The sequence below is a fragment of the Bifidobacterium sp. LH_449 genome (assembly GCF_056356755.1).
The window spans coordinates 1-115,343 of record NZ_JBKEUV010000005.1 but is presented as its reverse complement, the minus strand read 5'-3'; the positions used below and the strand labels follow the sequence as shown (position 1 = coordinate 115,343).

The following is a 115,343-nucleotide window of genomic DNA, read 5'->3' as shown; positions in this document are numbered from 1 at the left end:
CAAGATTGGTGACGAGGATGAGCAGGGAGAGCGCGAACACGTCGTCGAACTTCGCCAGATGCTGCAGGGCGGAGATCTGCGTGGTCATCACCATGGTCCGTGCGCCGGTGAGGAACACGACCGCGGAGATCGTGACCATGGCGTTGACGAAGTAGTAGGCGAAGACCTGCAGGATCGTCGGCCAGGCGTTGGGCGTGATGACGCGGATCACCGTCTTGATCCACGTGTCGCCCATCAGCTTGCCGGTCACTTCCCAGGACACGTTCATCTTGGACAGCGAATCCTTCATCATCTGGTACGGCGTGGCGAAATAGTGCACGATATTGCACACGATGATGATGGCGAACGTGTTCTGCAGGCTCGTGCCGGTGAAGGCGAACAGGAACGCGATGCCAAGCACCATGCCGGGCAGCGTGTTGATCACGCTGGACAGCGAGTCGATGAAGCGGCGCGCCCAGACGGGCAGCTTGCTGCGTGCGGTGACCAGCGCCGCGGCGTAGGCGACGAGGCATCCGAACAGCGCCGTCATGGAGGCGACGAACAGCGAATTGGTGAACACGTTCATCAGTTCGGGCGTGGCGAACAGCGTCGTCATGTGCTCCAGCGTGAAATTCGGCTTGAACGGCCACATTTCGACGAACGGGATGAAAATGATCACCACGAACAGCGACAGCACGGAAATCAGGATCGCCGCGGATCCGGCCGCAAGCACGCCGTCGCGTACATGATTCTTCGGCAGATCGATGCGCGCGATATTCTTGTATCGGATCGAAAAGCGGTCAAGGAACGTGAACAGCGCGATGCTCAAAATGGACGGCAGCAGCATCACGATGGCGATGACCGCGCCCTTGTTGAAATCAGGGATGCTGCCAAGCATCTGGTTGTACAAAGTCATGGCGATCACGTCATACTGGCCGCCGACCGAAGTCGGAATGCCGTAATCGGTGAAGCTCAGGAAGAACGACTGCACGAATGCGATGCACAAAGTGCCCGCCATCGGCCGCACAATGGTGTTCAGGAATGTGATGTGCGGCTTGTCGCCCATCACCCGTGACACGATCATGAATCGCTTGTCGATGAATTGGAAGCTGTTGTTGATCAGCAGGAACGCCGTCGGCAATGTGTAGATCACATAGCCGATGAGCAGGCCGTTGAATCCGTAGATATAGACAATGGCATGGCCGCCGAACAGCTTTGTGATCAGCCCCTGCTTGCCCAGCGAATAGATGATGGCGAAACCGTAGGTGATGGTCGGCAGCAGCATCGGCAGCTGTGTGAGCAGCGTGATCGTTTTCTTCGCCCAATGCGGCAGATTCGTGCAGTTGGCGCTGTAGGAAAGCCAGAACGCGAAGATCACGGACACCGCGGCCGCGCAGGCGGAGACCTTGATGCTGTTGACCAGGCTTTCAAGGAATCCTGATTCCGACAATACCGACATGTAATTCGATGCGGTCAGGGCGCCGTCGCCTGTCTGCAGCGAGGTGATGACGACCAGGATCAGCGGCAGGATCAGGAAGACGCAGAACAGCAGGCCCACGACGATGAACAGCGTCCACAGTTCGCGCTGATGCGGCCTTTGGCGGCGTTCATGATTGATGATTTCCGGCGCGATGTTCGGCAGCATCTTGCGCGCCTGTATTGATTCGAACGTCATGTCAGGCCTCCTGCCTGATGGCGGTGCCGTCGGCCGCGGCGTCGTTGTTGAAGAGGGAATAGATGTTGCTGCGCTTGACCTCAAGCTGGTTGAGGATGAAGGTGCGCACGAATTCATCGGCCGGATGATCGATGATGTTGTCCGGCGTGTCATATTGCGCGATGCGTCCCTTGTTGAGGATCAGCACGCGGTCGCTCATCGTGCAGGCCTCTTCGGGGTCGTGCGTGACCATGACGGTGGTCAGATTATATTGGTCGACGATCTGCTTGATCTTCGTTTTGATGGATTCCTTGATGACGCCGTCAAGCGCGGAAAGCGGCTCGTCGAGCAGCAGCAGGCGCGGCTTCATCACAAGTGTGCGGGCCAGCGCGACGCGCTGCTTCTGACCGCCGGAAAGCTGGTCGAGCGACTTGTCGAGATGCTGCCGCAGGTCGAGCAGCGAGATCATGTCGTCGATCTCCTCCTTGGAGGAGATGCCGGGATGGTTGCGCAGGCCGTAGGTGATGTTTTCGTATGCGGAAAGATTCGGGAACAGCGCGTAATCCTGGAAGACGATGTTGAAGCCGCGCTTTTCCATCGGCACGTGCGTCAGATCGTCGCCGTCGAAGATGATCTGGCCGCTGGTGGCGTCGGTGATGCCGAGGATGATGTTGAGCAGCGTGGTCTTGCCGCCGCCGGACGGGCCGAGAATCGACATGATCCGGCCCTTTTCCAAGGTCAGGCTGATGTCGCCGAGCACTTGCGCGCCGCCGAAGGATTTGCTGATGTTCTTCAATTCAAGCATGTTGCGCCTTCCGGTCCGTGGCCCGTATGCAGCTGCTGGTGGTCTATGTTCGCCGCCCGCCAGCAGCGCTTGTCGCCAGTGTCGGCGTCTGCTGCGTGGTTGCGATGCCTGTCGGCCGCCGTACGGGTGAAAGTCTCTTCGTCTTACTACGCGGTTCGCCGCGCCTCACGTTTCAATCTTCATGCCGTCGGAAGGCCTGATTGCCTGTTTTTATGGAAAGCTCGCTAAAAGAATGGTTAATTCCAAGTAAAACTACACGTGCACCGCGTAGTTTTGTAGTTTCGTGACTGTGGCTGTCGATTCTTTGATGTCCGCCCCTTGGCGCTTACCCTTTGATGCCGGTCCCTTTGACGCCGGTCCCTTTGACGCCTGTCTTTTTGACGCCTACCATTCCTGCGTCCCCTCTTCCCTGACGCTTTTGACCGCAGTCAACGGCGTGTTGCGGTCAAATGTGTCAGCGCGCAATTGGTGGCCTCCATTCCTCTGACACTTTTGGTCGCTGATTCCGGCGTGTTGCGACCAAATATGTCAGCGTGCAATCTGTGTCCTTTTCTTACTTGACGCTTTTGATCGGGACACGCCGTCCTGTGCGGTCAAAAGTGTCAAGAGGATGGGCCGGCGGTATCTGGACGTTTCTTTCTTTGACGCTTTTGATCGGGACACGCCGTCCTGTGCGGTCAAAACTGTCAGTAGGGCGGGCTTGTATCCCAGCAGGACGGGCCTGCAATATTTGTGGCGTCTTCGTTCTTGACGCTTTTGACCGCAACCAACGGCGTGTTGCGGTCAAAAGCGTCAAAGGGCGGGGCGGCAGACGGAAACATACAAGGATTCCGCCTGACATCTTGCCCAAAGGAGGCCGCGCGACGACTATTCGCTGAACTCGCGATCCTGAATGACGCGTCCGGAACGGTCGAGACGGGCGGAGAAACGGGGATAATCACTTAAAATGACGCCCATATATAAAATGTCGACGACCGCGGTGTGGGCCACCCGCGAAAAAATCGCATTGCCGTAGATCGTATGCTCGCTGCGGCCTGTGATGAGGCAAACATCCGACCAATTGGCAAGCGCGGTGCCGGTCGCATTGGTGATGCCGATGGTCTGCGCGCCCGCCGATTTCGCCAATCGTATCGCCTTGACCGTGTCCGCGGAATTGCCGGAATACGAAAAAGCGATGGCGACGCCGTCCTGCGGCATGTGCGCGGCCCCGATCTGCTGCATATACGCATCCATGTTCAGTCGGCAGGGCAATCCCAGATAGCTGAGTTTCGTATATAGATCGAAAGCCGGCGAAAGTGAATTTTCGACACCGTAAATATCGATCAGCGACGCGCCCGTCAACATCGCCACCGCGCGGCGGATATCCTTCGAACGCAGCGAATGCTGAAGCTCATCCAATAATGTTTTCGCCCCATGAATGGCCTTCGCGGGGATCTCGTCGGCGTCATCCCAAGGATTCAGGTCGAATCCTTCCAAAGGGTCAAACGAATTCGCCCGCTCCTCCTGCGGGTGTTTCAGGACGAATCGCAATTCGCGGTATCCGGAGAAACCAAGCTTGCGTGCGAAACGGATGACGGTGGGCTCGCTGACCTGCGCCGCCTGCGCAAGCTGGGCGATCGTCAGCGCGGCCGCATCCGCAGTGTGGTCGCGAATATAGCGCGCCACCGACTGCTCGGCCGGCCGCAGCGTGGAATACACCTGCTCGATGCGTGCGCGAACGCCCAATGACGATTGCATAAGTGCCTCCCACGTTTGCATGTGATGTCGTCGAAGTCGAATATGTCGCAGCGCTTTCGGCGGCTCCGGTATTCGCTGTTTCCTGCGGCAATCACATATGATTATTCGGACGGAACATCATGCGGAAATCACCGAATAGGTGGCGTCGTCGCGCAGGGCGATCTTGCCGTCGATTTCCAAAGTGCTGAGCAGTTGTGCGGCCTGATCGCGATTCAGTCCGATCGCATTCATCACGTTTTCGCGCGTGATCGCCTCCCCACGCTGCGTCAACGCGTGCAATGTGACCTGCTCAAGAGGCTCGATGATCACGCCAAGCAATTCGTTCAACTGTTGCTGCGTCATGGTGTCGTCAATCTGCATCTTGTTCAACGCGACGCTACGCAACGGTGCGCAGGAAAGCACGCGCGCATTGGACAGCAAGGAAGACGCGTCCGCGGCGTTGTACGAGCGGATCTGCGGGAACATATACCGGATGGCCTTGCGGCGAGGGGCCTGCCCGTCATCTGTTTCGGCATTGAGAACATCATTGGAATCATGCCGGCGATCGTGCAAATCGTCATCGCCGTCGACCGGCGCGGTGCGTGGCAGCACGACGGCGACGGAGGACGGGCCGACGCGCAGCTGCGGGCTGTCGGGCGCCTTCTCATAACAATCCATGATGCATTGGATGCCGATGCCGTAATTCTTGCACAGACGCAGCGCGCTGAACAGATCGGCCATCCGGGGATTGCGCGGCTGCGAAACGCCATTGAGCAGATCATTGACCTCCAAGCCCTGCACAAGGCCGCCCAGTGACACGATTTCAACGCGATCGGTGAACACGTTCACCAACGTCGGGCCGGAAAACTCGTAACTGCGATGCAGTACGGCATTGACCAGCGACTGTTCCAACGCCTTCGACGGCCAATCGGGGTCCGGACAATGTTCTCTCAGAAAACGCATCGTGTCGTTCAGCTGCACCACCACCGAATCGGTGCATGTGAAATGCTGCACGATATTGCGCTTCGACGTGGAATCGAAAACCGCGCATTTGATCGTGAACGGGCATTGGTCGGACATCAGCAGCGCAAGATTCGTGAAGGCCGTGGCGGACTCGGATTCGCCGATGGACAAGTGCATGTTGCGCATCATTTTGCCGGACCATGGTATGTTGGCCGTCGCGCAGGCCGCGGTAAGAGCTTTGAACGTCAACTGCTGCGTGGCGCTGATGCGTTGTTCGAACGGTGCGGTGCCGTTGTATCTCGCCGTGTACGCGGAATCGACGTTTGCGCCGGTGCCTGCCGCTGCGCTCGAACCGGCGCCTGAACCGGCGTTCACGTCGGCACCGACGAATTGGTCGGCGAAATTGTCATGTCCGCTGGTGTCCTGAATGCTGCCCATAGTTCGATAGTAACTTTTCCGCGCTACTTATGACGATCCGCGCACACATCGATGATGTGCGGAATTCCACGCATCATCGATCGCCGTTTGCCGGTGGCTCTTCCAATATCGTTACAGAGACCGATATGAATGAGTGCGCGTGATTTTGCCGGATCAGGAATCGCAATGATCCGTGCCCGTCAGCGGTCGGAAGGCGGGCATGGACCATTCGCGTGCGGCGCCCCCGACTGGACTCGAACCAGCAACCTGCGGATTAGAAGGCCGATGCTCTATCCTTTGAGCTACGAGGGCAAGCAAGCAAACATCATACATCATTGCTCCCATGGCGTGTCAATATGGCGATTCCTGTGCGGCTCTCCGTAAAGTATGTGGCCATGGATATGGGTGAATGCACCGCGGCCGATGACGACGCGGTCGCGCTGCATGGCGGCGGAAGAGGCGAAGGAATCATCGCCATCGAACATCTGACCAAGGATTACGGTCGGGGAAGAGGCGTGTTCGGCATCGATCTCGACGTGTACGAGGGGGAGACCGTAGGTTTTCTCGGCGCAAACGGCGCGGGAAAGACGGTGACGATGCGTTCGCTGATGGGTTTCATCAGACCGGACCGGGGTTCTGTGCGCATATTCGGCAGGCAATGCTTCCGCGAACGTGCCGCCATCCAGCATGACCTGGGCTACCTGCCGGGCGAGGTGGCATGCCCCGAACGCATGACGGGGCGGGAGTTCATCACGTTCATGGCCCGGATGCGCGGCAACGTCGGCATGAAGCGCGCCGACGAGCTGATCGAACGGTTCGATCTTGACCCGACCATCCGTATCGGCCGCATGTCCAAGGGAACGAAGCGGAAAGTGGCGCTGGTGTGCGCGTTCATGGGAAAACCGCGCGTGCTGCTGCTTGACGAGCCGACCAGCGGCCTGGATCCGCTGATGCAGGAACGGTTCGTGGAACTGCTGGCCGAGGAGCGTCGGCGTGGCGCCACGATTCTGCTGTCCTCCCACATGTTCCCCGAAGTGGAACGCTCCTGCGACCGTGTGGCGTTCATTCGCGCCGGACATGTCGGGCGCGTGGCGTCGATGGCCGAGCTGCGCGCATCACGGCGGCGCCCAAGCCATATGGCCGGCCGTGGCGATGGCTGTATCCGCCGTCGCGATCACGGGCGCGTCCATGGCGGTGTTCTCACGCCGTGATCTGGCGCTGTGAGCCTCGAGGCACGGCATATTATCCGCGCAACGCCACACGAACCGCGCCGGCGATATGCGCAGGAGTCAGACCGTACCGTTCGAGCAGATCCCCGGTGGGAACCCTGTCGGTGAACTCCTTGCCGGCGCCGAAGCATACAGTCCGCATATGATGCCCGGATTCGCCGTCATGATTGGCGTAATACACGGCGACCTTCGCGCCCCATCCGCCTTCGAGCTGCCCGTCCTCCACGGTGACGGCCAGCCGATGGCCGGCGCGCAGCCTTTCCAGCGTCGCAGTGTCCAACGACGAAAACTGGTGCGGGTCGACGACCGTCGCCGTGATGGACGGCCCGCCGCACTCCGACGTTCCGGACAGCATGTCGGCGGCCTCATACGCCAAAGGCAGCATGTTGCCCAAGCCGAAAATCACCACGTCGGAGCCCTCTCGCACCACGTCATAGCGCAGCCAGGGGCATGAGCCGTCTCCTTCGCATCCGGAAGAGACACGGGCCGCATCAGTCGCCGCCGCGGTACGCCCCGCCGTCGCCTCCCGCTCCTGCCGTTCGGCGTCCGCGCGGCGCTCTCCGGCAAGGATGCGCTCGCCGGGCACCTGAATGACGACGGGCCGGCAATTCGACGGCCCGGTCGACCAGGCCAGCATGTCGCGGAACATGCGCTCGCTGGTCGGTGCAAGGCAGGTCAGGCCGGGAATGTTTGAAAACAGAGGAATATCGAACGCGCCTGAATGCGTGTTGTCCGTGTTGGAAATGCCCGCGCCAAACGACAGCAGCGTCACCGGATTCGCGTTCAGCGACAGTTCCTGTTGCAATTGGTCGAACGTGCGCTGGAAGAACGTCGACGACGTGGCGACGACTGGTCTCCCGCCCGCTTTGGCGATGCCGGAGGCGAACGCGACGGCATGCTCCTCGGCGATGCCCACATCGATGTAATGCGAGCCGGCGCGGCTGCGGAATTCCCGTGTGATGCCGTTCGATCCGGGGGTTGCGGGGGAGATGACCACCAGTCCGGGCTCGTGCGCGAACCGGGCTTCCAGATCGCGCATGGCAAGCTGCCCGTAATGTTTGCGCGCTCCCAGCGGACGGCCTTGCGCGCTGTCGGCGTCGATCCAATGATTGGCTTCGCAGCGTCCTTCGTCGGCGGCGTCACCCGGCCCGAGTCCGAGGCCCTTGGTGGTGTGGATATGCACGACGACGGGATGGTCGATATCCTTGACCTGTTCGAATGCCGCCACCAGTTCGGCCACGTCGTTGCCGCGCTCCACATAGCGGTAGTCCAGTCCGAATGCCTGGAACAGATTGGGCTGCGCAGTGCCGTTGGATGCGCGCAGTCTGGCGAGCGTGCCGTACATGCCGCCGAAATCCTCGGCGATTGACATTTCATTGTCGTTGACGATGATGATGAGATTGCCGCCCTGCTGCGCGGCGTTGTTCAATCCTTCGAAGGCGATCGCGGAGCTGAGCGCGCCGTCGCCGATGACGGCGATCACATTGCCGATGGCGCCGTCGCTTTGCTGCGAATTTTGCTGATGATCACAGGTTGCAGCGGCTTTCGCTGGATTATGCGATTCCGTTGGATTCTGCGTTTTCGTAAGGTCGCGTGCCTTCGCAAGGCCGCAGGCCAGCGAAATGGAAGTGCCGGTATGCCCCAGCACGAACTGGTCGTGCTCGCTTTCCCACGGATTCGTAAAACCGGTCACCGAATCATGCGATGCGGGATCGAGATACGCTTCGGCGCGGCCTGTCAGCATCTTGTGCACGTAGCTTTGATGCGACACGTCGAATACGATGCGGTCGACGGGGGAGTCGAACACGCGATGCAAGGCGACGGTCGCCTCCACGAATCCCAGATTCGAGCCGATATGCCCGCCATGTGCGTGGCCGTAGGCGATCAGCGTGCTTCGAATCTCCGCACATAGGCGTGGAAGGTCCTCCCGAGGCAACGCATGCACGTCCGCCGGGCCTGTAATGGTGTGCAGAATGCCGGCGGTCATACTTTTGCCTCCCCTGGAATCAAGTGCGGAACTCTCTCAAAAGCGACATAATAGCCTCATCCGTCCCGCCAGGCCCGACTTCACCCACATACCCGCAACATCTCCCCATCCCGTAGATATGGTGGCACAATGGTGAGGAGATCCGCGTAAACGGCAATGCCGCGCATTGCCACGAATAGCGCCGCGAATGAAAGGAACGCCAATGAAGGCCGTATATGCTGCAGGAATCGATTATGACGACCCGCTGTCCGTATTGGAAGTGGGCGAGCTCGACGAGCCCCAGCCGCAACCGATGTGGTCCACGTTGTCGGTCAAGGCGGTCACCGTCAACCATCATGATATTTGGAGCCTGCAAGGCGTGGGACTCTCGGCCTCGCAGACGCCGATGATCCTCGGCACCGACGCGGCCGGCATTCTTGAGAACGACGTTCCGGGCCGCAAAGACGTGCACGCCGGCGACGAAGTCGTGCCATACACGTTCATCGGCACCGACGGCCACGGCGTCATGCCTGCCGAACGCCGCAGCATCCTGTCCGAACGCTACGCCGGCACCATGGCCGAGAAAACCATGGTCCCCTCGGCCAACATCTTCCGCAAGCCCGCCAATCTGACCATGGAGGAGGCCGCGGCCCTCGGCACCAGCTGGCTGACCGCCTATTCGATGCTGTTCACCTCAGCCGGCGTCAAGCCCGGCGATACCGTACTCATCCAAGGCGCCGGCGGCGGCGTCGCCACTGCGGCCATCCAGCTCGCCCACGCCGCAGGCCTGGAAGTCTTCGTCACCTCACGCAGCGAAGCCAAGCGCGGGAAGGCCGTCGCGCTCGGCGCGGACGCCGCATTCGAAAGCGGCGCGCGCCTGCCGCATAAAGTCGACGCCGTCATCGAATCCGTCGGCGCCGCCACCTGGAGCCACTCCGTCAAATCCGTACGCCCCGGCGGCACCATCGTCACCTGCGGCGCCACCACCGGCGACCAGCCGGGCGCGGAATTGACGCGCATCTTCTTCCAGGACATCCGCGTGCAAGGCAACACCATGGGCGGCCGCGACGATTTCGGCAGACTGCTGCGCTTCGTCGAACACGCCGACCTGCATCCGATCATCGACGGGACATACGGCATCGATGATGCGCCGGCAGCCTTCAAACGCGTCATCGACGGCGATGTCTTCGGCAAAGTCGTCCTCACCATGTGATTGCCGATGATTCCTGATGGTCGCGTAATCATTGCAAAATACGGCGGCGACGGATCACGGCGGTCGCCGCCGGCGAGATATGCGACGCCGCGACCGCGCCGCTGCCTTACGTCGCCCGGCAATCGCCTTTCAATGGACAACGCCTAGGCGTACAGTAAAAGCATTCTCAATAAGGTGGAGGTTATTGATATGACAGACAGCAAGCCCGAAGTCGCCGTGATCATGGGATCGGCCAGCGATTGGGAGACGATGAGGCACGCCTGCGAAACGCTCGACCGCTTCAGCGTGCCGTATATCAAGCAGGTCATCTCCGCGCATCGCACCCCGGAACTCATGGGCGAATTCGCGCATGAAGCCCGCGCCAACGGCCTGAAGGTCATCATCGCCGGCGCCGGCGGAGCCGCCCACCTTCCGGGCATGGTCGCCGCCCAGACCACGCTGCCGGTCATCGGCGTGCCGGTGCGGTCGCATGCGTTGTCCGGCTGGGATTCGCTGCTGTCCATCGTGCAGATGCCGGGCGGCATCCCGGTGGCCACCACCGCCGTGGGCAATTCCGGTGCGACGAACGCGGGTCTGCTCGCCGTCAGCATCCTGAGCACCACGGACGCCCGACTGGCCGAAGAACTGCAGGCATACCGCGACGAACTGAAGGAAAAGGTGGCTGAATCCAATGCCCAGCTTGTCTGAGGAAACCAAGGGCGTGGTCAAGCGCCTGATGCCCGGCTCCACCATCGGCATCGTCGGCGGCGGCCAGCTCGGCCGCATGATGGCGTTGAGCGCGAAATACATGGGATTCCGCGTGGGCGTGCTCGACCCGACGCCGGACTGTCCGACCGCGCAGGTCGGCGATTTCCAGATCGTCGCCGACTACGCCGATAAGAACGCCATCCGCGAGCTCGCCGAACGCAGCGACGTGCTGACATACGAATTCGAAAACGTCGACGCCGACGCGTTGGATGAGGTGCGCGGCGAAACGGCCGTGCCGCAGGGCACCGAACTGCTGCGCGTCACGCAGAACCGCATCGCGGAGAAGACCTTCATCAACGAGCACGGCATCGAAACCGCGCCATGGCGCGCTGTGAACGATAACGCCCAGCTTCGCGCGGCATTGGAGGAGATCGGTTATCCGGCCGTGCTGAAAACCTGCGAAGGCGGCTACGACGGCCATGGCCAGATCGTGCTCGGATCCGAAGACGATCTGCCCCGCGTGTGGCCGGACGATGATTTCCCGCCGGCCATCCTCGAAGGCTTCGTCGATTTCGATTTCGAAGCGTCCATCCTGGTCTCCGGCGACGGTGAACATTACGTGACCTTCCCGATCGTACGCAACGTGCACAAGAACAACATCCTGCATCTGACGATCGCGCCGGCCGAAGTGTCGTCCGAAGTGGCGGCCAAAGCCCATGAACTGGCCAAGACGCTGGCCGCCGGCTTCAAGCTAGCCGGCACGTTGGCGATCGAACTGTTCGTCACGGCCGACGGCCGCGTGCTGGTCAACGAGCTGGCCCCGCGTCCGCATAATTCCGGCCATTACACGATCGAAGCCTGCTCGATCGACCAGTTCGACGCCCACATCCGCGGCATCGCAGGCTGGCCGATCGCCCAGCCGGAACTGCTGAAGCCCGCCGTCATGGTCAACGTGCTGGGCCAGCATGTTCAGCCGGTACGGGGGGCGCTTGGCGAACATCCCGAATGGAACGTGCACGATTACGGCAAAGCCCAGGCGAAGCACAACCGCAAGATGGGGCACGTCACCGTGCTGACGGACGACACGGCCGCAACCGTGGACGCAATCGAGGCTTCCGGCTGCTGGGACGACCTCAAGGAGGCCTGATCCGGGCATGGGGGAGCGCATTGTGCGTCAGACCAGGCAGAAGGATGCGATCCGTGAGGCCCTGCGCGGCAGTGACGAATTCATTTCCGCGCAGGACCTGCATCGCAGGCTTGAGGATTCCGGCATACACATCGGCCTTGCCACGGTGTACCGCCAGCTGAACGCGCTGGCCGATTCCGGCCGCGCCGATACCGTCCGTCTGGACGGCCAGCAGCTGTTCCGCCTGTGCGGCGACGACGGGCATCACCATCATATGGTGTGCACGTCGTGCGGCAAAACCGTGGAAATCGATCCGCCCAGTGAAATCTGGGTAAGGAAGATCGCGGAATCCCACGGTTTCACCGTCGAATCGCATACAGTGGAAATTTTCGGCCTTTGCCCCGAATGCCAGGCCCAATCCTAATCGCAAGGCCGTCTGCAAAGCGTCTTGCAAGGCTGTCGCGTTCGCTTGCGAAGCCGGTCCGCAAGGGCATCCGCGAGGCCGTCCCGCAAACGCCGCCTTGCACAATCATCCGCACAACCAATGCAAGGCCGTCTCGAAACATCAGCCGCAATGATCATCCGATAACTTTCAGGGATATTTCAGGGACGGTTCCGGATATCGTCAGGGACTGTTCCGCGAACTGTCGCAATAAGCTGAAAAATATGGGGCAATCGTAAAATTTGCACGTGATATTGCGGTTGCCGCAGAAAACAGGTAACAATGGAACGCGGCGCGATTATGCGATGCAAATTTGCGACGACGACTATGAATGGTGATGCGTGTAATGACTAATCCTGCAGCGAACGACCAGATCGAGGAACTCGATATTCCTCTTGCCGACAGGTCTGCTTCGGCGGCGCGGAGGCGCAAGCCCTTCCCCGGCTGGCTGTACGCGGTGCTGTTTTTCGTATTCGATTTCTGTGCGGTGGCGATACTGCAATGGGGCGTCACCCTGCAGAGCACGCGCGTGGAATTGTCGAGCCCGTTGAATGGTCTCGGCGATCTTCTGGCGAAAATGTTCACGAATGCGAATTTCGTATTTCTGTTGAATATGCTGCTGATCGGCATCGTCTATACGATTCTGCTGATGCTGTTCAACCGTTTCTGGATCGCGACGCCGATATTGCTGATAATAGCGATAGTCATCGCAGTGATCGAGCATATGAAAATCGAAATTCGATATGAGGCGATTCTGCCGTCGGATTTGAATTTTCTCGGGTCGAATACCGGCGATCTGATGAGCTTCCTGCCGCCGGGCGCGCAATGGATCATTCTCGGCGCGGTCGCAGTGGGCGCGGCCTTCATCGCTTTGTTCGTATTCTTGAATCATATCGACGCCCGTCATGGCCGCCTGTTCTGCGGCGACATCCGGGTGAACATCATCAGCCGGCTGCTGCTGATCCTACTGCCGGGCCTGTTCTTCACCGTGTACGCGATGCAGGTGTCGACGGTGGATTCCTGGGCGAACCGTTTCTCGCGGGCCATGGGCGACATCCCATCCATGTGGGATTCCGTATATGACGCGCAGCGCAACGGTCCGGTCGTCGCTTTCGTGCGTCAGCTGAATCCGAAGGTCATGGATGACATCGACGACTACAGCGAGGAGACGATGGAGGAAGTCGCCGCCCGCTATGAAGAGGCGGCCGACGAAATCAACGAGACCCGCACCGAGAACATGACCGACAGCACGGTGATCTACGTGCTGTCCGAATCCTTCTCCGACCCTTCGCGCGTGCCCGGCTTGGAATTGAACAAGGATGCCATGCCGAATATTCGCGAGATCAAAGAGAACACCACATCGGGCCTGATGCTGTCGTCCGGCTATGGCGGCGGCACCGCAAACCTGGAATATATGGGATTGACGGGCCTGAGCATGGCGAATTTCAATCCGTCGCTGACCAGCCCCTACCAGCAGCTGGTGCCGACGGAGCATTGGACGCCGACCATCAACCAGATGTGGGGCGGCGCGCAGTATTCGATCGGCCTGCATCCGTACGAGCCTTCCATGTATTCGCGTGCGACGAACTACAAGAAGTTCGGCTTCTCGCATTTCTATACGTTGGAAGGCGAAGACGTCATCTCGCATCAAGACAGGATCGATTCTTCGCCGTACGTTTCCGATGAGGCGACCTATAAGAGCACGCTGGAACAGGTTCAGGCCACCGATGACAACCAGTTCCTGCAGGTCATCACGATGCAGAACCATATGCCGTACCACGATTGGTACAGCGATAACGACTTCAAGGCGACCTCGACGGACGCCGGAACGCCGTTGGGCGAGGACGAGACCGAATCCATCGAGACCTTCGCAAAAGGCGCGTCTCTGACCGATCAGGCCACGCAGGAATTCCTGGATGAGCTCGACAAGTTGGACAAGCCGGTGACGGTCGTGTTCTACGGCGACCATCTGCCGGGCATCTATTCCACTGCGGGCGAGGACGACAATAATTCATTGGCGTTGCATCTGACCGACTATTTCATCTGGTCGAACAAGGCCTCCGAATCCGCCGGCAACAAGATCGACAACAGCGAATACTCGTCGCCGAATTTCTTCGTGGCGCAGGCCGCCGAGCATATGGACGCGAAGGTGTCGCCGTATCTGGCGTTCCTGACGAAGATGCACGAGAAGATCGCCGCGATGGAACCGCCAGTCGTCAACAACATCCAAGGCTGGGACCGCATTCCGGAAGGTCAGAACATCTACTTGGACGCCGACGGCGATCCGATCGCCGAAAGCGATTTCGACAAGGAAACCCAGCGGCTGATGGCGGATTACAAGCTGATCCAATACGACATCACCACCGGAGAGGGGTATCTGAAGGACACCGATTTCATGGATCTGCCGTGATGGCGTGAAGCTGCGGCGGTGCGCCGGTGTGACACGGCGATGCGGCGATGCCGTAATGCCGCGATGCTGTGACGACGTGACATCGTGCCGCCGCTGATTGCGCCTTTCATTATGGGCTGCCCGCGCCTGCGGGCGGCCCATTTTCGTCGGCGCTGTGCTTTTGCCGCCATCGTCGGTATGGATCTTCGATGTTGTCGTCATCAATTTTGGGATGCCCTATTCCGGTCCCAATCTTCGCCTCATTGTTGCGATGTCGGCAGGTTGTCGCCGGCATATTGACTTTCCGACATAATATGTAAAGAACCGGTGATTATGCGATAGTCTGTTGCCTGTCGAAAGAAGGTGCGTATGGGTACGAAGAAGTATTTTGCCGGCGCTTGCGTGGTCGTCACCGGCGCCGGTTCGGGCATCGGGCGTCTGATGGCGCTGCGAATCGTCGAAATGGGCGGCCATGTGGCGATCTGGGATATCAATACGCAGGCTGCGCAGACCACGGCGGATATGGCTTGTGCCATCGCCGAAAACAATGACGGCAATGGAAGCGCCGCAACGCCGGCCGCGGTCGCCTTCACCGTTGACGTCACCGACAGCAAGCTGGTGCGCCAGGCCGCCGCCGATACGATTGCGGCCTTGGGCAAGGTGAACGTGCTGATCAACAACGCCGGCATCGTGTCGGGCGCTCCGTTCGAGGAATTGGCGGAACGGCAGATTCGCAGGACGTTCGAAGTGAACACGCTGAGCCTGTTCTGGACGACGAAGGCTTTCCTGCCGGAATTGAAGCGGCATCGTCGCGCGGCGATCGTCACCGTCGCTTCGGCCGCAGGCATTGTGGCCGTGGCGAGGCAGACCGATTATGCGGCCAGCAAGTTCGCGGCGGTCGGCTTCACGAATTCGCTGCGCAGCGAATTGAAGAAGAGCGGCTCCAACATCAAGACGCTGACGGTCTGCCCGTATTACATCGATACCGGCATGTTCGAAGGCGTGACCACGAAATTCCCGTTGCTGCTTCCGATTTTGAAGGAGGAGGATGTGGCCGATAAGATCGTGGACGCCGTCGCCAAGGGGCGTGAACGCCTGATCATGCCGCCGTTCGCCGCGGTCTCCGGATTGGTCGCGGCGCTTCCCCCGAAGATCGCCGATCCGATTTACGGATTCTTCGGCCTGAACGAAGGCATGGACGGCTTTACGGGGCGAAAGGGCTGAACGATGACGCTTCCGGTATTCGACCAGCTTCGCAGCACGTACATGTCGGGCCGTACGAAGCCGCTCAAATGGCGGCGCGCCCAATTGGACGCGCTGACGCGCCTGCTGCGCGAAAACAAGGATGAGATCACGGCCGCGGTCAAGGCGGATTTCGGCAAGCCCGCCGCTGAAACCGTGCTGATGGAAATCGATCTGGTGTTGGGGGAGTCCCGCTTCGTGCGCAATCGCATGGCGATGTGGGCGTCGCGCCACCATAAGCCGATCCATTGGCTGTTGCAGCCTGCCCGCGGATGGACGCTCGCCGAGCCAAAAGGCGTCGTGCTGATCGTTTCGCCCTGGAATTATCCGGTTTTGCTGTCGTTCGAGCCGATGGCGGACGCGATTGCGGCCGGCAACGCGGTATGTTTGAAACCGTCGGAATTGTCGCCGAATATTTCGCGTCTGATTACCCGTTTGGTGGCGCAGTATCTGGATGCTGACGCGTTCGCCGTCGTCGAAGGCGGGCCGGAGGATACGACGGAATTATTGAGGCAGCCTTTCGACCATATTTTCTACACGGGCGGCGGCCGCGTCGGCAGCATCGTGATGAGGACGGCGGCGGAGAATCTGACGCCGGTGACGTTGGAATTGGGCGGCAAATCGCCGTGTTTCGTTGATGATACGGTGAATTTGGCGACTGCGGCACGCCGCATTGCATGGGGCAAGTTCACGAATGCCGGCCAGACGTGTGTGGCGCCCGACTATGTGCTGGCGACGCCGGATGTGGCGCAGGCGTTGGCCGATCGCATCGCCGTCGCGATCCGTGAATTCTACGGCGTCGATCCGCAGGCGTCAGACGGTTTTGCGCGCATCGTCAACGAGCGGCATTTCGATAGGCTTTCCCGCCTGCTGCCGACGGATGAGGATTCTTCGGCCGGCAGCATCGTGTGCGGAGGTCGGACGGACCGTGCCGACAGGTATATTGCGCCGACGGTGCTGTTCGGCACTTCGCCTGACGCTCCGGTGATGCAGGAGGAGATCTTCGGCCCGATTCTGCCGATTCTTGTAGTTAATGACGCCGATGCGGCCATTGATTTCATCAATGAGCGCAGCCGCCCGCTGGCCTTGTACGTGTTCTCGCGGAACATGAAGGTGCGCAGGCGTTTCGAACGCGATACGAATTCGGGCGCGCTCGGCTATCAGATTCCGCTGGGACACTTGATCTCCAGCCGACTGCCGTTCGGCGGCTCCGGCTCGTCCGGCCTGGGCGCCTATCACGGCAAATACGGATTCCTGACGTTCAGCCACGTCAAAACCGTGCTGTGCAAGCCGCAGTTCCCGGACACGCTGCAGCTGGTGTATCCGCCGTTCAACGAATTGAAGGACGGCATCATCAAGCTGGTGAATCTGCTGAGCTGATTGGTTGGAGGCATATCGTCCGGCAAATCAGCGCACATAGCAGCATATAGCAATTGAGGGGATCCGATTGAAATCGAATCCCCTCAACGGATTTATTGCATGTCCCTGTGCATCAGGCGTTCAGAGCCTTGGAGCCGATGTCGTGACGGTAGAACATGCCGGTGGTGTCCAGCTTGTCGATGATCGCGTACACCTTGTCCTGTGCGGCCTTGATGTCGGCGGCGGTGGTCTCCACCAGCAGCACGCGGCCGGAATCGGCCACGAGCTTGCCTTCATCGTCCTTGGCGACGCCGGCATAGTAGACGTGGGAATCCTCATCCACATCGATCTGCGGGATCACGGCGCCCTTGATCACATCGTTCGGGTAGCCGTCGGAAGCCAGCACGACGCCCAGCGTCGCATTGTCGTCGTCCCACGTGAATTCCGGCGTTTCATTGTTCAGGATCGCGTTGACGGCCACACCCAGATCGGACGTGAGCTTCGGCAGCACGACTTCGGTTTCCGGGTCTCCGAAGCGGGCGTTGAATTCGATGACCTTCGGGCCGTCGGCGGTGGCGATCAGGCCGGCATACAGAATGCCGGTGAACGGAGTGCCTTCCTCCGCCATCGCTTCCACGGTCGGGCGCACGATGGTCTCGATGGCCGTGTCGATGACGTCCTGGCCGATCTGCGGAACCGGGCTGTAGGCGCCCATGCCGCCGGTGTTCGGGCCCTCGTCATTGTCGTAGGCGCGCTTGTGGTCCTGCGAAATCGGCATCGGCCAGAAATCGGTGCCGTTCACGAAGCTCATCAGCGAGAATTCCTGGCCTTCCAGGAAGTCCTCGACAACGACCTTCGCGCCCGCGGATCCGAAACGATGGTCGACGAAAATGTCTTCCAGAGCGGCCAGAGCGGTTTCCTCATCCATGGCGACGGTGACGCCCTTGCCGGCGGCCAGGCCGTCGGCCTTGATCACGATCGGGGCGCCATGCTCGCGCACATATGCGTTGGCCGTATCCAAATCATCGAACGTGCGATACTGGGCGGTCGGAATACTGTGACGCGCCATCAGCTGCTTGGCGAAATCCTTGGAACCTTCGATCTGCGCCGCGGCCTTGGACGGGCCGAACGCCTTGATGCCGACTTCGGCGAAAGCGTCGACGATGCCTTCGATCAGCGGCACTTCCGGTCCGACGAACACCCAGTCATATCCGTTGTTCTTCACGAAATCGATCAGAGCGGCCTGATTGGAGGAGCTCAGCTGGGTGGTGCGGATGCCGTCAAGCGCCATGCCCGGATTGCCCGGGGCGACGGTGACCTCTTCGACGCTGCCGCCGCGCATCAGCGCATGGGCGATGGCATGCTCACGCGCGCCGGAACCAATGACCAGAACTTTCATGTTGCGTTCCTTTCCTAAGTCTGCCCGTCAGACCAGTTCGACGTCGTCGCCGGTCTTCTTCGCGATCTCACCCAGCACGTATGCCGGCTCGTCGTGCTCGGCCAGAATGCGCATGGCCTCATCGGCCTTGCCGGCGTCAACGGCCAGCACCATGCCGATGCCCATGTTGAAGATGTTGAACATCTCCATATGGTCGACTTCGCCGGCCTTCTCCAGCACGTCGAAGATCGGCAGCACCGGCCAGGAGCCGAGATTGATGCGGGCGGCCAGACCGTCCGGAATCATGCGCGGAATGTTTTCGATGAAGCCGCCGCCGGTGATGTGCGCGACGCCCTTGACCACGCTTGCCTGGAACAGCGGGGCGAGGGTCTTCACATAGATCTTGGTCGGGGTGAGCAGCACGTCACCAAGCTTGGCGCCGCCCAGTTCCTCCAGTTCGGTGTCGACGGTGTAGCCGGCCTGGTCGAACAGGGCCTTGCGTACCAGGGAGAAGCCGTTGGAGTGCACGCCGGTGGAAGGCAGGCCGATCAGCACATCGCCTTCGACGATGCCGGAGCCGTCCACGATCGCGGATTTTTCGGCGACGCCGACGGCGAAACCGGCCAAATCGTATTCATCCTCGTCGTACATGCCCGGCATTTCGGCGGTTTCGCCGCCGATCAGGCCGGCGTCGGACTGCACGCAGCCGTCGGCCACGCCGGAAACGACCTGTTCCAGCAGAGCCGGATCGTTCTTGCCGCACGCGATGTAGTCGAGGAAGAACAGCGGCTGGGCGCCCTGGGCGGCGATGTCGTTGACGCACATGGCCACGCAGTCGATGCCGATCGTGTCATGCTTGCCGGTCATCTTGGCGATGACCAGCTTCGTGCCGACGCCGTCGGTGCCGGAAATCAGCACCGGCTCCTTGTATCCAAGGGAAGACAGATCGAACAGGCCACCGAAGCCGCCGATCCCGCCGACCACACCGGGACGGTTGGTGCGCGCCACATGGGCCTTGATGCGCTTGACGACCTCATAGCCGGCTTCGACACTTACGCCGGCGTTCTCATATGCCTTGGGCATGATGGTCCTTTCCTTCAGGAATGCTCCTGCGTTGTTTCTTGGTTATGCCTATAAGTCTTTACCGGTGCGCTTGTCAGTGTTCGGCTGTCTGGTCGGACACGTTCACCGTGTTGTATTCGTTGCCCACGTACTTGCTCTTGTACAGCGCGAACTCGGGCAGTCGAACGCGATCCTCCGGAGTGAGGGACTTGAGGAAATCCTCTTCGTAATCGTCGAGCGCGGTCGGATAGTCGCCGTTGAAGTAGGCGACGCACAGGCCGCCGTACGGCGCGTCCTCCTGCAGGTTGATGGATTCGACCAGACCGTCCAGCGAAAGGAACGCGAGCGAATCGGCTCCGATGAAGTCGCGGATTTCCTCCACGGACTTCGTCGCGGCGATCAGTTCCTTCGTCGTGGAAATATCGATGCCGTAGAAGCACGGGTACTTCAGCGGAGGCGAGCTGATGCGCATATGCACTTCGGCCGCGCCTGCCTCCTTGAGCAGCTGCACGATGCGGCGGGAGGTGGTGCCGCGCACGATGGAATCATCGATGACGACGACGCGCTTGCCTTTGACGACGCCGCGCACTGCGGAAAGCTTCATGCGCACGCCCTGCTCGCGCAGTTCCTGCGTCGGCTGGATGAACGTGCGTGCCACATACTGGTTCTTGATCAGACCCATTTCGTTCGGCAGACCGGATTCCTCCGCGTAGCCGGATGCGGCGGACAGCGAGGAGTTCGGCACGCCGATCACCATATCGGCTTCCACCGGCGATTCCTGGGCGAGGCGGGCGCCCATGCGCTTGCGTGCGGAATGCACGTTCACGCCGTAGATGTCGGAGTCCGGTCGGGCGAAGTAGATGAATTCCATCGAGCAGATGGCCAGCTGGGTGGAATTCGTGTACTGGATGATCTTGTAGCCTTCGTCGTTGATGACCACGATTTCACCCGGACGGATGTTGCGCACGAGTTCGGCGCCGACCACGTCCAACGCGCAGGTTTCGGAGGCGAGCACGTAGGCGCCGTTCTTCATGCGGCCCAGAGACAGCGGACGGAAGCCGTTCGGGTCGAGCGCGCCGATCATCGCGTCCTGGGTCATCAGCAGATAGGCGAAGCCGCCATGCACGATGTTCAACGCTTCCTTGAGCTTTTCCATGAACGTCGGCTGCATCGAACGGCGGATCAGATGCATCAGCACTTCGGTGTCGGAGTTGGAATGGAAGATCGCGCCGGTGTCTTCGAGCTTGCGGCGCAGCGACGGGCAGTTGGTCAGATTGCCGTTGTGGCACAATGCCATGTCGCCGTCATGGAAGCGGAAGATGAACGGTTGGATGTTGTCGGTGGAGCCGGATCCCGCCGTTGCGTAGCGCACGTGGCCGATGGCCTTGTCGCCTTTAAGTCGTTCGATTTCGCGTTCGTCGCTGAACACCTTGGTCAGCAGGCCCATGCCGCGATGCCCGATTAGACGGCCGTTGTCGTTGGAGACGATGCCGGCGCCTTCCTGACCGCGATGCTGTAGCGCGTGCAGGCCGAAATATGTCAAACGAGCGGCATCAGGATGACCCCAGACGCCGAAAATGCCGCATTCCTCATGGATGTCTTCGAGCTCAGCAGACATGCAAGCAACTCCTTGAAGGACGAAGGGAGTATTACCCGTCCACGATAGCAACGAGTGTCTACAGTGTCGCGCTTCGTCGCGCCGTATTCGTACAATTGTTCGAATACAAACATGGGTGCGTGCAATGGGAGGAGGCGCATATGGCGTATGACGAACGGGCTCGCACGTATATCGCCATAGACCTCAAATCGTTCTATGCCTCCGTCGAATGCGTGGAACGTGGACGGGATCCGCTTGCCACCAATCTGGTCGTCGCCGACCAATCGCGCACGTCGAAAACGATATGCCTTGCCATATCGCCGGCAATGAAGGCATACGGGTTGCCTGGGCGGGCCCGACTGTTCGAAGTGGAACGCGTCATGGCCGACGTCAACGCAAAACGGATCATGCGGGCACCCAGCCGGCGCTTCACGGGGGAATCCGATGACGCGAGCCGACTTGCCGCGCACCCCGAATGGAAGGCGTCGTACATCGTCGCCAAACCGCGCATGTCCCACTATCTGCAACGCAGCGCCGCCGTATATGACGTGTACCTGCAATACGCGTCGCCCGACGACATCCACGTCTACTCAATCGACGAAGTCTTCATCGACGTCACGCCTTATTTGAAGGCGTTCGGCGGCAGCGCGCATGACATGGCCGTGCGGATGATACGCGACGTGCTCAAAGCCACGGGAATCACCGCGACGGCCGGCATCGGGCCGAACATGTATCTCGCCAAAGTCGCCATGGACATCGTCGCCAAACACATTCCCGCCGACGAGGACGGCGTGCGCGTCGCCGAGCTCGACGAAATGTCGTATCGCAGGCTCTTGTGGAATCACCGTCCGCTCACCGACTTCTGGCGCGTGGGGAGAGGGTACGCCAAAAAACTGGAAGCGCAAGGCCTCATGACCATGGGCGACATCGCCCGATGCTCGCTCGGACGGGCCAGCGACTATTACAACGAAGACCTGCTCTACCGCATGTTCGGCGTCAACGCGGAACTCCTCATCGACCACGCGTGGGGATGGGAGCCGTGCACCATGGCCGACATCAAAACATACCGGCCGCAAGCCAGCTCGCTAAGCTCTGGGCAGGTATTGCAATGCGCCTACGATTGGGAGCATGCGCGACTGGTCGTACGCGAAATGACCGATGCGCTGGTGCTGGAATTGGTCGCCAAAGGGCTGACCGCGCATCAAGTCGGCCTGTACGTCGGCTACGACAAAACCTCAACGGGCAAAGCCTCCGAATTGGCTTCCGACTGGTACGGACGAACCGTGCCCAAACCTGCGAACGGGGGAGAAGACCTGGGCGCGTACACGTCATCCACGCACGCCATCATGGAAGCGATGATGCGCGTCTACGATCGCATCGTCAATCCGCGGTATGCGGTGCGTCGCATCAACGTCGTCGTCGCGCAGCTGAAGCCGGCGAAGGATACGGCATCGCAGGACGGGAAGTCGCAAGGCGTGGCCTCGCGGAACGGGACGTCATGGGATGGGCCGTCGCGGGATGCGTCACATGACGCAATGCCGCGGAATGACGCATCTACGCGGGGAGGGGCGTCGGGTCAAAGCGAAGCGCGGTCGCGCCGGGCTACAGCGGACGGCTCCTATGAGCAGCCCGACCTGTTCCATGACGCTGAAGCCGAATCGGAACAGCGTGAATCCGCACTGCATTCGCGTAGCAAGGAACGGGACGTACAGCAGGCCCTGCTTGCCGTGAAGCATAAATTCGGCGCCAATGCGGTGATCAAGGCGATGAATCTGGAAAAAGGCGCCACCGGCATCCAACGCAATAATCAGATCGGAGGCCACGCCGCATGACATTGCAGCATACCGACCGCTACGATGACATCATCGATCTGCCGCATCACCGTTCGAAAACGCATGCGCCCATGTCGCGGCAAAATCGCGCCGCCCAGTTCATGCCCTTCGCGGCCCTGACCGGCTATGAAGAGATTCTGAGACAAACCGCTTTGGACAACGAGCGGCGAATCGAAGGCGGTAACGCTTCATCTGCTGATGAACGGCATCCTTTGCCGTAGATTGATGGTGATTGGTAGATTGGCGTTATCGAACACTGTGAAATCTGCGGGTTATTGCCGGATTGACGCAAACCGCAATATTTTGGGAGGCATAAGAGATATTGCATAAGCCGAAAGTGGCGTTCGTTTGCGTGCATAATTCCTGTCGGAGCCAGATCGCGGAGGCGCTCGGCAGGCACCTGGCGCCGGACGTGTTCGAGAGCTACTCCGCCGGGACCGAGACGAGGCCTCGAATCAATCAGGATGCGGTCCGTCTGGTGAAGCGGCGCTATGGCATCGACATGGAGCGTACGCAGTACAGCAAGCTGCTGTCCGAACTTCCCACCGTTGACGTAGTGATTACGATGGGCTGCAATGTGCGATGCCCCGTCCTGCCTTGCGCGTTGCGCGAGGACTGGGGTCTGGAGGATCCGACCGGCGGATCCGACGAATCGTTCAACGTCGTAATCGACGCCATCGAATCCGACGTCCTCCGTTTGCGGCAGCGTCTGCTCGATGGCGGGCTCCAGTCAACGCTTGCGGGCAGACGATGCGAAATGTGAATGGCGTCTGCTTGGCGACGTATTCTAATCAGCGATTAAAAGTGTCATCTTCGACGAAATCACTGTGCAAGACTAAGTCATTTCCGACATTCTTTTCGACTACTTCTGTGTAGTGATCTCGTCAAAGATGGTACTTTAGCCGGAGTCCAAACGGTGTCTGTCAGAAGAAGAAAGTCATCTATCGTGAAGACGTCAGACTGGACGCGTTGGATATAGGGAGAGAAGGTACGCCGTATTTGATACGGAATTGTGCGATGACGAGAGATGAAGGTGAGATGATGTCTAGCAAGAACAAAAGTTTTTGGGAATATGTGCCGCCTATGGCGAAGTTCATTATTGGAATCGTAGTGCTTGCTCTGGTGGCAGTGTTCGGAGCTTCTGCGTATCGGCAAATCGATAAATGGCTGAACCCGGAGACGACGTTGACCAATGAGGTGGTATCCAAAGAATTGGTCAAGATCCAAGACCTGACTACAGCCAAGGAAACGGATTACGGTTTTGAGACTTATTCCGAAGGAAACGTGTCTTTAATCAATAAGAAGTCGTTCACGATGTTCTACAGTTATGAAGCGAGAGCTGGAGTAAATCTGGAACAAGCGAAAATTGAAATCGATGACGACATCGTTCATATCACTTTGCCGGCGCCTACCATTCAATCCGTTTCAGTTGATCCGGATTCTTTGAGATTCTTTGATGTTGAAGATTCTCTGTTTAATGATGCTGGCGTGTCGGATACTGCCGAAGCGTTGAAAGACGCGAAGCGGAAGACTGAAGAAAAGCTGGATAAAGAACAGTTGCTGGAAACCGCAAATGAACAGGCGAAATCTGTGGTGGAAAATATGTTGAGCCCTGTCGCTGAAATTTCGGCCTACAGCATCGATGTCGTGACTACAGATCCGCAAACCGGAAAAGTCGACAAGGCGCGTTATTGACCGAACTGAATGTGGGCGTCGGGCTAAGATCCGGCGCCCACGGCTGTTTATATGAGACTATATGGATGGCGTGCCTGGCGTGGAGCCGATGAATCTGCATGCTGCTGCATGCGGGGAGTCGGATAGGCTTCTCGCAGCAATGAGGAAAAGGATTCGCTGGCCATGCCGTAGAAGGCGCCGGTGATCAGTTCCAATGTGAAGTCATCGGAAAGTTCGCTGTCGCTGGCAAGGGTGCCGACGAGATTGTTGAATTTTTCCGGTGCGCTATTCCAAATCACCGCCATTTCCTGCAGTGTGAGCATTTTTGCGCAGAGTTCTTCGAATCGCGGCGATGACAGGAATCTGTTCAATGTCTGGGCGTGATACTGCTGGTCGGGGAAGCTGCTGCCTATGCTTGCGCAGTCGTCCGCGGTTCTGCTTGCACTGCTGTTCCAATGTTGGATTGCTTGGATTGACGTGCTGTCCAACCCGGTGTATTCGCATGCCTGCGCCATCGTGAACGTGCGTTCGTCGGTTTCGCCTGTCAGATAGCCGACGTCTATGCCGAAGAAATCCGCGATCATCAGCATGGTTTCGTATTTGGGGAATCCGATGCGGCCCGAGGCCGTCTTGTTGCCTGTATTCAGCCAGCGACTGACATCCTTCTGATGATATTTGGTTAGATAGCGTTTATTGAGCTGCCCGACAAAAGAAAGCTGTGTGAGCCCATGTTCCTCCATGCATTGCTTCAATCGTTGACGCCATACTTCGGCGCAATGTTGTGTTAAGTCATCCATGTTATAAAACCTCAATAAATTTGACGAGATATATAACATATTACGTCATTGACAATATATTCAGGTTATTCAAAGATGAAGAGGACGAAAGATGAAGAGACTTGGCATCCTTATCGAAGCGCTCTTCGCCCGTTACAGGTTAGGGCTGGATTCGCGAGAAAAACATGGCCCTTAATGACGGGATTCCCGGAATCGGAGCGGTATCCGATGCGCGGCAAAACGCGTTGCAGGCCGGGAACGACACGTCAGAAAGGGAATGGGATGATCGACCATGTTTCAACAATTGGCGAGCGTTATCCTGCATGGAATGCGCGCCATCGACGATGCAGCACGCGATGTTGCAGGTCATCCAAACCATAAAACCGAAAACACGGGTGAAGACGGTGACATTGCGGCGTTGCAATGCGGCCAGTCTGAATTTCAACAAGCAAAGGGGAAGAAGTAGCGATGGATATCAATAAGGATCCCATGGGCAATGGGCAGGAGCCCCTGGAGAACGGTCAGGCTCCTGTGGGGAACGATCAAATTCCTGCGGGGAATGACCAGGCTCCTACGGAATATATTCAGGCTCCTATGGAGAGTGATCAGTCGGATCGGAATGAGACGACGCCAATGCCTCAGGCCAATCCGATATATGTCAATCCGAATTATTCGCCGAACGGGCAGACTTTTATGCCACAAGGCAACATGCCGCAGAATAATATGCCGCAAGGATCCGCTCCGGTGCGCAAGAAGACCTCGAAACTTGCCATTGCAAGCGTGGTTTTCACCGTCCTGCTTGTGCTGGTCTGCCTCGGCACCGGTTTCAAGGATTTCTCCGTAACGGCATTTTTCGCGGTTTTGTCGCTGGCCTTCGCTCTGGGCGGCCTGTACGCGACCCGTCCCTCCGGCAAGGTGGACGGTCGCATCGTCACGTATGTCACCATCGGTGTTTCGGTGATCTGCCTGATCGCCAGCGGCATCGGCGGTGTCATCGATGACCGTCAGGAGGCGAAAGAGGCTCAGCAGCAGGAAGAGGAAGCTCGGAAGCTGCATGAGGAAAACAATCCATGCAAGTCTTCGCTTACATGGCCTGACGATGGCTTAGCGTCGATGCTTCCTGATCCAGGTGCGGAAAAAGGAAAGGTCCATTACGACAATTCCGATAGCACGTCCATTGATGTTTGCGGCATTTCGTCAGAAGCGTTCGAGGATTATGTTTCCGAAGCGAAAGATGCAGGCTTTACCGTCGACTATTCCAAGAGCGAAGGCTCTTATAATGCGGATAACGCGGAGGGATACTCACTTTCCGTGTATATGGATTCCGGATACGATGATGTCATGTCGATTTATCTGAACGCTCCCTCTCCGGAAGACGGATCGGACGCTGATTCCGGCGTATCGGACGATGCCTCAACCGACGACACTGCAACCGGCGCCCCGGCTGCAGAAGACCCCTCAACTTCGGATTCCTCGAACACTGCAACGCAGCCGTCCGGCGGTGTGAGCGCCGACTTCAAGTCGACCATGGACAGCTACGAGCAGTTCATGAACCAGTATGTCGACTTCATGAAGAAATACAACGAGTCAAGCGATCCTCTCTCGATGATGTCGGACTACTCCACCATGATGCAGCAGTATTCCGATTACATGACGAAGATCGACGCCATCGACGAGAATTCGCTGTCCGCCGATGATTTGGCCTACTACCTTGAAGTGCAGGCGCGCGTCACTCAGAAATTAGGCGAAATGTAATGATTGCGTCGCATGTCCCCATAAAGGGCATGCGACGCAATCATGCGATGACGATACGGCGGGAGTCGGCTGGCCGCAAACGGTCATCCGACTCCTCATATGTAAGTTGGCGGAGGCATCATAAATCATGGAACAATTGCCGTTGCGTCCCGATGAAGGAATCCTGGGAACATTCGATAACGTATCCTTCAGTAAATTACTGGATTCGCATGCATATAGCGGAACAGTCATATTGACGAATCTCAATCTGTTCTTCGTCAAACGCGGAATGTGGGGCGGCATCAAAGAGATTCAGACGTATCCATTAAGGGATGTCGTCATATATGAGGGCGCTCCGCAAGTTCGCCTGACCGAGGATTTTCTTGAAGGCGGGACTGTGGAAATCAGCCTGCGCGGCGGGCAATGCATGGTGCGCAGCTCCTCTCGAAAAGACATGAAAGAGCTCGCCAATCAGCTGAACAAAGTATTATCCGGGGATACCTTGCCGAAGGATCGCCATGCGTACGAGGGGCAGCTCTCGCAGGCGGCGGCTGCCGTGGAAAACGTTGCACAAGGGGTTATGTCGATGTTTGCCGGCAACGGCGGGCATGATGCCCCTGTGCCGAGATTCATGCGACAGCCTGCGCAAAAGGCGAAGGCATCAGGGCAATGCGCTGCCTGCGGAGCGCCGCTTTCCGGCTATCGCAATGAAACCGTTCGCTGCCCGTATTGCGCGACGGAATGCGTGCTCAAATAGTCAAATCTCTGGCTCGAATAATCCAAGGAATACGTCATGGCACTGATACAGGCATTCACCGGCGCATTGGGCGGCGTGTTCGCCGACCAATGGAAAGACATCATCACTTCCGACATCTTCGACGAACATACCGTGGTCATGCCGGGAGTATGGCGCGGAACCAATAATGGGCGCGGCTCCAACGTGCACGGCTCGGATGGCGTGATCACGAACGGCACGAAAATCTATGTGCCCGATCAGACCGCCGCATTTGTCTTCGACCAGGGCGGCGTCGAGGCGGTCATCACGCAGCCGGGCGGATACGAATATCGCAACGGCGAAGGCACGATATTCGACTACGGCAAATCCGGCTCATCCGTTATCAAGGCGATGGCCCACGAAGTGGGCGAGCGGTTTTCGTTCGGCGGGCAGCCGCCGATAACGAAGCGCGTCGCCTTCGTCAATCTTCGTGAAATGCGTGGCATACGATTCGGTACTGCGGGCCCGCTGGTGTATCACGATATGTTTTACGACACGGATTTGGAAGTGCGCGCCCGCGGCGTGTTCTCCGTGCGTGTGACCGATGCCGTGCCATTCGTCTGCGATTTCCTGCCGGCGAATACCGGTTTCTATACGTTCGACGATCCGAAGGCGCGCTCGCAGATCATGTCGGAATTCATGCAATCCTTTGCGGTCGCGGTGAACGAGTTATCCGACAAATATCGCATTTCGCAGCTGCCGGGGCAATCCGACGAAATCGTGCGGCATATCGTGAACAATGACACCAATGCCGGATCCTGGGGTCGGCGCTTCGGTCTCGACATTGTCGGCGTCGGCATTGAAAACATTGAATTCACGCCGGAATCGCGCGAATTGGTGCGGCTGTTCTCCGAGAAGAAGATGGAAGTCAAGGCGTACGAGGACGTTTCGGCCCGAGCCGGAAGCATGGCGGCGCAGCAGAAGATCGCGCAAGGCATTCAGGACAATGGCCTGGGCGATATGGGCGGCATGGTGTTCGGCATGAACATGGCACAGGGGCTTGGTCTGAATGCGGAAGTGCCGAGCGTCGCGCAGAATGCGCGGAATATGCAGGCCACCGGTGCTGCGGCGATGCCGAATTCCGGTGCGCCGGCAGGCGTGGCCTCTGCTTCCGTTCCGTCCGATTCCGCCTCGACAGTCGCAGGCGCTGCGCTCTCGTTGGAACAGCAAATCGAAGCCGTCAAGAAATTGAAGGAACTGCTTGACGCCGGTATCCTCACCCAGACCGAATTCGACCAGAAGAAGAAAGACGTCATGGGATTGTAGGAGGCGTCTCCCCGTATCGGCATATGGCGGTGTCCCGATCCTGCATGCATACGGGCTTCCGGTGTCATCCGACAGGCATTCTCCATGATTCGTTCCGGTGCGTATCCTCCGTTTGCGGCAGCGCCTGCTCGATGGCGGGCTCGATGCATTGTGCGCTGGATGGGCGGTTCGAAGGTCGTGGACTCGCGCAGCCCGTTCATCGTACGGGTGGCGCGAGTCGGCGCGGGCCGATGCAACAACGCCTTCGCGCAGTATCGCGTCGAGTGTTGATTATGCTCGGCGCTGATTGCACTCGGTACAATGTTGCGTACGTCCAACGAAGGAAAGGACTGTCGTATGGGCAGAGCAGGTGCGGGGCAAGGCGGTGGCGGCCGTTCCTCCAGCGGCCATGGTGGTGGCCGCTCATCCAGCGGTCATCGCGTGGGCGGCGGCGGTCGCGCTGGTGGCGGTGGATTCGGCGGCGGTTTCCCCGGAGGCGGCTTTGGTGGCGGACGTAATCATAATCATCACGGCATGCCTTCGGGCGGTGGTTTCTTCGGCGGCGGCCCCTTCAGACCGAACCCGTATTTCAGGCCGCGCCCGCCGCGTCGTCCGAACGTGTTCATATGGAATACGTCGAACACTTCCCAACCTGCCCCGCAGGGCAATCCCGGATTCAATCCGCAAGGCGGTCCCACGATTCCCTTCAATCAGCAGCCGGTGCCGCAATATCCTCCGCAGCGTCGTGGCGGCTCCCTGCCTTGGGTGATTCTCAGCGTCGTCATTGTGCTGCTGGTCGCCTTGTTCGCGTGGAACGGCCTGTCGTCGTCCGGCGGCGATGCCGTTCCGGCGAGCACGGTGAATCGTGAAAAAGTGGATACCGGCGTCGCTTTCCGTAATGATTGCGTCGAGGATGAGCTTGGCTGGTTCGACGATGTCGCGTCGACGGAGCGCCGGCTGCAGTCCTTCTATGATGAGACCGGCATCCAGCCGTATGTGGTGTTCCGCGCATACGACGCGACGCTGACCGGCGATGCGCAGAAGCAGGATTACGCCGAACGGTGGTATGACGACAACATCGATAATGAAGGCACGCTGCTGTTCATGTATTTCGCCGAAGAGGACGTCGACGATGATGTCGGATTCATGGCGTTGGTGAACGGCAAGCAGATCTCATCGGTGATGGATGCGGAGGCCGTCAATATTTTCTGGGCCTACATCGATGAGTATTGGTATTCCGACATGTCGAGCGATGACCTGATGGTGACTGTTTTCGATAAGACGGCCGATCGGATCATGCGGCGCAATTGGACAGGCGCGGACGTCGCGATGGCGCTGATCATCGGCGTTGTCGTTATCGGCGTCGCCGTGTCGGTGGTGATGCTGGTGCGGCAGAAGCAGCGGCGTGACCGGCAGAAGGCGCTGGAGACGGAGAGGATCCTGAATACTCCGCTTGAGGATCTGGCGGATCCGACGTTGGCGAAGTATGAAAATGATCCGCAATCCCCTGAACAATCGGCTTGATAATCATTCCAACAATCATCCCAACAATCATCACAGTAAAGAAGGTAGGAATCATGGGTATTCTCCAACGTTTCAGCGATATCATGCGCAGCAATATCAATGCGTTGCTCGATAAATGCGAGGATCCGGCGAAGATGGTCGATCAGATGCTGCTTGATCTGCGGCGGGATCTGGCCGAGGTCAAGACCGAAACCGCCGGCGTCATGGCGGATGCGCGCAGCGCGAAGCGTCAGTTGGATGATTGCGATGCGACGATCGCCCGCTATGGGCAGGCGGCGCGCGTCGCATTGCAGGCCGGCAACGAGGACGATGCACGTGAACTGCTGTCCAAAAAGCAGCAGTATGAGCAGACTCGTGTAAGCCTGGCCGAGGCTTTCGCGTTGGCGGATGCGAACGCGACGAAGATGCGTCAGCTGCATGACAAGCTGGTCGGTGACATCAGCGGTCTCGAGGCGCGCAAGAGCGCGATCAAGGCGAAGGTCGCGGCGGCGAAGGCGCAGGAGCATGTCAACGATATCACCGGCGGCGGCGACCGTGCCCGTTCCTCGATGGAGGCTTTCGAACGTATGGAGGCGAAGGCCGACCGCATGCTTGATGCGGCCCGGGCGAAGGCCGAATTGAATGAGGCGGCCGGTTCCACCGACGAATTGGCCGACAGGTATCTGACCGGCGCCAATTCGCAGTCCGTCGACGATGAACTCGCAAAGTTGAAGGCGGAAATGGGTCTCTAGCTTCCCTATAGTCTCCCCTTTGCATGTGCGGCGCCGTCGGAGGCCGCCGGTCGGCGGTGTCGCACATAATGGCGGTATGGCGCAGAAACTTGTCAGTTGCATATTGTGCATCGGTTTTGCGATGTCTCCGTCTTTGTCCGGATATGACGCGTCGTCCACGCCCATGTCCGAGGAGGGCGTTGCTTCAGGCGATGAAGCACGTTACGGGGATTGCCCTCCATTATTGGAATGGCTGTGCGGCGATTAGGACTGCGTGCCGTGGGGGATGGAAAGCGATATCGTCCATTCCCCATCCTGGATTGAAGTGGTGACTGTTCCCTGCAGTGAGCGCGCTGTTTGCCGGATGAGTTGAAGACCCAGACTCGTGTCGCTTCGTGCATGGCCGTCGTCGGCCATCTGATTGGTGGACACGATGAGCACGTCGCCTTTGTTCGTGATGATGATGTTGAACGAGTATGCTCCGGCTTTCCCGTGCGCAATGATGTTGTTCAATATCTCCTCGGCCAATGTCGTGATCGATTCGATCGTCTGATCAGGCAGTATCGTCGGCGTTCCGATGATCGTCGCATCGCCTTGGAAATGCAGGGATTCAAGTCTTTCCCGGTATGCTCCGAGCGTTGAGAAGAGCCGGTGCCGTGTTTCCGGCGTGGATTCGGTTTCCGCGGCGTTGCCGTGCGCTTCCCACCGCAACGGGTTGCGTGACGCCGTGCGTATGGACTGCAGCGCATGGGACAGGGCGCGTTCTATCTCATGCGAATAATCATGGCTGAAGTCGTCGGCATCGACGCTGACGGGATTGTTCTGCCGTGTCAGCTGTATGGCGTAGGTGATGTCGCCGGCGACCTCGTCGTGGAGGTATCGCATGGTGTTCAGGATCTGCTTTTGCTGCGCGATGCGTTCCCGGTCATGTTGCTGCTGCGTGTGCAGCAGCACGGTCTTTTTGTGTTCCAGGAAATATATGCCGACCATGGCGGCCACGGGGAATGTGGACGACAAGGTCGCGGCACTGCCGATTGCCATGCCGAACGTGACGTTGCTGGCGAACGCGACTCCTGCTTCGACGATGGAGAACATCAGGGCCGGAATCAGCGAGCCCGATGCCGGTGTCATTGCGCCCAAGGCCAGCCATACGCCCCAATACCAGGATGGGCCTTCGACCTTGACCGGCAATAGGAGGCATGCGATGCCGAGCAGGCATAGTGCGGATGATGCGCGAAAAGGGGTGAACGCCATACAGATGAGCAGAAGGACGTATATGGGGAAAACCACTCGGCCGGCAGGGGAAAAGGACGGGTACAGGCAGCATTCCACGACGGCCAGCAGCAGGCAGACCACGGCGCCGAAAATGTAGCCGCGGTTTTCGGCCCATCGTGCGATCGCCGCTTGCCGGATGGCTGAAAGCCGGGACGTCGTGTTTGCGTGAGCGTGACCGTTCATGACAACCATCCTTGTTCGGCGCAGTAGGCTATGCATTCGGATCGCGTATGCACGTTGAGCTTGTTGAATATGCGGCGCATATGCGTTTTGACGGTCTGCTCGCTGATGTGCAGCTGGCGTCCTATGGTCGCGTATGTGAATCCTCTGGCGACCAGTCGGACGATGTGCGATTCCCTGGGGGACAGGGGTGATGCCTGACCTCGCGAAGGCCATTGGACCAGTGCGGGGGATTGGACGGCTGTACCGATTGCGGAGATGATCTGCCCGATCGGCGCGTCCTTGTGCAGGATCGTGCTGATATGTTTCACGTCGGCAGTGTGCTGTTCGGGAATGGCGAAAGCGGTGATTCCGATGACGGCGACGTCCGGGAACCGGAGTCCAAGCTGTTCGGAGAGCTCGAAGCCGTCCATGTCGTCGAGCCTCATGTCGGTGAGGACGGCTCGCGGGCATGTGATGGTCGAACAATAGTCAAGTGCTTCTCGGCCGGATAGGCAGGTCCAGACGATGCTGATCGGAGTGCACCGCTGGCGGATCATGGTGTCCATGGCCTGCAATGCGAGCGGATCGTTGTCTACGATTCCAAGCGTGACCGGGCCGTCGTACTCGTTCCCTTTGTGCATATCCCCCATCATAAAGTGTCCGATGGCTGAATTTGTTATCGTTGTTCGGCTGTGACGCGTCGTTCTTGAAGGATACCGGGTGAATGGCGTCGTCCAATGTCACACGAAAGTATATTTTCGGCTTCGGTCAGGTCTTTTTGCCCTATGCTGGTCAACGTTGACTTACTCGGGGGTAACAGGGGGACGGGGGTAACTGGGGACCTGCGCCTGTCGACGGCGTTGATGCCTTGGCCGGCATGATATGTGTCGTGCCGGACAAGGCGGTTTCCTGTCAGATGGTGCCGATGGACAGCATCGACTTGATGGCGCGACGCTCGTACATGGCCTCGTATGCTTCCTGAACATGGTCGAGATCGAAATCTGCGGTGAAGATGATACCGGGATTGATCTCGCCGGACAGAATCCTGGCGACCAGGCCATGCTCGCCGTTCGCATATGGGGTGACCGATGCGGGGCCTCCGCTCAACGTCACATTACGCCAGAACAGGTTGTTGACGTCAACATGGTCGATATGCGGCACGCCGACTCGGCCCACATGCCCGCCCGGGCGAGCGGCGGCCAGCGCGGTCAGTGTGGACTGTTCGGTGCCCACGCATTCGAGTACGCTGTCTGCGCCTTCCCCACCGGTCAGTTCCATGATTCGTGCGACCGCTTCATCGCCCCGACATACGATATGTCTCGCCTTGCGTTCAGTAAGGCTGTGAGACAGGGGGGTGATATATGAAATATCGGAATATCAAGATTGTGCCAACAAGTTTTACCGCTTGCTGCGGTCGTCCTGTCCGCTGACGTCGGAAGCATCGCGATGGCTGGCAGGCATAAGACAATCGGCGGGCAGCGAACTGCAGGCGTGGCATGGAAGCATTGGAAGCCGCTCAAGATGATTGCGGCCTTGACCTGTGGCAGCCTTGCATATTGGACGTATACGAAGGTGCATGGGCGTATCTCCTGACTATGACACATGGGGAGTTGGAATCGGATCCCGTCTTGGGCGTCATGTCGATTGCGGTGGTTGTGCTGTGTGCCGCGGGGTTATGCTATTGGAATTTGGGTATATTCGACGGGGGGAATCGCGAAAGCTGCGGGGGACGTGCAAGCGGCTGCATATTGTATGCTGCTGGCGGTGGCTGTGATGGTCAAAAGTGGGGGCGAGGTATGAATTGGAACATCATCGCAATCTTGGACGCACTTGTGCCGATTTCATCTACATTGATTCTGAACATACTTCTTTTTGTACCGGTTGGCATGATGATGCACAAAGCGTTGAAGGTTTTTCCTTGGATGCATGTTGTGGTGATGGTCGTATTGCTGCTGGTCGAATTGTCACAGTATGTGCTGTCGCTCGGCATATGTGACATCAATGACGTTCTTGTGAATTATTGCGGGACGATATGCGGTATGGCGCTGGCCTCATGGTTGAGCGGTCACGTATGTGTTCCGCGCTGCGATGGAGGCCGTTACGTGGTCCGGGGAGCGACGCGGCCGTGATGCGGCATCTTGGCTGCGGAAGGCGGAGGCATGCGGCGCTACATGCATTGTCGTGGCTGTGCGCGTTGTGGCTGTTCGCCGATTGGATATGGCGGGGCCATCGCGCAAGCCGCAGAGCGTGACGATCTAGCTGATTGGCAGGAGCATTCGTGGTCGTTCGTGCGCATGGTGTTACCGAGACCGAGATCGCAGTGCTGAAGGAGTATCTGTGCGGTCGTACCGCGTCGGCCACCGCACGGCTGCTGCGCATGTCCGAAGGCATGGTGAAAACCCATATGAACAGCGCCTACAGGAAGATGGGAGTACATAATCGTGCCGAAGCCATCCGTATCTGCGTGCGTGAGCATATCTTGTGATGCGAGCGATTCCTTCAAACGGTTTGATGCGTTATCTCATGGCATGCGGTCTCGCATGGTAGCATTGGCGTCGACGAGGATGGTTCAGGGAGCCGTCTCAATTTGGGAGTGCGCCGTCGAATGATGCCGCACCGGGCGTACGGGAGACGAAGTCGTTCCGACGCTTCGCTCTATTAGGTGAGCTCGCTTTACTGGATGAGAAGGAGAGGAAATGAACCTTGCGAATTATGCGGATATCAACGCGCATACGATTGACGGTTGGATCGAGGATGGATGGCAATGGGGCGTCCCGATCGGTCACGACGAGTATCTGGCGGCTCTCGAAGGCCGGTGGCGGATCATGCTTACTCCGACGCGACCGATGCCGCATTCATGGCTATTCGAGGATATGCGTGGCAAACGGGTCCTTGGTCTTGCCGCCGGCGGCGGTCAGCAGATGCCCGTTCTCGCCGCTCTGGGCGCGGTGTGCACGGTGCTTGACTATTCACCCCGCCAGCTTGCGTCGGAAAGGGCCGTGGCGGAGCGTGAAGGGTATGACATCGTGACCGTACGGGCGGATATGGCCCTGCCGCTTCCTTTCGAAGACGATTCGTTCGACCTCATCATCCATCCCGTTTCGAACGTTTACATCGAGGACGTCCTACCGGTCTGGCGCGAGTGCGCGCGCGTACTGTCGCCTGGCGGACGTCTGCTGTCGGGATTGGATAATGGCTTCAGCTATGCGTTCGATGATGATTGCGAACGTGTGGTCCGCTCGCTTCCCTACAATCCGCTGCGCGATGAGGAGCTGGCGCGCTCGATTGACCTTGCGCAGGACGGCGTGCAGTTCTCCCATACATTCGACGAGCAGATTCGCGGGCAATTGCAGGCGGGATTGACGATCGTCGACTGTTATGAGGACACCGATGGCGAGAGCCGTCTTCATGAACTCGGAATCCCGACGTTCTGGGCCACATACTCCGAATCCAGATGAATGGCACGCGGCCCCGACTGCGTCCGCATTTCACGGACGCCGGATGCGTGGAACGTTATTTGTACCGGCGATGATAAAGCAGGAGGACACTGAAGCGCATCAAGATGCTCATCAAGGATGCGGTGCTCGGTCCTTTTGAAGGCGGAGGCAAGCCTGAATCCCTACGATGGGATTTCGCTGGAGCCTGGTCGAGGTGGATTGATCCCGCCGATTCCCATGTCGTCCCTTTGCCGGAATCGCCTGCTACTGGGCGTCGTGCTTCAAGGCCTTGTAGCCTTCGCCCCATATCTGCATCGCGTCAAGGATCGGCTTCAGGCTTTTGCCGAGTTCGGTCAGACTGTATTCCACGCGCGGAGGAACTTCCGCGTAGACATGTCGGTTGACAAGTCCCTTGGCCTCCATGTCGCGAAGCTGGGCGGTCAATACTTTCTGCGAAACGTTGCCGATGGATCTCTTCAATTCGCCGAATCGTTTCGTGCCGGGCAGCAGGTCGCGCAGAATCAGGACCTTCCATTTGTTGCCGATAAGCATCAGCGTGGTCTCCACGGGGCAGGCGGGCAGTTCCTGTATCTGCGTTTCCTCATGCATGCGATGGCCTCCGTCGATGTTTCGATGGTTGATTATGCGGCAACATATTGGTTTTTCAATATATTGGTTTCCAACAGATACTTTATGTTGCAATATGCGGTACTGTGTGAAAATATTGCGACACGCCGAAGACCGCAATCATAAGAAATTTTTTTCGGATGACGGATTCCTGAATAAAGCCTGGATTCTCGCATTCGTTTCCTCCTGGTAACCGCCCAATAGTATCTTTTAGGTAACTACAGCACGAAAAAGTGCTTGCTTTACATCGGAAACTTGATTTTGCACAATACAAATCAGAGCCAAGCAAAACACAGGAAAGCAACGAACCAATCCGACATATGCAGGAACTCTTCATGGCTCTTCAACGAACGGCTCCCGCATGATCGCAAAGGAGTGAGGAACACGCATGACCAACATTCAGAAGGCGCTCGATCTGATCAACACATTTGCTTCCGGCGACACGGAAACCGCTGCAAGTCTGCTTGCGGAAGATTATATTCAGCACAATCTCGCCTACGGAACCGGCCGTGATGCTTTCGTCAGCTCCGTGGCGGCTTTGTCGGCAGCTCCGGTGAAGACCACTGTCAACAACATTCGTGCGTTCGAAGACGATGACAAGGTATTTCTGCAGACCGTCTACGATTTCGCCGGTGCAGGCGAGCAGGTGGCCTTCGACATCTTCCGCTTCGACGCGGATGGCAAGATCGTTGAACACTGGGATAATCTGGCGGCGAAGGCCGAACCGAATCCGTCCGGCCGCACGCAGATCGATGGTGCCATGGACCTGACGGATCTTGACAAGACCGAAGAAAACCGCGAGCTGGTGAAACGTTTCCTCCACGACGTCATGCAAGGCAAGAATCCGGAAAAGACCGCGGACTATTTTGACGGCGACACCTACATTCAGCACAATACCGGCATCGCCGACGGTCTGAGCGGATTGGGAGCGGCGCTGTCCGCCCTCGCCGAACAGGGCGTGCAGATGATCTATGACACCACCCATCAGGTGCTGGCGCAGGGCAACTTCGTGCTGGCAGTCAGCGAAGGTTCGTTCGGCGGCGTCCGCACCAGCTATTACGACCTGTGGCGTGTGGAGAACGGTAAGATCGCCGAGCATTGGGATGTTATGGAAACCATCGCCGAAGAATCCACCTGGCAAAACCAGAACGGCAAATTCTGAGCAGCCCTCTAAGGCTTCGCAAAGCTGCAGCGGCCGTCATAATAAGCGGCGGTCGCATAATAAGCATGTATCTTAACCGTACAAGCACAATGTATAGGCGCTATCGGCACATTGTGCGTGCGATGCCCGCACAATGTGTAGATGACACCCGCACATTGTGTATGTGGTACTAGCACATTGTGCATGTGGCACTTACACATTGTGTGTTGGCTGACTGTCTGACGCACATTGTGCGTTTGTTTCAGGCACATTGTGCGCTGAAACAGGGCACAATGTGCGTGTGGCGGGGGTGCGACGCACATTGTGTATGTGGCACTTACACAATGTGTGGGTGCCACTGGCACATTGTGCGTGTGATGCCCGCACATTGTGCGCTGGTTTGGAATAAGGTGGCCTGTAATACAGTGCGTTGGTTTGGAAATCGGATGCATTGAACTGAATATTCTGTTGCACAACATGCTGAATCAGTCCGATGCGGTGTTTCGTCATCAAACAGCTACGACGAGGAGGCGGCTATGACGCAGGAACAGCGGTTGGATTTTCTGATCCGTTATCTGCTTGACGAATCCAAGGACTATGCGAATGTCGGTATTCCGGATGATCCGGCGGGGAAACGGCATCTTCTGCGCAGTCTGATGAATGTGCGCCCACCAATCGCAGTCGGCGAGGATTTCCTGAATGTCCAGGACGCGTATCTGCAGGAGCGCCTTATGGAACGCGGCATCACCGATATCGCGGATCTGACGCCGGTGCGATTGCGGGAATCGCATCAAACGGAACAATCAGGAAACCAGGAAAATTCGCAAGTCTATCTGTGGCAGGGCGACATCACCACGCTTGCCGTCGACGCCATCGTCAACGCTGCGAACAGTCAGATGCTGGGCTGTTTCGCGCCCTGCCATCTGTGCATCGACAATGCCATCCATACGTTTGCGGGCGTACAGCTTCGTCTGGAATGCGCGAAAATCATGGAAAACCAAGGCAAACCGGAGCCGGCCGGACAGGCGAAAATCACGCGCGCCTATAATCTGCCCTGCAATACCGTATTGCATACGGTCGGGCCGATCATCCGCAATGCCGTCACGCAGGAAGACAGGGAATCGCTGGCGGACTGCTACCGGTCATGCCTGGATCTGGCGGCGGCGCATGGACTGCGCAGCGTGGCGTTCTGCTGCATCTCCACCGGCGAATTCCATTTTCCGAACGTTCTGGCCGCACGAATCGCCACCGCGACGGTCAGGCAGTGGCAACAGCAACATCCGTATCGGCTTGACGTGATTTTCAATGTGTTCAAGGACGTCGATCATGACATCTACCAACAGCTTCTCCGATGATCTCGCACGACTGAAGCGGGAGCTCGACGGCGCGGACGCCGTAATAATAGGGGCGGGATCAGGCCTGTCGACTGCTGCAGGCTTCACTTACTCCGGCGAGCGATTCGAGCGGTATTTCGGCGATTTCATCGCGAAATATGATTTCCGCGACATGTATTCCGGCGGATTCCACCCGTTCGCAACGCTGGAGGAACATTGGGCGTATTGGAGCCGGTACATTTATATCAACCGATATATGGACGCGCCCAAGCCGGTGTATTCCAATCTGCTGAAACTGGTGCAGGACAAGGATTATTTCGTCATCACCACCAACGTGGACCATTGTTTCCAGAAAGCCGGATTCGACAAGCGGCGCCTGTTCTACATGCAGGGCGACTATGGCCTGTGGCAGTGTTCCGTGCCTTGCCATCGCAAAGCATACGACAATGAGACCGCAATCAAAGCAATGGTCGCGCGGCAGCATTGCATGCGCATCCCAAGCGATCTGGTGCCATACTGCCCGCGCTGCGGCGCGCCCATGTCGATGAATCTGCGCGCGGACGCCACCTTCGTGCAGGATGACGGCTGGCGCGCCGCCTCCGACCGGTACGAGGATTTTCTACGGCGTCACGACGGACGGCATGTACTGTTCCTCGAATTGGGAGTGGGCGGCAATACGCCGTCGATCATCAAATATCCGTTCTGGCAGATGACATACGGCAATCCGAAAGCGGTGTATGCCTGTGTGAATCTGCTGGAGGCCGTCTGCCCGATTGAAATCCGCAAGCAGGCGATCTGCATTGACTCCGACATCGCCGACGTCATCGACGGATTGCTGCAATGGCTGATGACTGATGATTAAGACATTACGACTGATGATTAATGTAGGGGAATAGACATCCTATCTGATTGTGGGACATGCCGGAATCCGTATCGTTCGTGGAATCCGACGGCGTGCTCGTTTGCGGGATCGACGATCAGCGCTCTTGTTCCGATGATTTCGGCGGCCGAGGAAGCCCGCAGTATCGCATCGCGCAGTAGGGAAGCGCCCAGATGCTTGGTCCGGTATCGTATATCGGCGCCTAATATGCCGAGCAGCAGCGTGGGTATTGGATCTGGGGAATTTCGTGCGAGCCAGCCGCGGGATGAGGCGCGGTCCGCTGCATGAGCCGACAATGTGTAGAAGCCCGCCAATGTTCCGTTGCAGAACGATCCGTAAGCTACTGCTGTATGCTGTTTAGGGCCGTGTGCAGATGCAGGCTAAGCCAGTCGTCCACAATTTCCACGCCGCATTCGAATCCGGAAACATCGTCGTTCTCGGTGATACGCCGTGGTCTGGTGAATTCACTCATCCCAGACCGCCGGCTTGTTCAGTAACTCAGTCGTCTGCGGGGATAGTGGCTCGTCCAATGCGGAGACGAATCTGCCATATGCCTCGTCTGACAGATATAGTGTGTTGCTTTCCGCGATATCGCGTTGCGCGTCATCAAGAAGATTGTCAAGCGCCCAATGGGTCAGGTTCAAGTCTTTTAAGCTTGCCGCACGCTCCAATATGGCACGCTGACTTTCCGTCAAACGCATTTCAAATCTGCTTGTTTTAGTGGCCATGCTGAAGTTGTACGTCATTTATACGGACGATTTGATGGTGTGATCAATTTGAATCTTTGAAAATTGCGGCATGCAGATGCGAGAATCCCCGTACATGATTGGTGTCACGTATGGGGATTCTCAGCAGCTGACGCTCAGCAAGTCGCTGGGCAGACTCGGCAGATTAGCCTGTTAGCCGGGTCAGGCGGTGAAGTATTCCACGCCGGCCTCGAACAGCGGCTGGTACTTGTTGCCCGGCACGTTCACGTACAGGCCCTTGCCGGAACGCTCCGAATGGCCCATCTTGCCGAACACACGGCCGTCCGGGCTGGTGATGCCTTCGATGGCCAGCAGGGATCCGTTCGGATTGACGTCCAGATCCATGCCCGGCACGCCGTCCTCGCCGACATACTGCGTGGCGATCTGGCCGTTGGCCTTGAGCTGGACGAGCACGTCGCCGGAGGCGACGAAACGGCCTTCGCCATGGGAGATGGCGACCGTGTGCACGTCGCCGACCGAAGTCTTCGACAGCCACGGGCTCAGGTCGGAGGCGACGCGCGTGCGCACCAGACGGGACTGGTGGCGGCCGATCGTGTTGAACGTCAGCGTCGGGCATTCGGCGGTCATCGGAACGATATCGCCATACGGCACCAGACCCAGCTTGATCAGCGCCTGGAAGCCGTTGCAGATGCCGAGCATCAGGCCGTCACGGTTCTTCAGCAGGTCACGCACCGCCTCGGTGACGGCCGGGGCGCGGAAGAACGCCGCGATGAACTTGGCGGAACCATCCGGTTCGTCGCCGCCGGAGAAGCCGCCCGGAATCATGACGATCTGGCTCTTGCCGATCTCCTCGACCAAAGCTGCGGTGGACTCGGCCACGGCGGCGGGGGAGAGGTTGTTCACGATCAGCGTCGTCACATCGGCGCCGGCACGCTCGAACGCGGCGGCCGAATCATACTCGCAGTTGTTGCCGGGGAAGACCGGGATCACCACATGCGGCCTGGCGACGCCGGTGCCGGTGTATACGGTCTTCTTCGCGGCGTTGAAGCTGACGGTTTCGACCGCATCGCCCTTGCCGCGGTACGGGAACACCGATTCGATGCCATGCTCCCAGACCTCCTGCACGTGGGCCAGATCCAGACGTTCGCCGGCGGCTTCGAAGACGTACTCTTCGGTGGTGACGCCGATTTCGCCGACCTCGACCAGGTTGGAGACGGCCGGAAGCTTCTCGTCGTCGGCCAGCTCCACGATGAAGGAGCCGTAGGCCGGAACGAACAGGTCGTCCATGGCGATGCCGTCGTGGAGCTTCACGCCGATGCGGTTGCCCAACGTCATCTTGAACAGCGATTCGGCGGTGGCGCCATAGCCCGGCGTGGACACGGCCAAGGCCGTGTGGAAGTCGGTGAGCTCCTCGACGAGCGAGAAGGCCTCCAGCAGCGAATCCTTATCCGGCGTCAGGCCGTCGGCCAGATAGCGCGGGGCGATACGCACGATGCGGTGGCCTGCTCCCTTGAACTCCGGGGAAGTGGCGCGGCGCATGTCGCCCACGGCCACGGCGAATGAGATCAGGGTCGGCGGCACGTCAAGGTCTTCGAAGGAGCCCGACATGGAATCCTTGCCGCCGATCGCGCCGGCGCCCAGATCCACCTGTGCCATCAGCGCGCCAAGCACGGCGGCCATCGGCTTGCCCCAACGGGTCGGCTCGTCGCGCAGCTTCTCGAAATACTCCTGGAAGCTCAGATACGCCTTCTCGTGCTCGAAACCGGCCGCCACCAGCTTCGCCAACGATTCGACCACGGAAAGGTATGCGCCGGTGAACTGGTTCTTCTCCATGATGTACGGGTTGAAGCCCCAAGCCATCGCGGAAGCGGTGGTGGTCTCGCCGAACACCGGGAACTTGGCGACCATCGCCATCGGAGCGGTGAGCTGCTTGACGCCGCCGAACGGCATCAGCACGGTGCCGGCGCCGATGGTGGAGTCGAAACGTTCCGACAGACCCTTGTTGGAGGCCACGTTCAGGTCGGACACCATACAGTCCATGCGGTCGGCCAGCGTGCCCTCGCTCCACGGAGTGACGTAGGACTGCTGCGCTTCGACATGCGCGACCTGGTGCTTCGGCGCGCCGTTCGAGGCGAGGAATTCACGGGACAGGTCGACGATCTTGTCGCCGTTCCACACCATCGTCATACGAGCCTCTTCGGTCACGGTCGCGATGACGGTGGCCTCGAGATTCTCTTCCTTCGCATAGCCGAGGAACTCGTCCACGTCTTCGGCGGCCACATCCACGGCCATGCGCTCCTGGGATTCGGAAATCGCCAGTTCGGTGCCGTCAAGGCCCTCATACTTCTTCGGCACGGTGTTGAGATCGACATACAGACCGTCCGCGATCTCACCGACGGCGACGGACACGCCGCCCGCGCCGAAATCGTTGCAGCGTTTGATCAGCTTGCACGCGTCGCCTCGGCGGAACAGACGCTGCAGCTTGCGTTCGATCGGGGCGTTGCCCTTCTGCACTTCGGCGCCGTCCAATTCCAGCGATTCGACGTTGTGCGCCTTGGACGAACCGGTCGCGCCGCCGATGCCGTCACGGCCGGTACGGCCGCCCAACAGGATGATCTTGTCCCCCGGAGCCGGGGTCTCGCGGCGTACGTATTCGGCCGGGGTCGCCGCGACGACGGCGCCGACTTCCATGCGCTTGGCCACATAGCCCGGATGGTAGATCTCGTTGACCTGGCCGGTGGCCAGACCGATCTGATTGCCGTAGGAGGAGTAGCCCGCCGCGGCGGTGGTGACGAGCTTGCGCTGCGGCAGCTTGCCTTCCATCGTGTCGGCGACCGGAACGGTCGGATCGGCGGCGCCGGTCACGCGCATCGCCTGATACACGTAGGAACGGCCCGACAGGGGGTCGCGGATGCAGCCGCCGACGCAGGTGGCCGCGCCACCGAACGGTTCGATTTCGGTCGGGTGGTTATGCGTCTCGTTCTTGAACAGGAACAGCCAATCCTGGTCTTCCCCGTTGACGTCAACCTTCACCTTGACGGTGCAGGCGTTGATTTCCTCGGATTCGTCCAGGTTCTTCAGGATGCCGTTCTTCTTGAGCCACTTCGCGCCGATCGTGCCCATGTCCATCAGGCACACGGGCTTGGCGTCGCGGCCGAGCTCGTGACGCATCTCCATATAACGGTCGAACGCGGACTTGACCACGGCGTCGTCGATCTGGATGTCCTCCAGCTGCGTGCCGAACGTGGTGTGGCGGCAGTGGTCGGACCAGTACGTGTCGATCACCTTGATCTCGGTGATCGTCGGATCGCGCTGCTCTTCGGTGAAGTATTCGCGGCAGAAACGCAGGTCGGCCAGATCCATGGCCAGACCGCGCTCGTCGATGAACGACTTCAACGCATCGTCATCCATCGAACGGAAGCCTTCGATGATCTCGACCTTGTCCGGAACCGGAATCTGCGTGTGCAGCGTGTCCTTGGTGGCCAGATCGGCTTCGCGCGCCTCAACGGGGTTGATCACATACTTCTTGACGGCGGCGATATCGTCGGCGGACAGCGCGCCCTGCAGAGCGTACACTTTGGCGGAACGGACGGTCGGGCGTTCGCCCTGGCTGATCAGCTGGATGCATTCGCTGGCGGAATCGGCGCGCTGATCGAACTGGCCGGGCAGGAATTCGACGGCGAACACCGCGGCATCGCCGAAATCCGGCATGTCGGCATACGTGTCGTCGACCGGCGGCTCGCTGAACACGACAGGAATGGTGGAATCGAACAGCTCTTCGCTGATGCCTTCCACATCGTAACGATTCACGATGCGCACGCCTTCCAGCGCGGCGATTCCCAGAATCGTCTTCAGTTCAGTGCCGAGCTGCTGCGCTTCGACGTCGAAGCCCGGCTTCTTTTCCACATAAACGCGAAAAACCACTGCTGTTCCTTAATTTTCGTTGGGAAATGATTAATGAATAAAGGAGCCCGCATCCGGCTTCGCGTCGTGATGCGGGCTGTCGATCATTCGGCTGCGACGACGCCCTCGGCGTCCGCCAAGGCCTTCAGTCGGCTGTAGATCTCTTCATATGCGGGGATGATGTTGCCCAGGTCGCGGCGGAACAGATCCTTGTCGAGATGCTCGATCTTGCCGGACTTGTCCTTCAGATCCCACAGGCGGCAGGTGTCCGGGGTGATTTCGTCGGCGAGCAGAATCACGCCGTCGCCGGTCCTGCCTTCCTCGATCTTGAAATCGACAAGCTTGACGTCGATCTTCGAGAAGATATCGACCAGCGCATCGTTGACCGCACGGGCCTGACGGGAGATCTCTGCCAGCTCCTCCTCGGTGGCAAGGCCGAGCGCGACGATGCCGTCATCGTTGATGAACGGGTCGCCCAGATCGTCGGACTTGTAGCAGAATTCAAGAATCGGCTTCTTCAGGTCGGTGCCTTCTTCGACGCCGTAACGCTTGGCGAAGGAGCCGGCGGCGGTGTTGCGCATGATGATCTCCAGCGGATACATATCCATCTTGCGCACCAGCTGCTCGGTATCGGACAGGCGCTTGACGAAGTGGCTGTTGACGCCGCGGGCCTTCAGCAGATCGAAGATCGCCGAAGTGATGCGATTGTTCAGGCTGCCCTTGCCCTCGATCTGGGCTTTCTTCGCGCCGTTGCCGGCGGTGGCCTGATTCATGTATTCGACCCAGAGAATGTCCGGATCGTCGGTTGCGTACAGCTTCTTGGCCTTGCCCTCGTAGAGCTTCTCCAATTTCTCCATGACTCGCCTTCCGAATTATGTTAGGAGTGGAATTCTATGGTGAACTAACGGTTAAAGGCTAGCAAGCGGAGGCTACATTTTCCATTGCAAGCGTGCCGTAGACATCCTTGCAATACCAACCGATATCGACGGTTCGGGCTGCGTCGCCGATCGGCAGGCGCCGGCGTTGTCGCCGGACGCCGGCATGGGCGCCGCCTCAACGCACCGTGACCGTCAGCGCGTCCTCCACGCGTGCGGCCCTGGCGCGGGCGTCTGCCTCGTCATCGCCGATCGCCAAGGCGACCGCCATACGGCGATGGCCGTGCACTTCGGGCTTGGCGAAGATGCGCAGATCCGTGCCGGGTTCGTTCAAAGCGGCGGCGACATTCGTGAACTCCGCCTCGCCGCCGCCCTGCACGACGATCGCATGGCTGGCCGCCACCGAGCCGGACGGAATCGACAACGCGACATGCTCCGCGGTGATCGGCAGGCCCAGAACCGCACGAGCGTGCAATGCGAATTCGCTCAGACGCTGCGAAGCCATCGTCACCATGCCCGTATCGTGGGGGCGCGGCGACACCTCGTTGAACAGCACGGAGCCGTCGGTCAACACGAACAGTTCGACGCCGAACACGCCCCAGCCGCGCTCGCCGGAAGCCTTCGCCTTCGCCACAAGGCCTTCCACGGCGGCGCAGGCGATGCGATGAGCCTCGGCCAGCACCGCGTCATCGGATGCGGCGGGCTGCCAGGATTCGCGATAGTCACCGCTTTCCTGACGCTGGCCGATCGGCGCGCACGTCGTGATGCCGGCGCTGGAGCTGACGGTGAGCACGGTCAATTCGTAATCCAACGGTGCCAGCGCTTCGACGATCACACGCGACACGTCGCCTTCGCCGGCGGCGCGACGGCCTTCCTGCGCTTCGATCCATGCGTCGTCGATGGCCTCCGGCGCGCGCACGACGGACTGCCCGTGCCCGGAGGAGCTCATGACCGGCTTGACCACACACGGATAGCCGACCTCTTCGGCGCCGGCACGCAATTCCTCCAGGGATCCCGCGAAACGATACGGCGTCGTCGGCAATCCCAATTCCTCATGAGCGATCACGCGCAGGCGCTCCCTGTCCATGCAGATCGCCGCGATTTCTGCGCTTGGCACCACCTGTGCGCCGCGTGCGGCCGCATCGGCCAGTTCCGACGTGGCGATCGCCTCGACTTCGGGCACGATGACGTCGGGCTGGATCTCATTGAACAGAGCGCGCAATTCCTCGGCGTTCGCCATGTCCAGCACGCGATATTCGTGCGCGACCTGCTGCGCGGGCGCACCGGCATATGAATCGGCGGCGCACACCCACGCGCCGAGCCGCATCAATTCGATGGTGACTTCCTTGCCCAATTCGCCTGCGCCCAGGAACAGCACGCGCGTCGGGCGCTTGCCTAGCGGCGTGCCCAGCGGGCGGTCCGCGGCGGCGGGGGAGATGGCGGGATCACTTGCGGTATCGGCGGCGGAAACATGCATCATTTCAGAATTTGCGCTGAGTTCGGTCATGCAGAATATTGTGCCATCGAGGGCAGATACGCATGGCGGATGCGCGAGGCGTCGCCGTCGCGATGTTTTCCGTCGCATATCGACATCCGCGCCGGCATATTGCGTCGGACGGCCGGCCGCCGCAATGCCTGTCGTTGCGGCATTGCGGCAAGATTTCACGGCCCCATGCCCGCGGGCCTCATAGCAGGGCGATCAGCTCATCCACCTGCTCGTCCGTGGTCGCCCAGCTGGTGCAGATGCGCATCACCGTATGCGTATCGTCGGCTTTTTCGGTGAAACCGAGCATGACATGCCGTTGCAGCGCTTCCGCCTGCGAATTCTCCAATGTGACGAAGATCTGGTTGGTCGGCGCGTCGAAAGTCAGCTGATAGCCTTTTTCGCGCAGCGCTTCACGGATGCGTTCGGCCGCTTCGTTGGCATGACGCGAAATCGTCGTATACAGGTCGTCGGTGAACAGCGTGTCGAATTGCAGGCCGAGCAGCCAGCCCTTCGCCAGCAGCGCACCATGCCGCTTGATCAGCGTCAGGAAATGCTTCGGGGTGTTGCCGCGCGTGAATACGACGGCTTCGCCGAACAACGCGCCCACCTTGGTGCCGCCGATGTAGAACACGTCGGCGATTCGCGCCAGGTCAGGCAATGTGACGTCGTTCTCGGCGGAGGTCAGCGCGTAGCCCAGCCGGGCGCCGTCGACGAACAGCGGCATGTCGTATTTCACGCAGACCTTCTTGATCGCCTCCAATTCGGCCAGCGTGTACAGCGTGCCGTATTCGGTGGCCTGCGAGATGTAGACGCAGCCGGGGAAGACCATGTGCTCGAAGTTGCCGTCCGCATAGAAATCCGCGCAGTATCGGTCGAGTTCGTCGGCGTCGATTTTCCCGTTGTGATGCGGCAGCGTCAGCACCTTGTGGCCGGTCGCCTCGATGGCGCCCGCTTCATGCACGTTCACATGGCCGGTGTTCGCGGCGACGACGCCCGCATATTGCGGTGTGATGGAATCGATGACGGTCTGATTGGTCTGCGTGCCTCCCACGAGGAACCACACGTCGGCGTCGGGCAGTTCGCAGGCTTCACGGATTCTGTTTTTCGCGGATTCGCAGATTTCGTCGGTGCCGTAGCCGGGGAATTGCGTCTCGTTCGTTTCCGCAAGGCGTTTGATGACGGCGGGATGCGCGCCGCAGGAATAGTCGTTCTGGAATGACAGCATCGTTCCTCCCTCGTAACATCTTCGCGACACCGGCGTATGCCGTCGGCGCCGGCATCGTGGCATCGCGCCACGCGTCTGCCGCGTCGGCATGGCCGGTGGAATGTTCGTCGTGGAATGTTTGTTTGTGATACGAGATGCAGTGTACTCGCGCATATGCTGATGCCGCGCGATGACGGGCGGCGCCGCGAGACATATCGCTATTGATATGTGGGCGGGATCTGCGCGGAGGGATTCCATGCCGGTGGATTCGCGCGCATGAACCTTGCGCGGACATGGGATGGCCCCGGCCGATGCGCTTCATCTGCCGGGGCCATCCTTTCAGCGGAAGGAGGTTGAGTCCGCTTATTCATTTATATTCGCGCCGCCTTGCGCGATCCTTCGCCTCTGTGCAGGTCGGGACGATTCCCATCGGTGCCGCCCTGCGAACTGTCGTGCCAGTGGATTCGCCAGATATTCTCCCGACCCTGTTCCTGTCGGTCATTCATTCCTGCGTGCGAATCATGGCGTATCTGTTTGCATATTCAATTATGTTTTGAAGGCGTTGCGCATGAACCTCGCGGCCTTGGCGCTTCGTTGCAACCTGCCGAATACTCGGCCGATAAACAACTCCGGCCTTCACTTATAAGTATAGTTGCGCCGCCGCGTGCGACGCGCATAATCGGGATGCGACACGCCGAAACACGCCGGGATTTTGTCTTCGCGCAAAGTCGTGTATAGTCTTCATTCGTTGTCCGGTACAGCTTGCTGAAACGGAACGGCAATGGTGGCTATAGCTCAGTTGGTAGAGCATCTGATTGTGGTTCAGAAGGTCGCGCGTTCGAGCCGCGTTAGCCACCCCACTTGGAAACCTCCCGACCGGGAGGTTTTTTCGTATCCGCCGATTCGCATCCGATATCGGACCGAATCCGTTCGCGACACGAGCGTCGGCCGTTGTCCGCGCGCCGTGTATTATTGAAAGTCGTGTGTGCCGACGATGCACCTTATGTAACAGGAGCGTCGGTCGGGATATCCCGGAACTCGTTCGGATCGCGCGCAGCAATGCGGACTGTGAAAGAGTGAAGGGCCATCGGGCCGGTGGACTGTGGCTATCTTTACCGAATCAGTCGGTGGAGTGTGGGTGCAGTGCGGCGGTCACACAGAAGTTAGAGAAACCACTGAATCGGAGAATTCAAGTTGCCTACTATTGAACAGCTCGTCCGCAAGGGACGTCAGGCAAAGCCGAAGAAGTCGAAGACTTTGGCTCTTAAGGGCAGCCCGCTGCGTCGTGGCGTGTGCACCCGTGTTTACACCACCACCCCGAAGAAGCCGAACTCGGCTCTGCGTAAGGTCGCTCGTGTGCGCCTGAGCTCCGGCGTGGAAGTCACCGCCTACATCCCGGGTGAAGGCCACAACCTGCAGGAGCACTCCATCGTGCTCGTGCGCGGCGGCCGTGTCAAGGATCTGCCGGGTGTGCGTTACCACATCGTGCGCGGTGCCCTCGATACCCAGGGTGTGAAGGATCGCAAGCAGGGTCGTTCCCTGTACGGAGCAAAGAAGGCGAAGTAAGAGATATGTCACGTAAAGGACCCGCTAAGAAGCATCAGCTGCTGCCCGATCCGATCTACGGCTCGACCGTCGTGGCTCAGCTCATCAACAAGATTCTGCTCGACGGCAAGAAGTCGATCGCCGAAGACATCGTCTACTCCGCTCTCGATATGGTCAAGGAAAAGACCGATCAGGAGCCGGTCGCCGTTCTGAAGCGCGCTCTGGACAACATCCGCCCGTCCCTGGAAGTCCGCTCCCGCCGCGTCGGTGGCGCCACCTACCAGGTCCCGGTCGAAGTCAAGCCGGCCCGTGCGAACACCCTGTCCCTGCGCTGGCTGACCGACTTCTCCCGCGCTCGTCGCGAGAAGACCATGGCCGAGCGTCTGGCCAACGAGATCCTGGACGCTTCCAACGGCCTGGGCGCTTCTGTCAAGCGTCGCGAGGATACTCATAAGATGGCGGAGGCCAACAAGGCGTTCGCTCATTACCGCTGGTAATTAGCCGAGACCGAGAGTTAAGGAATACTCATGGCACAAGATGTGCTTAACGACCTGAATCAGGTCCGCAATATCGGCATCATGGCTCACATTGATGCTGGTAAGACCACCACCACCGAGCGTATCCTGTTCTACACCGGCAAGAACTACAAGATCGGCGAGACCCACGACGGCGCCTCGACGATGGACTTCATGGCTCAGGAGCAGGAGCGCGGCATCACCATCCAGTCCGCCGCGACCACCTGCTTCTGGAACCGTCAGACCCATGACACCGGTGACAAGTTCCAGATCAACATCATCGACACCCCGGGCCACGTGGACTTCACGGCCGAGGTGGAGCGCTCCCTGCGCGTCCTCGATGGTGCCGTCGCCGTGTTCGACGGCAAGGAAGGCGTGGAACCGCAGTCCGAAACCGTGTGGCGTCAGGCTGACAAGTACGGCGTTCCGCGTATCTGCTTCATCAACAAGATGGACAAGCTCGGCGCCGACTTCTACTACTCCGTCGACACCATCAAGGAAAAGCTGGGCGCCACCCCGCTCGTCATCCAGCTGCCGATCGGCGCTGAGAACGACTTCATGGGCGTCGTCGACCTGATCCGCATGAAGGCCTATGTCTGGAACGACGTCAAGGGCGACTTGGGTGCGCACTATGACACCACCGACATCCCGGCCGACCTGCAGGACAAGGCCGAGCAGTATCGTGCAGAGCTGCTGGACCTGGTCGCGGAATCCGACGAAGAGCTGCTCGAGAAGTACCTCGAATCCGGCGAACTGAGCGAAGACGAGATCCGCGCAGGCATCCGCAAGCTGACCATCGCCCGTGAGGCATACCCGGTCATGTGCGGCTCCGCGTTCAAGGACAAGGGCGTGCAGCCGATGCTGGACGCCGTCGTCGACTTCCTGCCGTCTCCGGAAGACGTCCCGTCCATCAAGGGCTTCGACCCGAAGGACGAGTCCATCGAGATCGACCGCAAGCCGCTGGCTTCCGATCCGTTCTCCGCTCTGGTCTTCAAGATCTCGACCCACCCGTTCTACGGCAAGCTCGTGTTCGTGCGCGTGTACTCCGGCTCCGCAAAGCCGGGCGACACCGTGCTCGATTCCACCAAGGGCAAGAAGGAACGCGTCGGCAAGATCTTCCAGATGCACGCCGACAAGGAAAATCCGGTCGACTCCGCCGACGCCGGCAACATCTACACCTTCGTTGGTCTGAAGAACGTCACCACCGGCGATACCCTGTGTGACGAGAAGGCTCCGATTTCCCTGGAATCCATGACCTTCCCGGATCCGGTCATCGAAGTCGCCGTGGAGCCGAAGACCAAGGCCGATCAGGAAAAGATGAGCATCGCTCTGGCGAAGCTGTCCGACGAAGATCCGACCTTCCAGGTGAAGACCGACGAAGAGTCCGGCCAGACCCTGATCTCCGGCATGGGCGAGCTGCAGCTCGACATCATCGTCGACCGTATGCGTCGTGAATTCAAGGTGGAGTGCAACGTCGGCAAGCCGCAGGTTGCATACCGCGAGACGATCCGCAAGGCCGTCATGAACCAGGAATACACGCACAAGAAGCAGACCGGTGGTTCCGGCCAGTTCGCAAAGGTCCTGATGAACTTCGAGCCGCTCGACACCGAGAACGGCGAAACCTACGAGTTCGCCAACGAAGTCACCGGCGGCCACATCACCAAGGAATTCATTCCTTCGATCGACGCCGGTGTTCAGGAAGCAATGGAATCCGGCATCCTGGCGGGCTTCCCGGTTGTCGGCGTCAAGGCCACCGTCACCGACGGCCAGACCCACGACGTCGACTCCTCGGAAATGGCCTTCAAGATCGCAGGCTCCATGTGCTTCAAGGAAGCCGCTCCGAAGGCGAACCCGGTCATCCTCGAGCCGATCATGGCCGTGGAAGTCCGTACGCCGGAAGAGTACATGGGCGACGTCATGGGCGATCTGAACGCTCGCCGTGGCGCCATCCAGTCCATGACCGACGCCACCGGCGTCAAGGTCATCGACGCCAAGGTGCCGCTGAGCGAAATGTTCGGCTACATCGGCGACCTGCGTTCCAAGACCCAGGGCCGCGCAATGTTCACCATGCAGATGGACTCCTACGCCGAGGTTCCGAAGAACGTCGCGGACGAGATCATCAAGGCCCAGCGCGGCGAGTGACACGCCCGCCACTGAAGTGGAAACTGTCTCCAGTCAGCGCTAATATTTTGTAGCGCTGACTGGGTTCGGGCACCGAAGTGGCACAAACCCGTCAAACCCAGTAAACTGTAGCGAGTGCCTTGAAACGGGTTTCAAGGCTTACTACGAGACGTCCAGGAGGACAACACATGGCAAAGGAAAAGTACGAGCGTACTAAGCCGCACGTTAACATCGGTACCATCGGCCACGTCGATCACGGTAAGACCACCCTGACCGCCGCCATCTCCAAGGTGCTGCACGAAGAATACCCGGATGTCAACCCGGCTTACGACTTCAACCAGATCGACGCCGCTCCGGAAGAGCAGCAGCGTGGTATCACCATCAACATCGCTCACATCGAGTACCAGACCGCTGAGCGTCACTACGCTCACGTCGACTGCCCGGGCCACGCCGACTTCGTGAAGAACATGATCACCGGTGCTGCTCAGATGGACGGCGCCATCCTCGTCGTGGCCGCCACCGACGGCCCGATGGCCCAGACCCGTGAGCACGTGCTGCTGGCTCGCCAGGTCGGCGTTCCGCGCATCCTGGTTGCTCTGAACAAGTGCGACATGGTCGACGACGAAGAGCTGGTCGAGCTCGTCGAAGAAGAGGTCCGTGACCTCCTCGACGAAAACGGCTTCGATCGTGACTGCCCGGTCATCCACCTGTCCGCTTACGGCGCTCTGCACGACGACGCTCCGGACCACGAGAAGTGGGTTGAAGCCGTCAAGGACCTGATGAAGGCCGTCGACGAGTACATCCCGACCCCGACCCACGATCTGGACAAGCCGTTCCTGATGCCGATCGAAGATGTGTTCACCATCTCCGGTCGTGGCACCGTGGTCACCGGCCGTGTCGAGCGTGGCAAGCTGCCGATCAACACCAACGTTGAGATCGTCGGCATCCGTCCGACCCAGTCCACCACCGTCACCTCCATCGAAACCTTCCACAAGCAGATGGACGAGTGCGAGGCTGGCGACAACACCGGTCTGCTGCTCCGCGGCATCAACCGTACCGATGTTGAGCGTGGCCAGGTCGTGGCTGCTCCGGGCTCCGTCACCCCGCACACCAAGTTCGAGGGCGAAGTCTACGTTCTGACCAAGGACGAAGGCGGCCGTCATTCGCCGTTCTTCTCCAACTACCGTCCGCAGTTCTACTTCCGTACCACCGACGTCACCGGTGTCATCACCCTGCCGGAAGGCGTCGAGATGGTTCAGCCGGGCGATCACGCCACCTTCAGCGTTGAGCTGATCCAGCCGATCGCTATGGAAGAGGGCCTGACCTTCGCAGTGCGCGAAGGCGGCCACACCGTCGGCTCGGGCCGTGTCACCAAGATCGTTGAGTAGTCTCAACTGATTAGACACGCTTGAACTAGCGAATCAACAGGAAGGCCTCCGGATTGCTCCGGGGGCCTTCCTGCATATTTATGGGACATAAACCCGCAAAGTATACACGCCGTGGCATAATAGGCAAGGCTATTTTTGAAAGCTTTCCCTGTTAGTCGAATGAATAGGTGATAAACAGTGGCACAGACTACCAATGACATCAAGAACGGTTCCGTCCTGAACCTCGACGGCCAGCTGTGGACCGTCATCAAGTTCCAGCACGTCAAGCCGGGCAAGGGCCCCGCCTTCGTGCGCACCACCATCAAGAACGTTCTCAGCGGCAAGATCGTCGACAAGACCTTCAACGCAGGCATGAAGATGGAATTCGAAACCGTCGACAACCGCAACCTGCAGTACTCCTACGAAGACGGCGACAACTTCGTCTTCATGGACATGGAGACCTACGACCAGCACTATATCCCGAAGACCCTGGTCGACAGCAAGTTCCTGCTGGAAGGCACCGACTGCATCGTCTCCTTCCACGACGGCACCCCGCTGAGCGTCGAACTGCCGGCCTCCGTAGTCCTGACCATCACCCACACCGAGCCTGGCCTGCAGGGCAACCGTTCCAACGCCGGCACCAAGCCGGCCACCGTTGAGACCGGCGCCGAAATCCAGGTCCCGCTGTTCATCAACGAAGGCGATCGCGTCAAGGTGAACACCACCGACGGTTCCTACCTCGGCCGCGAAAACTGACCTAGGGAAGGGCACGGAAGCTTCATGGCACGTTCCACCGCTCGTAAGAGGGCTCTGAATACGTTGTACGAAGCGGATGAGAAGGGACAGGACATCCTGTCCCTTCTTGCTGAGCGCATTGCAGAACCTGGCGCGCAGACCCCGCTGCCGGATTACGCCATCGAAATCGTTCGAGGCGTCGCCGAACATATCAAGGCGATCGATTCCATGCTGAACGAACATTCCACCGGCTGGAAGGTCCGTCGCATGGGAGTCGTCGACCGCAATATCCTGCGCATCGCCGCATGGGAGATCATGTTCAATGATGATGTGCCGAACATGGTCGCCATCGATGAAGCGTTGGGCCTTGCGAAAACGCTGTGCGACGATGATTCCCCGGCATTCATCCACGGATTGCTCAGCGCGGTCTGCACCGATGTCGAAGCGAGCCCGATCGAAAACGGCTCCTTCGAGGAGCGCGATGACGCCGACGATATGAAAACCGAACAGGAAACGTCTTCCGCCGATGAAACCGCTGATGACGTGAACGCCGACGAAGAGCCGGACGTGGATACGACCGGACAGACCGAATAAAGCAAGCGTTTCGGCCGGGGGTAGGCGTCCTAACCGGCCGTTATCCTTGGTACGAATACCTTGATTTTAAGGGGGTTTTGGTGAACCAGATTGATTCCGAAGCCGTTGTTTTTACCCCGCAGGATGCCGTGCTCGTGTTAGAGGACGGACAAGTGTATGTGGGCGACCCCTACGGCGCGATCGGTACGACCAGCGGGGAGATCGTTTTCGCAACCGGCATGACCGGCTACCAGGAAACGTTGACTGACCCCAGCTACGATCGTCAGATCGTGGTGCAGACGTTCCCGCATATCGGGGACACCGGAATCAACAAGGAGGATCCGGAATCCTCCCGAATTTGGGTTGCCGGTTATGTCGTGCGCGAGCCCAGCCCGAATGTGAGCAATTGGCGCGCGACCGGAAGCCTTGATGACGATCTGATCGCCGATGGCATCGTCGGCATCAGCCGCATTGATACCCGCAAACTGGTACGCCACCTGCGTTCCGCGGGCGTGATGCGCGCCGGCATCTTCTCCGGCGACGCGCTGCTGGATGAAAACGGCAAGCTGCGCGGCATCGAATCGCTGCTCGACGAAGTCAAGGCCACCCCGCAGATGAAGGGCATGAGCCTGTACGACGAGGTCAGCACGAAGGAAACCTACGTCATCGAACCGTGCGGCGAATATGAAGGCAAGGAGCCGCTGTACACCGTGGCCGCCGTCGATCTGGGCATCAAGGCGATGACACCGCACCGCATGGCCGAGCGCGGCTGCCGCGTGCATGTCGTGCCGTCCACCATCACCTTCGAGGAAATCCAGCAGCTCAACCCGGACGGCGTGTTCTTCTCCAACGGCCCGGGCGATCCGGAACAGGCCGACCCGGAAGTCGAACTGCTGCGCAAGGTCCTCGACGCGGGATATCCGTTCTTCGGCATCTGCTTCGGCAACCAGCTGCTCGGCCGCGCATTGGGCTTCGGCACATACAAGCTCAAGTTCGGCCATCGCGGCATCAACCAGCCCGTCAAGGACGTCACCACCGGCAAGGTCGAAGTCACCGCGCATAATCACGGCTTCGCCGTGGACGCACCGATCGGCGACCCGGTGCCCGCCCCGTTCGAAAACGGCAAGTACGGCAAGGTGTTCGTCAGCCATATCGATTTGAACGACAATGTGGTCGAAGGCCTGCAGTGCGTCGACATCCCGGCGTTCTCCGTGCAGTACCATCCGGAAGCCGCAGCAGGACCGCATGATGCCGCCTATCTGTTCGACCGTTTCGTGGAACTGATGCGTTCCGCCAAGGAGGGAACCGCCAATGCCTAAGCGCACAGACATCAAGTCCGTAATGGTGATCGGCTCCGGTCCGATCGTCATCGGCCAGGCCGCGGAATTCGACTATTCCGGCACCCAGGCCTGCCGCGTCCTTCGTGAGGAAGGCATCCGCGTCATCCTGGTCAACTCCAACCCGGCCACCATCATGACCGATCCGGAGATGGCCGACGCCACCTATATCGAGCCGATCTCCACGCCGATCCTCGAACAGATCATCGCCAAGGAACGCCCGGACGCGCTGCTGCCGACCCTTGGCGGACAGACCGCATTGAACGCCGCCATGGCATTGGGCGAGGCGGGCGTGCTCAAGAAGTACGACGTCGAGCTGATCGGCGCCTCCCTTGAAGCCATCGACCGCGGCGAAGACCGTGAACTGTTCAAGAAGGTCGTCGACGAGGCGGGCGCGGAATCCGCACGCTCCTTCATCGCGCACTCCCTGGAGGAATGCGACCGCATCGCCGACGAACTCGGCTATCCGCTTGTCGTGCGCCCGAGCTTCACGATGGGCGGTCTCGGCTCCGGCATCGCGCACAATGAGGAGGAGCTGCACCGCATCGCCGGCGCGGGCATCCACTATTCTCCCACCGATGAGGTGCTGATCGAGGAAGGCATCGAAGGCTGGAAGGAATTCGAGCTCGAACTGATGCGCGACCGCAACGACAACGTCGTGGTCGTCTGCCCGATCGAAAACGTCGACCCGGTCGGCGTGCACACCGGCGACTCCATCACCGTCGCCCCGGTGTTCACCCTCACCGATCGCGAATACCAGAAGCTGCGTGACATCGGCATCGCCATCATCCGCGGCGTCGGCGTCGATACCGGCGGCTGCAACATCCAGTTCGCGATCCATCCGGAAACCGGCCGCATCATCGTCATCGAGATGAATCCGCGCGTGTCCCGTTCCTCCGCCCTGGCTTCGAAGGCCACGGGCTTCCCGATCGCCAAGATCGCGACCAAGCTGGCCTTGGGCTATACGCTGGACGAGATCCGCAACGATATCACGCAGTCCACTCCGGCGTCCTTCGAACCGACGATCGACTACGTCGTGACCAAGGTCCCGCGTTTCGCCTTCGAAAAGTTCCCGGGCGCAGATCCGCGTCTGACCACGTCGATGAAGTCCGTCGGCGAGGCCATGGCATTGGGCGGCAATTTCCAGGAATCCCTCGGCAAGGCGATGCGTTCGATCGACAAGCGCCATATGGGCTTCAGCTGGGACGGCGACAAGCCGACCTCCGACGAGGTCGCCGAGCTGCTCGAAGCCATCAAGATCTCGACCGAAAACCGCTACCTGCAGCTGCAGCGCGCCATTTGGGGCGGAGCGACACTGGAGCAGCTGTTCGACGCCACGAAGATCGATCCGTGGTTCCTCAAGCAGTTCTTCCAGATCAACGACACCGCGATTGAAGTGCAGTCCGCCGAAAAGCTCACGATGAAGCTGCTCAAGAAGGCGAAGCTTGCGGGCCTGTCCGATCTGCAGATCGCGCATCTGCGCCATCTGGGCGACGAAGGCGAAAACACGATTCGCGAACTGCGCTGGACCTACGGCCTGCGTCCGGTGTACAAGACCGTCGACACCTGCGCCGCGGAATTCGACGCAGTCACCCCGTACTACTACTCCTGCTACGCCGACGAAACGGAACTGCGCAAGCGTGAACGCGAGGCCGTGATCATCCTGGGCTCCGGCCCGAACCGCATCGGCCAGGGCATCGAGTTCGACTACACCTGCGTGCATGCCGTGCAGGAGCTCGGCAAGGACTATGACACGATCATGGTCAACTGCAATCCGGAAACCGTGTCGACCGATTACGACATGTCCGACCGTCTGTATTTCGAGCCGCTCACCTTCGAGGACGTGCTGGAGATTTACGAGGCCGAGAAGAAGATGGGCCCGGTCAAGGGCGTCATCGTCCAGCTCGGCGGACAGACCCCGCTGTCCCTGGCCGCACGACTGAAGGCCGCCGGCGTCCCGATTCTGGGCACCACCCCGGAATCCATCGATCTGGCCGAAAACCGTGAGCTGTTCGGCGAAGTGCTGCGCAAGGAACGCATGAACGCCCCGCGCTACGGCACCGCGCTGTCCCTTGAGGAGGCCCGTACCGCCGCACAGAACATCGGATACCCGGTGTTGGTGCGCCCGAGCTATGTGCTCGGCGGCCGCGGCATGGAAATCGTCTACGACGACGCACAGCTCGAAAAGTACGTCAACCGTGCACTGGCCGAAGCCCAGGCCGACACCGTCGTGTCCGGCCGTCTGCCCTCGCCGCTGCTGATCGACAAGTTCCTGCAGGACGCGGTCGAAATCGACGTCGACGCTCTGTTCGACGGCGAGGAGCTGTACATCGGCGGCATCATGGAGCATATCGAGGAGGCCGGCGTGCATTCCGGCGACGCCGCCTGCACCCTGCCCCCGAGCACGCTGTCCGATGACCAGATCCGCCGTCTGCGCGAAGGCACCTATGCCATCGCCAAGGGCTGCGGTGTGCAGGGCCTGATCAACGTGCAGTACGCCTTCATGGCCAACACGCTGTATGTGATCGAAGCCAACCCGCGCGCCTCCCGCACCGTGCCGTTCGCATCCAAGGCCACCGGCGTGGCGCTGGCGAAGGCCGCCGCCCGCATCATGGCCGGCGAAACCATCCAGCAGCAGCGCGACAACGGCCTGCTTCTGCCGGAAGGCGACGGCGGCATGATCCATCCGGGCCAGCAGGTCGCCATCAAGGAATCCGTCCTGCCGTTCAAGCGTTTCCGCACCCCGGTCGGCAAGACCGTGGACGTGCTGCTCGGACCTGAAATGCGCTCCACCGGCGAAGTCATGGGCTTCGACCGCGACTTCCCGCACGCATTCGCCAAGAGCCAGCTCGCCGCATACGAGGGCGGCCTGCCCACCGGCGGCAACGTGTTCGTTTCCGTGAACGATACCGACAAGCGCCAGCTGCCGTTGATGGCGGCCCGACTGGTGGAGCTCGGCTTCTCGCTGTGCGCCACCGAAGGCACCGCCTCCGTGTTGCGACGCTACGGCATCGACGCGAAGATCGTCGACAAGATCAGCACCCGCATCGATTCCGATCCGGACGAGCCGGTCGTGATCAAGCATGCGGAAGGCAGCATCGGCAAGAACGTCGTACAGCTGATCGAAGAAGGCAAGATCGACATGATCCTGAACACGCCGAATTCCCGCGGCTCCCGTTCCGACGGCTACGCGATCCGCGCCGCCGCCATCGCCGCCGATCTGCCGCAGTTCACGACGATCACCGAATTCTCCGCGGTGCTGATGGCTATCGAGGCCGTGAAGAATAATGATTATCAGATCATGAGCATCCAGGAGCATTCCGCGCAGATGTTCGGCGGGGAAAGGTCGTAAGACTGATGATTAGTGACCTCAGCAGCGAAGAGATCCAAGCCCAGCGTTCCGATTTCGGATTGCGTCTGAGCAATTCGATGGCCAAATACGGGCCGTTGTGCGTCGGCATCGACCCGCACAGGAAACTCCTCGCTGACTGGGGCTACAACGTCGATGCGCAGGGCGCGGAACTGTACGCCATGCGCATGCTGCAGGCGGCGAACGGACGCGCCGCCGCGGTCAAATTCCAATCCTCGATGTTCGAGCGCTACGGATCCAAAGGATTCGCGGCGCTCGAACGAGTCCTCTATGCGGCACGCCAGATGGGCATCATCACCATCGTCGACTGCCTGCATGGCGGCCTGTCCACAACGATCTCCGCCATCGCCGACGCCTATTTCAAGCCGGATGCGCCATTGCTGGCCGATGCGATCACATTGCTGCCGTATTACGGCGCCCGCTCACTGGAAAACGTCATCAATGACGCCCTGAACAACGGGCGCGGCGTTTTCGTGGCGTCGCTGACTTCGAACCAAGCCGGTGCCAGCCTGCAGACTGCGATACGACAAACCGGCGAATACAAGGGCAAGACCGTGGCCTACGGCATCGCCAGCACCGTGCAGAAATTCAACAACGACATTGAAGGCATGGGGTCGGCGGGGCTGATCATCGGCGCCACAATCGGCCAATGGATCAGCGACAGCGCCGTGGACCCGACCAAATTCACCGGTCCGATCCTTTCCCCCGGCTACGGATGGCAGGGCGCGGAAGCCAAGGATCTGAAAACGGTATTCAAAGGCACCAAAGGCAACGTTCTGGTCACCGTATCGCGCTTCATCGCCGCGCACGGCCCGGATATCTCGTCGCTGTGCCAGGCGACGGAATCCATCGCATGGGACGTGCAGCAGGCTTTGATGGAAGCGACCGAAGCGGCGGAGCAGGATTCCGGCGACTGATCGTTGACGGAATGCCGATTGCGCCGGCCATGGCGCTGGTTTCGTCGGTGGATCGGCATGTATGCGGCGTAACGGCATGGGTATCAAGAAAAGGAATGATATGCAGCACACTCCAAGCGGCGGGCGGCTCATCGTATTAAGCGGTCCGACGGCGGTCGGCAAAGGCACTGTGGAGTCCAGGCTCCTGGAACGGCATCCCGGGATCTGGGTATCCGTTTCCGCCACCACGCGTGATCCGCGCCCCGGCGAAATCGACGGCGTCGATTATCGGTTCATGAGCGAAGAGGAATTCCTCGCCAAGGAACAGGCGGGGGAGTTCCTCGAGACCGCGGTCGTGCATGGCATGGCGCATTATGGAACGCCATTGGCCCCGGTGCAGGAGCATCTGAAGAACAACGTGCCGACCCTGCTGGAGATCGACCTGCAGGGAGCGCGCCGCGTTCGACAGCGTGCCGAAGAATTGGGCCTTGACGTGGTGTTCGTGTTCATCGCGCCGCCAAGCTTCGACGAATTGGTGCGCCGCCTCACCGGGCGCGGCACCGAAACGGAGGAGCAGCGCGCGAAGCGATTGGAGACCGCGAAGGTCGAAATCGCGGCCGAGCCGGAATTCGACGTGGTCATCGTCAACGAAACCGTCGACCGGGCCGCGGACGAATTATGGCAGGTCATCGCAAAGGAATACGGGCTGGCGGAATGACGGTCTCCATCCGACCGTACGAACGGATTCGCGGATGGCGGGTGCGCATCAGCAGGATTTTCGGCTGATGCGCACCCGCCATCCGCGTTTATGCCTTCGCGACATCCGTTGGATCGGTCGGCGGGCTTCCGTCGACCGAAAGCATCAGCAGGCCTGAACTGCAACGATAATGGGGAGACCCGCAGCGCTGCGGATCTCCCCATCTCTCTTCTTCTCTTTTTGACGGCAGAGGCGATCTTCACGGATCGCGTCCATCGCCAAAAAATGTTCGGGTCTCTCAGGCGAGACCGGACAGGCGGTCGATCAGCTCCGGATCGCGCGTCGCGCCCTTGTCGGCGGAACGGGCGAACGCGGCGTACGCCTTCAGGGCCTGAGACACCTTGCGGTCACGATGCGCCACATAGCCGTCTCCGGCTTCCAGTTCGGCGCGGCGCGCGGCCAGCTCGTCATCGGTCAATTCGACGTTGATGGTGCGGGAGGGAATGTCGATGTCGATCATGTCGCCGTTCTTGATCAGCGCAATCGGGCCCTTGTTCGCGGCTTCCGGGGCGACATGGCCGATCGACAGACCGGAGGAGCCGCCGGAATAACGGCCGTCGGTGATCAGCGCGACTTCCTTGCCGATGCCCTTGCCCTTGACGAAGGAGGTCGGGTACAGCATCTCCTGCATGCCCGGGCCGCCCTTCGGCCCCTCATACCGGATGACCAGAGCCTGGCCGGGCTTGAGCGTGTCGTTCAGGATGACCTCGATGGCCTGTTCCTGGGATTCGACGACCAGCGCCGGACCGTGGAACTTCCAGATCTCCTTCGGCACGCCGGCGGTCTTGACGACGCAGCCGTCCGGGGCGAGGTTGCCACGCAGCACGGCCAGGCCGCCTTCGGTCACGGCCGGATGGTCGATGTCGTGGATGGCGCCGTTCACGCGGTCGCGGTCGAGCGAATCGGCAAGCGTGGTGTGCGTCCAAGGGTCGGGGGAGACGATATGGCCCGGAGCGGCAAGGTAGAACTGCTTCGCCTCTTCGGTGCAGGTGTCGCGCATGATGTCCCAGTCGTCGAGCTTGGCTTCCAGCGACGGGTAGTCGATGGAATGCACGTCGCGGTGCAGTTTGCCGGCACGGTCGAGTTCGCCGAGAATGCCGGTGATGCCGCCGGCGCGATGCACGTCGGAGATCTCCCATTCGCCGGACGGCGAAGCCTTGCAGATGCACGGCACGGTATGGCTGATGCGCTCGATGTCGTCAAGCGTGAAGTCCACGTCGGCGCTCTGCGCCATGGCCAGGATATGCAGCACGGTATTGGTGGAGCCGCCCATCGCCACGTCCATCGTCATCGCGTTTTCGAAGGCGTGCTTGGTGGCGATGGAACGCGGCAGCACGGATTCGTCGTCTTCGTCGTAATAGCGATGCGCGATGTCGACGATGGTCTTGCCGGCGCGTTCGAACAGGTCCTTGCGGTAGGTGTGCGAGGCGAGCACGGTGCCGTTGCCCGGGAGGGCCAGACCGATCGCCTCGGTCAGGCAGTTCATGGAATTGGCGGTGAACATGCCGGCGCAGGAGCCGCAGGTCGGGCAGACGGTCTTCTCGTAGGCGAGCAGATCGTCATCGGTCAGATTGTCGTCTGCGGAGGCGTACATCACGTCGATCAGATCGGTGTTCTCCTTCACGGTGCCGTCGGGCAGCACCGTCGTGCCGGATTCCATCGGGCCGCCGGAGACGAACACGGTCGGAATGTTGAGGCGCAGCGCGGCCATCAGCATGCCCGGCGTGATCTTATCGCAGTTCGAAATGCAGATCAGGGCGTCGGCGCAGTGCGCGTTGACCTGGTATTCGACGGTGTCGGCGATGATGTCGCGGCTCGGCAGCGAGTACAGCATGCCGGTATGTCCCATGGCGATGCCGTCGTCGACGGCCATCGTGTTGAACTCACGCGGGATGCCGCCGGCCTTCTTCACGGCCTCGCTGACCAGACGGCCCACCTTGTTCAGATGAACATGGCCCGGCACGAATTCGTCGAAGGAATTGGCGATGGCCACGATCGGCTTGCCGAAATCCTTTCCGTCGACGCCGGCGGCGCGATACAATGCGCGGGCGCCGGCAAAGATACGTCCATTCATCAATTTTGCAGATCGCATTTCCATGGCACCCATTCAAGTCGCTTTTCATGGGATGATGGAAGCGATAGCCACATAGTGGGATGTATGCGTGATACGCGAATGCCCTATGGGTAAGTCGCGTCATGTGGGTATACTTACGAGGTTGGAAAAGAAGCCTTTGAAGCTTTACGAGGATTGGGAGACAATCACTATGGCATTCGGCACTGAGCCCACCCCCACCGGACTTGCGGATCCGCCCATCGACGATCTCATGGAACATGCTGATTCGAAGTATGCGCTGGCCCTGTTCGCGGCCAAGCGTGCACGTCAGATCAACTCGTACTTCACCCAGCTCAATGAAGGTCTGCTGCAGAACGTCGGCCCGCTGGTCGAGTACAAGAACCAGGAGAAGCCGCTGTCGATCGCATTCCGCGAAATCAACGAGGGCCTTCTTGAGGAGACCCTCGGCGAAGACGATCTGAGCGAAGGCAACTGATTCCTTAATTTCCAGTCTTTCGACGATCGGCGCCATCGTGCGCGCATGCAGGCGGATGCAGGCAATTGCAGGCGCGGAAACGGACGAGGCCGATCACATGTGCGTGTATACGAAACGCCCCGATACCTGAGCGGTGCGCCTGATAATAGCGTTCGCATAGGTGCGGGGCGTTTCGTATGAGGCGCGGACGATCCATCCGATTCGTCAGACCAAACCCATCGGTCCAATTTCATCAGCCCGCATTCCAGCGCACGCTGGCGGACGGCACAACAGTAAGGCAGGCATCATGGCAGAACGCAAGCTTATTTCCGCCGAATCGGTGACGGAAGGCCACCCCGACAAGGTATGCGATCAGATTTCCGACGCGATCCTGGATGACATGCTTCGTCAGGATCCTCATTCGCATGTCGCCGTGGAGACCTCGGCCACAACCGGCCAGTTCTTCGTGTTCGGCGAAGTGACCAGCGAAGGCTACAGCGATATCCAAAGCATCGTCCGCGACGTCGTCCGTCGTATCGGATACACCAGCTCGACGGTCGGTCTCGACGCCGACTCCTGCGGCGTGCTGGTCGCATTGACCGGGCAGAGCGCCGAAATCAATCAGGGCGTGGAACGCCTCAACCACGAACAGGAGTCGCTCGCCTCGCGTGAGGAACGCTATGAAGCGCAGGGTGCGGGCGATCAGGGCGTCATGTTCGGCTATGCCACCGACGAAACCGATGTGCTGATGCCGCTGCCGATCCATCTGGCGCATCGTCTGGCGCATCGTCTGGCCGAAGTGCGCAAGAACGGCGAAGTGCCGCATCTGCGACCGGACGGCAAAACCCAGGTGACGGTCGAATACGACGAAAACGACAATCCGATCCGACTCGACACCGTGCTGGTCTCCACCCAGCACGATCCGCAAGTCGACCAGGCCTGGTTGAAGGACCAGCTGACCGAACACGTCATCAGCCCGGTATTGGACGACGTCCTCGCCGACCGCGTGGAATACGACGACTACCGCGTGCTCGTCAACCCGACCGGCTCCTTCGTGCTGGGCGGCCCGGCCGCCGACGCCGGACTCACCGGCCGCAAGATCATCGTCGATACGTACGGCGGCGCCGCACATCATGGCGGCGGCGCCTTCTCCGGCAAGGACCCGAGCAAGGTCGACCGTTCCGCCGCCTACGCGGCACGCTGGGTCGCCAAGAACATCGTCGCCGCGGGGCTGGCGCACAAGGTGGAAGTGCAGGTCGCCTACGCCATCGGCGTGGCCGACCCGGTCAGCATCAACGTGGAGACCTACGGCACCGAATGCGAAGGCATGACCCGCGAACGCATCCAGCAGGCCGTGCGCGACGTGTTCGACCTGCGTCCGGCCGCCATCATCGACGAGCTTGACCTGAAGCGCCCGATCTACGCGCAGACCGCCGCATACGGCCACTTCGGCCGCGTCGACGTGGAATTCCCGTGGGAGCGCACGAACAAGGTCGAAGCGCTGAAGGCCAGCATCGCCCAGTGACGTCCGGCATCCGCCGACGGTATGCTGGACGGTATGAGTACGATGGACGCCGAACAGCTGGCGCTTGACGGGCTGGCCCCGCGCAAGCGCCGCAAACGCGCGCCCGCAGAGAAGACACCGGCCCCGCATCTGCCCATCGCACAAGTCGTATTGGATGTGCAGGCCACCCACCTGGGACGTTCCTTCGACTATCTCATCGACGAAAAGCAATCAGACGCGGCGCTTCCCGGCACCTTGGTGCGTGTCCGCTTCGGCGGGCAACGGCTGAACGGCGTGGTCTGGAATCGCGTCGAGAAAAGCGATACGCCATCATCCGCACTGCGCTATATCGAACGCGTCATCACGCCCAACGCACTGGTCACGCAATCCATGCGCGACGACGTCACCGCAATCGCCGACGCCTATGGCGGCACCCGCGCCAACATCCTGCGCATGGCGGTGCCGCCGCGCGTGGCACGCGTCGAACAGGAACAGCGCAGCGTCATGGCGATGCCGCGCGATCCCGAAAGCCGTCGCCGACTATGCGGATACGCCGCCGCCGACCGGTTCAACCGCGTCTCCATCAACTATGCGAACGCGTCCCTGCTGCGCGACGCATTGCAGGACGGCGGCTTCCAGGCGTTCGTGTTCAACCCCCTGCCGGGCGCCGGCCAATGGCAGCATGACCTGGTCTGGATCGCGGCCGAGGCGCTCGCGGCAGGGCGCGCCGTGGTCATCGAACTTCCCGGCATGCGCGAAATCAACGATGTGATGCGTGAATTCATCAAGGCCGGACTGCGTCCCTTCGCGCCGGTGACGCCGCCGAACGGCCGCGGTCACGCTGACGGCAGTGCCGGCGATCCCGCCGGAAATCCCGTCGGAAAGCAGGTCGGATACGACGGAGACGTCGCCGTTCTGACGGCCGCAATGCCGCCGGCGGAGCGGTATCGCGCATATCTGGCCGTTTCCACAGGGCAGGTGCGTTGCGTGATCGGCACGCGCGCCGTCATGTATGCGCCGGTCGAAGGGCCGGCTTTGTTCGCGGTCGTGGATGACGTCGCCTACCAGAATGCGGACGGCATGATGCCGTATGCGAATGCGCGTGGCGTCATGCGGTTGCGCGCCAAAACGCATGACGGCGTCTTCGTCGCGATGTCGAATGCGCGCAGCGCGATCAGCCAGACGGAGTGCGTCGGCGGGCATGCGATGGCGGCGCCGGTAAGCGGATACAGCACCCTGATCAAACCGTTGCCGGCCGTCGCAAAAGAACGCAGCCCCTGGGTCCGATGGCTTAACCGCGAGGAGCTGGCGCGTCTGAACGATTCCAGCCTTGGCACGCGCGTTCCGCAGACCGCCGTGCGCGCATTGACGAAAGCGTTGGAACGTGGCCCGGTATTGTTGTCGATTCCGCATGACGGCGTCACCGAAACCTTGAGCTGCTCGCAATGCCATCGCCAGGCGCGGTGCCCGCGGTGTGCGGGACCCCTGGAACGCAGGCGCGAAGGCGATGTGCGATGCCGTTGGTGCGGCGCCGCGACCGTGCAGTGGGAATGCCGGGGCTGCGGCAACGATCGCATGCGCGTCGTGCGGGTCGGGGCCGCCGGCACCGCGCAGGAGCTGCGCGGATTGTTCCGCAACGCTCCGATCGTCATTTCGACGCCCAACCAACCGCGCGGCATCGTCGAGGAAGTGGCGTACGCGCCGATGATCGTCATCGCCACTCCCGGCGCCGAGCCACGCGTGCGCGGCGAACGTCCGGACGGCGGCGAATACAGCGCCGTAGCCATATTGGATGCGTGGACGAGCCTGTATGCGCTTGGCATGGATGCGCGCATCGATACGCTGACGAATTGGATGCGCGTCGTCTCATTATGCGCGCCGCGGAACAGAGGCGGGCAGGCCTTGCTGGTCGGGGAAAGCGACGCGATACTTGCCGAATCGTTGATGCTGTGGGATTCCGGGCGTCTTGCCGCTCAGGAATTGCAGGAGCGCGCGGAAACGGGGTTGCCGCCGGCCTTCGCCGCCGCCTGCGTGTGGGGGCAGCGCGAGGCGGTGCGATTGCTGCTGCGGCGCATCGGCGTGCTCGGCGGCGAATGGGCGACGGTACAGGGGCCGGAGGGCGCGATGCCTGCCGTGCTCGGCCCTGTTCCGATTCCGCCGCCGAATACCGTGGACGCCCGCGAATTGGAAGGCACGGATGACCGCGTCAAAGCCGTGGTGCGCGTGGCGCCGTCGCGTCGTGCCGAATTGGCGTTGCGGCTTCGGCGGGAAAGCGCCAGACATTTCGCGGCACGCGAGCCGGGGGAGCTGCGCTTCCAGCTGGATCCGAAAGATCTCATCTGAAGACGTCACGCTCGTCGCCGTGCCGTGAAACGATGGATACGAATACGATTCGGCATGATGCAACGGAGGAACGATGAAGGGTTGGCCGGGAGAGCCGGATATGGAATACGACGTGCTGGTGTCTGACGACGCGGCCGCAGCCAATGCCGGAAAGCCGATCACGGATGTGATTTTCGATTTCGGCAATGTGCTGATCTATTGGGAGCCGGGCGCCGCGCTGCTGCCGCGCTACCGTCAGGAAACCATCGACCGTTTCCTCGACAATGACATTTCCGGTTTTTACGATGCGAACGACATGATGGACGGCGGCGCGACGCAGCGTGAGGCCATCGCCTGGATGCGCGCCACGCACGGCGACCAGTGGGCCGACATGCTCGAATATTATGTGGCGAACTTCCGCGACACATTGACGGGCATCGTGCCGGGCGCGCGCGTGCTGGTCAAGGACCTGAAGGAAGCCGGCATCGGCGTGTGGGGCCTGAGCAATTGGGAGAAGGAGATGTTCTCCGAAGCCGAACGCCAATGCGACATCCTCGAGGATCTGGACGGTCGCCTCGTGTCGGGCTTCGTCAGGATGCGCAAGCCGCATAAGGAAATCTACGAACGCGCATTGCAGGAATTCGGCATCGCCGCGGAAGGCGCGGTCTTCGTCGACGACAAGGCCATGAACATCGTGGGCGCGAACAAGGCGGGCATTCGCGGCGTGCGTTTCAGCGACCCGGTGAAGCTGCGCGAACTGCTGATCGGGAAAGGCGTTGGCATTCCGGCACTGCAATAGCGGAGCGCCGCGGAAATTCCGCCGATCCGCATGATGTTGCCGGATGATTGGATGGTGAAGGAGCGAGGAATATGCTGAAAGTCCTTTTTGCAGGCACTCCGGAAGTGGCGGTGCCGTCGCTGCGCGCGCTGGCCGTGGACGGCGAGCGTTTCGAGGTCGTGGCGGTATTGACCCGTCCCGATGCGCCTACGGGCCGCGGCCGCAAACTGATGCCCAGCCCGGTGAAGCAGGCCGCTGTGGAATTGGGGCTGCCCGTCATCGAATCGGATCCGGGGGAGGAAACGTTCATCGCGGAATTGGCCGCCACAGGCGCGCAGGCCGCCGCAGTGGTCGCGTATGGAAAGATCCTGAAGCAGGATGTGCTTGAAGCGCTGCCGATGGGCTGGTACAACCTGCATTTCTCCCTGCTGCCGTTGTGGCGTGGCGCGGCTCCGGTGCAGCGTTCGATCTGGTCCGGCGACGATGTGACCGGGGTCAGCGTGTTCCGTATCACGCGCGGCATGGACGCAGGCCCGATCCTGGCGCAGGAGACCGTTCGCATCGGCGCTCATGAGACGGCCGGGGAACTGTTGGGCCGTCTTGCCGAAGACGGGGCGCCTCTGCTGGCCGCATCCCTGCTGGGCATGGAGGAAGGCCGGATCATTCCGAGCGAACAGCCGCAAGGCGTGTACGAGACCGCCGCGAAGATCACCGTCGAGGACGCGCATATCCGATTCGATGTGCCCGTATTCGCCGCCGACCGTCAAATCCGTGCGTGCACGCCGAATCCTGGGGCATGGTGCACCTTGCATAACGGCGATGACGAGGCGACGTTGCATGTGCTGCGCGCACAGCCCGCCGATATGACGAATCCGAACGCGCCCAAGGAACTGGCCGCCGGCGTATTGCAGGCCGGCAAGAAGAACGTGTGGGTCGGCACGGCCAGCGAGCCGTTGGAACTTCTGGAAGTCAAAGCGCAGGGCAAGAAGGCCATGCATGCCGCCGACTGGGCCCGTGGAGCGCGTCTGGCCGAAGGCGCGTACTGCAATTGATCACGTTCGAAAGCGGTTCGGGACGGTTCCAATCGAATCGGCGTGAACCGCTTTCACCATATTTGCGCATGGATTTCATAGGACGCGTAATCAGGAAGACCGTACGTCTCAATGGAGAACGGCCGTGTTCCGCCTGCGGGCGGCCAATCGACGAAAGTGCCTTGACCGCCGATGATGGATCCGTCGGCGTCTCGTAGAACCAATGACACATTTACCGATGATGATGATTCCCTCAGCTTCGCATTGTCCTGACTGATGCTGATGCGTCCTGTGAAGGTTATGCCGTCATCGTCAGTGACGATTTCCTTCGTATCGGAAACAGCGAACACCACGGCGTCCGTTGAAGTGTCCAGCTCATGGGATTGTGGGTCGAGTATGACGAAATCCACACGTGCCGGGGCCACGCCATCCCCGGCCAGACCGCTGAAATATGTCGTCTGGCCGGCGAAGGCATAGTTCAGCACCTGCGTATCCGAAAATATGATGCCATCCTGGTCATCGTATCCGGTGATTTCTATGGAGGGGAATTCGACATTGACCGAATCGCTGGTGTTGCGCAAACCCACCGCGTAGTTTACGAAACCGTTTTCCGCCGACCATCCGGTCTCCACCAGCTCCAGGGGATTGCCCGTTGCGACGGCGTCGTCATCCGGCACGGTGCCGTCCTTCGCTTCACTGTCCTTCGTCTCGTCGTTTTTCGCTTCACCGTCTTTCGGCATGCCGCCGGCGGTGTCAGCGGTATCGGGCGATGCCTGCGACGACGCATCGCCCTGCCGTCCGGAATCGAAAAGGGTGCTTGCGCGGTCTGAAAGGAACGGGACGCCGGTCGTCGGCACCGTCGCCAATACGACGACGACAAGGAGTGCGGCGACGGCGACGACCATGACGCGCACGGCATGATGTGGCGGAACCGCAGTGGTCTTTCGCGCGATCCCCATGCCGTTGTCGCGGTTCTGCATGGTACCGTACCCGGTCTCGTAGATGTCGCGGCCGGATCTGAGCGCTTCCAGCAGATCGTCGGCGCTCTGGTACCGTGCGCTCGGCTCGAATGCGCATGCGCGCCTGATGATCGCATGCAGATCAGACTTATCCGCCAATGTCCCGTCCAGCGCGGATTCGTAATGCTCGGCATCTGGGAACACGCCGGTCAGCATGGTGCCGAGGATTCTGCCGATGGAATACACGTCGGAGCGCACATCCGTGCGGGCGAATCCGTATTGTTCCGGGGCGGCGAAACCGTATGTCCCCAAAATGGTGGTGTCACGGTCGCCGTGCGATTCGTGGCCGAGCTCACGGGCGATGCCGAAATCGATGATATGCGCGCCATCATCGGCGACGATGACGTTTGCCGGCGTGATATCGCGGTGAAGGATGCCGGCATGATGCACGGCAAGGATCGCCTCGCAGATCTGCATGGTCAGAGCGACGGCTTCATCGACGCCGATCGCGCCATGGTCGTCAAGATATTGCGACAGCGTCTCTCCCGGCACGTACTCGATGATGACCGCGAAGCAATCGGGAAGCTCATACATGGCCGCCACATGGGGGATGCGGTCGCATCCGAGACCGTTCAACGAGGCCCATACGGAACGCCGGGCCAGAGCCGAAGGGATCTTCTTGCGGACGAACGGCCCGACGCCGTCGATGGTCACCAGTTCCGTGACGCCATATGGTCCGCGAGCGAGCGTACGTTCGACATGATAGGCGTCATCGATGTCCATCGCGTGCATGGCCTGGGAATCGTTCACGGCATCGCCTTCGTGTCTGCTTCGGGTGTGTCGCCTGCGGCGTCGTCATCGTTGCGCAGCGTCGGTTCGCCCAAACGACGCAGTTCGTCTTCGGTCGCGTTCAGATCGAAACCGTTATTGACGCACCAGATGATGATCGCGTCGCGGCGTCGTTTGCACCACAGCTCATTCGTTCCCGCGAGGCGGAGCAGACGCTGCGTTTCGCGCAGATCGCAGTTGAGCCCGATGGCGAGCATCAGCGCATGTTCGCGTCCTGGCCGGCTTTTGCCCGTAAAGATGTCGTAGACGACGGTGGCGTTGATGCCCGACTCGCGTGCCAGCACGGAACGTTTCATATGCTGGCGATCCAACAGCTGCCAAAGATAATCCTGCAGGCTGTGTTCCTCGAACTGCCCCTGAGCCAGATAGGAATCCACATCGTCGCTTTCCAACAGCCGCTCCAGCAGCTCTTCGGTCAGATGCTTGTCGAACATGGTGGGCCTTCCTGCATGATATTGGCGGTGCGTCGACGTCCGCCGTTTGTTTCGAGGAGACGGCAACAGCGACCACATCATATCGGATGCCCTGCATGCGATATTCAGTCGGCGGCTGAGGCCGGATTCACTTATTCCAACAATAATGGCGTCATTGACGATGTCGATACGGCAATGATATGCCCTGTCCCTCGTCGCCGTATCCATCCTGCGTCCACGAGAAAGGGGACTGCAATGAAGAAGTCGTTGGCGTTTCTGTGCTCTTTTGCCTTGGCGGCGTCGCTTGCGCCTGCGGTACGGGCAATGATGCGTCGTCGGTGAATGCTGCCGCGGGAAGCGCGTCGGAGAGTGCCGTCGAAAGATCAGATAATACGAAGCATGATCAAGAGAAGACGAAGAAGGATCAAGAGAAGGATGCAACGGCAATGCCGGTAGAGGCGTCCTCCCTTGACGAGCTTGAAACCGAAATCATGTCCTATGTTGATGGACAGGTCGCGCAGATGAGGGCCGATTACGATACGTTGGTCGCGAAGATCGACGGTTATGACGCGTATACGGCCAACGTCGAACAGGTGCAGGGATACTACGATCAGGTATTGGCCGGCACATCGGACATATGCCTGCAATTGCGTCAGTACGCGATTGATTACGCGAATCTTGCCAGTTCCCTTGGCGAGGATTTCGATGACCAATATGACGATCTCGAGGGCATATACGACGTCATCTACGATGATGCCGCCGACGAGGTGTATGACGGCATCTATGATGATCTGTCATCCGATCTTTACGATCAGTTCTATGATGGCGTAGTGTCGGACGGCAACGATCTGGTGCCGTACGACGAGTGGTCCGACGCCAGTTCCGAAGCATATGACATGTGGTCGGACACGATGTCGGATGTATACGACGAGTGGTCCGACGCGGAATCCGACATCTACGATTTCTATTCGGATGTGCAAGGCGACCTGTACGACAATGATTCGGAGAAATTCGACGAGCATGTCGCCGAATTCCAAGCTGATGTAGATGCGTTGAAGCAGGAAGCCGCATAACCTGAACCACCCGTTCAGACGGAGCCGCTGTCCGGTCGGATCGCTCTCGTCTGACGGTTTTGGTCGCTGTTTTCGGCGTGTTGCGGTCAAAACCGTCAAGGGAAGGTGGTCGTGCAGCGGAATGTCATGCGGAACGTTGCTTTCCCTGACGGTTTTGGTCGCCAACCTCGGCGTGTTGCGGTCAAAACCGTCAGAGGGGTTGGTCTGCGCGGCGGGGTGTTGTGCAAGGCGTTGCTTTCCCTGACGGTTTTGGTCGCGACACGCCGTTGTGTGCGGTCAAAGCCGTCAGAAGAAGGTGGTGCGGGCGGCATTCGGGGTTTAGTCCAGCAGATCCAGCACCAAGGAAAGGTCGCGCCGGTCGATGGTGCGGGCGGCGGCGGCCTTGGTGCGCGGTTTGGCGCAGAAGGCGACGCCGAGGCCGGCGGCCTGGATCATGGGGATGTCGTTCGCGCCGTCGCCTACGGCCACGGTCTGCGACATCGGCAGGTCCTCCGCCCGCGCCCATGCGCGCAGCGCATCCAGTTTGACCTGCTTGGTGACGATACGGCCCATCGTGCGGCCGGTCAGCCGTCCGTCGACGACTTCGAGACGATTCGCGATCCAATGGTCGAGATTCATGTCGGCGGCGATCATATCGACCACTTCGTGAAAGCCGCCCGACACCACGCCGACCTTCCAGCCGTGCGCATGCAGCGTGTCGATAAGCGTCCGCGCGCCCTGAGTCGCATGCAGCGAACGGTGCACGTCATTGAACACCGAAGCGGGCAACCCTTCCAATAAGGCGACGCGTGCGCGCAAGGCCTGCTCGAAATCCAATTCGCCGTTCATCGCGCGCGCGGTGATGCCGGCGATGCGTTCGCCGGCTCCCGCCGCTTCGCCCAACTCGTCGATGACCTCCTCATCGATCAGCGTGGAATCCACATCCATCACCAACAGTCCGGGCCGAGCCAGCATCGGGCGCGGCCGGCTCTCGTCAAAGGCTTGCAACGTTACTTCAGGCATGGTTCCGATTGTCGCAACGCTTTCCGACAATCGGAACCATGGATTCTACGGTATCGGCAAACACCGCCGATGAAATGGCTGAAGTCAACGACCGATTGCGTGCGAAGAACCATGCGTTGGCGCAGGCGTTGAATCGTGCCGGGAAGGAACTGGCGAAGGCCAAGGCGCAGCTGACGCAGCTCGCCCATCCGCCGATGAGCTTCGCCACGATGATTCGCGTCGACTCATGCCGCACCGACGAACAGGGCGTGCAGCATGCGGCGGCGGAGATCGTATCCGGCAACCGCCGTCTGATCGTCCCCGTCGCGGCGAATCTCCCGGCCTCCCGCCTGGAGCCGGGCCGTACCGTATTGCTGAACGAAAACATGGTCTTGGTCGAACAACGCGACCATGAAACCGTCGGCATCGTGCGAACGGTCAAGCAGGCGTTCGACGATGGCCGGCTGCTGGTCGCCGATACGGGCGGCAACCTCACCCTGGTGCGGCGCGCCTCGGCGCTCGCCCACACGTCGTTCAATCCTGCCGATCGCGTGATCGTCGACGCTTCGGGGCGCATCGCACTGGAGGCGTTGCCGGGGGAGAACGACGCCGATCTGGTGTTGGAAGAGACTCCGGACGTGTCCTTCGACGATATCGGAGGATTGGACGAGCAGATCGAACGCATCCGTGACGCGGTGCAGCTGCCGTTCCAGCATCGGGCGCTGTTCGAACGGTATCATCTCAATCCTCCCAAAGGCGTGCTCCTGTACGGGCCTCCCGGCAACGGCAAGACGCTGATCGCCAAGGCCGTGGCGCACGCCTTGTCGCAAGGCGACGGCAAAAGCGGCCAAGGCGGCGTGTTCCTGTCGGTCAAAGGCCCGGAATTGCTCAACAAGTTCGTCGGCGAATCCGAACGGCTCATCCGTCTGATCTTCCAACGCGCGCGCGAACGCGCCGAAGAAGGCCGGCCCGTCATCGTGTTCATCGACGAAATGGATTCCCTGCTGCGCACGCGCGGTTCAGGCATCTCGTCCGATGTGGAAACCACCATCGTCCCGCAGTTCCTCGCAGAACTCGACGGCGTGGAACGACTGGACAATGTGATGGTGATCGGCGCGTCCAACCGCATCGACATGATCGACCCGGCGGTATTGCGCCCGGGACGTTTGGACGTGAAAATACATGTGGAACGTCCAGGCGCGGCGCAGGCGCAGTCCATCATCCGCCACTATCTGACCGACGACCTGCCGTTGCTGGAAGGCCTGGACGCCGATGCGCTGGCCGCCATGATGGTGGAGGACATCTATGATGAAACGTCAAGCCGAAGCCTGTGCGACGTATGCGACGAGCACGGCCATTGGGAAACGCTGCAGCTCGCCGACGTCGTTTCCGGCGCCATGCTGAAGAACATCGTCGACAGGGCGAAGACCAAAGCCGTCAAGGCGTCCATCCGCATGGGCCGGCCTGTGGCCATCGACGCCGGACTGCTTGCGGATGCGGTGAACGAGGAATTCGATGAGACACGGGATTCCGTTCTGGACGCCGATGCGGAACAATGGGGGCGGATCAACGGATTGGACGCCGGACGGATCACGCGCATACGCGCGCATCAGGCCGAAACCAACAGTCAATGACGCATCGACGATGCATCGATACCATATCAGAACCGCAGGCAGCGGCGACAAAGAAATCCAAGCAGTGAAGGAAACCGATGAGCGTACGTCGAGTGATGGGCACCGAAACCGAATATGCAGTCTCCAGCCCGGACGGCCAGCCATATAATCCGGTACGTCTGTCATTCGACGTGGTCGCCGCCGCAGCCACGCCCGAAACGCGGCATATCCGATGGGACTACCGTCAGGAGGACCCCGTCAACGATGCCCGCGGCATCCGCATGGAACGCGCCGCCGTACATCCCGACATCCTCACCGACGCGCCGCAGCTGAACATCACCAACGTCATTGCCCCCAACGGCGGGCGCATCTATGTCGACCACGCGCATCCCGAATACTCCGCGCCGGAAACCCGCGACCCGTTCGAAGCGGTGGCCTACGATCACGCCGGCGATCTGCTGATGCTGCAGGCGGCAAGCAAGGCCAGTGAGGAGACGGGCCGGCCGATCGAACTGCACCGCAACAACGTGGACGGCAAAGGCGCCAGCTGGGGCACGCACGAAAACTACATGATGCGCCGCAGCGTGCCCTTCGACGACGTGACCAGACTGATGACCGCGCATTTCGCCACGCGCCAGATCTATACGGGATCCGGACGCGTCGGCATCGGCGAACACAGCGAACAGGCGGGCTTCCAGCTAAGCCAGCGTGCGGACTACTTCCACATGAAGGTCGGACTGCAAACCACATTCGACAGGCCGATCGTCAACACGCGCGACGAATCGCACGCCACGGCCGACCAGCGCCGACTGCACGTCATCGTCGGCGACGCCAACCGTATGGACACGCCGCAGATACTCAAACTCGGCGTCACCAGCATGCTGCTCTGGCTGCTCGAACACGCCGATGAGGCGGGAATCGACCTGAACGAACTATGGCCGCGCATCCTGCCGGCCGATCCGGTCGAAGCCATGCACCTGATCTCGCATGATCTGACGCTCGGCGCGGAATTCCCGCTCGCAAACGGCGATCCGGCCACGGCATGGTCCATACAGGTGAATCTGCGCGCCACCGTCTACGCGGCGGCGGCGATCGTCTACGGCGTCAATACGAAAGGCGACCCGGCATGGCCCGACCGTTCCACGGCCAACATCATGGCGATGTGGGGGCAGGCGCTCGCCGACATCGCCGCGATCCGCCACGCCGACAACGACGCGCGACTGGGCATGGCCAACGAAGCCTCGCGTCTCGAATGGCTGCTCAAATGGCAGCTGATGGAACGGCTGCGCCGCAAAGCCGGATGCGAGTGGGATGATACGCGCATCCGCGCGCTGGACCTGTCCTGGGCCGCCCTTGATCCGGCGAAGTCGGTATGGGAGCGTCTGCGCGCCGGCACGGAGCGTGCGATCGGCGACAAGGAGACGCAGAAGGCCGCAGCCGAAGCCCCCGCCGATACCCGTGCGTGGATGCGGGCCCGGATCGTGAACCGTTTCGCGCGGGAAGTCGTCGCCGTATCCTGGACGCATGTGACGGTGCGTGACGAACGTTCCGACAGCGGGACGCTGACCCTTGACATGTCCGATCCGCTGGCCTTCACGCGGCAGGCGGACATCGGGGACGCCGCACATAGCGCGGCCGATATGCTCGGCATGCTCGGCGCATGATGCCGGGGCGCATCCTGTCGCGTATCCCGTGGCGCGGCATCGCCTCGCAAAAAGCGCCATGCGGCGCCGTTGTGCGATCTCGTCACAAGGCGAACGCACGTAAGACCATATGCGAACGGTCACATGTGACAGTCGTGTGTAACATCTGCTCGTAACATTGCCGCGTAACATTCAGTCGGGTAAAACATCATCTGTTTCGGATAGAATGAACCTAGTTGATGGAGAAGAACGGACGAGAAGCCACGGATGCAGGAAGGCGTTGCGGCTTGCAGGAACATGAAGCCGGCCTGCGGGGCCGGCGCACGATGAAGACCGGGATGAAACAGGAATAAGAGGAACCATGACACAGGAACTACGCGCAATCGCATTGGAAGCCGCACGCATCATGCAGGATGCCGGCAAGCACGCTTTGACCGAACAGACGAATCCGCGTGATATGAAAAGCCTGCAGCTTTCGGAGGACCACCTGCATTTCACCTCCGATCTGGACAAGCGCCTGAACCAATTCATCAGCAATCGACTGACCTATATCGACGTGTTCGACGGATTCTGGCAGTTCCGTCCGGAGGAGCCCCATCCCGGCGAACGGTACTGGTGCGTCGGAGGCATCGACGGCGTGATCAATTTCGCCCGTAACATGTCCGAATGGACGATCACATTGACGTTGTTCGAATTCAACGAAGAGTGCTCCGCACAGCCGATCATCGGCATCGTGCATGCCCCGGGCCTGGGATTGACCTATCTGGCCGTCAGGGGCAACGGCGCGATTCGCATTCGCAGGACGCCGATCGGCGATAAGCGTGAGAAGATCATGCCGTCGACCACGCCGCATCTGGACGGATCAGTCATCAGCTTCGGCATGTCGTATGTGCAGGACGAATCCAAGCACACCCTTGACGTGGTCGGTCAGATCGCGGGCAAGCCGGCGGACATCAAACGCGTCGGACCGGCCTCGTTGGACCTGTGCAAGGTCGCGGACGGCACGTACGACGCCTATTTCGAATCGAATCTGCACAGTTGGGATGTGCCTGCCGTATCCGCGGGCGCCATTGTGATCTGGGAGGCTCAGGGAACGCTGCGCACGTGGAACGGCGGCACCGTCCACTGGCGCCGCGAAAACGATGTGGTCGCAACGAACGGCATCATCGACGACGAGTTGTGCGCCTATCTGCGCTGATGCAGGCGCAGGCCGATGCCGGCGCGCATGCCGGTATCGGCGGCCCGGAAAACACGTCCGAGAATCAGGAAAGGGATTGATTATGCCTCAGGAATTCGCGCATGCGCAGTCGGCGCAGCGGAACAACGATGAGGAGCAGGTCGCTGCGGCCGCCGCATCGCAGGATATGTCCGACATGTTGGATGCGGTTTTGGGCGATATCGAATCGGTGCTTGAATCCAACGCGGAGGAATACGTGGGCAGCTTCGTGCAGAAGGGCGGTGAGTGATGCCCCAGCTGCGTGACAGCGCCAGCGGCATCGTCACCGGACGAACCCGTCGAGAGATCGACGGGTTCTGCCGTATTTTCGGCTTGGAAACCGAATACGGCGTCAGCGTGACGGGCACGGACCGGCCATGTGATGCCGGACAGGTCGCGATGACGATGTTCCGCCCGCTGATAAGCGCATCGCGTTCGACGAATACGTATCTGACGAACGGGTCCCGTCTGTATCTCGATGTCGGTTCCCACCCGGAATATGCGACGGCGGAGGCGGCCGATCCGTGGGATGCGGTCGCATTGGACGCCGCGGGTGAGCGGATCATGCGTTCGTTGGCCATGGACGCCGAGCGAGTGCTGCAGGCCACGCACGGCGCGCAGGCACGCATCCACCTGTTCAAAAACAATGCGGATTCCGCCGGCCACTCGTTCGGATGCCACGAGAACTATCTGGTGCGCCGTTTTGTGCCGTTGCAGACCGTGGAGCATGAGCTGCTGCCGTTTCTGATCACACGTCAGATCTTCACCGGGGCGGGGCGCATGACGCCTGCCGGTTTCGAAATCACGCAGCGTGCCGGCTTTCTGGATGAGGCCGTCTCATCGGCGACGACGCGATCGCGTCCGATGGTGAACACCAGGGACGAGCCGCATGCCGATCCCGAAGCGTTCCGCCGCCTGCATGTCATCATCGGCGATTCGAACCGTTCGCAATGGGCGACGATGATGAAGCTGGCGACGACGCATCTTGTGCTGTGTGTGATCGAACAGTGCCATCGTGATGGCGTTCCCACCGGGTTCGCCGATTTCGCCTTTGCCGATGCGGGGGAGGCGAACCGTGCGGTCAGCGCCGACCTGACCTGCGGTTCCGCCGATTTCGCGATGGCGGACGGCAGCGTGATGCATGGCGGCGCGTTGGGAATGCAGTATCGCTATTTGGATGTTGTGGAGCGGTTCGTCGATGCGCACCCCGAAGTGGCCGATTCCTTGCCGCGTACCGGTGCGGCGCAGGTGCTGCAGGATTGGCGTGACGTGTTGGACATGCTGCGTGACGGCGACATGCGGCGCTTGTCCGACCGCATCGACTGGGTGGCGAAGCGTGCGTTTTTCGACGGTCTGGAAAGACGTCGCGGGCCGATCGCCGCCGCCAGGGCCGAACAGTTGGACATGGACTATCACGACATCGTCAACGGCAGCCTGTTCGACTCGTTGCTGCGCCACGGCATGATGCGTGCCGTGGTCGATGATGCGCAGGCCGAGTATGCGCGTGACCATGCGCCGGAAAACACGCGTGCCGCATTGCGGGGCCGGTTCATCGCCGCCGCGCGGCGGGCCGGCGTGCAATTCTCCTGTGATTGGACGCGCGTGGCCGTTACCGCGCCGTATCGACGTGAAGCGATGCTGATCGATCCGTTCGAAGCGAAAGCACAGGATGATTCCGATTTCACGGTCCTGATGCGGATGCTGACCGATCGGAGCGAGCAGGCGTAGGGCGGCGTGGTACGAAGCCGCAGAAGGCGAAAGGATATGAAAAATCGGGGCATCCTCATTCAGGATGCCCCGATCCTTCGGGCATGTAAAGGCCTGACAGCTTACTTGGTGACGGCCTTCTTCAGCAGGGAGCCTGCGGAGATGCGCACGCCGTAGGTGGCAGGGATCTCGATGGTTTCGCCGGTGCGCGGGTTACGGCCGGTGCGGGCGGCGCGCTTGACACGTTCGGCGGAGAACAGGCCGGTCAGCTTCAGGCCTTCGCCGGACTGCATTGCCTCGACGAACACGTCCTGGAAAGCGTTGACAGCAGCTTCAGCCTGAGCCTTGGTCAGGTTAGACTTCTGCGCGATCTTCGAGACGAGATCAGACTTGTTGTATGCCATAAAGCATTCCTTCTTAAGTCAGGGGATATCCTGCTTACCCGAATATCCACGTTCATAGTGAATATTAGCGCATCATCCCGTCAAATTGGCGATTTTTCAGTGGTTTTTAGCAGTTTTCCACCATGGGGTGACGAAAAACGCCTGATTCAGATCAGATTTCGCCGGTCCAGCCACTTCATCGCGGCCGCTCCGATCGGAATACGCAGCCAGTAGAAGGCCACGCGATAGACCAACGTCGCGGACAATGCGATGGGGGAGGGGATGCCGATCGCGCTGAAGGACACCGAAAGAGCGGCTTCGACGGCGCCCAGGCCACCGGGCGTCGGGACGGCGGACCCCAGCATATTGGCCAGCAGGAAAATGAACGTCGTTTCAAACGGGTTCGTCGGATAGCCGAACGCCAGCAGTGCGGCCCAGAATCCCAGTCCGGTGGCGATGTTGAGAATGATCGATCCGATCAGGCCGATGGCAAGGCGCTTCGGCTGCGTGACCACGTCAACCAAGGCCCTTGCATACCGTTTGACCAATGGCAGGTATGTTCTGATGATGAACCTGCGCAGAGGCGTGATCGCCAAAGCCACGGAAACAGCCAGCGCGATGACCGTGATCGCGATGATCAATGTATTGGTCGGAATCATTCCCGACAGTGTGTTGCGTCCGGTGAATATGCCGATCAGCAGGACCAAAGCGACGGTGGTGCCGGCCTGGATCACCGCGACCGCGCTCATGATCGCAGTCGCCTTGGTGCCGCGATAGCCGCTATGCCGCAGGAACTGCAGATTCACGAAGGCGGGTCCGATGCCTGCGGGCATGGATACTGCGGTGAAGCCGGAAGCCATCTGCGAACACATCAGCGCAAAGGGCTTGCGGTGCTCCTTATCCATGAACGCGCCCAAAGTCAGTGCGGATCCGCCCCATGCGACGAATCCGAAAGCGACGCATAGCAATGCCATGGTGAGATTCGCCTCACGTACCGCTTCGATCATCTCGTCGGGCTTGAGCTGGGTGAATACGACGGAAACGGCGATCACCAGCAGAGCGATGGCCAGGAACGAGCGCAGGGAGAAACGGGACAGCGTCACAGGCTCCATCGTGTCGGCCATGTCCGGGGAAGCGAGGGCCTTCAATCCGGAACGCAGCCGTTCCAGCAGATGCTTGTTCCAGTTGGGCATCGAACGCGTCGCCGCAGGCACTGCGGCCTTTTGCACGAACGGGGCGAGATTGATCAGCTGCTCGTCGTTCCACACTTTGCGGGCATCGGCGATCGTGCGTTCCGGGCCGATAAGCGTACTGAACAATGCAAGCAGCTGCACCTGGTCCAGGGCGCGATTACTCGGACCGCTGGCGTAATCTCCGTTATGCCAACCCGCGATGATGGGCGTGCCGTCTTCCATGCGAGCCAATGTGTCGGCGGTCAGACGACGATGTGTGTATCCGCGGTGATGCGCCTTTCTGAGATAGGTCATAAAAGCGATGACATCGTCATCGGTCAGTGTATTGAGATTGCACTCCAACGGCATGCGCGTAACGTTCAGGACCAGAATCGAGGATTCGCCGCTGTCGATGACCCCGTACGGCTCCGGTGCGGGCAGGCCGATGCTCCTCAGGCCCAACAGCATGGTGTAATGATGATGATGCGCGTCGATGGCGGAACGGTCTTTTCTCATCGAGACCCCGGACAGGCGGATCCACTGCCAAAGCTGATTCAGATAGCCTGCGATCTGATTCTGATTGTCCAGAACGGATACCGTATAGCGGTTGCCTGCATCGTCATATGCGTCGTAGATACGGGAGTTTTCGACAAGATCGTCGTCAAGGTCGGCGCGCAGTATACCGGTGTCCGAGTGCGATTCGGTACGGCGTTGAAGTCTGGAGATATCGAGTCCAAGAGCATGAAGCGCGTGCACGATCTGCATGCCCCACACGCCGTTGTTCTGCGTTCCCATGATGAAGCGGATGACCATGCCGATGGCGCGACCGGTCGCGAACGCCAGCAACGCGCCGGTCAGCGAATGCCAGGACAGCACCACCATCAGCACCGCAACCGTGTAGAGCGCGTTCCAGCCCCATTTGACGGCCGAACGCATACGCCTTGGGCCGGCCGTCGTCAGAAACGCCGCCATCGCCGCGTAGAAATCAGGCAACAGGCCTACCCCCGATTGCGTTTGAGGCAGCGACGACGATGACAACGACGCGACCAGCAGGGGATCGGCTATATGTGAAATCAGCCATGAGACGGCCCATACCGCCGCGAACCCGCATAGCAGCGCAATCAACGACACGGCGGATTGAAGCCATTCCGCATTGATCAGCAGCTGCACGAGCACGCTGACGGTTATGGCGACGATGGCGATCTGCTGCAGAAGGGATGAAGGAACGTCGACAAGCCATTCGACCGCTTTGCCGGCGCTGTGGATATCCGATTCGACACCCAACGTGACGCCTTTGAGATATTGCGTGAACAGCAAGATTACGACGATGCCGGCGACCGCCGCCGCGGCATGGATGAGGTCCGCGAAGTCTCTGGTGCGGCGAGGCCTCACGTCTTCGATATGAACGTTCGGAACGGATTGGTTGATGACGTCTGACACGTATTCCGCTTTCATATGATTTGCCTCGACCGGTGTATCCGGGTTTTCGGCATACGCGAACGAGGCGTCAGATCCGTCGGCCGGACAATGCGGCGATAATGTCCGGCCGACGGGATGCTTATGATTCAGCGCTGAAAATCAACCAGCTTGGAAGCGACGCCGGTGTAGGACGCCGGAGTCAAAGCCTTCAGGCGCGCCGCGGCGGCATCGTCGAAGGCGAGGCCGTCGATGAAGTTCTCCACGTCCGCCTTGCTGATCTCGTGGCCGCGCATCAGCTTCTTGACCTTTTCATAAGGCTGGTCCATACCGGGCAGGCCGGCCAGTTCGCAGGCGCGCATCGCGGTCTGGATCGGCTCGCCAAGCACCTCCCAGTTGGAATCCAGTTCGCGTTCGATCACGATATCGTTCGGATGGATGGATTCCAGACCGCCCTTGAGGTTGTACAGCGCCAGCACCGAATAGCCCAATGCGGAGCCGATATTGCGCTGCGTGGTCGAATCGGTCAGATCGCGCTGCCAGCGGGATTCCACCAGCGTGGCGGACAGCGTGTCAAGCAGCGAGCACGACAGTTCCAGATTCGCTTCGGCGTTTTCGAAACGGATCGGATTGACCTTGTGCGGCATCGTGGAGGAGCCGGTGGCGCCCTTGACCGGGACCTGAGCGAACACGCCGCGTGAGATGTACATCCACACGTCAACGCACAGGTTATGCATGATGCGGTTCGCGTGGCTGATCGTGCCGTACAGCTCGGCCTGCCAGTCGTGGGATTCGATCTGCGTGGTCAGCGGATTCCACGTCAGGCCCATGCGGTTGGTGACGAATTCGCGGGAGACGGCGATCCAATCGACGTCCGGGCATGCGGCCAGGTGGGCGCCGAACGTGCCGGTGGCGCCATTGATCTTGCCCAGATATTCCTGGGCGCGGACCTTGCCGAGCTGACGGTTCAGACGATACACGTACACGGCGAGTTCCTTGCCCAGCGTGGTCGGGGTCGCCGGCTGGCCGTGCGTCAGGGAAAGCAGCGCCTTGTCGCGGTAGTCCTCGGCCTTGGCGGCAAGATGGTCGACGATGGCCTGCGCGTCCGGCAGCCACACCTGTTCGATGGCGTTCTTCACGCAGCGGGCGATGGAAAGGTTGTTGATGTCTTCGGAGGTGCAGGCGAAATGCACGAGCGTCTTCAGCTCGGACAGCTGCGTCTTGCGGCCAAGCGCCGCTTCCGCCTTGTCCAGCTGATCGTCGATATAGTATTCGACGGCCTTCACGTCATGGTGGGTGACGGCTTCATGCGCCGCATGCCGGGCGATGCCTTCGGCGTCGAACTGTTCGGGAATCGCGCGCAGGAATGCCTGCTCGTCCTCATCCAGCGGATCCACTCCGGCGACGATGGGCTGATTGCCGTTGCCTTCGAAACCGTTGGCCAGCAGGATCATCCATTCGACTTCGACACGCATGCGCTCACGGTTCAAAGCCGGTTCGCTCATGTATTCGACAAGCGGCGCGGTGGCGTTATGATAGCGGCCATCCAGAGGGGTCAATGCGATTGCGGGGGAGATGTCGGTAAGCTTCATACCCAACAGAGTACTTGCAGCCGTAAACCTGAAGCCCGTGGCGTGAGTCAGCGCGATCATTATCGGCCGGTCGTGCTCATGGTCATCGTCGACTGCGAAGGCGCCACCGTCGCGGATTTCGTCATTCGACCCTGCCAATAGGTGGTCTCCACCAGCTCCCCGTCAAGAACGTCCTGGAAATGCTGCTCGTGCCGCTGCAATGCGGGGGAGCCTAGGTCGGTCGCGTTCCTGTATGCGGCCTGATGGTATTTCAGCCAATGCGTTATCTCCTTGCCGTCGGACTGATCCTTTACCGTCGCGCCGATAAACGGGTTCAACGTGCCTGCCCCCATGCCGGGCGTGCATGATCCGTCGTCATTGACGGTGGTCGAAACGCTGTCGGGAATATACGTGGATGTTCCCCGGACGGTAAGCCATGTGTCGGTCGCCGGATTCTCCGCGCCATCCAACGCCGCGACCAGCTCGTCGTCGATCTCCACGCTCGTCACCCACGTGCCCTCGTCGACCGGATGATTCGCGACGGGGGAGCCCGCCGTAACGATATGCTCGATATTGTAGGCGTCGCTCCAATCCGAAGCCAACGTCGCGGCCACGATCCCTCCCTGCGAATGGCCGACCATGGCGACCGGATCGTCCGCGCCGATGCCGGCGCGTTCCATCGCCTCCGCCACCATGCGCGCGCTGTCGGCGTTCATGCGCCGTGTCCTATCGCCGCTCATCAGCTCGATGTTCTGCGGCCATCCGAACGGGGAATCCGGTTTGCCGTCGGTTCCGGGAATCGTCACCAGCCAAGACGTCGAACCGTCGGAGCGACGATATCGCGAAATCGCGATCGTGCCGTATTCCAGACCGCTGTTCAAATCGATCTTGCCCAAACGCTCCTCCCCGAGCCGTCGCAGGCTTTCCATCGCCTCGGCCACGGAATGCGGCTCCTGGATCACATCGGCATCGGAGACGACCTGTTTGACCTGCAAGGCATTGCCCTGGAACAGGTCATATGCCGGTGCCGTCACTCCGGACAGACGTTTGGCGGCGGTATTGACCTCATCGGTGCGTGCCAGTCCTTTTTTGACGGGCACCGATCCGACCATCGCGCCCAAACCGCCCATAAGCCCCTCCTGCGCCCAAGAAGTGGAGGTCAGCGCATGCGTGGCATTGAACCCTCCCTCGTCGATCGAACCGTATGCCGCGCCGCCAAGCGCAAGCGCCCCCGCGCCAAGCAGCGTGTATTTGGGAAACAGCTGCGTGAATCCCTGAATCAATTCGGTCAGCATCCGACGGTTCTCCGCCTCGGCCTGCGAATACAGCGAATGCGCGCGAATCAGCAGATCCGCCATCTGCGTCAACTCGTCACCCAACGCCGTGCAATCCTGCGCATGCATCGCGCAACGTTGCGCGACGCCGGCAAAAGGAAACGTCGCATGCGAAGACATGCCCGGCGACATGGACGAGCCCGCCGACGAACAGATCGGCATGGACGCATGATGCCGCTGCACGGCGATGCCGGTATCCGACCAGGAAACCGACAGGGCCCGCATGTCGGCGGCGCTCTGCACCAAGGCCTCGGCCACGGCCGTGTATTCGGCCATCGTCGCCGGCGCATACTGCGCGCCGCCGTAAATCGACGAGGTAACCTGCCAGTTCACGTCGCCATCCTTACCGTCGAGGCGATATCGGCGTCGTACAGCGCGATCCGTTCACGGATCATCGTCATGCGCTCACGGAACAGGGCGGCGGCGTTGCCGGTCCAATCGATATTCGCGGTGCGGCTGATGCTTTCGAACAAACGGTCGAAGCCGCCTCTCGCCAGACTCGCGGAGGCGTCGACCGCATCCCGGCTTTGCGCGACGACCGTATGGCAACGGCATTGCATATGGGAGAACGGTACGACCGTCTGCCGCAATGCGACGGTGCGCTGCGGCGTGAATGCGGTGTCTGCCGCTGATACGGGAGTCGCCGGTATCAGCGACGAATTATCGGCGGTGGTATACAGTGTGGTGTTCATGACACCATTCAAACCAATACGGCATTGACGTGTCCAGCCCAACGGGGGCATGTGGTCGAATGGACGGCGAAAACGATTCCTTCGGCGTGTCGTCGTTGGAAAATCAAGGAAACCGCCGAATCATCCCTGTGGATAACTTTTCGGCGGCTTCCCTGAAACGGCGATCTACCAAGGTTTTGCCTGATCGGATGAATTCCGCTGCGGATCGTCGGACGAATCGCCTTCCGTCTTTGAAGCGTCCGTGTCGTCGCCGGCATTCGACGACTGATTGTTGCGCAGCATCTCCTCGACCTGCTGCTTCTGCGCATCAGTCAGTCCCGATTCCCCGGCGGCATCGGATCGTCCGTCGGACGAAGAGCCGGAGCTTTGGGGATCGCCGGACTGCCGATTGAGCTGCGTTTGAATGCGTTCGGTTAATGTCGCCGACAAAGCGGCGTTCTCGTCGATCGCCTCGCGTAGGGCCGGCAGCAGCATCGCATGCAATGCGTCGGCCTCGCCGAACTGCGCGTCGGTCTGCTGCTGGCTGATCAGCAGCGTATTCAGATCGGCGTTCCGGTCCCGCGCCTGTTCGATATTCGCGTTCAACGTCTGCGTGGCCTGATTGTATTGCGCCAACGATGCCAGATTCACTGCCGCAAGCATGCAGGCCGCGGCGAGCGGCACCGCTGCGACGGCCAAGGCGATGCGGACGGGAATCGGCGCACGCGCCGTACGCTTCGAACCGGACCTGTTGTCGTCAAGCGTATTGTTCACAGCAGCCTCCTTGACGTGGCGATCCAGGAGCCGACCTCATACGCCAGCAGAATCAGTACGGCGACGGCGAACGGCCAGATTACAGGAGAGACGCGGGTTCGTTCCTTCACCGTCGACGTGATATGCCAGCGTTCGGATGCGGCGGCGGACAATCCGGCATCGACGGTCTGCGTCGCATCGGCGGCGATATAGGAGCCGCTCATCTCATCGGCTATGGCCATGAGCGTATCGGCATCAAGTCGGGATACGCCCGGCTCGCCGGTCGCCGGATCGAGCACCCATTCGGATTGGCCGTCAGCCCCGTCGGACGCATCGGACCCATCCGAAGACGAAGACAGGCCGTTCCCGACCAGCGGAATCCTGCCGCCCTGCGCGGAACCCACGCCAACGGTGAACGCATCATCCACGTAACGGCGCAACGACGAGAACGTTCGCCGGGTGGCGGACGACGTCTGCTCGCCGTCGGAGATCAGGTAGACGATAATCGCATCGTCAGGACGCTGCTCATGGATGTCCTTGCAGGTCACCAGCAGCTGATCGATCGGCACGTCCAAGGAAGAGCCGGTCGACAGCGAAGTCGGCTCCGTGGTCAGGGAATCGGCCCAATTGCCGATCGCCAACGTGTCGGGCGTCAACGGCACATCAACGGTGGCGTTCGCACCGAAACGCAACGCGGCGAAACTCGCGTCGGCATACATGCCGGTCAGATCGTGCACCGCCCGCTTGGCGGCGTCCAAACGGCTCATCGTATCCTGCGAGCCGTAGGAGGCGTCCTCGACGGCCATCGAGCCGGTCACGTCAACGGCGACGATCACGTCGGTGGCGTTCACGGCCCTGCTCGTCGTCGAAGAAACGACGCTCGGCGTCAACGCCATCACCGCGATCAGAACGCAGACCGCGCAGCGGCGCACGCACATGGCGAGCGTCTCATCGCTCTCGCCTGCGCGGCGTACATGCAGCACAACGCCCGCGACCGCGAACGCCAGCATCACCACCGCAATCGCGATGCCGACGGGCCAACCCAAAGCGGGGGAGAAAGACAATCCGCTCATCGCCTCAGCCTCCACGAAATCAACAGCCAGACGCATACCACAATCGCCAGTGCGAAAGTCCACCAACCGGGCGCGTCGACGACGGCCGTCTGTTCGACGCTTTCGTCGGCGTCGGCGCGACGGGAATCGATCTGACGCACCAATTCGTCAACGCTCGAACCGGAAGCGCGGGTCAGGAAAATGCCGCCATGCGACTCGATCGCGGTGCGCATATCGCCGGTGGCCTCATCCTGCAGGCTTTCGGAAGGGCCGGAGAACAGGCCGTCCACGGAAATGTCCGCCTCCGACGCCATCGACAACGCCTCATCAAGCGTATACGTGGCCGTTCCGGACAGCACGTTATCGGTGGCCAGCACAATGGAAGCCGACCTGCCGGCATCGGAACCGTCGTCGGCGTCATCAGCGCCGGCGCCCGTCGAAGAGGACGAGCCGTATACGAAACCGGGCAGCATCGCGGCGCAGCTGACCACGCCATCGCCGATCAGCGACGTCGCGTCGGTCCTGTTCTGCGTGCCGTCAAGCCAATCGGAAATCTTCTGATATTCTTCGTCGCTCATCGCATCGATGTCATCCTGCGACTGCACGCCGCGAAGGATATCGCTGGCCTCCTGCAGCTGCGCCGTCACCAGCTCGTAATCGTCGGTCAGCGGAAAGACCGTACGCGACGTCGAATTGAAGATGCTCATGCCGATGCGCTCGCCTTGGAAATTCTCCACCAGTTCCAGATACGTTTCAATGACCTCACGGTCATACGGAAGCGTGGAACCGGACACGTCCAGACACAGGATGATGTCGCGGCTGGAGGAGCGCTCCTCGCCCCGGTCGATCTGCGAGGGGCGGGCCACCAATGCGACCGTCAGCAGCAGGGCGACGGCAAGCAGCGTCACCGCGGCGCGATTCAGCGCCCGCCATTGGCGCAGCAGCGACGTTGCCTTATCCGTATTCAGATCGTCATCCAGACTGAATACGCGAAGACGGCGCGCATCGCGATGACGGCGCGCGGCAAGCAGCCATGCGCACGCGATAAGGGCGGCGGCGACCGCGATCGCGATGGGCAGCGCCCAAATCCATTGCCAGGTCAGCATGCGCTACCGCCACCTTTCCATGAATTTCGACACCCATCCCGCCGCCTGCTCGACCGTCGCCTCGCGAGCGGACTCATTCGTGTCGGCATCGGCGAACTGCGGCGGATACAGCGCGGCGATGGTCTGGCGCAACGCATCCAGACGTTGCCTGTCGGACGCGTTGCGGGGCAGCATGCCGATATCAAGCAGCGTGTCGCAGCGCATATCCCTGCCGCTGACGGACGAGGCATACTCGCGCGTCAGCGACGCCAACTCGTCGAATGCGTCCTGACGAGACAGTCCGCCATCGTGATGGCGTTTGACGATGTCGTCGACGCGTTGCTGCCAGATGCGGCCGGCCGATTGCGGGGCATGTACGCCCCGCTTGTGCGGCTGCGGGGCGCGACGCTTCGGCCGGCCCAGCCATATGGCTCCGGCTGCGCACAGCGCCGCCAGAACAAGACAGCCCAACAGCGCCGCCGTCAATGACGGCGCCCAATCCAATTGCGGCTCCGTCGTCAGGTCGGTGACGTCGACGCCGGTCTCCTCCAAGGCGATGATCATGCGCCCGCCCCCGTATCCGCCCCGATATTCGCCGGCATGGACGTCGTTCTCAGATGATTGCGCGTCGAATACGACAGGGACGAGGAGACGAGACGCACGAAAGCGTCGAATACGGCTTCGCTCGAGCCTGCGTGAATCACATGCGCCCCCATACGCGCCGTCTCCTTTTCCAGAGTCGCGGCGACGAAATGACGATGCGTGTCGACTTCTCGCGCGGTCTCCCGGGTACGCAGAAAAGCGGGCACCGCACGAGAGGACATGCCGTCAAGCACCATGCCGTCGATGTGCTCCGCGAACGGATTGACGGTTGCTACGTCGATGAGAATCAGCGGATGCGTCTGCATGATGCGGCGAAGGACCTTGATATGACGCTCCGACAGAGCAAGCTCGTCGGTGGCCAGCACGACAAGCGCGTCGCGGTCGCGGATATTCGCGGCGTAATCCAGCAGCGCGTCGATATTGCGCCGGTTCGACCATTCACGGCGCAGCGCGTCGTCCAATGTCCGCTCGAATTGCGGCAGCCCGCCATGGAACGGGACGCGGGTGATGTTTCGCTCGTCACCGAACACCAGGGACACGGAATCCGACCGGCGCAGGCTCAGGGCCGCAAACATGCACAGCGCGTTGGCCGCGACCTCATACGCATGTTCGCCGCCGTCGCATGCGCCCGTCATCTCATAGCCGACGTCAAGCAGCATCCAGACGTGGCTTGTGGCCAGACGTTCGCGCTGCGCGACCATCGGGCGCCCGGCGCGGGCGCTGACCTTCCAATCGATGCGATGCGCTTCGTCGCCGTATTCGTAGGCGCGTATATCCATCACATCGGCCGAACCGGCGCGGCGGCCGGACGAATGCTCTCCTTCCAGAACGCCCAAAGCCTTGCGTACGGTCGGCAGGCTTAATGACGAGCCCAGCGTTTCGATTCGTCTACGAGTCGAAACGCCGTTTCCGGATGCCTCGGTTTTGGGCATCCCCGTTTCGGGAAGGGATGCGGACCGGGATCTGAAATGGAAATCGGGGCGGATCATGGAACGGGGACCGCCCGGACGATGGAATCGATGACCTGATCGGCGGTGATGCCGTCCGCCAATGCCTCAAAAGTGAGGATGATGCGGTGACGCAGAACCTCCGGCACATACGTTTTGACGTCTTCCGGCACGACGTAGTCACGTCCGGAGAGCAGGGCGCCCGCCTGCCCGATGCGGATCAGCGCGATTGAGGCGCGCGGGGACGCGCCGAGCCTGACCAGTGAGGAAAGGCCCTGCACCGGATGCGTGCCCATGCCACGCGAAGTGGCGGCCAAATCGACCGCATAGCGCATAACGGCTTCGGAGACATGGACATGGCGGGCCGCTGTGCGCAGGAATTCGACGTCCTGGATGGAGATCGTATCCGTACCGGTTCTGGTCGGGTCGAGGGCGTCGTAACCGCGTCGGGTCAGCATGGCCAGCATCGACCGTTCCTCATCCGCGGTCGGATAGGTCATGACCGTTTTCATCATGAAACGGTCCATCTGCGCTTCGGGCAGGTTGTATGTGCCCTCCTCCTCGATCGGATTCTGCGTGGCGATGACCATGAACGGACGGGGGAGCGCGATGCGTTGCCCGCCGATTGTGGTCGCGCCTTCCGCCATGGCCTCCAGCATCGCCGATTGCGTTTTCGCATTCGAACGGTTGATTTCGTCAAGAAGCACGAAATTGGCGTGGATGGGGCCGATCTGCGTGGAGAATTTCTGCGTGGGAAAATCGAAGACCTGCGTGCCGACCAAGTCGGAAGGCATCAGGTCGGGTGTGCACTGCACTCGTTTGAACGTGCCGGAGACCGAAGTCGCCAGCGTCTGCGCGGCCGTGGTCTTCGCCAGGCCCGGCACCGATTCGATCAGAATATGGCCGCCGGCCGCCATGGTCAGGATCAGGGATTCGCACATTTTCTCCTGACCGACGATGGTCTGCGCGAAATGCGCGCGCACCTTTGCCGCCAATTGACGGGCGCGGTTGAGATGCTCCGGCGTGAGCGCGGTCGTGCCGGAATACGCGGATGCCGCCGCTGGAACCGGAGGCTGCGGATGTTGCGAGGGAGAGAACAAAGCCATGGTCGTTACCTTATCGTCTGCATTCGATGAGTCTGATCGGCGGGACCGTTGCCGGCCGTGTCCACGGTCGACGGCAGCGACCAGTCGATCGGTGTGGCGCCCATGGATAGCAGCGCCGCATTGGCGCGGGAGAAGGGCCGTGACCCGAAGAATCCCCGGGAAGCGGAAAGAGGGCTTGGATGCGCGGATTTGATGATATATGCGTTGGTCAGCAGCGGTTCCAACGTCTGTGCGTTGCGTCCCCAAAGAATCGCGACCAGCGGTTGAGGTGAGCCGTCGGGGCGGACGCGTGCGTTCAGCGCGCGAATCGCTTCCTCGGTGATGGCCTCCCATCCTTTGCCTTGGTGGCTGTTGGGTTCGCCGACCCTGACCGTCAGGCATCTGTTGAGCAGCATGACCCCTTGTTCGGTCCACGGCGTCAGATCGCCGTTGGCGGGCTGCGGGACGCCGAGATCGTCCATGAGCTCCCTGTAGATGTTGATCAGGCTTTTCGGCAGGGGGCGGACGTCAGGGGACACGCAGAAGCTCAGGCCCACCGGGTGCCCCGGAGTCGGATATGGGTCCTGGCCCACGATAAGCACTTTTATGGAATCGAACGGTATGGTGAAAGCGCGCAGGATGTTCTTGCTCGCAGGCAGATGATGTTTGCCCTGCGCCAGCTCCTCGCGCAGAAAATCACCCATACGGTGGATATCGGGTTCGACGGCGGACAGGGCGGCGGCCCATCCAGGGTCGACCAGTTCGGATAATGGTTTGACGTGCGCATTGCTCATGCCCACCACTGTACGATGCGATATTCGCTTTATCGTTTTTTTTTTATGTGAATTCACCGAGTCTGACTGGAGTGGCCATTACACTTTGGGGAAGAAGTATGAGAAATGAGGTCGGCAATATGGCTCAGCGTGACAAGGCGACATACGAATCGTATGAAAAGGACGAATTCGATAATCCTCCCATGGGACCGGTCGGCGTGCATCGCGGCGCACGCTCCGTGGGCGCACGGGTGACGCCGTATATCGTCGTGATCGTTGTGGCGGTTCTGGCCGGTGTGCTGTTCTGGAGCATGGCTTCGGGCGAAATGTCGAAGATTGATTTTCTGCCGTGGAACACGTCTTCGCGATCCGACGGTTCGAAGACCGCGGACAGGTCCGCCGACGACTCCGACCGATCCTCGGATGCGCAGCCGACGGATGACGCTGCGAACGATGAAGCCGCAAACGATGGCGCGACGACCACGGACGGCCAGTCGCAGCAGGCCGGCGGCACGGACGCTTCGGACGCCGCCGAGTCTTCGGATTCTCCTGACGCCGCGCAGGGACCCGCGGTCGAAGAGACCGTCAACAAGGCGACTTCGGTGCGCGTGGTCAATGCGACCGGCATCAGCGGCTATGCCGCACAGCATGCCAGCGAATTGACCGCCGCCGGATACACGGACGTCGTGGCGGACAATCCGACCGGTATGGTCCCGTCATATACCGTCGTCTGGTACCAGAACGAGACCGATAAGGCGACGGCGGAAGACGTCGCGGCCACGCTTGGCATCACCGCAGTGGAGCAGAGCGATGGCCTTGCCACGCCGATCGTCGTCGTGCTGCTCGACTAGTCCGATCGGTCATTCGGCTGACCGGTGTTTTCATGCCGACAGCGCAAAGCGCGGCCGTCATGTTGGCACTCGACGCCCGAGAGTGCTAATCTCCCAATTAGCACTCGGACGACGAGAGTGATAACCGGCAGCTGACGGCTGGTCCCACAATCGCCTGTCCGGCGTGAGAACACATCCGTTAAGCCATATGTGGAGGAACAATGGCAAAGATCATCGCATACGACGACGAAGCGCGTCAGGGAATGCTCGCGGGTCTGGATAAGCTCGCCGACACAGTCAAGGTCACCCTTGGTCCGAAGGGCCGCAACGTGGTCCTCGACAAGACCTACGGCGCTCCGACCATCACCAACGACGGCGTCTCTATCGCCAAGGAAATCGACCTGGACGACCCGTACGAGCGCATCGGCGCCGAGCTGGTCAAGGAAGTCGCCAAGAAGACCGACGACGTCGCAGGCGACGGCACCACCACCGCCACCGTGCTGGCCCAGTCCCTGGTCCATGAAGGCCTGAAGAACGTCACCGCAGGTTCCAACCCGATCGCCCTGCGCCGCGGCATCGAAAAGGCCACTGAGGCCATCGTCAAGGAACTCGTCGCCGCCGCCAAGGACGTCGAGACCAAGGAGCAGATCGCCGCCACCGCAACGATCTCCGCGGCCGATCCGGAAGTCGGCGAGAAGATCGCCGAAGCTCTGGACAAGGTCGGCCAGGACGGCGTCGTCACCGTCGAAGACAACAACCGCTTCGGCCTGGATCTGGATTTCACCGAAGGCATGCGCTTCGACAAGGGCTATATCGCCCCGTACTTCGTCACCAACGCCGAAGACCAGACCGCTGTTCTCGAAGATCCGTACATCCTCCTGACCTCCGGCAAGGTCTCCTCGCAGCAGGACGTCGTCCACATCGCCGAACTGGTGATGAAGACCGGCAAGCCGCTGATGATCATCGCCGAGGACGTCGACGGCGAAGCCCTGCCGACCCTGATCCTGAACAACATTCGTGGCACCTTCAAGTCCTGCGCCGTCAAGGCTCCGGGCTTCGGCGACCGCCGCAAGGCCATGCTGCAGGATATGGCCATCCTGACCGGCGCCCAGGTCGTGTCCGAAGAGCTGGGCCTGAAGCTCGACTCCATCGGTATGGACGTGCTGGGCTCCGCCAAGAAGATCATCGTCTCCAAGGACGAGACCACCATCGTTTCCGGTGCCGGCTCCACTGAGGACGTGGCCGCACGCGTGGCCCAGATCCGTGCCGAAATCGAAAACACCGACTCCGACTACGATCGCGAGAAGCTGCAGGAACGTCTGGCCAAGCTGGCCGGCGGCGTCGCCGTCATCAAGGTCGGCGCGGCCACCGAAGTCGAAGCCAAGGAACGCAAGCACCGCATCGAAGACGCCGTGCGCAACGCCAAGGCCGCAATCGAAGAAGGCCTGCTGCCGGGTGGCGGCGTGGCTCTGGTCCAGGCCGCTGCCAAGGCTCAGAAGGACGTCGCGCTCGAAGGCGACGAGGCCACCGGTGCCGCCATCGTGTTCCGCGCCATCGAAGCCCCGATCAAGCAGATCGCCGAAAACGCCGGCCTGTCCGGTGACGTGGTGATCGACAAGGTCCGTTCCCTGCCGGACGGCCAAGGCCTGAACGCCGCCACCAACGAGTATGTCGACCTGCTCGCCGCCGGCGTCACCGACCCGGTCAAGGTGACCCGTTCCGCTCTGCAGAACGCCGCCTCCATCGCCGGCCTGTTCCTGACCACCGAAGCCGTTGTGGCCAACAAGCCGGAGCCGCCGGCAGCCGCCCCGGCTTCCCCGGACATGGGCTACTGATTCGACATCGGTAGGAACCGTCGAATAGCGAGTAGGAAGGACCCGTCTGCCAGGCGCAGGCGGGTCCTTCCCGCTTTTCGGGGGAAGCCGGCTTAGCCGGCGAACAGGCGGGACGCCTGCATTTCCGTATCCGCATACAACAGCGAAGCCTGACTGAGCGCACGCTGGATCGATTCCAACGACTGCTCCATCTGCTGCTGGGCCGCATGCCATTGCTGCGCGACGCCGGCGAACTGGGCGGCCGCCGAACCCCGCCATACGTTCTGCAGATCGTTGAGATTGGCGTACATGCCCTGCACCGCCTGCCTGATCGCCGCGACGGATGCGTTGACCGCCGCGCTGGACGCCTGTATACGTTCCGAATCCACTTGATATTGAGCCATATCGCCTACCTTTCGTCAAGATGCGCCATTGCAGTGTGACCGTTACCGATGGTTCGTTTCATCGAACGGTAAAGTTGAGCATATGCTAAAGCGAATCGAAAGCACCGGGAAAAACGGTGATGTGGACGAAGAGAAGTCGTTTTTACTCTTCAATGGCGTGTCGTCAATTACGGAAAAACGCCAAAACCCCTGGCATAAAGCCGTTTCCGCACTTCTCGCCATAGTCCTTGGCGTCATGATGGGCCTGTGGATAACTGAATCCGCAAGCGCCGACGAGACCGCGGATCCCGATTCCGCGAACGCGCTGACAGGTGATGCGACGATGACGGACAACATCACCGACACCCAGAATCTGCTCGGGGCAAACATGGCACAGGTCACCGATGCCATGAGTGACACGCAGAAGAAGACCGGCGTCACCGTCAGGCTGCTGTTTCTGGAGAATTTCGACGATGCGGAAGACCCGTCGCAGTGGGTCCAGGATGTATTGCAATCAATCGATCCCGTTGAAAACACGGTGATGCTTGCGGTGGCTTCGGGCGACGGCAATCTTGTGGTGGCGGTCTCCGCGAATTCCCAGGAGTGGCTGAAAAGCCGGGATACCGTCGATCGGCTGTCCGCGGTCGCCGCCGAACCGTTGACGCAGGATACGCCCGACTGGGCCGGTTCGGCGCTGGCCATGATGGATGAGATAGTCTCGATCAAGCAGAATGCCGCCGCCGCGAAAACCACGATGATCGGCGTCGTTTCGGCCGTCGCCGTGGTGGTTGTGGTGGCCTGCGGGCTTGTGGGGATCGTCATGTGGCGAAGCCGCAGGGGAGGCAGGGGATCCGGCCGGCACAGCAAACGCGCCCGTCGATCGGCTGTGCGGAAGAAAACCAAAAAAGACTCAGAGGATATTCAGGAAACATCCAGTGAATCGAGCGATGCTGGAGAACATGAGCAAACCTATTGAAGCATCCATCGTAGTCGTCGACGATGAGCCGTCCATCCGTGAGCTTCTTGTCGCCTCGCTGCATTTCGCGGGATTCGAAGTCACCACTGCGGCTTCCGGTTCCGAAGCCATCGAAGTCATCTCCAAAACGCAGCCGGATCTGATCGTTTTGGACGTCATGCTCCCGGACATCGACGGATTCACGGTGACCCGTCGTATCCGTCAGGAGGGCATCACCGCCCCCGTGCTGTTCCTGACGGCACGCGACGATACTCAGGACAAGGTGATGGGCCTGACCGTCGGCGGCGACGATTATGTGACCAAACCGTTCAGTCTCGAAGAGGTGGTTGCTCGTATCCGCGCGATTCTGCGCCGTACGCATGAGCAGATCGAAGACAATCCGATCATCCGCGTGGGCGATCTCGAAATCAACGAGGATTCGCATGACGTCTCCCGCGCAGGCCAGCCCATCGACCTGAGCCCCACCGAATACAAGCTGCTGCGGTATCTGATGGACAACGAGGGACGAGTCCTGTCGAAGGCGCAGATCCTCGATCATGTATGGCAGTACGACTGGGGCGGAGACGCGGCGATCGTGGAATCCTACATCTCGTATCTGCGCAAAAAGGTCGACGGCATCACGGTGACCGACGAGAACGGCGAAACCCATAAGGTCGCTCCGCTGATCGAAACCAAGCGCGGCATCGGATACATGATCCGCGCGCCGAAGAACTGACGACGACGGCGTTGCATTGGCCGGCGTCAGACCGGCAACGAACGCGAAAACAGCCCCGATGACGATTCATCGGGGCTTTCATGGCGGAACTTACGATTTTCCCGCGGCGAACAAGGAGCTCCGATGTCACAGCCCAATCTTCAGCCGAATGCTCAGCCGAATCCCCAATGCAATGCGCAGCCGTACAATGCGCAGCCGGGCATGCAGGCCGGGCCCCAGCCCCAGCCGAATCCTCACCCCTCGCAGGTCCCCGGAAGCATGCCGCCGAACGGCCAGCATCCGGGAAATGGACCTTCCGCACCGAAAAACACGGTGGACAGCCGTTCCGGCTCGAAATTCTCCGCGCTGCGATCCTGGTTCCGCCGCAACATCGGACGTCGCATCGATGCGATTTCGATGAGCACGAAACTCGTCACCTGCATCATCGTTCTGCTGACCGTGGGCACGATAAGCATTTCGTTCTTCATTCGAACCTCCGTCAGCGGATATATGCTGGACAAAACCGATACGCAGCTGCTGCAGCAATCCGAATTGGTGCTGAACAACATCACGCGGCTGAGCAAAAGCAACGAAGAGCAGTCCCAGATCAGCGGCTATTACCTGCAGATACGCGATAACAACGATGTGATTCAGAACACGCCGCTGCAGCCGGTGCTGCAGGGAGGCGTGGAATCCCGTCCGGTGCTGCCGGCGAACGGCAGCCGAGGCAACGTGACGCTCGGAACGCCGTTCACCACCGCGGCCATCGTGCAGATTCCGGCGGGCGCCGACACCAACCATTCCACGCTGCAGGCCGCAAGCGCGCCATGGCGTGTGGTCGCGTTGAACTACCAGGTGAAAGTCGACGGCGTCAGCATCGAGCAGGGCATCGTATACATCGGCCTGTCGCTGAGCGACCAGGTCGATACCGTCAACAATCTGAACAAATTCTGCGCGATGATCGGCATCGCGGTGGTGCTGCTGGGCGCGGTTCTGGGCACGATCATGGTGCAGAGCACGCTCGCGCCACTGAAGCGCATCGAAAAGACGGCGGCGAAAATCGCTGCCGGCGATCTGAGCCAACGTGTTCCCTCCCTGCCGGAAAACACCGAACTCGGATCCCTTTCCGCCTCGCTGAACGGCATGCTGTCCAGAATCGAAGGCAGCTTCCGGGCGCAGGAGGAGACGACCGAAAAGATGAAGCGCTTCGTCTCCGACGCCAGCCACGAACTTCGCACTCCCCTGGCCGCCATCCATGGATATGCCGAACTTTATAAGATGCAGCGGGATATGCCCGGCGCGCTTGACCGCGCGGATGAATCGATCGCGCATATCGAAGCGTCCAGCTCGCGCATGACGGTTCTGGTCGAGGACCTGCTTTCGCTGGCACGTCTGGACGAAGGCCGCGGCATCGACATGACGCAGCAGGTGCCGATCACGTCCATCATCAATGACGCGGCCGACGACCTTCACGCGCTCGACCCGGAACGTGACATCACCTGCGGGCGCGTGGTGCTGCGTTCCGGAGGTGATCCGTCCGCCGCCGGCGCCGAACGCGCAGGGGTGAGCCTGGCGTTCGAAGCGGGGGAGATACCGCCCATCACGCTGACCGGCGACGCGTCACGTCTGCGGCAGGTGGTGACCAATATCGTCGGCAACATCCATCGCTATACGCCGAACGATTCGCCTGTGGAGGTGGGTGTCGGATTGCTGCCGGCTTCGATCAGTCCGGAATCGTTGTCGCGGATGCCGGCCGATGAGCAATCGATGCGATATCTTGTCGAGGCGATCGAAGTGGGCGAGTCGATGCAGGTCGGCATGAATTACGCGGTGATCCGCATCAGCGACCATGGTCCGGGCGTGCCGCCGGAGGCCCGTGCCAAGATCTTCGAACGTTTCTATACCGCCGATCCGTCCCGCGCCCGTCAGAAAGGCGGCACTGGCCTCGGCATGGCCATCGCGCAATCCGTGGTCAAGGCGCATCGCGGCTTCATCTGCGCCTCCGGCAGCGACGGCGGCGGCCTGACCCTGACCGTCGTGTTGCCGGTGGGGCCGGTGGAACCGAAAATCACGCCGGTGCAGACGGATAAGAACGATCGACGTGTCGACAAGCGCGCCCGCAAGTCGAAGTTCGTGTGATGCGCGTTTCATGCGTCATCGGCATATGGTGCGCGCCATGCGGTAGACTGTATAAGCTCGGCTTGTATGAGAAAATCGGGCAAGGGCCCGTGAGGCGATAAGAGCAGTGAGGTGAATGATGCCCAGCGGACGTGTACGTTGGTTTGATGCGAATAAGGGATATGGATTCATTGAAAGCGATGGAGGGAAGGACGTCTTTCTTCCGGCCGCGGCCCTGCCGGCAGGCGTGAAGACGCTGCGAAAAGGCGCGAAGGTCGAATTCTCCGTGGTGGAGGGACGCCGCGGACCGCAGGCGATGAGCCTGACCCTGGTGGCGTCCGTGCCGTCCTTGGTGAAGGCCACCCGTCCGAAGCCCGATGATATGGCGGCCATCGTGGAGGACCTGATCAAGCTGCTGGATTCCGCAGGCAACCAGCTGCGCCGCCATCGCTACCCTTCCCAGTCCGAAAGCCAGAAACTGGCCACCCTGCTGCGCGCGGTGGCCGACAACTTCGATGTACAGGAATGATTCATGGCCGATAGCACCCTTGACCCTCGTTCGATCGCCCGTGCCATCGCATTGGACGTCGCCGATGACACCAGCCATGTAGGTGATTTCGTCGAAGCCATCGCACTGGAAGGCGACGTCACCGATTTTCGTTTCGAAGCGCTGCTTCGCGGTTACGAAGGATGGCAATGGTCGGTGACGCTGTACCATGACGTCGAACTTGACCGCTGGACGGTCAATGAATCATCGCTGGTGCCGACAAGCCGTTCGCTGCTTCCGCCGCAGTGGATTCCGTGGAAGGACCGTTTGGAGCCGTCCGATCTGTCGGTGACCGATTCCATCGGCACCGATCCGGACGATCCGAGGTTGGAGCCAGGTATGGGTGCTGACGTGCGGCAGACCGATCAGGCGCAGACCTCCAAGGAGGTCCGGCCTTCGGACGATACGGCTTCGGAAGATGCGGATGGCGGCGAGGAGCACGCTGAGGCCACGGGCGCCGCCGTCACGACGGACGAGCCGGGGAAGCTGGTTCCGCCGGAGCCTCCTGCAGGTACGACCTCCCAGGAGGACGTGGCGGATGCGATTGAGGAATTCGCGCTGTCCCGCCGCCATGTGATGACCCCGCTGGGGCGTGCTCAGACCGCAAAACGTTGGTATGAAGGCCCGCGCGGACCGAAATCGCTGTCCACCAAAACAGCTGGAGGCAATCCCTGTTCGACCTGCGGCTTCTTCATTCCGCTGCAGGGGGAGCTGAATGTGATGTTCGGCGTGTGCGCCAACAAGTGGAGTCCGGACGACGGCCGCGTGGTGTCGCTGGACCACGGCTGCGGCGAGCATTCGGAAATCGAACCGCCGGAGCCGTCCCGTCTGTGGATTCAGTCGAAGCCGGCGTTCGACGACCTGCATATCGATGTCGTCGCGCAGTCGCCGCGTGAGGAGCGTGACGCTGTCGAATTGATGGAACAGCTGGAAGACGATTCGGACAACGATACTGAGGATCTGGCAAGCGAAGCGGATATCGAAGCCAATACGACCGTGGACGACGATTCCGAGGAAACGTCGGACGATACGCAGGAGGACGCGGCGCCGGATATCGAGACGACCGTCGATCTCAGTAAGGGATCCGACGAATCAGATGAGTCGGATGAGTCAGATGAATCGTCGGATTCCGATGGTTCTGATGATTCCGATGTTTCCGGCGATTCCGGCGAGGTGGATGCCGCGGACGATGCCGGGGATTCGGAAAACGAGGATCCGGAAGACTCTGATACTGGAAACGCTGAAGATCCAGAGGATTCCGATAAGGCGGAGGATTCCGGGGAGCCCGACGAGGATCCCGTCGAATCCGCAGGATCCTCTGAATCCGACAATACGGACGACGAATCAGCGGAAGAATAGATCATCCGAAAATCATCAACGATCATCGAAAAAGCGGATGCGCCGCAGGTTTCAAAGCCTGCGCCGCATCCGCTTTTTTTTTTCAATGTTTCAAAATCGAGTCCTCACGCATTTCAGTGCACGACCGTCACCGTGCATTCGGCGAAATTCACGATCTGCTTTGACACCGACCCGAGGAAATGCGCATCGGATCCGGTCAGGCCGCGCGAGCCGACGACAAGATGCCGCGCATAGCGGGAAGCCGCGATCAGACCTTTGGCGGCATGAATATGGAAGGCGTCCGCCGTCACATCAAGACCATCCGGCAGCTTCGCGGATTTCAGCAGATCGTCCAGCATCCTCTCCGCTTTCCGCTGGCCGACCGGCACAGGCGCGATTGCATTCTCATATCCGTCGATCGTGCCCAGATCCTTCATCTGCCAACAGAACATCACATGCAGCGGCGCATGATGGCGCATCGCAAGATCGGAAGCGAAATCCAAAGCATGATGACTGGTTTCGGAGCCGTCCACACCGACGACGATAGGACGCTGCGATTTCGGCGTCGGCGCGGTCGGGCGATCGAAACGGACCTCATCATCACCCGGCGTCAGCGCATTCGCGATGGCATCCTGCACGGAGGATTCCTCGCTGTCGAAAATGCGGACGACCGTCACCGGTATGGAAGCGGCCTGCGCCAAGGACTGCGACAGCGAACCGGTGAACCAGCGGGCGATACGTCCAAGCGAACGGCGTCCGACGACGATCTGCTGCGCGTTCTGCCCGATCTGCAGCAATGCCGACGCGCCGGAAGCGCGCACCGAAGTCAACGTGATGCTGTCGTCATCGATATCAAGCCCTTCGGTGGCCTGCTCGACCCACTCGCCAAGCATCTTCGCGATATCATGGCGCATTTTCGTCCACGCCTCATCGGTGTCGGGCGCGGCGCCCATATCCCAGGACGGCGTCCATCCGTAGACGGCATTCACATGCTGCCCCGTCAATGACGCCTCCTTCACCGCCCAGCGAAGGGCTGCGAATGATTCATCGGACCCGTCGACGCCGACGACGATGTCGGCAAGCGTGCTGCCGGCAGGTGCGCTGCCGGAGGAAACGGTTACATCGCTCATGGTGATCTCCTTTGCATCGTATTCAAACAGCATAGCCGTTTTGTTGCGTTCACAGCGCAATTTCAGGACATGACGCGCGCTACGTCACCGCGAATCGGTAAAGTGTTGGAAGACTAACGAAAAATTGGAAGGACAAGCATGTTCGAACGGTTTACCGACCGTGCCCGGCGCGTCATCGTGCTGGCTCAGGAAGAAGCTCGTGCCCTCCAGCACAACTACATCGGCACCGAGCATCTGCTGCTCGGCCTGATTCGAGAAGGGGAAGGCGTTGCCGCGAAGGCGCTTTCCTCCAAGGGCGTGTCGTTGGACGACACGCGCAAGCAGGTCGAAGAGATGATCGGCAAGGGCAATGCCGCGCCTACCGGCCACATTCCCTTCACCCCGCATGCAAGGCAAGTGCTGGAACTGAGCCTGCGCGAAGCGCTGCAGCTGGGGCATAGCTATATCGGCACCGAGCACATCCTGCTCGGCCTGATCCGAGAAGGGGAAGGCGTCGGCACGCAGGTGCTGATCAAGATGGACGTGGATCTGGGCGAATTGCGCAGCGCCACCATCGATCTGATTCGCGGCAACTCCGCATCCTCCGACGGCAAGGGCGAACTGGCCAATGCCGGTGGCGTGCAGGATAAGCGCAATCAGAGCGGCTCCGCCATCCTCGACCAGTTCGGGCGCAACCTGACCGCCGAAGCGGCCGCCGGCAAGCTTGATCCGGTCATCGGACGCACGCAGGAAATCGAACGCGTCATGGTGGTGCTGTCGCGCCGCACCAAGAACAATCCCGTGCTTATCGGCGAGCCCGGCGTCGGCAAGACCGCCGTCGTGGAAGGCCTGGCGCAGAAGATCAACGCCGGTGACGTGCCGGAGACGCTGAAGGACAAGCAGGTCTATTCGCTGGATCTGGGGTCGATGGTCGCGGGATCGCGTTACCGCGGCGATTTCGAAGAGCGTCTGAAGAAGGTGCTCAAGGAGATCAAGACACGCGGCGACATCGTGCTGTTCATCGACGAGATCCACACCATCGTCGGCGCGGGCTCCGCGGATGGCGCCCTGGGCGCCTCCGATATGCTCAAGCCCATGCTGGCTCGAGGCGAGCTGCAGACCATCGGCGCCACCACCACCGACGAATACCGCAAGTACATCGAAAAGGACGCGGCTCTGGAACGTCGCTTCCAGCCGATTCAGGTGCATGAGCCGAGCATCGCCGAAACGATCGAGATCCTCAAGGGCCTGCGTGAACGCTACGAGAACCATCATCGCGTGACCATCACCGATTCCGCCCTGCAGTCTGCCGCCGAACTGTCGGCGCGCTACGTGCAGGACCGCCATCTGCCCGACAAGGCCATCGACCTGATCGATGAGGCCGGCGCACGCCTGCGCATCAAGCGACTGACCGCGCCGCCGGAACTGAAGGATCTGGACGGCAAGATCGCGCGCGTCGCCGACGAGAAGAACAAGGCCATCAAGGACCAGGACTTCGAAAAGGCCGCTGAACTGCGCGATCGCCAGGAGAAGCTGGAAGCCGAGCGCAAGCAGAAGGAAACCGCATGGCGTGAAGGCGAATCCGACGTGAAGATGGTCGTGGATGAGGATGTGATCGCACAGGTCATCTCCCAGAACACGGGCATTCCGGTCGTCAAGCTCACCCAGGCGGAATCCAAGAAGCTGATGGGCATGGAAGCCGAACTGCACAAGCGCGTCATCGGCCAGGACGAGGCCGTGTCCGCGCTGTCCCGTTCGATTCGCCGCGCCCGCGTCGGTCTGAAGGATCCGAAGCGCCCGTCCGGCTCGTTCATTTTCGCCGGTCCGACCGGCGTCGGCAAGACCGAGCTGGCCAAGACGCTCGCCGAATTCCTGTTCGACGACGAGGACGCGCTGATCCGCGTCGACATGTCCGAATTCTCCGAAAAGTATTCGGCGTCGCGCCTGTTCGGTGCGCCTCCGGGATACGTCGGGTACGAGGAGGGCGGCGAGCTGACCGAGAAGGTGCGTCGCAAGCCGTTCTCCGTCGTGCTGTTCGATGAAATCGAAAAGGCGCATCCGGATATCTTCAACACGCTGCTGCAGGTGCTGGACGACGGCCATCTGACCGACGGCCAGGGACGCAAGGTGGATTTCAAGAACACCATCATCATCCTGACCACCAACTTGGGTACCCGCGACATCGCCAAGGCCGCCAACACCGGCTTCAACCTGGGCGTGAACACCGAATCCAGCTATCAGCGCATGAAGGATCAGGTGTCTTCCGAATTGAAGCAGCACTTCCGTCCGGAATTCCTGAACCGTTTGGACGACATCATCGTCTTCAAGCAGCTCGATCAGGATCAGGTGCGTCAGATCGTTGAATTGGACGTCAAGCAGCTCGACGACCGCCTGTTCGACCGTCACATGTCGCTCGAACTGACCGACGCAGCCAAGGATCTGCTCGCGCAGAAGGGCTTCGACCCGCTGCTCGGCGCCCGCCCGTTGCGTCGCGTGATCCAGCGCGACATCGAGGATACTATTTCCGAAAAGATCCTCATGGGCGAGCTGGAAGACGGGCAGCGCATCATCGTCGACGCCGAAGGCGAAGGAATCCTGGGCGAATTCACGTTCAGGAGCGAAGCCTTCGAGAATGTCGATGCCGCTAAAGCTGGCGATGCCGCTGAAGTGACGCCGGCCTCCGAACAGGCTGCCGACGGTGACATGGCGCCTGCCGAAGCGACGCCTGTCGAAAGCGCGGAATAATCAGCAATTGAATCAGCAATCAAGCTGACAATCGAATCGGCAAATTGCTGACATGATGGCCTCGCCTCAACATAGAGGCGTGGCCATCATGCTGCCGGCAAACCAACATGATGGCGTTTGCGTTGAATGCATGTTCGACGCAAACGCCATTGTCGTATCCGAATTGCACGGCAATACGTGACTCGACTGTGGCGGAACATCATGTCCCGGCCTACCGTGCTTGTTCGCGGGAAACGCACGTAGGGCGACCATGCAATATCCCGGTGCCGCCGCAGTCTGCCGTTCAAGCCGACAAGCGGAGAAGCGGCAAGACATAAGACTGTCTCGAATGGTTTTGACCAACTGCCTTCTGCGCACAGTGGACTGGTAGAGTTGGTGCGCGTGGGGAACAATGCTATTCATTTGGCGATTGCCGATAATGATGAAGTCGTGCTGATGGGGCTCACGGCGATCGTCCGTCAACGGTGGCCGCAGGCCTGTGTCGGCTGGGTCGCCCGTTCGGGACGCGAGGCCATCGAACGGGCGTTGGATTCGTTGAACCGTGCCGACATTCTGTTTCTGGACATGAGTCTGGAGGACATGCCCGGCACGGAGGCGTGCAGGCGGATACGCGAAAGGAACGGCACGCTGCCGATTCTGGCGATGACGGCCTTCTCGCTGAACCAGTACGCGGCGACGGTGGCGGACGCGGGCGCGCAGGGCATCGTCGGCAAGGCGGATTTCGATGGGCTGTGCCGCGCGATCGCCGCGGTGGCGGATGGCGGGACGCTTCCGATACGCGTCGGCGGAAAACGGACCGTGTCGTTTGAGACCGCGGGAGAAGCGCATGAGCGGCTGCGTGCCGTGGACGATCCGGATTTGGCGGCGCTCACCGAACGGGAACGGCAGGTGGTGAAACTGTACGCACAGGCCTGCAAGCCGGCGGCGATCGCGTTGCGGCTGGGCATCACGCAAGACCCATCTGGACCGGGCGCAAAAGCGTCTGGGGCTATCCTCGCGCGCGGATCTGGCGGAGTTGTGGTGGCGATGGCGGGCATGAACGGGGGAAGCCGCGGCGACCGCGCGTACGGGGCCATCTTCCGGGACGTTCGTGGCGCCCTCTGGAACATCGCCGCATGGTCCATGGCGGACCGGGTCATCCTGTGCCTGTCGGCGGCCGCGTTGTGCGCGGCGGTCGCCGAATGGATCATGGACCCGCCGTATACAGTGGTCGGCATTGTGTGGTCGATGCTGCTGTGCGTCGCGCTGGCAGTGCTGCCATGGCGGGGACGGGCGGCGGCATGGTGCATCATCGTCGTTAGCGCGATCGGCAATCTACTGGCCGGTGTCGATCCCGCCGGCCCAAGCAGTACATGGGCGATACTGCTTGCGATGGTGTCGCTGGGACGCGCTGCGCGTGCTTGGGAATGCGTGCTGTCGCTCGTCATTACCTTGTCTGCGGTAACGTATGCCGCGATCCGGTATCCGGACGTTATGGGGTATGGCATACCGGGCGGCATTGTGAACTTCGGAATCGGCCTGCTGTGCGCTTATCTGGTTGGCGTGTCGATCGGATATCGACAGATTCAACGGGCGCAGAAGGAAGCCCGGCATCAGGTCGAGCAGGCCCAACGTGGCCGATTCATGGCTTCGCTGTTCCGTGAAGCCGTCTCCGGGAATCTGACGAGAATCATCGTATCGGCCGAACGCCTGCGACGCGAGGATCCTGAAGCGTATGAACGATGCGGCATGGCCGACATCGTTCGTTACGCGGACGATGCGCTGCGCCAGACGCATCAGGCCATCGATTCGTTACAGCGGGATGACATGATGCCGGATGCCGTGAAGCACGTCACCGTGCAGGCGGCGGTGACGTCGGTCATGGCGTCCGGCGACCGACGGCTCCATGATCTGGAATACCAAGGCTGTTCCGACATGCAGGGCGGATGCGGCCTGTATGTCGGCCGGCGGAGTCTTGTTTTTCTCGCGCTGCTCCGGGAAGCGTACACGAATATCGAACGCCACTGCGATCCCCATGGCTCGGCGTATCGGGTTCATATCAGACTTACCGATGACATGGCGCTGCTGTCCCAGACCAATGGAACGGCCAGAACCGCGGGTTGGATTCCTTCGCCGGAATCAGGCAGAGGCCTTTCCCTGCTCGGCGAACAGATACGACGATACGGCGGCACGGTCAACGTGTCCGCGGATGACGGACAATGGCGCCTCGTCTGTTCGGTGCCGTTGGTCGGAGACTGGAACGGTTTTCTCGCAGAACCACGGTAGGAACGGTATGCATGGGGATACGCCATATGACGAGACACCATCCGGCATGGATCGCGCTTGCAGTTGGGCGTTCGGCAAGCTAGCGGCGAGAGCTAGTACACATGGAATTACGACGATAGCACGCATATATCTTCTCCTGGCATGTTGGAAAGTTCCAGTCTATTTCCTCTTATGACAATACGCTTCGGAAACGTTGTATCCCATTATGGATATGGCATTTGGCGGAGCTATGCGTTGGGCGTAGGCTGCTTGTCCGGTCCTGGAACCGAACTGAGATCGATAGGACTCTGAAAGGGTGATTTTCACGATCATCTTGTCCCCAAAACGGGGTATCCGAATGGACTGGTTGGGACAGGCGGAACACAGTGTTGTTTGACTTCCAAAGCGGAAGCCAAACAACACAAGGAGGCTCTTATGAGCATGAACGAGAAGGCGGTCGTCGGTGAGACCTTCGATGACCTGTCCGACTAGGAGATGGCCATGCTGACAGGACTCGGCGATTCGGAACCGTATTCGGTCAGCGCCATCATCTCAGTTTCGGCGGTGTCGTTGGAACTGTCCCTTTCATATTCGGTGGTTTCCGTGGCATTACCTCTCAGCCTGTCCGGAAATTGCAAGAAGCAAAACAGCTGAACGCGTGGGTGCGGTCCTTGGTGAGTTGCGTTCATGCACCCTAGGAGGAGAGGAAGGAACGCAAGATGAAGGGGCTGATGTTCTGTATGGCTCGAACATATTGCAATGCAGGGGCGTTGCTGATGGCGATGCTGGGTAGCGCCCTACCTTGGCTGTCGGCGGGAGTGGTCTCCGGTGTCGCCGCACCCGGTGTGGACGTGCTTGCCGTAATCGGCGGGGCATCGATTCCCGTTACCGGCATTTTGGCGATAATTATGGTATGCGCCACCATGCATCGGCACATGCAGGACGGGGTGTTCTCCATGCTCGTATTGACGGAGACTCCGCTGTACGGATACGTATTGGCCCAGTCGCTGTTGCCGATGTCAAGCGTGGTCGTCAGTGCCTTGGTCTGGGCGGCGGCTCTAATGACACAGCGTTCGGCCATACCTCTTGTTCTGATACTGAACGTTGTCGTTTTGGGCGCGGTCATCAACGTGTTGGACATCAGCATCTGCCTGCTGTGGTACCAGCTTTCGCCGAACCTCGATGAGCTGTCGGCGGGGATAGGGAGCGTGCTCATATCCGCCATGGTCATGTGGCTGTCGCTATGGACCGAACTGCAGTCGTTGGGGACGATTGACGGGTTTGTAACGATACTGGGACTTGTGGCGTTGGCAACAGGCATCGCCGTATGGTGCGAGCAAGTGTTTCATCGCCGTTTTCCGCAGACGCTGATGTATTTATGAATCACTTCTTACGAAGGGAGTCTCGCAACAGCGAGGAGGCGATCGACATCCCTCTATTGTCTTGTCTCCCGAATGGGATACGCGGCTGGATTATTCGGATCGGTCGGGGGACAGTGGTGTTCGGCTTTCAAAGCGGAAGCCGAACGCCATGTAAGGAGATTTCTATGAGTATGTGAGTATGAATGAGAAGTCAATCGTCGGCGAGACCTTCGATGATTTGTCCGATCAGGAGATGGCCATGCTGACCGGACGCGGAGATATACAAACTCACACTACATCCGATACGGTAATTGGCTGCATCGTCGAGCTCAGCATTTCGGCGGCGCTGACCGTATTTTACTGCTTGTCACAGCTGACAGTGACTTGCAACAAGTAACCGATACTGCTCCCACTACCGTGTGCGGCTATCGCGATTTGGCAGAGTAGCCGCACACACATGAAAGTCCGTAATGAAAGCTTTTCTATTCAAGGAGTTCCGCCTGTTCTCCTCGTTGAACCGGATGGTCTGGGTCTCCTTGGCCTTTCCGACGTTCGCAGCGCTCAACCCGTTGTTCCTCCATAAAGGGGACGCGTTGTTCACCGCGATGATGGACGCGCCGGCGATCGCGCTGTTCCTCGCCATCACCGTGGACTACACCACCTGGCAGGACTATCTGGACGGCGTACCCGAGCTCATCGTGCAGTCGGGCGCGTCGTTCCGCACCTATCTGCTGTCCAAACTGTGGGTCTACGAAGCGGCGTCCACGATCTTCCTCGTCATATCACTGCTGGCGGCGCTGTATACCGACCGCGGCGCGCTGCCGACGCCGGGCATGCTGGCGGCGCAACTCGTCATGGCTTGTTTGATGAACTGGGCGTGGACCGCTCTGGACACGCAGCTCGCCATGTTCCTGCGCCTGCTGATGCCGAACACCGCGTTCCTGCTCACCGCCTGCATACTGATGCTTCCGGTGCTCGTCTGCATCGCCCTGTGGGGGCTGCTGTCGTTCGACACGGCCGCGCTGGTCTCGCTGGCCATCATTCTGTTCTGTGCGGCAGGAGCGTTCCTGCTGTCGCTCACCGTATTGCGCCGCCGATACACATCCACATTGGGATACCCGGACGAATCGGAAAGGACGACCGTATGAATACCGATACCATCATCGCCGTCGACCATGTGACCTTCGGCTACCGCAAGCGCCGCACCGTGCTCGACGACGTCTCCCTCGAAGTGCCGCAGGGGCAGACGATGGCCCTGCTGGGATACAACGGCGTGGGCAAGACCACGCTGTTCAACCTCATCGTCGGGCTGCTGCGACCGTGGAGCGGCCGGTGCGTGATCAACCAGGAGCTGGTGCCGTCGATGCGCGACGTGTTCCTGATGACCGAACGGGCCGATCTCATCAACTCGATGACCGTGTGCGACAACATCCGGTTCCGCGCCCTGCTGTTCGCGGACGGAGGCACGGACCGCGTGGATCCCGCAGCCCTCGACGACGAGCCTCTGATACGGGCGTTCGAGCTCGGACCGCATCTCGACAAGAAGGTGACGGAGCTTTCCAGCGGACTACGCAAACGCGCGGGACTGGTGGCCGGCATGCTGTTCGACCCGCACGTCATCCTGCTGGACGAGCCCACCAACTCGATCGACCCGATCACGCGCGACCTGTTCATCGACTACGTCAACCAGCTGCACGCCGCCGGACGGACGGTGCTGACCATCACGCACGACCTGGAATACTGCTGGAAGGCCGCGGAACGGGTCGTCATCCTCGACGACCGGCACGTCGTCAAGGACGTCATGCTCGCCGACGTGCCCGACTATGAGACATTCACCGGCATCGCCACACTGGGGCGCGGACGCACCGACGTCGACTTCGGTTTGCGCACGCCCGGCGGACCGTTGGAACAACGCAGATGACCGGGTGACGCATCGGAATCCCGTTCAGGAACGAGGCCATCGAGAACGCCGATGCCGCTGAGCTGCTGAGACTGCACAAGATGATGCCGCTGAAGTGACGCCGGCCTCCGAACAGGCTGCCGACGGCGACGCGGCACTTACTGAAGCGACGACTGCCGAAAGCGCGGAATAATCAGAAATAATCAGCAATCAAGCTGCCAGCCGAATCGGCAAATTGCTGAGATGATGGCGTTTGCATGGAATGTATGTTCGATGCAAACGCTTTTCTGTATCTGATTCATATGACAATGCGTAGCTCGACTGCGGTGGAATTATGTCAGCCCATGTCGCTTCCGGAAGGCTCTGAGCCTCCTGCTCCTGCGTATTTTTCTGACAATGCCCTGCAGCTTGATCCCGAACATGTCGAACGCAACGTCCGTCCCATCGGCGTCCGGCGATGTAGATGGGGCGTTCCTCGTATGGATGGGGCGGTCCCGGTATGTTCGGCGCGTAAACCGGAAGCAACGACAGTCGGAATCAGCGTTGCTCGATTGTGCACGGCAGACTGTCGCATAGCGTGATCAGCCTGAGGTACCTGTCCAGGTCGGGACGGTCGCGCAGGAGCATGTACGGGGATTTGAGCGTTTCGGACGTCACCCCGGAATCATTGTCTTTGGGAACCCGATATTCCACGTTGCAAACGATCCAGCTGGCCGATTCCAGAGATTCCATCCTCTCAAGCTGGGACTGATCATGAACGTCCACGGTCACTTGGCGCGGCACGTCGTATTCATCATCCGGCACGCATGTCAGCCGTCCGGTGCCGTCCCCGGTGGTCATCTCCTCCACATCGCAGGTGAAGGTGAAACGGGACGATGTAAAAGGCGCGTTCGCTCGTTGCGACTCGGCCACGACGCCGGCGATCCCGATGGCCGTCAGTAGCGCAACGATTGCCATCAGAATTGCGACTGCTGGAACGCGGTTCTTCGCCTTCATGGCTCGGCCTCCTAGAAATTCATCTGTTTTTCAATGTATCGCATCACGCCATGTGTCATACCGGCATATGACCGATGTCTCGGATCCGGAGCCCCGTTGTTCGTCGACCGTATGGCCGCTGAATACGATTTCGCAGGAGATTCCGTCTTCCGTCCCTGCGGAATCGCGCTTAACGGTCAAGATGAACGGTCTGTCGGTCTCAAGCCAATCGTCCGGTGCGACTTTCAACCAGTCCCCTCTGATTCGGGTTTCGAGAGCCGTTTCGCCCCGCGACTCGATCTTGACGGTCCCCGACTCCGCATGGGCGCGGAATTCGAGATGAGCCCCGGCCTCATCGCTTTGGACCGATGGTCCGGCCAACCCGGCATGAGCGCCGTCACTGCCAGACAAAGGCAGAGGGCGGTCCGTGCTTGCTTTTGCCTCATCGATTATCGTCCCTCCGGTTCGGCTTGCGCCGCAGAATCCCGCCCATAAGAGCAAGGACCGCCGTTGCGGTTCCATCGGAAAATCGCCCTTTCCGTAGCGGCGAAGCCCTCGTTGGATCCGCCGTACTCTTTAAAGTATAGAACCTTTTGTGTTTTTGCTAACCTCATAGGAGCCGCTGGATGGCAGTGACGATATGTCGTCACTGAGTTCGTCGCAATGGTAATACACCGTATATTCGGCCTGCGTGCCGGGTATGTCCTTTGCGACGTTCCTGTCCGTCCCCAGATTCTCGGAATACTCTATCTCGTCGATGCTGCATTCGCGTAAGGGTTCCAGATCCCTTTCAAGATGTTCCACGCCTTTTTTAGGAGCACGTCCTTCGTGAACAACGCCGAATCCGAAATGGAGGTTTTCCCGGAAAACATATCCGCGGAAGGCCGCGTCTCTATGTCATGCATGGCGAAAAGCACGCAGCACGTAATCGCCGGAAGACCGGAAACCAATAAGAGAAAAAGAGTTTTCGAGCGTTTCCTTGTCGTCGTAGACATGTTTTTTCCAAAAAATCGGCGATCGTTGCCGACGTTTCGTTTCCCGACGGCCTGTACCCTCGCGAGGCGCGGCATACGTCGATGATACATACGGCGGGAGCATGGAACTACTTGGGCTAATGTACGTTCAGTATTGATCCGCTTGTAAACGGTGCATGCGTATCCGTGTTTCGCGCCATGTCGCTTTCGACGCGAACGCCATTTTTGCATCCCAATCACATGAAATGTGCATAACTCATCGGCGACACGCCGGCTGTGCGTTCTCTTCGACCACAGTACCCAAAAACAGCCAGGTGAAACGGCGTTTTCCGTTATCGTTCATGCATGGAGACGATGCAGACAGAACGACAAGGGCGTTCAAGCCAACCGGAAAAGCTTGAACAGCTGGAACGGAACATGCAGGTGGCCGAAAAGGAACGGCGCTGCTTCTGGAGCCGTAGCACGACGGAACGCGACAGCATCATCCGACGTGCCGGCGGAACATTATGCCAGCCCATGCCGCGCTTTTTCGCAAGGAAAGAATACTGGGCGACCCTGCAATATCGCGAGCGGATCATGCACGTGATCAGAACGGCATCGGCGATGCATCCGCAATGGATATTCTGCGGGGTGTCCGCTGCCGTCGTGTGGGAGCTGACTTCAAGCGAATACCTGCATAAGCGAATCCATGTCGCAAAGCAGTCAGGCAATCGCACGCGCAATACGGAATGCTTCGTTTTCCACCATATTCCCGATCCGCAGCTGCACTGCCTTGAAAACATACAGATAACCGGATTATTGCAGACGATGTTCGACGTCGCGCGGTTCGTGCCGTTTCCTGAAGCGTTGGCGATGTGCGATGCCGCCATGCGAAAATACGGAATCACCCATGAACGTATGGATGAGTTCCTTCTTTTGCGACAGCGTTGTCAGGGAATCCGCGAAGCACGTGAGGTTTTCGAATACGCCGACGCACTGAGCGAGAATGGTGGCGAATCCATCGCACGCGGATACATGAAATTGTGGGGCTATGAAAAGCCGGAGCTGCAAGCTTGGTTCGACGATCCCGTAAGCGGAGAGCGGCGGCGCGTCGACTATCTGTGGCGCACCGCCGATGGCGGCATCGTCATCGGCGAGTTGGACGGGCGCGAAAAATATGAGAATCCGGCCATGACCGGGGGAGAGGATGCCGTTTCCGTTGTTCTTAAGGAGAAGGAGCGGGAAAGCAATCTGAATCTGGTCGGCAAGGTTACCATCGTTCGTTTCAGCTTTCGGGAGCTGATGCGGAATCCTGCGCAGGTGCAGAAGAAGCTGGATCTGGCAGGAGTTCCGAAAGTCGGCTTTATTTCAGGGATCTGAGGGATGCCGCGCATATTGCGTGGGTGACGGCTTGCAGTGCGTATTGCGTGTGCGATTGACGCACGTTGCGCGAGTGATACACATTGTGTGATTGACGCACATTGTGGATGGCCCATACGCATTGTGCGGTCAGAGCGGGTTCGTGACGCGCAATGAACCGTTGCCGCAGGCGCAATATGTTGTTGCTGCATGCACTGTGCCGTCGTCACATGCACAATGTTCGATCGCCGCTGGTATGCATCGTGTCGGTGCCCGGTGTTCAGCCGCACATTGTGCATATGGATGGCACACAATGTGCTACTGCCGTGCGCCAATGTGTGGGTGTCGCACAATGTGCCACTGCCACACGCACAATGTGTGGATGCCACACGCGCATTGTGTCGGTGGCATATACACATTGTGCTGGTAGCACATGCACATTGTGTGGGTGGCACTTGCACATTGTGCGTCAGAGGCCGGTCGGACGCACATTGTGCGTGTGGATGGCGCACATTGTGCGTTGAAACGCGGCACATTGTGTATGTGGAAGGGATGTGACGCACATTGTGTGGGTGGCACTTACACAATGTGTGGGTGGCACTTACACATTGTGCGTCGAAATGGGACACATTGTGCGTGTGGAATAGATGATGATGAGATGTGGAAGTGAACTGCGCCCCAAAAGTTGGACGATATTTATCATGATAGCGTCCTAGACCGTCAGGGTCATATTCCGGTACTCGACCGGGGTATGGCCCTGAAGCCTTTTCTGACGCCGCCGGTTGTTCCAATGG

At 60.2% G+C, this 115,343-nt stretch carries 99 protein-coding genes, 2 tRNA genes and 1 pseudogene (1 of these 102 running past the window's edge); 63 read left to right on the top strand and 39 right to left on the bottom strand.

What is annotated here, in order from left to right:
- The 5 genes from AC1AX7_RS05750 to AC1AX7_RS05730 form a co-directional block, all read right to left on the bottom strand.
- Window positions 1–1,654 carry the 5' portion of an ABC transporter permease subunit gene (locus AC1AX7_RS05750; RefSeq protein WP_476509135.1) on the bottom strand. Its footprint begins 206 nt before the window's first position, so only the first 1,654 of its 1,860 coding nucleotides appear in the window; the start codon lies at window positions 1,652–1,654; its stop codon lies off the left edge, out of view.
- A 1-nt stretch (window position 1,655) separates the two neighbouring features.
- Window positions 1,656–2,438, bottom strand: coding sequence for an ABC transporter ATP-binding protein (locus tag AC1AX7_RS05745; RefSeq protein ID WP_476509134.1), 783 nt, complete (start codon window positions 2,436–2,438; stop codon window positions 1,656–1,658).
- Between the two features lie 867 nt (window positions 2,439–3,305).
- On the bottom strand, window positions 3,306–4,175 hold the full coding sequence (locus tag AC1AX7_RS05740; protein WP_476509133.1) for a MurR/RpiR family transcriptional regulator: 870 nt from the start codon (window positions 4,173–4,175) through the stop codon (window positions 3,306–3,308).
- 117 nt (window positions 4,176–4,292) lie between these two features.
- Window positions 4,293–5,555 (bottom strand): ATP-binding protein, encoded by a 1,263-nt coding sequence (locus AC1AX7_RS05735; protein ID WP_476509132.1) that lies wholly within the window; start codon window positions 5,553–5,555, stop codon window positions 4,293–4,295.
- Between the two features lie 218 nt (window positions 5,556–5,773).
- A tRNA-Arg gene (locus tag AC1AX7_RS05730) sits at window positions 5,774–5,846 on the bottom strand.
- A 44-nt stretch (window positions 5,847–5,890) separates the two neighbouring features.
- On the opposite strand from AC1AX7_RS05730, the gene AC1AX7_RS05725 reads away from it, so the two are divergent.
- Window positions 5,891–6,745: an ABC transporter ATP-binding protein gene (locus AC1AX7_RS05725; RefSeq protein WP_476509131.1), complete on the top strand. Its 855-nt coding sequence runs from the start codon at window positions 5,891–5,893 to the stop codon at window positions 6,743–6,745.
- 31 nt (window positions 6,746–6,776) lie between these two features.
- On the opposite strand, the gene AC1AX7_RS05720 is transcribed toward AC1AX7_RS05725, so the two are convergent.
- Entirely contained in the window at window positions 6,777–8,750 is a 1,974-nt protein-coding gene (locus AC1AX7_RS05720) for a 1-deoxy-D-xylulose-5-phosphate synthase (protein WP_476509130.1), read from the bottom strand.
- A gap of 202 nt (window positions 8,751–8,952) precedes the next feature.
- Here AC1AX7_RS05720 and AC1AX7_RS05715 point away from each other — a divergent pair, with 202 nt between their 5' ends.
- From AC1AX7_RS05715 to AC1AX7_RS05685, 7 genes are all read left to right on the top strand, one after another.
- Window positions 8,953–9,942, top strand: a complete 990-nt coding sequence (locus AC1AX7_RS05715; RefSeq protein WP_476509129.1) for a zinc-binding dehydrogenase — start codon at window positions 8,953–8,955, stop codon at window positions 9,940–9,942.
- A gap of 189 nt (window positions 9,943–10,131) precedes the next feature.
- Window positions 10,132–10,629, top strand: a complete 498-nt coding sequence (gene purE, locus AC1AX7_RS05710; RefSeq protein WP_476509128.1) for a 5-(carboxyamino)imidazole ribonucleotide mutase — start codon at window positions 10,132–10,134, stop codon at window positions 10,627–10,629.
- Window positions 10,613–11,776: a 5-(carboxyamino)imidazole ribonucleotide synthase gene (gene purK, locus AC1AX7_RS05705; protein ID WP_476509127.1), complete on the top strand. Its 1,164-nt coding sequence runs from the start codon at window positions 10,613–10,615 to the stop codon at window positions 11,774–11,776. Before purE ends, purK begins: the two co-directional genes overlap by 17 nt.
- A 7-nt stretch (window positions 11,777–11,783) precedes the next feature.
- Window positions 11,784–12,179 (top strand): Fur family transcriptional regulator, encoded by a 396-nt coding sequence (locus tag AC1AX7_RS05700; RefSeq protein WP_476509126.1) that lies wholly within the window; start codon window positions 11,784–11,786, stop codon window positions 12,177–12,179.
- A gap of 364 nt (window positions 12,180–12,543) precedes the next feature.
- Complete coding sequence (locus tag AC1AX7_RS05695; protein ID WP_476509125.1) at window positions 12,544–14,607, top strand: LTA synthase family protein; 2,064 nt, start codon at window positions 12,544–12,546, stop codon at window positions 14,605–14,607.
- Between the two features lie 348 nt (window positions 14,608–14,955).
- Complete coding sequence (locus AC1AX7_RS05690) at window positions 14,956–15,810, top strand: SDR family oxidoreductase (protein ID WP_476509124.1); 855 nt, start codon at window positions 14,956–14,958, stop codon at window positions 15,808–15,810.
- Between the two features lie 3 nt (window positions 15,811–15,813).
- Window positions 15,814–17,208: an aldehyde dehydrogenase family protein gene (locus AC1AX7_RS05685; protein WP_476509123.1), complete on the top strand. Its 1,395-nt coding sequence runs from the start codon at window positions 15,814–15,816 to the stop codon at window positions 17,206–17,208.
- Between the two features lie 112 nt (window positions 17,209–17,320).
- Here the strand turns inward: AC1AX7_RS05685 and purD are convergent, their stop codons facing one another.
- The 3 genes from purD to purF form a co-directional block, all read right to left on the bottom strand.
- Window positions 17,321–18,586, bottom strand: coding sequence for a phosphoribosylamine--glycine ligase (purD, locus tag AC1AX7_RS05680; protein WP_476509122.1), 1,266 nt, complete (start codon window positions 18,584–18,586; stop codon window positions 17,321–17,323).
- A gap of 27 nt (window positions 18,587–18,613) precedes the next feature.
- Entirely contained in the window at window positions 18,614–19,648 is a 1,035-nt protein-coding gene (purM, locus tag AC1AX7_RS05675; RefSeq protein WP_476509121.1) for a phosphoribosylformylglycinamidine cyclo-ligase, read from the bottom strand.
- A 73-nt stretch (window positions 19,649–19,721) separates the two neighbouring features.
- Window positions 19,722–21,245, bottom strand: coding sequence for an amidophosphoribosyltransferase (purF, locus tag AC1AX7_RS05670; RefSeq protein WP_476509120.1), 1,524 nt, complete (start codon window positions 21,243–21,245; stop codon window positions 19,722–19,724).
- Between the two features lie 140 nt (window positions 21,246–21,385).
- On the opposite strand from purF, the gene AC1AX7_RS05665 reads away from it, so the two are divergent.
- From AC1AX7_RS05665 to AC1AX7_RS05650, 4 genes are all read left to right on the top strand, one after another.
- Window positions 21,386–23,056, top strand: coding sequence for a Y-family DNA polymerase (locus AC1AX7_RS05665; RefSeq protein ID WP_476509119.1), 1,671 nt, complete (start codon window positions 21,386–21,388; stop codon window positions 23,054–23,056).
- A complete protein-coding gene (locus AC1AX7_RS05660) occupies window positions 23,053–23,277 on the top strand; it encodes a hypothetical protein (RefSeq protein ID WP_476509118.1) in 225 nt (74 codons plus the stop codon). The genes AC1AX7_RS05665 and AC1AX7_RS05660 overlap by 4 nt, the downstream gene beginning before the upstream one ends.
- Window positions 23,278–23,393: 116 nt before the next feature.
- A complete protein-coding gene (locus AC1AX7_RS05655; protein ID WP_476509166.1) occupies window positions 23,394–23,819 on the top strand; it encodes an arsenate reductase ArsC in 426 nt (141 codons plus the stop codon).
- Window positions 23,820–24,097: 278 nt separating this feature from the next.
- The gene (locus tag AC1AX7_RS05650) at window positions 24,098–24,751 is read left to right on the top strand and encodes a DUF4230 domain-containing protein (RefSeq protein ID WP_476509117.1); all 654 of its coding nucleotides are present in this window, start codon (window positions 24,098–24,100) and stop codon (window positions 24,749–24,751) included.
- Between the two features lie 47 nt (window positions 24,752–24,798).
- Here the strand turns inward: AC1AX7_RS05650 and AC1AX7_RS05645 are convergent, their stop codons facing one another.
- Complete coding sequence (locus AC1AX7_RS05645; protein WP_476509116.1) at window positions 24,799–25,527, bottom strand: helix-turn-helix domain-containing protein; 729 nt, start codon at window positions 25,525–25,527, stop codon at window positions 24,799–24,801.
- Window positions 25,528–25,798: 271 nt separating this feature from the next.
- Here AC1AX7_RS05645 and AC1AX7_RS05640 point away from each other — a divergent pair, with 271 nt between their 5' ends.
- The 6 genes from AC1AX7_RS05640 (at window position 25,799) to AC1AX7_RS05615 (ending at window position 31,515) form a co-directional block, all read left to right on the top strand.
- Entirely contained in the window at window positions 25,799–25,972 is a 174-nt protein-coding gene (locus tag AC1AX7_RS05640; protein WP_476509115.1) for a hypothetical protein, read from the top strand.
- Between the two features lie 242 nt (window positions 25,973–26,214).
- Window positions 26,215–27,261 carry a DUF6591 domain-containing protein gene (locus AC1AX7_RS05635; RefSeq protein WP_476509114.1) on the top strand — a complete coding sequence of 349 codons (1,047 nt, stop codon included), beginning with the start codon at window positions 26,215–26,217 and terminating at the stop codon, window positions 27,259–27,261.
- Window positions 27,262–27,388: 127 nt separating this feature from the next.
- On the top strand, window positions 27,389–27,997 hold the full coding sequence (locus AC1AX7_RS05630; RefSeq protein WP_476509113.1) for a hypothetical protein: 609 nt from the start codon (window positions 27,389–27,391) through the stop codon (window positions 27,995–27,997).
- A gap of 36 nt (window positions 27,998–28,033) precedes the next feature.
- Window positions 28,034–29,281: an SPFH domain-containing protein gene (locus AC1AX7_RS05625; RefSeq protein ID WP_476509112.1), complete on the top strand. Its 1,248-nt coding sequence runs from the start codon at window positions 28,034–28,036 to the stop codon at window positions 29,279–29,281.
- Between the two features lie 513 nt (window positions 29,282–29,794).
- A complete protein-coding gene (locus AC1AX7_RS05620) occupies window positions 29,795–30,784 on the top strand; it encodes a hypothetical protein (RefSeq protein ID WP_476509111.1) in 990 nt (329 codons plus the stop codon).
- Window positions 30,785–30,837: 53 nt separating this feature from the next.
- Complete coding sequence (locus AC1AX7_RS05615; RefSeq protein ID WP_476509110.1) at window positions 30,838–31,515, top strand: PspA/IM30 family protein; 678 nt, start codon at window positions 30,838–30,840, stop codon at window positions 31,513–31,515.
- A gap of 243 nt (window positions 31,516–31,758) precedes the next feature.
- Here the strand turns inward: AC1AX7_RS05615 and AC1AX7_RS05610 are convergent, their stop codons facing one another.
- The 3 genes from AC1AX7_RS05610 to AC1AX7_RS05600 form a co-directional block, all read right to left on the bottom strand.
- The gene (locus AC1AX7_RS05610) at window positions 31,759–32,952 is read right to left on the bottom strand and encodes a sensor histidine kinase (protein ID WP_476509109.1); all 1,194 of its coding nucleotides are present in this window, start codon (window positions 32,950–32,952) and stop codon (window positions 31,759–31,761) included.
- A complete protein-coding gene (locus AC1AX7_RS05605; RefSeq protein ID WP_476509108.1) occupies window positions 32,949–33,572 on the bottom strand; it encodes a response regulator transcription factor in 624 nt (207 codons plus the stop codon). Before AC1AX7_RS05605 ends, AC1AX7_RS05610 begins: the two co-directional genes overlap by 4 nt.
- Window positions 33,573–33,843: 271 nt before the next feature.
- Complete coding sequence (locus AC1AX7_RS05600) at window positions 33,844–34,245, bottom strand: zinc-binding dehydrogenase (RefSeq protein ID WP_476509165.1); 402 nt, start codon at window positions 34,243–34,245, stop codon at window positions 33,844–33,846.
- Window positions 34,246–34,427: 182 nt separating this feature from the next.
- Between AC1AX7_RS05600 and AC1AX7_RS05595 the strand changes: the two genes are divergently transcribed.
- The 4 genes and pseudogenes from AC1AX7_RS05595 to AC1AX7_RS05580 form a co-directional block, all read left to right on the top strand.
- Window positions 34,428–35,060 carry a VanZ family protein gene (locus AC1AX7_RS05595; RefSeq protein ID WP_476509107.1) on the top strand — a complete coding sequence of 211 codons (633 nt, stop codon included), beginning with the start codon at window positions 34,428–34,430 and terminating at the stop codon, window positions 35,058–35,060.
- Window positions 35,061–35,209: 149 nt separating this feature from the next.
- Entirely contained in the window at window positions 35,210–35,416 is a 207-nt protein-coding gene (locus AC1AX7_RS05590) for a response regulator transcription factor (protein ID WP_476509106.1), read from the top strand.
- A 211-nt stretch (window positions 35,417–35,627) separates the two neighbouring features.
- Window positions 35,628–36,389: a class I SAM-dependent methyltransferase gene (locus tag AC1AX7_RS05585; protein WP_476509105.1), complete on the top strand. Its 762-nt coding sequence runs from the start codon at window positions 35,628–35,630 to the stop codon at window positions 36,387–36,389.
- 89 nt (window positions 36,390–36,478) lie between these two features.
- Window positions 36,479–36,583: pseudogene (locus tag AC1AX7_RS05580) on the top strand (type II toxin-antitoxin system YoeB family toxin); the annotation flags it as partial.
- Window positions 36,584–36,632: 49 nt separating this feature from the next.
- Here the strand turns inward: AC1AX7_RS05580 and AC1AX7_RS05575 are convergent.
- A complete protein-coding gene (locus tag AC1AX7_RS05575; RefSeq protein WP_476509104.1) occupies window positions 36,633–36,977 on the bottom strand; it encodes a winged helix-turn-helix transcriptional regulator in 345 nt (114 codons plus the stop codon).
- Window positions 36,978–37,383: 406 nt separating this feature from the next.
- Between AC1AX7_RS05575 and AC1AX7_RS05570 the strand changes: the two genes are divergently transcribed.
- The 4 genes from AC1AX7_RS05570 to AC1AX7_RS05555 all read left to right on the top strand — a co-directional run bounded on the left by AC1AX7_RS05570 (window position 37,384) and on the right by AC1AX7_RS05555 (window position 40,511).
- Window positions 37,384–38,157 carry a nuclear transport factor 2 family protein gene (locus tag AC1AX7_RS05570; RefSeq protein ID WP_476509103.1) on the top strand — a complete coding sequence of 258 codons (774 nt, stop codon included), beginning with the start codon at window positions 37,384–37,386 and terminating at the stop codon, window positions 38,155–38,157.
- 515 nt (window positions 38,158–38,672) lie between these two features.
- A complete protein-coding gene (locus AC1AX7_RS05565) occupies window positions 38,673–39,491 on the top strand; it encodes a protein-ADP-ribose hydrolase (protein ID WP_476509102.1) in 819 nt (272 codons plus the stop codon).
- Complete coding sequence (locus tag AC1AX7_RS05560) at window positions 39,463–40,332, top strand: SIR2 family NAD-dependent protein deacylase (RefSeq protein WP_476509101.1); 870 nt, start codon at window positions 39,463–39,465, stop codon at window positions 40,330–40,332. The genes AC1AX7_RS05565 and AC1AX7_RS05560 overlap by 29 nt, the downstream gene beginning before the upstream one ends.
- 56 nt (window positions 40,333–40,388) lie before the next feature.
- On the top strand, window positions 40,389–40,511 hold the full coding sequence (locus AC1AX7_RS05555; RefSeq protein WP_476509100.1) for a hypothetical protein: 123 nt from the start codon (window positions 40,389–40,391) through the stop codon (window positions 40,509–40,511).
- A 303-nt stretch (window positions 40,512–40,814) separates the two neighbouring features.
- On the opposite strand, the gene AC1AX7_RS05550 is transcribed toward AC1AX7_RS05555, so the two are convergent.
- The 5 genes from AC1AX7_RS05550 to AC1AX7_RS05530 all read right to left on the bottom strand — a co-directional run bounded on the left by AC1AX7_RS05550 (window position 40,815) and on the right by AC1AX7_RS05530 (window position 48,546).
- A complete protein-coding gene (locus AC1AX7_RS05550; RefSeq protein ID WP_476509099.1) occupies window positions 40,815–41,078 on the bottom strand; it encodes a type II toxin-antitoxin system TacA family antitoxin in 264 nt (87 codons plus the stop codon).
- Between the two features lie 180 nt (window positions 41,079–41,258).
- Entirely contained in the window at window positions 41,259–44,981 is a 3,723-nt protein-coding gene (locus AC1AX7_RS05545) for a phosphoribosylformylglycinamidine synthase (protein ID WP_476509098.1), read from the bottom strand.
- Between the two features lie 83 nt (window positions 44,982–45,064).
- A complete protein-coding gene (gene purC, locus AC1AX7_RS05540) occupies window positions 45,065–45,817 on the bottom strand; it encodes a phosphoribosylaminoimidazolesuccinocarboxamide synthase (RefSeq protein ID WP_476509097.1) in 753 nt (250 codons plus the stop codon).
- 196 nt (window positions 45,818–46,013) lie between these two features.
- Window positions 46,014–47,342: a formate-dependent phosphoribosylglycinamide formyltransferase gene (purT, locus tag AC1AX7_RS05535; RefSeq protein WP_476509096.1), complete on the bottom strand. Its 1,329-nt coding sequence runs from the start codon at window positions 47,340–47,342 to the stop codon at window positions 46,014–46,016.
- A 178-nt stretch (window positions 47,343–47,520) separates the two neighbouring features.
- On the bottom strand, window positions 47,521–48,546 hold the full coding sequence (locus AC1AX7_RS05530; RefSeq protein WP_476509095.1) for a threonine aldolase family protein: 1,026 nt from the start codon (window positions 48,544–48,546) through the stop codon (window positions 47,521–47,523).
- A gap of 763 nt (window positions 48,547–49,309) precedes the next feature.
- Between AC1AX7_RS05530 and AC1AX7_RS05525 the strand changes: the two genes are divergently transcribed.
- From AC1AX7_RS05525 to gmk, 11 genes are all read left to right on the top strand, one after another.
- Window positions 49,310–49,385, top strand: a tRNA-His gene (locus AC1AX7_RS05525).
- 334 nt (window positions 49,386–49,719) lie between these two features.
- Window positions 49,720–50,091 carry a 30S ribosomal protein S12 gene (rpsL, locus tag AC1AX7_RS05520; RefSeq protein WP_003808601.1) on the top strand — a complete coding sequence of 124 codons (372 nt, stop codon included), beginning with the start codon at window positions 49,720–49,722 and terminating at the stop codon, window positions 50,089–50,091.
- Between the two features lie 5 nt (window positions 50,092–50,096).
- A complete protein-coding gene (gene rpsG / locus AC1AX7_RS05515) occupies window positions 50,097–50,567 on the top strand; it encodes a 30S ribosomal protein S7 (RefSeq protein ID WP_003813834.1) in 471 nt (156 codons plus the stop codon).
- Window positions 50,568–50,597: 30 nt separating this feature from the next.
- Window positions 50,598–52,727 carry an elongation factor G gene (gene fusA, locus AC1AX7_RS05510; RefSeq protein WP_476509094.1) on the top strand — a complete coding sequence of 710 codons (2,130 nt, stop codon included), beginning with the start codon at window positions 50,598–50,600 and terminating at the stop codon, window positions 52,725–52,727.
- A gap of 167 nt (window positions 52,728–52,894) precedes the next feature.
- The gene (tuf, locus tag AC1AX7_RS05505; RefSeq protein ID WP_476509093.1) at window positions 52,895–54,094 is read left to right on the top strand and encodes an elongation factor Tu; all 1,200 of its coding nucleotides are present in this window, start codon (window positions 52,895–52,897) and stop codon (window positions 54,092–54,094) included.
- A gap of 177 nt (window positions 54,095–54,271) precedes the next feature.
- Window positions 54,272–54,829 (top strand): elongation factor P, encoded by a 558-nt coding sequence (efp, locus tag AC1AX7_RS05500; protein WP_476509092.1) that lies wholly within the window; start codon window positions 54,272–54,274, stop codon window positions 54,827–54,829.
- Window positions 54,830–54,853: 24 nt separating this feature from the next.
- A complete protein-coding gene (gene nusB / locus AC1AX7_RS05495) occupies window positions 54,854–55,402 on the top strand; it encodes a transcription antitermination factor NusB (protein WP_476509091.1) in 549 nt (182 codons plus the stop codon).
- A gap of 80 nt (window positions 55,403–55,482) precedes the next feature.
- The gene (gene carA / locus AC1AX7_RS05490; protein WP_476509090.1) at window positions 55,483–56,700 is read left to right on the top strand and encodes a glutamine-hydrolyzing carbamoyl-phosphate synthase small subunit; all 1,218 of its coding nucleotides are present in this window, start codon (window positions 55,483–55,485) and stop codon (window positions 56,698–56,700) included.
- Window positions 56,693–60,070 carry a carbamoyl-phosphate synthase large subunit gene (gene carB / locus AC1AX7_RS05485; RefSeq protein WP_476509089.1) on the top strand — a complete coding sequence of 1,126 codons (3,378 nt, stop codon included), beginning with the start codon at window positions 56,693–56,695 and terminating at the stop codon, window positions 60,068–60,070. Before carA ends, carB begins: the two co-directional genes overlap by 8 nt.
- 5 nt (window positions 60,071–60,075) lie before the next feature.
- On the top strand, window positions 60,076–61,005 hold the full coding sequence (gene pyrF, locus AC1AX7_RS05480; protein ID WP_476509088.1) for an orotidine-5'-phosphate decarboxylase: 930 nt from the start codon (window positions 60,076–60,078) through the stop codon (window positions 61,003–61,005).
- A 100-nt stretch (window positions 61,006–61,105) separates the two neighbouring features.
- Entirely contained in the window at window positions 61,106–61,702 is a 597-nt protein-coding gene (gene gmk, locus AC1AX7_RS05475; protein ID WP_476509087.1) for a guanylate kinase, read from the top strand.
- 277 nt (window positions 61,703–61,979) lie between these two features.
- On the opposite strand, the gene ilvD is transcribed toward gmk, so the two are convergent.
- Entirely contained in the window at window positions 61,980–63,839 is a 1,860-nt protein-coding gene (gene ilvD / locus AC1AX7_RS05470) for a dihydroxy-acid dehydratase (protein WP_476509086.1), read from the bottom strand.
- 166 nt (window positions 63,840–64,005) lie between these two features.
- On the opposite strand from ilvD, the gene rpoZ reads away from it, so the two are divergent.
- From rpoZ to fmt, 5 genes are all read left to right on the top strand, one after another.
- Window positions 64,006–64,290, top strand: a complete 285-nt coding sequence (rpoZ, locus tag AC1AX7_RS05465; RefSeq protein ID WP_476509085.1) for a DNA-directed RNA polymerase subunit omega — start codon at window positions 64,006–64,008, stop codon at window positions 64,288–64,290.
- A 286-nt stretch (window positions 64,291–64,576) separates the two neighbouring features.
- Window positions 64,577–65,794, top strand: a complete 1,218-nt coding sequence (gene metK, locus AC1AX7_RS05460; RefSeq protein ID WP_476509084.1) for a methionine adenosyltransferase — start codon at window positions 64,577–64,579, stop codon at window positions 65,792–65,794.
- A 33-nt stretch (window positions 65,795–65,827) separates the two neighbouring features.
- On the top strand, window positions 65,828–68,116 hold the full coding sequence (locus AC1AX7_RS05455; protein ID WP_476509083.1) for a primosomal protein N': 2,289 nt from the start codon (window positions 65,828–65,830) through the stop codon (window positions 68,114–68,116).
- A 73-nt stretch (window positions 68,117–68,189) separates the two neighbouring features.
- On the top strand, window positions 68,190–68,894 hold the full coding sequence (locus tag AC1AX7_RS05450) for an HAD family hydrolase (protein ID WP_476509082.1): 705 nt from the start codon (window positions 68,190–68,192) through the stop codon (window positions 68,892–68,894).
- 71 nt (window positions 68,895–68,965) lie between these two features.
- Entirely contained in the window at window positions 68,966–69,925 is a 960-nt protein-coding gene (gene fmt / locus AC1AX7_RS05445; protein WP_476509081.1) for a methionyl-tRNA formyltransferase, read from the top strand.
- 53 nt (window positions 69,926–69,978) lie between these two features.
- On the opposite strand, the gene AC1AX7_RS05440 is transcribed toward fmt, so the two are convergent.
- Together AC1AX7_RS05440 and AC1AX7_RS05435 are read right to left on the bottom strand one after the other, a co-directional pair.
- Complete coding sequence (locus tag AC1AX7_RS05440; protein WP_476509080.1) at window positions 69,979–71,673, bottom strand: serine/threonine protein kinase; 1,695 nt, start codon at window positions 71,671–71,673, stop codon at window positions 69,979–69,981.
- Entirely contained in the window at window positions 71,670–72,146 is a 477-nt protein-coding gene (locus AC1AX7_RS05435; RefSeq protein ID WP_476509079.1) for a helix-turn-helix domain-containing protein, read from the bottom strand. The genes AC1AX7_RS05440 and AC1AX7_RS05435 overlap by 4 nt, the downstream gene beginning before the upstream one ends.
- A gap of 425 nt (window positions 72,147–72,571) precedes the next feature.
- Between AC1AX7_RS05435 and AC1AX7_RS05430 the strand changes: the two genes are divergently transcribed.
- The gene (locus AC1AX7_RS05430; RefSeq protein WP_476509078.1) at window positions 72,572–73,198 is read left to right on the top strand and encodes a hypothetical protein; all 627 of its coding nucleotides are present in this window, start codon (window positions 72,572–72,574) and stop codon (window positions 73,196–73,198) included.
- 318 nt (window positions 73,199–73,516) lie between these two features.
- Here AC1AX7_RS05430 and serB read toward each other — a convergent pair whose 3' ends face one another.
- Window positions 73,517–74,200: a phosphoserine phosphatase SerB gene (serB, locus tag AC1AX7_RS05425; protein WP_476509077.1), complete on the bottom strand. Its 684-nt coding sequence runs from the start codon at window positions 74,198–74,200 to the stop codon at window positions 73,517–73,519.
- Window positions 74,201–74,238: 38 nt separating this feature from the next.
- Here serB and arc point away from each other — a divergent pair, with 38 nt between their 5' ends.
- The 5 genes from arc (at window position 74,239) to pafA (ending at window position 80,379) form a co-directional block, all read left to right on the top strand.
- A complete protein-coding gene (gene arc / locus AC1AX7_RS05420; protein WP_476509076.1) occupies window positions 74,239–75,813 on the top strand; it encodes a proteasome ATPase in 1,575 nt (524 codons plus the stop codon).
- Between the two features lie 77 nt (window positions 75,814–75,890).
- On the top strand, window positions 75,891–77,456 hold the full coding sequence (dop, locus tag AC1AX7_RS05415) for a depupylase/deamidase Dop (protein WP_476509075.1): 1,566 nt from the start codon (window positions 75,891–75,893) through the stop codon (window positions 77,454–77,456).
- A 340-nt stretch (window positions 77,457–77,796) separates the two neighbouring features.
- Window positions 77,797–78,633 (top strand): inositol monophosphatase family protein, encoded by an 837-nt coding sequence (locus AC1AX7_RS05410; protein ID WP_476509074.1) that lies wholly within the window; start codon window positions 77,797–77,799, stop codon window positions 78,631–78,633.
- An 82-nt stretch (window positions 78,634–78,715) separates the two neighbouring features.
- A complete protein-coding gene (locus tag AC1AX7_RS05405) occupies window positions 78,716–78,901 on the top strand; it encodes a ubiquitin-like protein Pup (RefSeq protein ID WP_476509073.1) in 186 nt (61 codons plus the stop codon).
- Window positions 78,901–80,379 carry a Pup--protein ligase gene (pafA, locus tag AC1AX7_RS05400; RefSeq protein WP_476509072.1) on the top strand — a complete coding sequence of 493 codons (1,479 nt, stop codon included), beginning with the start codon at window positions 78,901–78,903 and terminating at the stop codon, window positions 80,377–80,379. Before AC1AX7_RS05405 ends, pafA begins: the two co-directional genes overlap by 1 nt.
- Before the next feature lie 101 nt (window positions 80,380–80,480).
- Here the strand turns inward: pafA and AC1AX7_RS05395 are convergent, their stop codons facing one another.
- From AC1AX7_RS05395 to AC1AX7_RS05340, 12 genes are all read right to left on the bottom strand, one after another.
- Window positions 80,481–80,762 (bottom strand): HU family DNA-binding protein, encoded by a 282-nt coding sequence (locus AC1AX7_RS05395; protein WP_003808664.1) that lies wholly within the window; start codon window positions 80,760–80,762, stop codon window positions 80,481–80,483.
- A 146-nt stretch (window positions 80,763–80,908) separates the two neighbouring features.
- Complete coding sequence (locus tag AC1AX7_RS05390) at window positions 80,909–83,368, bottom strand: lysylphosphatidylglycerol synthase transmembrane domain-containing protein (protein ID WP_476509071.1); 2,460 nt, start codon at window positions 83,366–83,368, stop codon at window positions 80,909–80,911.
- 110 nt (window positions 83,369–83,478) lie between these two features.
- The gene (gene purB, locus AC1AX7_RS05385; protein ID WP_476509070.1) at window positions 83,479–84,921 is read right to left on the bottom strand and encodes an adenylosuccinate lyase; all 1,443 of its coding nucleotides are present in this window, start codon (window positions 84,919–84,921) and stop codon (window positions 83,479–83,481) included.
- A 59-nt stretch (window positions 84,922–84,980) separates the two neighbouring features.
- Window positions 84,981–86,567, bottom strand: coding sequence for an esterase/lipase family protein (locus tag AC1AX7_RS05380; RefSeq protein WP_476509069.1), 1,587 nt, complete (start codon window positions 86,565–86,567; stop codon window positions 84,981–84,983).
- Window positions 86,564–86,926, bottom strand: a complete 363-nt coding sequence (locus AC1AX7_RS05375) for a hypothetical protein (protein ID WP_476509068.1) — start codon at window positions 86,924–86,926, stop codon at window positions 86,564–86,566. Before AC1AX7_RS05375 ends, AC1AX7_RS05380 begins: the two co-directional genes overlap by 4 nt.
- Before the next feature lie 165 nt (window positions 86,927–87,091).
- Window positions 87,092–87,679, bottom strand: coding sequence for a DUF6466 family protein (locus tag AC1AX7_RS05370; protein ID WP_476509067.1), 588 nt, complete (start codon window positions 87,677–87,679; stop codon window positions 87,092–87,094).
- A complete protein-coding gene (locus tag AC1AX7_RS05365) occupies window positions 87,676–88,731 on the bottom strand; it encodes a vWA domain-containing protein (RefSeq protein WP_476509164.1) in 1,056 nt (351 codons plus the stop codon). The genes AC1AX7_RS05370 and AC1AX7_RS05365 overlap by 4 nt, the downstream gene beginning before the upstream one ends.
- Entirely contained in the window at window positions 88,728–89,816 is a 1,089-nt protein-coding gene (locus AC1AX7_RS05360) for a vWA domain-containing protein (protein WP_476509066.1), read from the bottom strand. Before AC1AX7_RS05360 ends, AC1AX7_RS05365 begins: the two co-directional genes overlap by 4 nt.
- A gap of 3 nt (window positions 89,817–89,819) precedes the next feature.
- A complete protein-coding gene (locus AC1AX7_RS05355; protein WP_476509065.1) occupies window positions 89,820–90,359 on the bottom strand; it encodes a hypothetical protein in 540 nt (179 codons plus the stop codon).
- The gene (locus tag AC1AX7_RS05350; protein ID WP_476509064.1) at window positions 90,356–91,330 is read right to left on the bottom strand and encodes a DUF58 domain-containing protein; all 975 of its coding nucleotides are present in this window, start codon (window positions 91,328–91,330) and stop codon (window positions 90,356–90,358) included. Before AC1AX7_RS05350 ends, AC1AX7_RS05355 begins: the two co-directional genes overlap by 4 nt.
- A gap of 53 nt (window positions 91,331–91,383) precedes the next feature.
- Entirely contained in the window at window positions 91,384–92,451 is a 1,068-nt protein-coding gene (locus tag AC1AX7_RS05345) for an AAA family ATPase (protein ID WP_476509063.1), read from the bottom strand.
- Window positions 92,452–92,456: 5 nt separating this feature from the next.
- Window positions 92,457–93,224: a uracil-DNA glycosylase gene (locus AC1AX7_RS05340; RefSeq protein ID WP_476509062.1), complete on the bottom strand. Its 768-nt coding sequence runs from the start codon at window positions 93,222–93,224 to the stop codon at window positions 92,457–92,459.
- Between the two features lie 119 nt (window positions 93,225–93,343).
- On the opposite strand from AC1AX7_RS05340, the gene AC1AX7_RS05335 reads away from it, so the two are divergent.
- A complete protein-coding gene (locus tag AC1AX7_RS05335; RefSeq protein WP_476509163.1) occupies window positions 93,344–94,054 on the top strand; it encodes a LytR C-terminal domain-containing protein in 711 nt (236 codons plus the stop codon).
- Window positions 94,055–94,254: 200 nt separating this feature from the next.
- Complete coding sequence (groL, locus tag AC1AX7_RS05330; RefSeq protein WP_476509061.1) at window positions 94,255–95,868, top strand: chaperonin GroEL; 1,614 nt, start codon at window positions 94,255–94,257, stop codon at window positions 95,866–95,868.
- 92 nt (window positions 95,869–95,960) lie between these two features.
- Here the strand turns inward: groL and AC1AX7_RS05325 are convergent, their stop codons facing one another.
- Window positions 95,961–96,251, bottom strand: a complete 291-nt coding sequence (locus AC1AX7_RS05325) for a WXG100 family type VII secretion target (protein ID WP_476509060.1) — start codon at window positions 96,249–96,251, stop codon at window positions 95,961–95,963.
- 28 nt (window positions 96,252–96,279) lie between these two features.
- Here AC1AX7_RS05325 and AC1AX7_RS05320 point away from each other — a divergent pair, with 28 nt between their 5' ends.
- The 5 genes from AC1AX7_RS05320 (at window position 96,280) to AC1AX7_RS05300 (ending at window position 101,924) form a co-directional block, all read left to right on the top strand.
- Window positions 96,280–97,206 (top strand): TPM domain-containing protein, encoded by a 927-nt coding sequence (locus AC1AX7_RS05320; RefSeq protein WP_476509059.1) that lies wholly within the window; start codon window positions 96,280–96,282, stop codon window positions 97,204–97,206.
- A complete protein-coding gene (locus AC1AX7_RS05315) occupies window positions 97,190–97,921 on the top strand; it encodes a response regulator transcription factor (protein ID WP_476509058.1) in 732 nt (243 codons plus the stop codon). The genes AC1AX7_RS05320 and AC1AX7_RS05315 overlap by 17 nt, the downstream gene beginning before the upstream one ends.
- Window positions 97,922–98,179: 258 nt before the next feature.
- The gene (locus AC1AX7_RS05310; RefSeq protein WP_476509162.1) at window positions 98,180–100,039 is read left to right on the top strand and encodes a sensor histidine kinase; all 1,860 of its coding nucleotides are present in this window, start codon (window positions 98,180–98,182) and stop codon (window positions 100,037–100,039) included.
- A 118-nt stretch (window positions 100,040–100,157) separates the two neighbouring features.
- Complete coding sequence (locus AC1AX7_RS05305) at window positions 100,158–100,547, top strand: cold-shock protein (protein WP_476509057.1); 390 nt, start codon at window positions 100,158–100,160, stop codon at window positions 100,545–100,547.
- Between the two features lie 3 nt (window positions 100,548–100,550).
- Window positions 100,551–101,924, top strand: coding sequence for a DUF3027 domain-containing protein (locus tag AC1AX7_RS05300; protein WP_476509056.1), 1,374 nt, complete (start codon window positions 100,551–100,553; stop codon window positions 101,922–101,924).
- 113 nt (window positions 101,925–102,037) lie between these two features.
- Here AC1AX7_RS05300 and AC1AX7_RS05295 read toward each other — a convergent pair whose 3' ends face one another.
- Window positions 102,038–103,033, bottom strand: coding sequence for a universal stress protein (locus tag AC1AX7_RS05295; protein WP_476509055.1), 996 nt, complete (start codon window positions 103,031–103,033; stop codon window positions 102,038–102,040).
- Window positions 103,034–103,171: 138 nt separating this feature from the next.
- Between AC1AX7_RS05295 and AC1AX7_RS05290 the strand changes: the two genes are divergently transcribed.
- The 7 genes from AC1AX7_RS05290 to AC1AX7_RS05260 all read left to right on the top strand — a co-directional run bounded on the left by AC1AX7_RS05290 (window position 103,172) and on the right by AC1AX7_RS05260 (window position 111,283).
- Window positions 103,172–105,757: an ATP-dependent Clp protease ATP-binding subunit gene (locus AC1AX7_RS05290; RefSeq protein WP_476509054.1), complete on the top strand. Its 2,586-nt coding sequence runs from the start codon at window positions 103,172–103,174 to the stop codon at window positions 105,755–105,757.
- A gap of 402 nt (window positions 105,758–106,159) precedes the next feature.
- Window positions 106,160–108,022: a response regulator gene (locus AC1AX7_RS05285; protein ID WP_476509053.1), complete on the top strand. Its 1,863-nt coding sequence runs from the start codon at window positions 106,160–106,162 to the stop codon at window positions 108,020–108,022.
- Between the two features lie 480 nt (window positions 108,023–108,502).
- Window positions 108,503–108,655, top strand: a complete 153-nt coding sequence (locus AC1AX7_RS05280; protein WP_476509052.1) for a hypothetical protein — start codon at window positions 108,503–108,505, stop codon at window positions 108,653–108,655.
- 65 nt (window positions 108,656–108,720) lie between these two features.
- The gene (locus AC1AX7_RS05275; RefSeq protein WP_476509051.1) at window positions 108,721–109,383 is read left to right on the top strand and encodes a hypothetical protein; all 663 of its coding nucleotides are present in this window, start codon (window positions 108,721–108,723) and stop codon (window positions 109,381–109,383) included.
- Between the two features lie 178 nt (window positions 109,384–109,561).
- Window positions 109,562–109,759 carry a lichenicidin A2 family type 2 lantibiotic gene (locus AC1AX7_RS05270; RefSeq protein ID WP_476509161.1) on the top strand — a complete coding sequence of 66 codons (198 nt, stop codon included), beginning with the start codon at window positions 109,562–109,564 and terminating at the stop codon, window positions 109,757–109,759.
- A 73-nt stretch (window positions 109,760–109,832) separates the two neighbouring features.
- Window positions 109,833–110,510, top strand: a complete 678-nt coding sequence (locus AC1AX7_RS05265; RefSeq protein WP_476509050.1) for a hypothetical protein — start codon at window positions 109,833–109,835, stop codon at window positions 110,508–110,510.
- A complete protein-coding gene (locus AC1AX7_RS05260; protein ID WP_476509049.1) occupies window positions 110,507–111,283 on the top strand; it encodes an ATP-binding cassette domain-containing protein in 777 nt (258 codons plus the stop codon). Before AC1AX7_RS05265 ends, AC1AX7_RS05260 begins: the two co-directional genes overlap by 4 nt.
- 516 nt (window positions 111,284–111,799) lie before the next feature.
- On the opposite strand, the gene AC1AX7_RS05255 is transcribed toward AC1AX7_RS05260, so the two are convergent.
- Window positions 111,800–112,258: a hypothetical protein gene (locus AC1AX7_RS05255; RefSeq protein ID WP_476509048.1), complete on the bottom strand. Its 459-nt coding sequence runs from the start codon at window positions 112,256–112,258 to the stop codon at window positions 111,800–111,802.
- Window positions 112,259–114,018: 1,760 nt separating this feature from the next.
- On the opposite strand from AC1AX7_RS05255, the gene AC1AX7_RS05250 reads away from it, so the two are divergent.
- Window positions 114,019–114,570 carry a hypothetical protein gene (locus AC1AX7_RS05250; protein WP_476509047.1) on the top strand — a complete coding sequence of 184 codons (552 nt, stop codon included), beginning with the start codon at window positions 114,019–114,021 and terminating at the stop codon, window positions 114,568–114,570.
- 691 nt (window positions 114,571–115,261) lie between these two features.
- Here the strand turns inward: AC1AX7_RS05250 and AC1AX7_RS05245 are convergent.
- Window positions 115,262–115,343 (bottom strand): IS3 family transposase (locus AC1AX7_RS05245; protein WP_476508673.1); only part of this gene is annotated, 82 nt, incomplete at its 5' end.

What these genes read in the sequence shown, in the direction of transcription:
- AC1AX7_RS05745 (WP_476509134.1), bottom strand. Translation starts at nt 2,438, where the DNA reads ATGCTTGAATTGAAGAACATCAGCAAATCCTTCGGCGGCGCGCAAGTG.
- AC1AX7_RS05740 (WP_476509133.1), bottom strand. Translation starts at nt 4,175, where the DNA reads ATGCAATCGTCATTGGGCGTTCGCGCACGCATCGAGCAGGTGTATTCC.
- AC1AX7_RS05735 (WP_476509132.1), bottom strand. Translation starts at nt 5,555, where the DNA reads ATGGGCAGCATTCAGGACACCAGCGGACATGACAATTTCGCCGACCAA.
- AC1AX7_RS05725 (WP_476509131.1), top strand. Translation starts at nt 5,891, where the DNA reads ATGGCGATTCCTGTGCGGCTCTCCGTAAAGTATGTGGCCATGGATATG.
- AC1AX7_RS05720 (WP_476509130.1), bottom strand. Translation starts at nt 8,750, where the DNA reads ATGACCGCCGGCATTCTGCACACCATTACAGGCCCGGCGGACGTGCAT.
- AC1AX7_RS05715 (WP_476509129.1), top strand. Translation starts at nt 8,953, where the DNA reads ATGAAGGCCGTATATGCTGCAGGAATCGATTATGACGACCCGCTGTCC.
- purE (WP_476509128.1), top strand. Translation starts at nt 10,132, where the DNA reads ATGACAGACAGCAAGCCCGAAGTCGCCGTGATCATGGGATCGGCCAGC.
- purK (WP_476509127.1), top strand. Translation starts at nt 10,613, where the DNA reads ATGCCCAGCTTGTCTGAGGAAACCAAGGGCGTGGTCAAGCGCCTGATG.
- AC1AX7_RS05700 (WP_476509126.1), top strand. Translation starts at nt 11,784, where the DNA reads ATGGGGGAGCGCATTGTGCGTCAGACCAGGCAGAAGGATGCGATCCGT.
- AC1AX7_RS05695 (WP_476509125.1), top strand. Translation starts at nt 12,544, where the DNA reads ATGACTAATCCTGCAGCGAACGACCAGATCGAGGAACTCGATATTCCT.
- AC1AX7_RS05690 (WP_476509124.1), top strand. Translation starts at nt 14,956, where the DNA reads ATGGGTACGAAGAAGTATTTTGCCGGCGCTTGCGTGGTCGTCACCGGC.
- AC1AX7_RS05685 (WP_476509123.1), top strand. Translation starts at nt 15,814, where the DNA reads ATGACGCTTCCGGTATTCGACCAGCTTCGCAGCACGTACATGTCGGGC.
- purD (WP_476509122.1), bottom strand. Translation starts at nt 18,586, where the DNA reads ATGAAAGTTCTGGTCATTGGTTCCGGCGCGCGTGAGCATGCCATCGCC.
- purM (WP_476509121.1), bottom strand. Translation starts at nt 19,648, where the DNA reads ATGCCCAAGGCATATGAGAACGCCGGCGTAAGTGTCGAAGCCGGCTAT.
- purF (WP_476509120.1), bottom strand. Translation starts at nt 21,245, where the DNA reads ATGTCTGCTGAGCTCGAAGACATCCATGAGGAATGCGGCATTTTCGGC.
- AC1AX7_RS05665 (WP_476509119.1), top strand. Translation starts at nt 21,386, where the DNA reads ATGGCGTATGACGAACGGGCTCGCACGTATATCGCCATAGACCTCAAA.
- AC1AX7_RS05660 (WP_476509118.1), top strand. Translation starts at nt 23,053, where the DNA reads ATGACATTGCAGCATACCGACCGCTACGATGACATCATCGATCTGCCG.
- AC1AX7_RS05650 (WP_476509117.1), top strand. Translation starts at nt 24,098, where the DNA reads ATGTCTAGCAAGAACAAAAGTTTTTGGGAATATGTGCCGCCTATGGCG.
- AC1AX7_RS05645 (WP_476509116.1), bottom strand. Translation starts at nt 25,527, where the DNA reads ATGGATGACTTAACACAACATTGCGCCGAAGTATGGCGTCAACGATTG.
- AC1AX7_RS05640 (WP_476509115.1), top strand. Translation starts at nt 25,799, where the DNA reads ATGTTTCAACAATTGGCGAGCGTTATCCTGCATGGAATGCGCGCCATC.
- AC1AX7_RS05635 (WP_476509114.1), top strand. Translation starts at nt 26,215, where the DNA reads ATGCCGCAGAATAATATGCCGCAAGGATCCGCTCCGGTGCGCAAGAAG.
- AC1AX7_RS05630 (WP_476509113.1), top strand. Translation starts at nt 27,389, where the DNA reads ATGGAACAATTGCCGTTGCGTCCCGATGAAGGAATCCTGGGAACATTC.
- AC1AX7_RS05625 (WP_476509112.1), top strand. Translation starts at nt 28,034, where the DNA reads ATGGCACTGATACAGGCATTCACCGGCGCATTGGGCGGCGTGTTCGCC.
- AC1AX7_RS05620 (WP_476509111.1), top strand. Translation starts at nt 29,795, where the DNA reads ATGCCTTCGGGCGGTGGTTTCTTCGGCGGCGGCCCCTTCAGACCGAAC.
- AC1AX7_RS05615 (WP_476509110.1), top strand. Translation starts at nt 30,838, where the DNA reads ATGGGTATTCTCCAACGTTTCAGCGATATCATGCGCAGCAATATCAAT.
- AC1AX7_RS05610 (WP_476509109.1), bottom strand. Translation starts at nt 32,952, where the DNA reads ATGAACGGTCACGCTCACGCAAACACGACGTCCCGGCTTTCAGCCATC.
- AC1AX7_RS05605 (WP_476509108.1), bottom strand. Translation starts at nt 33,572, where the DNA reads ATGCACAAAGGGAACGAGTACGACGGCCCGGTCACGCTTGGAATCGTA.
- AC1AX7_RS05595 (WP_476509107.1), top strand. Translation starts at nt 34,428, where the DNA reads ATGGAAGCATTGGAAGCCGCTCAAGATGATTGCGGCCTTGACCTGTGG.
- AC1AX7_RS05585 (WP_476509105.1), top strand. Translation starts at nt 35,628, where the DNA reads ATGAACCTTGCGAATTATGCGGATATCAACGCGCATACGATTGACGGT.
- AC1AX7_RS05575 (WP_476509104.1), bottom strand. Translation starts at nt 36,977, where the DNA reads ATGCATGAGGAAACGCAGATACAGGAACTGCCCGCCTGCCCCGTGGAG.
- AC1AX7_RS05570 (WP_476509103.1), top strand. Translation starts at nt 37,384, where the DNA reads ATGACCAACATTCAGAAGGCGCTCGATCTGATCAACACATTTGCTTCC.
- AC1AX7_RS05565 (WP_476509102.1), top strand. Translation starts at nt 38,673, where the DNA reads ATGACGCAGGAACAGCGGTTGGATTTTCTGATCCGTTATCTGCTTGAC.
- AC1AX7_RS05560 (WP_476509101.1), top strand. Translation starts at nt 39,463, where the DNA reads ATGACATCTACCAACAGCTTCTCCGATGATCTCGCACGACTGAAGCGG.
- AC1AX7_RS05555 (WP_476509100.1), top strand. Translation starts at nt 40,389, where the DNA reads ATGCCGGAATCCGTATCGTTCGTGGAATCCGACGGCGTGCTCGTTTGC.
- AC1AX7_RS05550 (WP_476509099.1), bottom strand. Translation starts at nt 41,078, where the DNA reads ATGGCCACTAAAACAAGCAGATTTGAAATGCGTTTGACGGAAAGTCAG.
- purC (WP_476509097.1), bottom strand. Translation starts at nt 45,817, where the DNA reads ATGGAGAAATTGGAGAAGCTCTACGAGGGCAAGGCCAAGAAGCTGTAC.
- purT (WP_476509096.1), bottom strand. Translation starts at nt 47,342, where the DNA reads ATGACCGAACTCAGCGCAAATTCTGAAATGATGCATGTTTCCGCCGCC.
- AC1AX7_RS05530 (WP_476509095.1), bottom strand. Translation starts at nt 48,546, where the DNA reads ATGCTGTCATTCCAGAACGACTATTCCTGCGGCGCGCATCCCGCCGTC.
- rpsG (WP_003813834.1), top strand. Translation starts at nt 50,097, where the DNA reads ATGTCACGTAAAGGACCCGCTAAGAAGCATCAGCTGCTGCCCGATCCG.
- fusA (WP_476509094.1), top strand. Translation starts at nt 50,598, where the DNA reads ATGGCACAAGATGTGCTTAACGACCTGAATCAGGTCCGCAATATCGGC.
- tuf (WP_476509093.1), top strand. Translation starts at nt 52,895, where the DNA reads ATGGCAAAGGAAAAGTACGAGCGTACTAAGCCGCACGTTAACATCGGT.
- nusB (WP_476509091.1), top strand. Translation starts at nt 54,854, where the DNA reads ATGGCACGTTCCACCGCTCGTAAGAGGGCTCTGAATACGTTGTACGAA.
- carB (WP_476509089.1), top strand. Translation starts at nt 56,693, where the DNA reads ATGCCTAAGCGCACAGACATCAAGTCCGTAATGGTGATCGGCTCCGGT.
- pyrF (WP_476509088.1), top strand. Translation starts at nt 60,076, where the DNA reads ATGATTAGTGACCTCAGCAGCGAAGAGATCCAAGCCCAGCGTTCCGAT.
- gmk (WP_476509087.1), top strand. Translation starts at nt 61,106, where the DNA reads ATGCAGCACACTCCAAGCGGCGGGCGGCTCATCGTATTAAGCGGTCCG.
- ilvD (WP_476509086.1), bottom strand. Translation starts at nt 63,839, where the DNA reads ATGGAAATGCGATCTGCAAAATTGATGAATGGACGTATCTTTGCCGGC.
- rpoZ (WP_476509085.1), top strand. Translation starts at nt 64,006, where the DNA reads ATGGCATTCGGCACTGAGCCCACCCCCACCGGACTTGCGGATCCGCCC.
- metK (WP_476509084.1), top strand. Translation starts at nt 64,577, where the DNA reads ATGGCAGAACGCAAGCTTATTTCCGCCGAATCGGTGACGGAAGGCCAC.
- AC1AX7_RS05455 (WP_476509083.1), top strand. Translation starts at nt 65,828, where the DNA reads ATGAGTACGATGGACGCCGAACAGCTGGCGCTTGACGGGCTGGCCCCG.
- AC1AX7_RS05450 (WP_476509082.1), top strand. Translation starts at nt 68,190, where the DNA reads ATGAAGGGTTGGCCGGGAGAGCCGGATATGGAATACGACGTGCTGGTG.
- fmt (WP_476509081.1), top strand. Translation starts at nt 68,966, where the DNA reads ATGCTGAAAGTCCTTTTTGCAGGCACTCCGGAAGTGGCGGTGCCGTCG.
- AC1AX7_RS05435 (WP_476509079.1), bottom strand. Translation starts at nt 72,146, where the DNA reads ATGTTCGACAAGCATCTGACCGAAGAGCTGCTGGAGCGGCTGTTGGAA.
- AC1AX7_RS05430 (WP_476509078.1), top strand. Translation starts at nt 72,572, where the DNA reads ATGCCGGTAGAGGCGTCCTCCCTTGACGAGCTTGAAACCGAAATCATG.
- serB (WP_476509077.1), bottom strand. Translation starts at nt 74,200, where the DNA reads ATGCCTGAAGTAACGTTGCAAGCCTTTGACGAGAGCCGGCCGCGCCCG.
- arc (WP_476509076.1), top strand. Translation starts at nt 74,239, where the DNA reads ATGGATTCTACGGTATCGGCAAACACCGCCGATGAAATGGCTGAAGTC.
- dop (WP_476509075.1), top strand. Translation starts at nt 75,891, where the DNA reads ATGAGCGTACGTCGAGTGATGGGCACCGAAACCGAATATGCAGTCTCC.
- AC1AX7_RS05410 (WP_476509074.1), top strand. Translation starts at nt 77,797, where the DNA reads ATGACACAGGAACTACGCGCAATCGCATTGGAAGCCGCACGCATCATG.
- AC1AX7_RS05405 (WP_476509073.1), top strand. Translation starts at nt 78,716, where the DNA reads ATGCCTCAGGAATTCGCGCATGCGCAGTCGGCGCAGCGGAACAACGAT.
- pafA (WP_476509072.1), top strand. Translation starts at nt 78,901, where the DNA reads ATGCCCCAGCTGCGTGACAGCGCCAGCGGCATCGTCACCGGACGAACC.
- AC1AX7_RS05395 (WP_003808664.1), bottom strand. Translation starts at nt 80,762, where the DNA reads ATGGCATACAACAAGTCTGATCTCGTCTCGAAGATCGCGCAGAAGTCT.
- AC1AX7_RS05390 (WP_476509071.1), bottom strand. Translation starts at nt 83,368, where the DNA reads ATGAAAGCGGAATACGTGTCAGACGTCATCAACCAATCCGTTCCGAAC.
- purB (WP_476509070.1), bottom strand. Translation starts at nt 84,921, where the DNA reads ATGAAGCTTACCGACATCTCCCCCGCAATCGCATTGACCCCTCTGGAT.
- AC1AX7_RS05375 (WP_476509068.1), bottom strand. Translation starts at nt 86,926, where the DNA reads ATGAACACCACACTGTATACCACCGCCGATAATTCGTCGCTGATACCG.
- AC1AX7_RS05365 (WP_476509164.1), bottom strand. Translation starts at nt 88,731, where the DNA reads ATGAGCGGATTGTCTTTCTCCCCCGCTTTGGGTTGGCCCGTCGGCATC.
- AC1AX7_RS05360 (WP_476509066.1), bottom strand. Translation starts at nt 89,816, where the DNA reads ATGCTGACCTGGCAATGGATTTGGGCGCTGCCCATCGCGATCGCGGTC.
- AC1AX7_RS05355 (WP_476509065.1), bottom strand. Translation starts at nt 90,359, where the DNA reads ATGATCATCGCCTTGGAGGAGACCGGCGTCGACGTCACCGACCTGACG.
- AC1AX7_RS05350 (WP_476509064.1), bottom strand. Translation starts at nt 91,330, where the DNA reads ATGCCCAAAACCGAGGCATCCGGAAACGGCGTTTCGACTCGTAGACGA.
- AC1AX7_RS05345 (WP_476509063.1), bottom strand. Translation starts at nt 92,451, where the DNA reads ATGGCTTTGTTCTCTCCCTCGCAACATCCGCAGCCTCCGGTTCCAGCG.
- AC1AX7_RS05340 (WP_476509062.1), bottom strand. Translation starts at nt 93,224, where the DNA reads ATGAGCAATGCGCACGTCAAACCATTATCCGAACTGGTCGACCCTGGA.
- AC1AX7_RS05335 (WP_476509163.1), top strand. Translation starts at nt 93,344, where the DNA reads ATGGCTCAGCGTGACAAGGCGACATACGAATCGTATGAAAAGGACGAA.
- groL (WP_476509061.1), top strand. Translation starts at nt 94,255, where the DNA reads ATGGCAAAGATCATCGCATACGACGACGAAGCGCGTCAGGGAATGCTC.
- AC1AX7_RS05325 (WP_476509060.1), bottom strand. Translation starts at nt 96,251, where the DNA reads ATGGCTCAATATCAAGTGGATTCGGAACGTATACAGGCGTCCAGCGCG.
- AC1AX7_RS05315 (WP_476509058.1), top strand. Translation starts at nt 97,190, where the DNA reads ATGAGCAAACCTATTGAAGCATCCATCGTAGTCGTCGACGATGAGCCG.
- AC1AX7_RS05310 (WP_476509162.1), top strand. Translation starts at nt 98,180, where the DNA reads ATGCCGCCGAACGGCCAGCATCCGGGAAATGGACCTTCCGCACCGAAA.
- AC1AX7_RS05305 (WP_476509057.1), top strand. Translation starts at nt 100,158, where the DNA reads ATGCCCAGCGGACGTGTACGTTGGTTTGATGCGAATAAGGGATATGGA.
- AC1AX7_RS05300 (WP_476509056.1), top strand. Translation starts at nt 100,551, where the DNA reads ATGGCCGATAGCACCCTTGACCCTCGTTCGATCGCCCGTGCCATCGCA.
- AC1AX7_RS05295 (WP_476509055.1), bottom strand. Translation starts at nt 103,033, where the DNA reads ATGAGCGATGTAACCGTTTCCTCCGGCAGCGCACCTGCCGGCAGCACG.
- AC1AX7_RS05290 (WP_476509054.1), top strand. Translation starts at nt 103,172, where the DNA reads ATGTTCGAACGGTTTACCGACCGTGCCCGGCGCGTCATCGTGCTGGCT.
- AC1AX7_RS05280 (WP_476509052.1), top strand. Translation starts at nt 108,503, where the DNA reads ATGCTGACAGGACTCGGCGATTCGGAACCGTATTCGGTCAGCGCCATC.
- AC1AX7_RS05275 (WP_476509051.1), top strand. Translation starts at nt 108,721, where the DNA reads ATGAAGGGGCTGATGTTCTGTATGGCTCGAACATATTGCAATGCAGGG.
- AC1AX7_RS05270 (WP_476509161.1), top strand. Translation starts at nt 109,562, where the DNA reads ATGAATGAGAAGTCAATCGTCGGCGAGACCTTCGATGATTTGTCCGAT.
- AC1AX7_RS05265 (WP_476509050.1), top strand. Translation starts at nt 109,833, where the DNA reads ATGAAAGCTTTTCTATTCAAGGAGTTCCGCCTGTTCTCCTCGTTGAAC.
- AC1AX7_RS05260 (WP_476509049.1), top strand. Translation starts at nt 110,507, where the DNA reads ATGAATACCGATACCATCATCGCCGTCGACCATGTGACCTTCGGCTAC.
- AC1AX7_RS05255 (WP_476509048.1), bottom strand. Translation starts at nt 112,258, where the DNA reads ATGAAGGCGAAGAACCGCGTTCCAGCAGTCGCAATTCTGATGGCAATC.
- AC1AX7_RS05250 (WP_476509047.1), top strand. Translation starts at nt 114,019, where the DNA reads ATGTTCGACGTCGCGCGGTTCGTGCCGTTTCCTGAAGCGTTGGCGATG.